The sequence below is a fragment of the Leptospiraceae bacterium genome, assembly GCA_024233835.1.
Taxonomy (GTDB): domain Bacteria; phylum Spirochaetota; class Leptospiria; order Leptospirales; family Leptospiraceae; genus JACKPC01.
Genome location: JACKPC010000001.1, coordinates 1 through 115343, shown reverse-complemented (window position 1 = coordinate 115343; position 115343 = coordinate 1). Strand labels below are relative to the sequence as shown.

At 37.7% G+C, this 115343-nt stretch carries 103 protein-coding genes (1 of these 103 running past the window's edge); 36 read left to right on the top strand and 67 right to left on the bottom strand.

Annotated features, from left to right (window positions below; translation table 11 throughout):
* The 4 genes from H7A25_00515 to H7A25_00500 all read right to left on the bottom strand — a co-directional run.
* A protein-coding gene (locus H7A25_00515) for a hypothetical protein (protein MCP5498359.1) crosses the window boundary here: on the bottom strand, nt 1-357 show its beginning. The gene continues 912 nt to the left of window position 1, outside the view; 357 of the gene's 1269 nt are visible here — the first part of the coding sequence; the start codon lies at nt 355-357; its stop codon lies off the left edge, out of view.
* Between the two features lie 9 nt (nt 358-366).
* Entirely contained in the window at nt 367-1533 is a 1167-nt protein-coding gene (gene argJ / locus H7A25_00510; GenBank protein MCP5498358.1) for a bifunctional glutamate N-acetyltransferase/amino-acid acetyltransferase ArgJ, read from the bottom strand.
* A gap of 79 nt (nt 1534-1612) precedes the next feature.
* Complete coding sequence (locus H7A25_00505; GenBank protein ID MCP5498357.1) at nt 1613-2986, bottom strand: HAMP domain-containing protein; 1374 nt, start codon at nt 2984-2986, stop codon at nt 1613-1615.
* Nucleotides 2976-3647, bottom strand: coding sequence for a response regulator transcription factor (locus tag H7A25_00500; protein MCP5498356.1), 672 nt, complete (start codon nt 3645-3647; stop codon nt 2976-2978). The genes H7A25_00505 and H7A25_00500 overlap by 11 nt, the downstream gene beginning before the upstream one ends.
* A 176-nt stretch (nt 3648-3823) precedes the next feature.
* Between H7A25_00500 and H7A25_00495 the strand changes: the two genes are divergently transcribed.
* From H7A25_00495 to H7A25_00485, 3 genes are all read left to right on the top strand, one after another.
* On the top strand, nt 3824-4372 hold the full coding sequence (locus H7A25_00495; protein ID MCP5498355.1) for a hypothetical protein: 549 nt from the start codon (nt 3824-3826) through the stop codon (nt 4370-4372).
* Nucleotides 4373-4374: 2 nt separating this feature from the next.
* Complete coding sequence (nadA, locus tag H7A25_00490; protein ID MCP5498354.1) at nt 4375-5352, top strand: quinolinate synthase NadA; 978 nt, start codon at nt 4375-4377, stop codon at nt 5350-5352.
* Between the two features lie 88 nt (nt 5353-5440).
* On the top strand, nt 5441-5728 hold the full coding sequence (locus tag H7A25_00485) for a 30S ribosomal protein S20 (protein MCP5498353.1): 288 nt from the start codon (nt 5441-5443) through the stop codon (nt 5726-5728).
* Between the two features lie 10 nt (nt 5729-5738).
* On the opposite strand, the gene H7A25_00480 is transcribed toward H7A25_00485, so the two are convergent.
* The 9 genes from H7A25_00480 to H7A25_00440 all read right to left on the bottom strand — a co-directional run bounded on the left by H7A25_00480 (nt 5739) and on the right by H7A25_00440 (nt 16523).
* Entirely contained in the window at nt 5739-6992 is a 1254-nt protein-coding gene (locus H7A25_00480) for a PAS domain-containing methyl-accepting chemotaxis protein (GenBank protein ID MCP5498352.1), read from the bottom strand.
* A 24-nt stretch (nt 6993-7016) separates the two neighbouring features.
* On the bottom strand, nt 7017-8060 hold the full coding sequence (locus tag H7A25_00475; protein ID MCP5498351.1) for a hypothetical protein: 1044 nt from the start codon (nt 8058-8060) through the stop codon (nt 7017-7019).
* Between the two features lie 7 nt (nt 8061-8067).
* Complete coding sequence (locus tag H7A25_00470) at nt 8068-10173, bottom strand: FecR domain-containing protein (protein MCP5498350.1); 2106 nt, start codon at nt 10171-10173, stop codon at nt 8068-8070.
* A 1-nt stretch (nt 10174) separates the two neighbouring features.
* Nucleotides 10175-12241, bottom strand: coding sequence for a HAMP domain-containing protein (locus H7A25_00465; protein MCP5498349.1), 2067 nt, complete (start codon nt 12239-12241; stop codon nt 10175-10177).
* Between the two features lie 335 nt (nt 12242-12576).
* Nucleotides 12577-12819, bottom strand: coding sequence for a GlsB/YeaQ/YmgE family stress response membrane protein (locus tag H7A25_00460; GenBank protein ID MCP5498348.1), 243 nt, complete (start codon nt 12817-12819; stop codon nt 12577-12579).
* A 27-nt stretch (nt 12820-12846) separates the two neighbouring features.
* On the bottom strand, nt 12847-13578 hold the full coding sequence (locus H7A25_00455) for a hypothetical protein (GenBank protein ID MCP5498347.1): 732 nt from the start codon (nt 13576-13578) through the stop codon (nt 12847-12849).
* Nucleotides 13579-13590: 12 nt separating this feature from the next.
* Nucleotides 13591-13761, bottom strand: a complete 171-nt coding sequence (locus H7A25_00450) for a PD-(D/E)XK nuclease family transposase (GenBank protein ID MCP5498346.1) — start codon at nt 13759-13761, stop codon at nt 13591-13593.
* Nucleotides 13762-13796: 35 nt separating this feature from the next.
* Nucleotides 13797-15722: a serine hydrolase gene (locus tag H7A25_00445; protein ID MCP5498345.1), complete on the bottom strand. Its 1926-nt coding sequence runs from the start codon at nt 15720-15722 to the stop codon at nt 13797-13799.
* Nucleotides 15723-15731: 9 nt separating this feature from the next.
* A complete protein-coding gene (locus tag H7A25_00440; GenBank protein MCP5498344.1) occupies nt 15732-16523 on the bottom strand; it encodes a hypothetical protein in 792 nt (263 codons plus the stop codon).
* Nucleotides 16524-16726: 203 nt separating this feature from the next.
* On the opposite strand from H7A25_00440, the gene H7A25_00435 reads away from it, so the two are divergent.
* Both H7A25_00435 and cadA read left to right on the top strand, forming a co-directional pair.
* Nucleotides 16727-17437 (top strand): hypothetical protein, encoded by a 711-nt coding sequence (locus H7A25_00435; protein MCP5498343.1) that lies wholly within the window; start codon nt 16727-16729, stop codon nt 17435-17437.
* Nucleotides 17438-17508: 71 nt separating this feature from the next.
* On the top strand, nt 17509-19644 hold the full coding sequence (gene cadA, locus H7A25_00430; GenBank protein ID MCP5498342.1) for a cadmium-translocating P-type ATPase: 2136 nt from the start codon (nt 17509-17511) through the stop codon (nt 19642-19644).
* A gap of 273 nt (nt 19645-19917) precedes the next feature.
* On the opposite strand, the gene H7A25_00425 is transcribed toward cadA, so the two are convergent.
* Nucleotides 19918-21651 (bottom strand): AAA family ATPase, encoded by a 1734-nt coding sequence (locus H7A25_00425; GenBank protein ID MCP5498341.1) that lies wholly within the window; start codon nt 21649-21651, stop codon nt 19918-19920.
* A gap of 157 nt (nt 21652-21808) precedes the next feature.
* Between H7A25_00425 and H7A25_00420 the strand changes: the two genes are divergently transcribed.
* Nucleotides 21809-23908, top strand: coding sequence for a (Fe-S)-binding protein (locus H7A25_00420; GenBank protein MCP5498340.1), 2100 nt, complete (start codon nt 21809-21811; stop codon nt 23906-23908).
* 65 nt (nt 23909-23973) lie between these two features.
* Here H7A25_00420 and H7A25_00415 read toward each other — a convergent pair whose 3' ends face one another.
* Genes H7A25_00415 through H7A25_00395 form a run of 5 tightly spaced genes read right to left on the bottom strand, consistent with a single transcriptional unit; the run spans nt 23974 to nt 29976 of the window.
* The gene (locus H7A25_00415) at nt 23974-25998 is read right to left on the bottom strand and encodes an AsmA family protein (protein MCP5498339.1); all 2025 of its coding nucleotides are present in this window, start codon (nt 25996-25998) and stop codon (nt 23974-23976) included.
* Nucleotide 25999: 1 nt separating this feature from the next.
* On the bottom strand, nt 26000-26947 hold the full coding sequence (locus H7A25_00410; protein MCP5498338.1) for an ABC transporter ATP-binding protein: 948 nt from the start codon (nt 26945-26947) through the stop codon (nt 26000-26002).
* A 3-nt stretch (nt 26948-26950) separates the two neighbouring features.
* Complete coding sequence (locus H7A25_00405; GenBank protein ID MCP5498337.1) at nt 26951-27922, bottom strand: ABC transporter ATP-binding protein; 972 nt, start codon at nt 27920-27922, stop codon at nt 26951-26953.
* Nucleotides 27922-28962, bottom strand: coding sequence for an ABC transporter permease subunit (locus H7A25_00400; protein ID MCP5498336.1), 1041 nt, complete (start codon nt 28960-28962; stop codon nt 27922-27924). The genes H7A25_00405 and H7A25_00400 overlap by 1 nt, the downstream gene beginning before the upstream one ends.
* Nucleotides 28963-28965: 3 nt before the next feature.
* Nucleotides 28966-29976 carry an ABC transporter permease subunit gene (locus H7A25_00395; GenBank protein MCP5498335.1) on the bottom strand — a complete coding sequence of 337 codons (1011 nt, stop codon included), beginning with the start codon at nt 29974-29976 and terminating at the stop codon, nt 28966-28968.
* A 330-nt stretch (nt 29977-30306) separates the two neighbouring features.
* On the opposite strand from H7A25_00395, the gene H7A25_00390 reads away from it, so the two are divergent.
* Nucleotides 30307-31227, top strand: a complete 921-nt coding sequence (locus H7A25_00390; GenBank protein MCP5498334.1) for a hypothetical protein — start codon at nt 30307-30309, stop codon at nt 31225-31227.
* A 152-nt stretch (nt 31228-31379) separates the two neighbouring features.
* On the opposite strand, the gene H7A25_00385 is transcribed toward H7A25_00390, so the two are convergent.
* From H7A25_00385 to H7A25_00370, 4 genes are read right to left on the bottom strand one after another with little or no spacing between them, the layout of a single operon-like run.
* The gene (locus H7A25_00385) at nt 31380-31667 is read right to left on the bottom strand and encodes an HNH endonuclease (GenBank protein ID MCP5498333.1); all 288 of its coding nucleotides are present in this window, start codon (nt 31665-31667) and stop codon (nt 31380-31382) included.
* A gap of 1 nt (nt 31668) precedes the next feature.
* On the bottom strand, nt 31669-32112 hold the full coding sequence (locus tag H7A25_00380; GenBank protein ID MCP5498332.1) for a CBS domain-containing protein: 444 nt from the start codon (nt 32110-32112) through the stop codon (nt 31669-31671).
* Between the two features lie 9 nt (nt 32113-32121).
* Nucleotides 32122-32898, bottom strand: a complete 777-nt coding sequence (locus H7A25_00375) for an acyltransferase family protein (protein MCP5498331.1) — start codon at nt 32896-32898, stop codon at nt 32122-32124.
* Between the two features lie 5 nt (nt 32899-32903).
* Complete coding sequence (locus tag H7A25_00370) at nt 32904-34700, bottom strand: hypothetical protein (GenBank protein MCP5498330.1); 1797 nt, start codon at nt 34698-34700, stop codon at nt 32904-32906.
* 223 nt (nt 34701-34923) lie between these two features.
* Between H7A25_00370 and H7A25_00365 the strand changes: the two genes are divergently transcribed.
* Nucleotides 34924-36177 carry an ABC transporter permease gene (locus H7A25_00365; protein MCP5498329.1) on the top strand — a complete coding sequence of 418 codons (1254 nt, stop codon included), beginning with the start codon at nt 34924-34926 and terminating at the stop codon, nt 36175-36177.
* A gap of 68 nt (nt 36178-36245) precedes the next feature.
* On the opposite strand, the gene H7A25_00360 is transcribed toward H7A25_00365, so the two are convergent.
* Complete coding sequence (locus H7A25_00360) at nt 36246-36710, bottom strand: putative lipoprotein (GenBank protein ID MCP5498328.1); 465 nt, start codon at nt 36708-36710, stop codon at nt 36246-36248.
* 129 nt (nt 36711-36839) lie between these two features.
* On the opposite strand from H7A25_00360, the gene H7A25_00355 reads away from it, so the two are divergent.
* Nucleotides 36840-37070: an RND transporter gene (locus H7A25_00355; GenBank protein ID MCP5498327.1), complete on the top strand. Its 231-nt coding sequence runs from the start codon at nt 36840-36842 to the stop codon at nt 37068-37070.
* Here the strand turns inward: H7A25_00355 and H7A25_00350 are convergent.
* From H7A25_00350 to guaB, 6 genes are all read right to left on the bottom strand, one after another.
* Nucleotides 37067-37516, bottom strand: coding sequence for a hypothetical protein (locus tag H7A25_00350; protein MCP5498326.1), 450 nt, complete (start codon nt 37514-37516; stop codon nt 37067-37069). The genes H7A25_00355 and H7A25_00350 overlap by 4 nt on opposite strands.
* 8 nt (nt 37517-37524) lie before the next feature.
* Nucleotides 37525-39543, bottom strand: a complete 2019-nt coding sequence (metG, locus tag H7A25_00345; GenBank protein MCP5498325.1) for a methionine--tRNA ligase — start codon at nt 39541-39543, stop codon at nt 37525-37527.
* Nucleotides 39544-39684: 141 nt separating this feature from the next.
* Nucleotides 39685-40071, bottom strand: a complete 387-nt coding sequence (locus tag H7A25_00340) for a hypothetical protein (protein ID MCP5498324.1) — start codon at nt 40069-40071, stop codon at nt 39685-39687.
* A 43-nt stretch (nt 40072-40114) separates the two neighbouring features.
* Entirely contained in the window at nt 40115-41089 is a 975-nt protein-coding gene (locus H7A25_00335) for an AAA family ATPase (GenBank protein MCP5498323.1), read from the bottom strand.
* A 6-nt stretch (nt 41090-41095) separates the two neighbouring features.
* Entirely contained in the window at nt 41096-42388 is a 1293-nt protein-coding gene (locus tag H7A25_00330) for a hypothetical protein (protein MCP5498322.1), read from the bottom strand.
* Nucleotides 42389-42493: 105 nt separating this feature from the next.
* Nucleotides 42494-44023 (bottom strand): IMP dehydrogenase, encoded by a 1530-nt coding sequence (guaB, locus tag H7A25_00325; protein MCP5498321.1) that lies wholly within the window; start codon nt 44021-44023, stop codon nt 42494-42496.
* An 86-nt stretch (nt 44024-44109) separates the two neighbouring features.
* Here guaB and H7A25_00320 point away from each other — a divergent pair, with 86 nt between their 5' ends.
* Nucleotides 44110-45270: a DUF1577 domain-containing protein gene (locus H7A25_00320; protein ID MCP5498320.1), complete on the top strand. Its 1161-nt coding sequence runs from the start codon at nt 44110-44112 to the stop codon at nt 45268-45270.
* On the opposite strand, the gene H7A25_00315 is transcribed toward H7A25_00320, so the two are convergent.
* Entirely contained in the window at nt 45267-45878 is a 612-nt protein-coding gene (locus tag H7A25_00315) for a hypothetical protein (GenBank protein ID MCP5498319.1), read from the bottom strand. The two genes, H7A25_00320 and H7A25_00315, sit on opposite strands and share 4 nt — an antisense overlap.
* Before the next feature lie 110 nt (nt 45879-45988).
* Nucleotides 45989-47323: a class I SAM-dependent RNA methyltransferase gene (locus H7A25_00310; protein MCP5498318.1), complete on the bottom strand. Its 1335-nt coding sequence runs from the start codon at nt 47321-47323 to the stop codon at nt 45989-45991.
* Between the two features lie 35 nt (nt 47324-47358).
* On the opposite strand from H7A25_00310, the gene H7A25_00305 reads away from it, so the two are divergent.
* Nucleotides 47359-48489, top strand: coding sequence for a SpoIID/LytB domain-containing protein (locus tag H7A25_00305; protein ID MCP5498317.1), 1131 nt, complete (start codon nt 47359-47361; stop codon nt 48487-48489).
* Here the strand turns inward: H7A25_00305 and H7A25_00300 are convergent.
* The 6 genes from H7A25_00300 to H7A25_00275 all read right to left on the bottom strand — a co-directional run bounded on the left by H7A25_00300 (nt 48469) and on the right by H7A25_00275 (nt 55272).
* Nucleotides 48469-48993: a phosphatase PAP2 family protein gene (locus H7A25_00300; protein MCP5498316.1), complete on the bottom strand. Its 525-nt coding sequence runs from the start codon at nt 48991-48993 to the stop codon at nt 48469-48471. The genes H7A25_00305 and H7A25_00300 overlap by 21 nt on opposite strands.
* Nucleotides 48990-50312 (bottom strand): histidine--tRNA ligase, encoded by a 1323-nt coding sequence (locus tag H7A25_00295; protein ID MCP5498315.1) that lies wholly within the window; start codon nt 50310-50312, stop codon nt 48990-48992. Before H7A25_00295 ends, H7A25_00300 begins: the two co-directional genes overlap by 4 nt.
* Nucleotides 50313-50317: 5 nt before the next feature.
* On the bottom strand, nt 50318-51451 hold the full coding sequence (locus H7A25_00290) for a DUF1577 domain-containing protein (GenBank protein MCP5498314.1): 1134 nt from the start codon (nt 51449-51451) through the stop codon (nt 50318-50320).
* Between the two features lie 10 nt (nt 51452-51461).
* On the bottom strand, nt 51462-53420 hold the full coding sequence (locus H7A25_00285) for a PD40 domain-containing protein (protein MCP5498313.1): 1959 nt from the start codon (nt 53418-53420) through the stop codon (nt 51462-51464).
* Between the two features lie 482 nt (nt 53421-53902).
* The gene (locus H7A25_00280) at nt 53903-54847 is read right to left on the bottom strand and encodes an OmpA family protein (protein MCP5498312.1); all 945 of its coding nucleotides are present in this window, start codon (nt 54845-54847) and stop codon (nt 53903-53905) included.
* A 47-nt stretch (nt 54848-54894) separates the two neighbouring features.
* Nucleotides 54895-55272, bottom strand: a complete 378-nt coding sequence (locus tag H7A25_00275) for a hypothetical protein (GenBank protein MCP5498311.1) — start codon at nt 55270-55272, stop codon at nt 54895-54897.
* A gap of 152 nt (nt 55273-55424) precedes the next feature.
* Between H7A25_00275 and H7A25_00270 the strand changes: the two genes are divergently transcribed.
* Both H7A25_00270 and H7A25_00265 read left to right on the top strand, forming a co-directional pair.
* Nucleotides 55425-55757 (top strand): hypothetical protein, encoded by a 333-nt coding sequence (locus H7A25_00270; GenBank protein MCP5498310.1) that lies wholly within the window; start codon nt 55425-55427, stop codon nt 55755-55757.
* The gene (locus tag H7A25_00265) at nt 55754-56230 is read left to right on the top strand and encodes a hypothetical protein (GenBank protein ID MCP5498309.1); all 477 of its coding nucleotides are present in this window, start codon (nt 55754-55756) and stop codon (nt 56228-56230) included. Before H7A25_00270 ends, H7A25_00265 begins: the two co-directional genes overlap by 4 nt.
* 56 nt (nt 56231-56286) lie before the next feature.
* On the opposite strand, the gene H7A25_00260 is transcribed toward H7A25_00265, so the two are convergent.
* From H7A25_00260 to H7A25_00245, 4 genes are all read right to left on the bottom strand, one after another.
* Nucleotides 56287-56826: a hypothetical protein gene (locus tag H7A25_00260; GenBank protein MCP5498308.1), complete on the bottom strand. Its 540-nt coding sequence runs from the start codon at nt 56824-56826 to the stop codon at nt 56287-56289.
* 78 nt (nt 56827-56904) lie between these two features.
* Complete coding sequence (locus tag H7A25_00255) at nt 56905-58626, bottom strand: tetratricopeptide repeat protein (protein ID MCP5498307.1); 1722 nt, start codon at nt 58624-58626, stop codon at nt 56905-56907.
* The gene (locus H7A25_00250; protein ID MCP5498306.1) at nt 58613-59974 is read right to left on the bottom strand and encodes a hypothetical protein; all 1362 of its coding nucleotides are present in this window, start codon (nt 59972-59974) and stop codon (nt 58613-58615) included. The genes H7A25_00255 and H7A25_00250 overlap by 14 nt, the downstream gene beginning before the upstream one ends.
* A 106-nt stretch (nt 59975-60080) precedes the next feature.
* Nucleotides 60081-60410, bottom strand: coding sequence for a helix-turn-helix domain-containing protein (locus tag H7A25_00245; protein ID MCP5498305.1), 330 nt, complete (start codon nt 60408-60410; stop codon nt 60081-60083).
* A 147-nt stretch (nt 60411-60557) separates the two neighbouring features.
* Between H7A25_00245 and H7A25_00240 the strand changes: the two genes are divergently transcribed.
* Genes H7A25_00240 through H7A25_00230 form a run of 3 tightly spaced genes read left to right on the top strand, consistent with a single transcriptional unit; the run spans nt 60558 to nt 61370 of the window.
* Nucleotides 60558-60776 (top strand): hypothetical protein, encoded by a 219-nt coding sequence (locus H7A25_00240; GenBank protein ID MCP5498304.1) that lies wholly within the window; start codon nt 60558-60560, stop codon nt 60774-60776.
* Between the two features lies 1 nt (nt 60777).
* On the top strand, nt 60778-60987 hold the full coding sequence (locus tag H7A25_00235) for a hypothetical protein (protein ID MCP5498303.1): 210 nt from the start codon (nt 60778-60780) through the stop codon (nt 60985-60987).
* Nucleotides 60981-61370, top strand: coding sequence for a hypothetical protein (locus H7A25_00230; protein MCP5498302.1), 390 nt, complete (start codon nt 60981-60983; stop codon nt 61368-61370). The genes H7A25_00235 and H7A25_00230 overlap by 7 nt, the downstream gene beginning before the upstream one ends.
* A gap of 108 nt (nt 61371-61478) precedes the next feature.
* On the opposite strand, the gene H7A25_00225 is transcribed toward H7A25_00230, so the two are convergent.
* The 3 genes from H7A25_00225 to H7A25_00215 form a co-directional block, all read right to left on the bottom strand.
* Nucleotides 61479-64406 carry a TonB-dependent receptor gene (locus H7A25_00225; protein ID MCP5498301.1) on the bottom strand — a complete coding sequence of 976 codons (2928 nt, stop codon included), beginning with the start codon at nt 64404-64406 and terminating at the stop codon, nt 61479-61481.
* A gap of 118 nt (nt 64407-64524) precedes the next feature.
* A complete protein-coding gene (locus H7A25_00220; protein ID MCP5498300.1) occupies nt 64525-64929 on the bottom strand; it encodes a hypothetical protein in 405 nt (134 codons plus the stop codon).
* A gap of 9 nt (nt 64930-64938) precedes the next feature.
* Nucleotides 64939-65193 (bottom strand): hypothetical protein, encoded by a 255-nt coding sequence (locus H7A25_00215; GenBank protein ID MCP5498299.1) that lies wholly within the window; start codon nt 65191-65193, stop codon nt 64939-64941.
* Between the two features lie 227 nt (nt 65194-65420).
* Between H7A25_00215 and H7A25_00210 the strand changes: the two genes are divergently transcribed.
* A complete protein-coding gene (locus tag H7A25_00210; GenBank protein MCP5498298.1) occupies nt 65421-65810 on the top strand; it encodes a hypothetical protein in 390 nt (129 codons plus the stop codon).
* Between the two features lie 57 nt (nt 65811-65867).
* Nucleotides 65868-66500 (top strand): adenylate/guanylate cyclase domain-containing protein, encoded by a 633-nt coding sequence (locus H7A25_00205; GenBank protein ID MCP5498297.1) that lies wholly within the window; start codon nt 65868-65870, stop codon nt 66498-66500.
* A gap of 47 nt (nt 66501-66547) precedes the next feature.
* On the opposite strand, the gene H7A25_00200 is transcribed toward H7A25_00205, so the two are convergent.
* Entirely contained in the window at nt 66548-67246 is a 699-nt protein-coding gene (locus H7A25_00200) for a hypothetical protein (GenBank protein ID MCP5498296.1), read from the bottom strand.
* A gap of 25 nt (nt 67247-67271) precedes the next feature.
* Entirely contained in the window at nt 67272-67889 is a 618-nt protein-coding gene (locus H7A25_00195; GenBank protein ID MCP5498295.1) for a hypothetical protein, read from the bottom strand.
* A 365-nt stretch (nt 67890-68254) separates the two neighbouring features.
* Between H7A25_00195 and H7A25_00190 the strand changes: the two genes are divergently transcribed.
* Complete coding sequence (locus H7A25_00190) at nt 68255-68923, top strand: Uma2 family endonuclease (protein MCP5498294.1); 669 nt, start codon at nt 68255-68257, stop codon at nt 68921-68923.
* Between the two features lie 33 nt (nt 68924-68956).
* Here the strand turns inward: H7A25_00190 and panB are convergent, their stop codons facing one another.
* Genes panB through H7A25_00170 form a run of 4 tightly spaced genes read right to left on the bottom strand, consistent with a single transcriptional unit; the run spans nt 68957 to nt 72034 of the window.
* Entirely contained in the window at nt 68957-69754 is a 798-nt protein-coding gene (panB, locus tag H7A25_00185; GenBank protein MCP5498293.1) for a 3-methyl-2-oxobutanoate hydroxymethyltransferase, read from the bottom strand.
* Nucleotides 69751-70182: a 2-amino-4-hydroxy-6-hydroxymethyldihydropteridine diphosphokinase gene (gene folK / locus H7A25_00180; GenBank protein MCP5498292.1), complete on the bottom strand. Its 432-nt coding sequence runs from the start codon at nt 70180-70182 to the stop codon at nt 69751-69753. The genes panB and folK overlap by 4 nt, the downstream gene beginning before the upstream one ends.
* A complete protein-coding gene (locus tag H7A25_00175) occupies nt 70182-71033 on the bottom strand; it encodes an ATP-binding protein (GenBank protein ID MCP5498291.1) in 852 nt (283 codons plus the stop codon). The genes folK and H7A25_00175 overlap by 1 nt, the downstream gene beginning before the upstream one ends.
* 59 nt (nt 71034-71092) lie before the next feature.
* Nucleotides 71093-72034: an AEC family transporter gene (locus H7A25_00170; protein ID MCP5498290.1), complete on the bottom strand. Its 942-nt coding sequence runs from the start codon at nt 72032-72034 to the stop codon at nt 71093-71095.
* A 130-nt stretch (nt 72035-72164) separates the two neighbouring features.
* Here H7A25_00170 and H7A25_00165 point away from each other — a divergent pair, with 130 nt between their 5' ends.
* The 4 genes from H7A25_00165 (at nt 72165) to H7A25_00150 (ending at nt 78069) form a co-directional block, all read left to right on the top strand.
* Nucleotides 72165-72788, top strand: coding sequence for a hypothetical protein (locus H7A25_00165; protein ID MCP5498289.1), 624 nt, complete (start codon nt 72165-72167; stop codon nt 72786-72788).
* A gap of 10 nt (nt 72789-72798) precedes the next feature.
* Nucleotides 72799-74091 carry a hypothetical protein gene (locus tag H7A25_00160; GenBank protein MCP5498288.1) on the top strand — a complete coding sequence of 431 codons (1293 nt, stop codon included), beginning with the start codon at nt 72799-72801 and terminating at the stop codon, nt 74089-74091.
* A gap of 98 nt (nt 74092-74189) precedes the next feature.
* Complete coding sequence (locus tag H7A25_00155) at nt 74190-76556, top strand: PAS domain S-box protein (protein MCP5498287.1); 2367 nt, start codon at nt 74190-74192, stop codon at nt 76554-76556.
* On the top strand, nt 76534-78069 hold the full coding sequence (locus H7A25_00150; GenBank protein MCP5498286.1) for a SpoIIE family protein phosphatase: 1536 nt from the start codon (nt 76534-76536) through the stop codon (nt 78067-78069). Before H7A25_00155 ends, H7A25_00150 begins: the two co-directional genes overlap by 23 nt.
* A gap of 1 nt (nt 78070) precedes the next feature.
* Here the strand turns inward: H7A25_00150 and H7A25_00145 are convergent, their stop codons facing one another.
* On the bottom strand, nt 78071-79147 hold the full coding sequence (locus H7A25_00145; GenBank protein MCP5498285.1) for a hypothetical protein: 1077 nt from the start codon (nt 79145-79147) through the stop codon (nt 78071-78073).
* Nucleotides 79148-79286: 139 nt separating this feature from the next.
* On the opposite strand from H7A25_00145, the gene H7A25_00140 reads away from it, so the two are divergent.
* Nucleotides 79287-80318 (top strand): septal ring lytic transglycosylase RlpA family protein, encoded by a 1032-nt coding sequence (locus H7A25_00140; protein ID MCP5498284.1) that lies wholly within the window; start codon nt 79287-79289, stop codon nt 80316-80318.
* Between the two features lie 50 nt (nt 80319-80368).
* Here the strand turns inward: H7A25_00140 and H7A25_00135 are convergent, their stop codons facing one another.
* Nucleotides 80369-82939, bottom strand: coding sequence for a hypothetical protein (locus H7A25_00135; protein MCP5498283.1), 2571 nt, complete (start codon nt 82937-82939; stop codon nt 80369-80371).
* Nucleotides 82940-83030: 91 nt separating this feature from the next.
* On the opposite strand from H7A25_00135, the gene H7A25_00130 reads away from it, so the two are divergent.
* Nucleotides 83031-83840 carry a hydroxyacylglutathione hydrolase gene (locus H7A25_00130; GenBank protein ID MCP5498282.1) on the top strand — a complete coding sequence of 270 codons (810 nt, stop codon included), beginning with the start codon at nt 83031-83033 and terminating at the stop codon, nt 83838-83840.
* A gap of 58 nt (nt 83841-83898) precedes the next feature.
* Here H7A25_00130 and H7A25_00125 read toward each other — a convergent pair whose 3' ends face one another.
* From H7A25_00125 to H7A25_00100, 6 genes are all read right to left on the bottom strand, one after another.
* Entirely contained in the window at nt 83899-84102 is a 204-nt protein-coding gene (locus H7A25_00125; protein MCP5498281.1) for a cold-shock protein, read from the bottom strand.
* A 234-nt stretch (nt 84103-84336) separates the two neighbouring features.
* Nucleotides 84337-84867 carry a hypothetical protein gene (locus H7A25_00120; GenBank protein ID MCP5498280.1) on the bottom strand — a complete coding sequence of 177 codons (531 nt, stop codon included), beginning with the start codon at nt 84865-84867 and terminating at the stop codon, nt 84337-84339.
* Between the two features lie 372 nt (nt 84868-85239).
* On the bottom strand, nt 85240-86970 hold the full coding sequence (locus tag H7A25_00115) for an AAA family ATPase (GenBank protein ID MCP5498279.1): 1731 nt from the start codon (nt 86968-86970) through the stop codon (nt 85240-85242).
* Between the two features lie 55 nt (nt 86971-87025).
* A complete protein-coding gene (locus tag H7A25_00110) occupies nt 87026-87235 on the bottom strand; it encodes a hypothetical protein (GenBank protein MCP5498278.1) in 210 nt (69 codons plus the stop codon).
* Nucleotides 87192-87752, bottom strand: a complete 561-nt coding sequence (locus H7A25_00105; GenBank protein ID MCP5498277.1) for an AAA family ATPase — start codon at nt 87750-87752, stop codon at nt 87192-87194. Before H7A25_00105 ends, H7A25_00110 begins: the two co-directional genes overlap by 44 nt.
* Nucleotides 87753-87899: 147 nt before the next feature.
* Nucleotides 87900-89012 (bottom strand): 8-amino-7-oxononanoate synthase, encoded by a 1113-nt coding sequence (locus H7A25_00100; GenBank protein MCP5498276.1) that lies wholly within the window; start codon nt 89010-89012, stop codon nt 87900-87902.
* Nucleotides 89013-89087: 75 nt separating this feature from the next.
* On the opposite strand from H7A25_00100, the gene H7A25_00095 reads away from it, so the two are divergent.
* From H7A25_00095 to H7A25_00085, 3 genes are all read left to right on the top strand, one after another.
* Nucleotides 89088-90149 carry a DsbA family protein gene (locus tag H7A25_00095; GenBank protein ID MCP5498275.1) on the top strand — a complete coding sequence of 354 codons (1062 nt, stop codon included), beginning with the start codon at nt 89088-89090 and terminating at the stop codon, nt 90147-90149.
* A gap of 16 nt (nt 90150-90165) precedes the next feature.
* A complete protein-coding gene (locus tag H7A25_00090; protein ID MCP5498274.1) occupies nt 90166-91149 on the top strand; it encodes a malate dehydrogenase in 984 nt (327 codons plus the stop codon).
* 156 nt (nt 91150-91305) lie between these two features.
* Nucleotides 91306-93027 (top strand): protein kinase, encoded by a 1722-nt coding sequence (locus tag H7A25_00085; GenBank protein ID MCP5498273.1) that lies wholly within the window; start codon nt 91306-91308, stop codon nt 93025-93027.
* 290 nt (nt 93028-93317) lie between these two features.
* Here H7A25_00085 and H7A25_00080 read toward each other — a convergent pair whose 3' ends face one another.
* Both H7A25_00080 and H7A25_00075 read right to left on the bottom strand, forming a co-directional pair.
* Entirely contained in the window at nt 93318-94661 is a 1344-nt protein-coding gene (locus tag H7A25_00080; protein ID MCP5498272.1) for a nucleoside:proton symporter, read from the bottom strand.
* Between the two features lie 403 nt (nt 94662-95064).
* Nucleotides 95065-96009: a CHAD domain-containing protein gene (locus H7A25_00075; protein MCP5498271.1), complete on the bottom strand. Its 945-nt coding sequence runs from the start codon at nt 96007-96009 to the stop codon at nt 95065-95067.
* A 189-nt stretch (nt 96010-96198) separates the two neighbouring features.
* Here H7A25_00075 and H7A25_00070 point away from each other — a divergent pair, with 189 nt between their 5' ends.
* On the top strand, nt 96199-99348 hold the full coding sequence (locus H7A25_00070) for a cache domain-containing protein (GenBank protein MCP5498270.1): 3150 nt from the start codon (nt 96199-96201) through the stop codon (nt 99346-99348).
* Nucleotides 99349-99374: 26 nt separating this feature from the next.
* Here H7A25_00070 and H7A25_00065 read toward each other — a convergent pair whose 3' ends face one another.
* The 6 genes from H7A25_00065 to H7A25_00040 all read right to left on the bottom strand — a co-directional run bounded on the left by H7A25_00065 (nt 99375) and on the right by H7A25_00040 (nt 106853).
* Nucleotides 99375-101165, bottom strand: a complete 1791-nt coding sequence (locus H7A25_00065) for an ATP-dependent DNA helicase RecQ (GenBank protein ID MCP5498269.1) — start codon at nt 101163-101165, stop codon at nt 99375-99377.
* Between the two features lie 54 nt (nt 101166-101219).
* Nucleotides 101220-101645 (bottom strand): hypothetical protein, encoded by a 426-nt coding sequence (locus H7A25_00060; protein ID MCP5498268.1) that lies wholly within the window; start codon nt 101643-101645, stop codon nt 101220-101222.
* 10 nt (nt 101646-101655) lie between these two features.
* On the bottom strand, nt 101656-103200 hold the full coding sequence (locus H7A25_00055) for a phosphate-selective porin O and P domain protein (protein MCP5498267.1): 1545 nt from the start codon (nt 103198-103200) through the stop codon (nt 101656-101658).
* Between the two features lie 49 nt (nt 103201-103249).
* A complete protein-coding gene (locus H7A25_00050; protein MCP5498266.1) occupies nt 103250-104356 on the bottom strand; it encodes a hypothetical protein in 1107 nt (368 codons plus the stop codon).
* A gap of 125 nt (nt 104357-104481) precedes the next feature.
* A complete protein-coding gene (locus H7A25_00045) occupies nt 104482-104955 on the bottom strand; it encodes a hypothetical protein (GenBank protein MCP5498265.1) in 474 nt (157 codons plus the stop codon).
* On the bottom strand, nt 104955-106853 hold the full coding sequence (locus H7A25_00040) for an ABC transporter ATP-binding protein (GenBank protein ID MCP5498264.1): 1899 nt from the start codon (nt 106851-106853) through the stop codon (nt 104955-104957). Before H7A25_00040 ends, H7A25_00045 begins: the two co-directional genes overlap by 1 nt.
* Before the next feature lie 205 nt (nt 106854-107058).
* On the opposite strand from H7A25_00040, the gene H7A25_00035 reads away from it, so the two are divergent.
* The 7 genes from H7A25_00035 (at nt 107059) to H7A25_00005 (ending at nt 115010) form a co-directional block, all read left to right on the top strand.
* The gene (locus H7A25_00035) at nt 107059-107418 is read left to right on the top strand and encodes a MarR family EPS-associated transcriptional regulator (GenBank protein MCP5498263.1); all 360 of its coding nucleotides are present in this window, start codon (nt 107059-107061) and stop codon (nt 107416-107418) included.
* A 13-nt stretch (nt 107419-107431) separates the two neighbouring features.
* Nucleotides 107432-109084 (top strand): hypothetical protein, encoded by a 1653-nt coding sequence (locus H7A25_00030; protein MCP5498262.1) that lies wholly within the window; start codon nt 107432-107434, stop codon nt 109082-109084.
* A gap of 6 nt (nt 109085-109090) precedes the next feature.
* Nucleotides 109091-109912 (top strand): ABC transporter permease, encoded by an 822-nt coding sequence (locus H7A25_00025; protein MCP5498261.1) that lies wholly within the window; start codon nt 109091-109093, stop codon nt 109910-109912.
* Between the two features lie 86 nt (nt 109913-109998).
* Nucleotides 109999-111117 carry a UDP-galactopyranose mutase gene (gene glf / locus H7A25_00020; GenBank protein ID MCP5498260.1) on the top strand — a complete coding sequence of 373 codons (1119 nt, stop codon included), beginning with the start codon at nt 109999-110001 and terminating at the stop codon, nt 111115-111117.
* Between the two features lie 4 nt (nt 111118-111121).
* Entirely contained in the window at nt 111122-112414 is a 1293-nt protein-coding gene (locus tag H7A25_00015) for an ABC transporter ATP-binding protein (protein ID MCP5498259.1), read from the top strand.
* Nucleotides 112415-114199, top strand: a complete 1785-nt coding sequence (locus H7A25_00010) for a class I SAM-dependent methyltransferase (GenBank protein MCP5498258.1) — start codon at nt 112415-112417, stop codon at nt 114197-114199. It abuts the gene before it with no gap.
* Between the two features lie 7 nt (nt 114200-114206).
* Nucleotides 114207-115010 carry a hypothetical protein gene (locus tag H7A25_00005; GenBank protein MCP5498257.1) on the top strand — a complete coding sequence of 268 codons (804 nt, stop codon included), beginning with the start codon at nt 114207-114209 and terminating at the stop codon, nt 115008-115010.
* Nucleotides 115011-115343: the final 333 nt, after the last annotated feature.

Genomic DNA, 115343 nt, shown 5'->3' with positions numbered 1-115343 from the left:
ATTTACCATATCAGGAAAAACGTTGGATATTAAAGTATCATACTCGAATTTACGTCTGGCACTTTTTAGAGTTAAAGGATCATCAAACAAGAATTCGGAGAGAAATAATTTCTTTAACTTTGCATCTAAGAATTCCTGCAAAGGTAAGATTCCAATAACAGCAATTAACATAGCAGAAAGCATACTGATTTCCAGACTATAAACTATACTGCCCGGGATAACCTTACGAAACATTTGGTATATTAGAATAATCAAGAAAATAGAAAGGATACGAACAAGGACATTTATAGATTGAGCCTTGAGTCGGAACTCTGAAGGTAGTATACTGCTAAGACTATCCATGAGCTTACTCAGCATAGGAAAGCCTCAGGTTGTATAAAACGCATTTTCTTGGACATAAGCTTCGCTGAGATCGGAACCCCAAAATCTCTTTTCTGTCGAACCTGATTTTAAATCTATACTTACCAGGATCTCGAAATTTTCCTTTAAATAAGCCGAGAGTTTTTTCTTTGTCTCTGTATCAGCAGCTTTTACGTTCAAATCTCCGATATGGATACTTAAGTTTTCATAGGGAATTTTTTCTGCAAAAACTTTTCCGACTGCCATTACAAACCTTCCCCAGTTTGGGTCTCCTCCGTGAATTGCGGTTTTTACCAGGGGAGAATTCAGAACTGATTTTCCGATTCGATTGGCCTGTATTTCATCCCTTGCGTTTAATATATCCAATTGTATTAACTTTGTTACTCCTTCACCATCAGATACAATCTGGCGTGCGAGATCGATACATATTTCGTCCAGGGCTTCCTGGAATATTTCCTGACTGACTTGACCTGCTTTCCCGGAGCACATCAGGACAACAGTATCACTGGTGGAAGTATCTGAATCGATTGTAATACAGTTAAAACTTTTATCTACAGAGAATTTTAGAATATCATAAAGCTTTCCATTTTTCGGCATAAGGTCAGTAACTATATAGCATAACATTGTAGCCATATTGGGTTCAATCATCCCGGCTCCCTTTGCCATACCGTAAATAACTCCCTTCACCCCATTTTCTTCAATTTCTTTTACGGAAATTTTTCTTTTTGTGTCGGTGGTCATGATAGCCCTTGCGGCTTCTTCAAGGTTTCCGGGTTTTAAGTATTGCTTTGCGCTTCGGCAGGCCGGTAAGATTTTATCTATAGGGAGGGGTACTCCGATTACACCGGTGGAAGAAGGAAGAACATTTTCTGCTTGAATTCCCAGAGACAGGGCAAGCTCCGAACACATAGCTCTTGCATCTTCTATGCCCTTTTCACCTGTAGCCACATTCGAATTTTTGGAGTTTATGACAATAGCCTGTAATTTTCCATCCTTGATATGCTCTCTTCCTACAATAACCGGAGCACCGGGATAGTTGTTCCGAGTAAATACAGCCGCTGATTCACAGATATCTTCACAGTAAAGAACCGCAAAGTCAGGGGTTGTATCTTTAATTCCAATATTTCTACCAAACGAATAAAAGCCTGAAGGGTATTTTTTGAAGTCTTCCATTTTTCAAAGTTAATATATTATAAGCTGTACAGTTTACAACCAGATATTAAACTATAGAATAAGATTTTAATCAAAAAATCTATGTATTCATTGGTAAACGAAGGATAAACTTTGAACCTTTTGGCTCGTTATTCACTACTTCGACTGTTCCTCCATGAATTCTCACAATATGCTTAACTATCGATAGCCCGAGTCCTGTCCCTCCCTCTTTCCGGGAACGGTTCTTATCTACCCGGTAGAAACGTTCAAATACCCTTTCCCGCTCTTCTTCGGCAATCCCGATTCCTTCATCGATAACCTCTAAGCGGGTAAACTTATTCGACTCAGATTCTGCTCTTAAAAAAATACTGGTTTTTTCCGGAGAGTAGGAGGACGCATTTTTAATCAGGTTGAGTAATACATGTTCAATTAAAAGAGGATCCGCATAAACTTTCAAAGCATCCGGAATTAAAATTTTTAGTTGCTGCTTCTTCAGACTTAAAAGTCCTTCTGTAGTAAGATCTAACTCTTCTACAAGGTTTCGTAAAGGGAATAATTCCGGTTGAAAAATAGCTTTTTGATTTTCCAGCTTGGAAATTAAGAGCATGTCATCTACTATTCGTATCATCCTGTCCGTATTTCGCTCTATAGCATCCAGAAATCGCCTTTCTATGCTTCCGCTTCCGGGGTTTAATTTTCCGGAAAGAGTTTCCGTGTAGCCCTTTATTGCCGTTATCGGGGTTTTTAATTCGTGAGAAGCACTCTGTATGAATTCTTCTCTCATCAGTTGCATTTCTCTTTCTTCCGTTTTGTCAATTACCACCCCGATAAACATAACCAGCTTATTTTCATTTTTTAAAGTATAAAGTTTAATACTGTAAAACTTACGACCGATTTCTAACTGGGTTTTTCCATCGAGGTTATCCGAAAGATGAGTTTTTAAAAATTCCAGGAAAGGTTCGTGTTTAATGGCATCCTGAATCCGCCTGAGTTGAGAATTGGGAGGAATCAACCTTTCCGGAATACTATTATTCTGAAACAGGATTCTGTTTTCCAGATCAATAGCAAACACTCCCTCCTTCAAATTTTGCAAAAGAGAATCAAACTTTTCTTTCTCCAGGGATAGACTGGAGATCTGGGTTTTTAATCGATTGGACATAGTATTGATAGATTCAGTTAGTTCACTAAGCTCCCTTATATCTGAAATGGGAAGGGGAATCCCGAAGTCTCCGGCATTAATCGCTCTTGTTTTTCTTTCAATTAACTGAAGTTGATCCGTTATGCTCTTGGCAATTCTATAGGAAACATGAAAGGTTCCAAAAAGAGCGATGAGAACAAAAAGGAAGACAACAATAATTTGTAGAGGGGTACTCAGGTAACTCAGAAAAAAATAATTCAAGGTACCGATACCCAGTATAATACTTAAATAAACCCAGTTTGCCAATAAGAGCCTTGAGAAAAGGCTACGCATCACTAAAGCGATATCCGATACCCCTCACAGTTTCGAGCTTTTCCTTCTCGCATAGAAGTTTATCTCTTAACCTTTTTATATGTACATCAACAGCCCTATCTGTAATATAGGTATCATGCCCCCAGATTTTATCGAGAAGTTTATCTCGAGTAAACGCCACACCCGGATTTGACATAAATAGGTGAAGGATTTTGTATTCGATAAGGGTTAATTCAACTTTTTGTCCATCTATAAAGACCCTGTGAGCCGCAGCATTTAAGTCTATCTTTCCAATAGAAATATTACCTTCTACTGCTTCCTCCTTATCATTATAGCGACGTATAACAGAACGAATTCTGGCCATAAGCTCACGGATACTGAAGGGTTTTCGAACATAGTCATCCGCGCCGAGTTCCAGACCTAAAACGGCATCGGTTTCACCGGTTCTTGCAGTTACCATGACGATAGGCATGGTGTATTTTTCCCGGATCTTCTTACAGAGATCGACTCCCCCGATCCCGGGTAACATCAAATCCAGGATGACCAGACCCGGCATGTTTTTCTGGATTCTGGGAAGAACTTCCAGACCATTATGACAGACGGTAACCTGGAAACCTTCTTCTTCCAGGTGAAAGCGAATTAATTCCGCAATATCTTCCTCATCCTCTACTAAAAGTACATTCATAATAAACTCTTAAGAAAATTTTTCGAGACTTTTACCTCGACTTTTCCCTTATAGGATAAAAATATCTTTATTACAGTATTATTACAACTCAATTACTTAAACCAAAAAGAGTAAAAACTCTCTCTTATTTTTTTAAATGTTTCTCTCTGTATGAAAAGTTTTTTCTGCTATTCTGATTGGATAAACCGTCAGAAGTGGTAAGAGAACCGAGAAATTTTTGCATGTACAACTGGAGAATATATATCTGGATTTTTATCCTTTTTTTTATAGCCTGCGGGGGAGGCTCCTCAAAAGACCCGGCAGAAACAGAAAGAGTTCTGAGCTATATTTTACAGAATACAGACAGCGGAAATCCCCTGAAAAATGCCTGCATTAGCTTTATTAATGTAGAAAATCTTTGCATTCTTCAGCCTCAGACCGTTCTCATTAGCTGTTCTGATTCAGAATTAAGTCGTTTAAAAAACCTTATCAATCCTGCGGAAAAAAGAATCGATTCAGTTCTCATTAGTTTTTTCCAATGCTGGAAAGATTGTAATACTGTTTATAATACCCAGGAAGAGTTTTGTAAAGAAAAGTTTGCTTCCACTGAAGTTTACCGAAAAAGTCAGAAATCCGGAACTTCTAATGCCTCGGTTATATGGCAGGTCTGCGAGAAAGACTGTAATTCCGGAAAAAAAGATACTGTAAAGGAGACAGGAGCTACTTTTTTAGAGACTCCTTTCTAAGCATGAATACAACTGAATTAAAAGAAGCCTTAAAGCTCAGCTATTTGGAAGAGGAAATCGAATATAAGTTAAGCCTGATAGACGAAATCAATCGTTTAAAAAAAGAGAAGAATGCGATTATTCTGGGTCACAACTACATGACTCCGGATGTATTTCACGGGGTTTCTGATATAGTAGGGGACTCTCTTTATCTGAGTAAGGCTGCTTCTGAAGTGAAAGAAGATATTATCCTCTTCAATGGGGTTCATTTTATGGCGGAAACGGCGAAGATATTATCTCCACAGAAAAAAGTTTTAATTGCAGATTTAAAAGCCGGCTGTTCTCTCGCAGAAAGCATTACCGGACAGGAAGTTCGGGAATTGAAAGCTAAACACCCCGGAGTTCCGGTCGTCACTTATGTAAACTGCACCGCAGAAGTAAAAGCCGAAACTGATATCTGTTGTACTTCCGCTAATGCTTTACAGATAGTTGAATCCTTACCCGGAGAGGAAGTGATTTTTCTTCCTGATCGCTATCTTGCATCTAATGTTCAGAAACATACTTCAAAAAAAATCATTACCCATCCGGGTTCCTGTATGGTGCATGAAATCTATTCACGAGCTGATATTGAGTCTGTGCGCAGGTTGTATAAAGGAGACCTGGTCGTGATTTCCCATCCGGAATGCAAACGAGAAGTGGTGGATGCTTCGGATTTTTCCGGTTCAACTTCCCAGATGGAAACTTTTATCCGCAACTCAGATAAAGTAAATATTATGCTGGTTACCGAATGTTCTATGGGAGATAACCTTCGGAGCACTTTCCCGGATAGAAAATTTGTGGCGACTTGCCAGACCTGTCCTCATATGAAAAAGATTACTCTTGAAAAGGTAAAAGAGGCCCTACTGAAAGAGCAGTTTGAGGTTCATCTCTCAGAAGAAATTATTCGGAAAGCCAGAAATTCCGTAGAAAAAATGCTGGAAGTTTCCTATAAAAAGTCCTGATTCCGGGACTTCGTTTTGAAAAAATACTTGTCAGTACAGGCAGGCTTCTGTTTCCTGTACAACACGTTTACTTAATAAGAGGACAAAATTGGCTAATATAAGATCATCAAAAAAAGACATCAGAAGAACGGCAAAAAGAAGACTTGCCAACATGCAAAAACGCTCCACCATCAGGACATTTGCAAAAAACATCCTGAAATCTATAAAAGAAGGGAAGTTAGAAGAATTACCCTCTCTTTTTAATAAATATGCATCTTCTCTGGATAAAGCAGCCAAGAAAAAACTGATTCATAAAAATAATGCAAACCGCAATAAAAGTCGTATGGCTCAAAAAATTAACCAGGCAATAAAGGAAAAACAGACCGCAGCAGCTTAAAAAAACGCGATTAACTGTCCTCCTGTGATTGTAGAAGCGTCTGAAATTCAGCATTCAGGTTGTGGATTACATCCATAACAGCTTCTACCATCCCCATCTGTTCATTACTCAGCTTTTTTATATTATTTGATTCTGTATCTACCTCATTGATTTTTTCCGTCAGAGTTTTAAAGAGTTTTTGCTCTTCTCCCATCTGTACATTTACTTTTTCGGTTTTTAGCTGAACCGTTTGCACTTCTTTAATGATTTCTCGAAATGTTTTACTTCCTTCTTCAATGTTGTGGGCTCCGGTTTTTATTTCTTCTCCGGTAAGCTTCACCAGATTACGTATGTCTTTTGTACTCTGATTGGATTTCTCAGCCAGGTTTGAGATTTCTTTAGCTACTACTGCAAAGCCGAGACCCACTTCTCCGGCACGGGCAGATTCTATAGAAGCATTCAGGGAAAGAAGGTTGGTCCTGTCGGCGATGTTATCTATAATTTCAATAATATTCAACATTTTTCGGGAACTTTCGTCTATTCGGCTCATAGACTCATTCATGATATGAATTGAATTTTCCCCGGTTCTGGCCAGTTCAGTAGTTTTATTTACAGTAGCGAGGGAGGCCTGTATCATTTCCAGAACTCGCAGGTTTGATTCCATAACCCTTGAAGCAATACTTGTTAGAATATGGAGATTCTCTGCCTGAAGACGGCTACTATCCACTACCTTATCAGAGGAAGAAATAATTTGCTGGACGTATTCAGTAACTGTCATAACCGTTTCTGCGAGACGGTCTGTGGCATTCTTGGCCCGTATTTCCATCTGCACTTTTTCTGTAACGTCTATGGAGAATCCAAGAACGTGATTGCAGCGACCATCCGGCTCTACGATAGGAGTTTTATAGGTCTGAAGCCAGGTTTCCTGTCCACTTTTGCTTACATAGCGGGTTTTTGGGATGATTACAGGCTCTTTTGAGTCCATAATCTTTTGATCCTGCAATTGAATATTTTTTACCTGTTCCGGATTGGCAATGAAATCATAATCCGTTTTCCCGATGATTCCGGACATTTCCGTAGCACCAAAATTATTCGCAATTTTTTTATTGGCCAATACGAAAACACCATTTCGATTACGAACAAAGAATATATGCGGAAGGTGCCAGAAAATATATTTAAGGATTTCAATTTCTCTTTCTAAAGGTCTGGTCTTCTTTTCGATTTCCTTATTTATAAAACTATCAAAGAGCATGATTCCTCTATTATAATCGTATAAAAAAGGCAAACTTCTTGTAAATTTAATTTTATTTTAAAAACGAATGCTGTACCCCAATTGAAAACTTTCTTCTTTTTTATCAGAGGAGTAAGAAAAGGAAAATCCTCCCCTGTTTGAAAATACGTCGTAGGTATTATATAGGTAGATTCCGATAAGCGCATTCAAAGCGTATTTCTCTAATTTTAGATTTTTTCTTGTTGTTTGCCTTGTATCCTGCCCGGCTTGAAATAGTAAAAAAGCAGCCGGAAAGGCCCTGTAATCCAGGGGCAATAAACTCAGAGCTATTACATCTCCCTGGTAATCCAGGTTTGTTTTGAGTCGTTGCTCATGAAAGTAAAAATAAGAGAACAAGAAAAATACAGTGCTTCCGGTTAAAATATGCCCCTTCGTTCTTTCTCCCCGGTACCACTGTTCAGTTCCCGGATAGAGTAATGAACGATAAAGAGCATGTTCAGAAGCTGTTTTATTTTCTTTTTCAGTAGGGTCTTCTGATTTTTTAAGTATTAAGAAATCCTTATATTCCGTAACTTTGTCTCCTGTATTTTGTATAACAATACTATAAGAACCTATATCTTCCGGACCGGGTTTTAGATGCACAAGAAGATGCTCGTGGCTGTCATATTGAGTCTGAACAGGTTTCAGTTCTTTTCCGGTGGAGCGGAAGAAGACTTTCGTATCCTGTAAAAAATTTTTTCCGCTTAAACTGAGTAAAACTTTTTCTCGAACCGGAACTGTAATTTCTCGATTTTGTCCCTTATTTAATTCCGGTTTTTTCGCTATAATTACATGTAACTGGTGCCACTCGGTAAAACCCTTTAATCTACCAAGTTTATTCAGATTTCCTATACGGTATTCGTATTCCCCGATTTCGAGTTCCAGAGAAATTTTTTCTTCTTTTACTTCATATGATTTTATTTTTCCATCCGGATATTTTAACTCTACTCTATATATTTCTACATTGGCTACAGGTTTCCATTTAATCTCTATTTGACCGTTCGGTTTCTCTTCTTCCGCTCCAATTACAAGAGAATATATAAGAAGTAAGCTATATAGTAGTATCTTAAAAAAATTTCTCATTTTTTTCTCACTTTATTATCTGTTCATCAGGAGTTATAATTTGCGGAACACTGTCCGGATTATCTAAAGTTATAGAAAAATAACCTTTGGAAAATAAACTTTCTCCTCTATCTTTTCCGAATAGACTTTGAACTTCCCAGTGATAACTTGTTTCATTCAATAATCGTAGATTTCTTATGATATACTTATTTTTCTTTATAAAAGTATCTACAATTGCTTTTCCCTTACCCGCTTCGAATAAACGGAAGCGATATTCTTTTACGGAAGCCTTACCTTCCCAGCGAAACTCAAGAAAGTCTTTTGCTGTCATATTAACGATCTGATCTTTTAGCGGGTATTTTAAGAGCGGAGCCACATTTTTACCTAAAATTAAAAGTTTTCGAACAGAAGTTTCGGCGAGTTCTTCTTTGTTCCTGATGAATCGAACTCTGTAAGAATATTCTCCTTCCGGTAAATCAGAAAGGCTTAGTTGATTATTAATAGTTCTTTCAGATTTGTAAATTGTACTAAATTTATCTTTTGATATTTCTAAAATGTATTCACCTGTAATGCTGGCCTTTGTCCAGATAAATAAGATTGCCTTGTAACTTCCGCTTACAAAACTTGCATTTTTATCGGGTTTTATAATTCGAATCTTTTCCTTACTATTGATTTGTAGCCTTGCATTTGAATAATCAGAGGTCTTACCCGAATTTTGAATGCCTCTAACCCTCCAGTAATACTGTCCTTCCGGCAATTCGGGAGGTATTTTTACAAAATTACCTTCCACCTTTCTATGCAATAGCTTTTGCTTGAAATCGCTTTCTTTCGAGATTTCTACTTCAAATTCTTTATAGCTCACATCGGAAGACCAATTCAGTAAAGTTTTACCCGAATTTAAGCTGGCTTTTGAAAAAGTATAACTTCTCGTTCCTTTCATTACTTTTGGTGCAGTTAATTCTCCACTTTTAATGATATGAAAGGTTCGTATATCCGAGACCTGTGGTTTTATTTCCCGAGCACCCGGTTTTGTTGTCAGCCTGGCGTAGTATGTACCTTCTGATAGAGGTTTCAGTCGGAAGCGGGTAGAAATAAGATCTTCTGAATATACCTGTTTACTTAGATTTGGATCTGAAAAAATTTCCAATTTATAGCTTGAAGGATAAGATACTTTTTCCCAGGAAAGGCTTATGCGCGGAAGTTCTTCCACATAAGAAAAATTTTCACCCTCACGAGGTGAGAAAAAAGCAAGAGTTTGTAAACCTTGAAGGGATAATTTACGAATTTCAGAATACTGCATTTTTCTTTTTTCATCAGAACCTCTTACTCTCCAGTAATATACGCCTCCCGGAAGGACAAGACTGGTATCATCTTTTTCCAGCTCAGCTCTTTTGACAGGTCTTTTAAAATAATAATCTTTAGATATTTCGAATATTACCTTTCCCTTGATTCCTTTTTTTGTCCAACTAAACTGAATTTTTTGCGGCTTTGGTATATAATAAATTCCTTCGGCAGGTTCTGAGAGGCGGATAGAAGTAAGAGTTTTTTCAACTCTATTCCCTTTTGCTAAAATACTTTCCTCCTCTAAAACTTCTTTTACTTTTCCATTTGTTTCAAAATTAGCTTTTCCTTTTTGTACCCTCAGGTTTAACTCTTCTCTGCCTTTCATAAAAAGACTAACTTCGGTATCTTTGGCTACTCCGGTAACATTGTTTTTTGTATTTACTTTTAGTTTGGTTGTAGATGCTTTCTCTCCAAAACGCTTAATTTTTAAGCCTCCGGCTCTAAAGTCGATATTGATATTATTTTCCGAAAAATCGAGATAAATCATGCTGTTTTCTTCCAATCTGAGTACCGTTCCATCGTACAGATGGATCTCGGCATTCGAACCTTCTAAAGAACGAATCGTGTCTTTATTTTTGATTATATCTTTCTTTCTTACCTTACCCCAAATAACATCTGAACTATATTTTCTATATATATAATTCTCTTTTTCCAGAATATATCCGATTACTTTTTCATTCCCTCCTCTTCTTTTTTGCGTTAGATCTCGATAAAGAAGGAATGAAAAAATGAATATTAGGAATAGCAAAACTATTGTTGCCAGTTGAGTTTTATTTCTCAAGAAATTCATACTACTTATGTGTCCTTGTAAACACTCCATCCCAATCCTCAGGAGGAGGATTCTTCGTATATTCTTCACAGCGTTCAAGTAATAGTTTTACGGCTTTATCGGTCTTTCCTTTCACTTTTTCAGACTCAGAGAATTTCTGAATAGCTACCTTCCAGTTTCTCATAAGATAATAGCGAATTCCTTCTTCATATAGTTGAACCGATTCAATAAGAGAAGATTCCAGGTTTGCTTTTTCGCCAATTAACTCATATACTTTCACAGGTTCATTTTTACCTTTTACTCGAACCAGGTCTAAATGACGGCAATGCATCACCTCATCAACTTTTCTTTGCATAGCCTCACTAATCAAAATATTCACTCCATAGTCTTTCGCAGCCGCTTCTAATCTGGCTGCCAGGTTTACCGTGTCTCCCATCATAGTATAAGAAGCAAGAGCGTCCGTACCCATAAACCCTACTTTTGCCGTACCGGTATTTAAGCCTATTCGAATATCCATTAGTTGTGCTTCTCGGCAATAAAGGTTTTTGGAAGACCAGTAAGTCCGAAGTTCTTTGAGTTTTTCCATCATCCGAACAGAAGCCCTTGCCGCTTTCAAAGAATGAGATTCTATCTCTACCGGAGCATTAAAAATTCCAACTATTGCATCCCCTATGTACTTATCCAAAACTCCTTCATGTTCTTTTAGAATAATCGTCATAGCCGAAAGATATTCATTTAGAAGGGAAGCCAATTCGGCGGAAGTTAATTTTTCACTGATAGTAGAAAAGCTGGCAACATCAGAAAAAAAGGCAGTAATGATTTTTTCATTCCCCCTTTTGAGGGTAGCCAGATCTTTCATGGCTTCTTTAACCACAACCGGATCTATCATGCTGCCCAATATGCTTTTCACCTTTTCTCTTTCTTCTAAGCCCAATCCCATTGTTAAAAAGGAGTTGGTAAGAAGGCCGATTTCATCCCGAGTCTGGGGTTTGATATCAAGCTTAAAAACACCTTTTTCTATAGAACGGCTGGCATCAACGAGACTAAGTACCGGCCCTGTGATAGATTTGGCGAAATATAAAACAATCAGAATAGCCGAGCAAAGAGCGATGGCAAGAATATACAAATTTCTCTTCTGTATATTATAGACCTCTTCTAAAGCTATATTCTCCGGAATATAAGTCATTACACCCGCATCAGCAAAGGCGACTTTAGCGTAAGAGCCGAGATAGTATTCTCCGGTTCTCTTATCTTTATATCGCATCTGGCCGTTACCGGCTTTATTGTTTAAGAACCTTTCTACAAGGGGAGTATCGGATAAGTTACTGGAAGAAAGAACCAGGTTTGCGTCGGGGTGTGTAATGGCAATGCCGGAGGAATTCACCATGAAGGCTTTTATATGACTTGAGCTATCAAACACATTTAATATTTTTTCCACCCGTAATAGAGAAATGAGAATGGACTTTTCTCCTTCCATATCAAGATAAGGAACACTGATAGCAATAATCGGAAAGGGAAAACCCTGGCTCACATTATGAAGAACAACTTCACCATTAAATGCTTTTTGGAGAACATTCGCATGTAAATAGACAAGCCTTTCTAAATCACTTTCTTCGAGTCGATTTTCAAGTATGTAATCAAGATTATAAGTATTTCTTATAGATTTTAAATATCGACCCTGTTCTTTAAAAACCCCGAGATAAACAAAGTTTTTATCATTCCGGAAAAAAAGCTTCTGGAGTTCTTCTTTTTTCTCTTCTGTTATTTTTTCAAAAGCCATGGCATTGGCGAGTATCATAGATTTTTCAACAATCGAGTTAAAATCGGATCGAACTTTATGGCCTATAAGTTGTGCAACTTTAAGACTATTTTCCTTTATTCTGACTTCACTATCATTTTTAAAAAAATAGGTTGTAAGAATGATAATACCGCTGATGAAAAAGAGAAGAATTAAAGAGGTAATGCCAATTAGTTTTACCTGAATTGTCCAGCGGGAAAGAGTGAATCCATTTTCTACAGGTCTTTTTCTGAGCATAAGTTCCTTTATAATAGAAAAAATAATAATTCCTAAGAATTTTATGACAATCATAAAACCTTTTTTTTGGTTTTAAAAGTGTAATTTCTTTAATCGTGGGAGGCTATCTAAAAAGTGCTCGCTTTAGTGCTCAGGGCCCGATGGCATTATCGAAGCCCCGATGGAGTTCGAAGCGACTTTTTAAACAGCCCCTTGCTTTCCGGAACCGGATACGGGTTTATCGGGAATGGCTGTAAAGTCTTTCGGGTAAGGTATATCAAAGTAGTTTACCGCGGTATAATAATTTATTCTCAGTACCTCCTTTTTTATGAGGACTTGCCTGTAAAAAATTGGAAACAAAAAGTAAACAGATCAAGCTTCAACTTAAATGTCTTTTGATTAGTACCATATTATTTTTTTAGTATTTTAGCACCATATAATATAATTACTGCGCCTAAAGTTGCAGAAATTAAAGAACCAAAAAATCCTCCGACCCGAATACCCACCAATTTAAATAAGTAACCGCCGATGATAGCTCCTACGATGCCAAGAAGAATATTACCTATTGCTCCGTAACCTTCTCCTTTCATTAGAAGTCCGGCAAGCCATCCTGCGATAGCACCAATAATTAGAAAAAATATAATTGAACCCATTTTTATAACTCCTGAAGCATAGTTTATTTAGATAATTTTTTTTGTATAGTATATTTCTTTTTCTAAAATACGTATTTCCTCTTTCAGCCATCCATCAAGGTTCATTTCTTTTAGTTTATCTAACATTTTCCTTGCATTGTCTGTATCGCAAAGCCTTATATAAATTTCAGTTAGAGCAAATGCATAATACGGATTAGACGAACTCTGCATAAAAGTAGCCTGAACTTTTTTTATAGCTTCTTCTTTTTCATCTATCAGAACAATTGTTCCGCAAATATAAATACAGATTTTTGGCCACATATATATCTGAACCAAATTTTCTTGACTCGATTTCGGACTCTCCCCCGACAGAGCCCGTGTGCAGGTATCTAAAACCCGGGCTTCTTTTTGTATAGTAGGGGATTTGATAGAAGTCTTGAATAAATAGGATAGCACTTCCTTTGCCTTGGGTAGATTTTGCATTCTTACATAAGCTTCGGCCAGTACATATCTCCAGTATTCACTTTTAGGATTTTCTTTGATCTCATTGAAAAGAAAAGATTGGAGTTCTATTTCATCTTCGAATTTATATACCTGGGAAGCGACAAATATATCGAACTTTCCCGGTAATAAAAACATCTGTATTGCGGAACCTATATCGATTTGGGCTACAGACCATTTTTTATGCTTTGCTATCCATAGGACAAGAAAAAAGAAGAATAAAAAAATGAGTAAGAATATTAAGTTTATGTAATCTTCTTTAAAAATATTTAGTATCAAATTATATATCCTTCAATTTGCTTGCTTAAGCTTTTGTTTCAGAAATTTGGGTAGTTCTATTATATGGATTTCCAGATCTTTCGTCAAGGCTATTTCCGGATTCTCTTTTTTCAATAGCTGGAAAGTCGAATGAAAATTGTCTATTTGCAGCAGGTTAAAGTTAAGAAAGGAAACGGAATACACAGGTTGCAACTGAACATATGTAGTTTTAATATAAGTTAAAAATTAAAACCATGCAGGTTCCAGTGGTTTAAGAATAAGGAAGTAAATAAGGAAAGTATGATATAGATGCCATATTTCCATTTCCTGTGAAAGCTGAGTTTGTGTTCAGCAAAAGCCCTGAGAGAACTGTAAAGGATGATACATAGGACTCCGAGACTTAAAACAGGTGTGTAAAAGATAAGTTTTTCATAATCCTGAAAACCGAGGTAAAGCCCCGGAAAGCGGGCATCCGACCATAATCCTCCCCTGAATACCAGGATATAAGCAGAAGCTAAAAAGAAAAAACCCTGTAGCAGGCTATGAGTAGTGATAAGTTTTCGCAAAACCCGTACCAATCGACTTTCTTTATCGAGAGTTTCCCTGGCAACAGGGAATTTAAATAGATATAGTATATAAGAAGAAACTAAAAAACTAAAAATCAAACAGAAATAGAGCAAAAGAAACGCATAGGTATAAAAGAAAACTTTCGGGTTTTCATACCATTTGAGTTTTCTGTATAAGTTATGGTTACTGAAAGCATTATAAACATGGCTGACTTCCCCGTAATTATCGACCCGAAATACGGAATGTATCCCATATTGCTCTTCTTTAAAAAAAAGAGGTTCTGTTTCTTTGAATTTTAATTCCTCCTGTAGGTTGGGATTCAGACCCGGGAAAAGAGGTTTATAATGAAGATAGGCTTCTTCGTCAAGTTTTACTTCAAACGCATATAAGAGTGCAGTAACTCGACTTATGGTTTTACCCGAAAATTTATGGGGTACAAAATAACCACTATAATCTTTCATCCTCTTTTTTTCTTCGAGATTACTTTCCGGTTTTTGAGAAATTTTGTTAGAGGGAAAAAAAGTCTTTAAGAAGGAAGTAATAAACTTTTGTCGTAAAAAGGAACTTTTTGCATTTGAGAAGAAAAATATCGAGATATCTTCATCAGAAAAAATGCAGAGCCTCGCTTCTCCGGAAGGCAGGAGGGCATCTTTATAAAAAATAATTTTCCCATTTTGATAGTTTTCATAAAGCCCGTAACTCATACCTTCAGTATCCGATACAAAACTATATTGCTTGCGAAAAATAAAGTTCCAATCAAATTCTTTTATCTTGTCTTTCGGTCTTTCGCTAAAGTACTGTAAAAGTTTTTCTATTCCTTCAAGCCCGATATAAAAGTTAAGCCTCGGACTTTGAATCAAAAAAAGTTGGGGAAATAGCTTCCAATCTCTATCCTGACTGTAATAAAAGGAAACCGGATCTTTCATTTGAAAGTCCGGTTCTGAAAATACATCTTTTATTTCTAATATATTAAATAAATTTTTTTGTATATACTCTTCTGCTTTCATTCCGCTTATATCTTCCAGAAGTTTTGTTAGGACCGAATAGGAGAGAAAGGAATGACTGGAAAAATTACCCGGTTCTGCATACCTATCGGTAGCCAGATTATTCAAAGGAATAGGAGTCTTTTTTTCCTGTTGAAAAGAATAAAAGCCATGCTCTACATCTACAAGTCCATCTGCATGGTTAAGAAAATGTCGTCCTGTCAGGTATGTATTAAAAGGCAGTTTAATTCGGAAAGATTTTAGATACTTATTAATATCTTCGTTTAAGTCAAATTTACCTTCTGCCTGTAATTTTAAAAGAGAAAGACTCAGTAAAAATTCAGATATACTTCCGAGAGGCAGGGAAGTTTTTTCGGGAAGAAAAGTGGTTTCCGGTGCTAATTTAGAAAATCCGTAGGTGCCCCTGTGTAAAAGTTTCCCCTTTTTACTTATCAGGATCAACATCCCCGGAGTTTTTGCCGAGTTTTCTCTGTAAAATCTATCGGAAAAGTTTTTTACATACTCGGGCTTGAAGTAGTCTTCCGTTGGAGCGGCTTTTAGGGGAACTAAAAGAAAAAACAAAACCATGAGAATAATAGAATATAGATAATTCATTATGTGTTCCTAAAATATGGGTTGAGCTTTCTTTACTCGAACCCTGGAAATTTGTTCTTTCTTTAAATTACTTTTTGTTTGAAAAACTTGAAATTCTGAGGGAAGGGTATAACCGGAATATTGTTTTTCATTTAGAAAGATAACCTCATAAGTAATATCCCTATCTAATAGAGTATACCTTGTTAAACTACCATTTTCTTTTAATTCAAATCGGGCCTTGAATTTCTCGGCTCCTAAAAAAAAGGAAATTTGAAGTATATTAGAATTTTCTTCTTTCCATTGCATTTCCTGTTGTAATAAAAATGCTGAGGGAATGAAAGGTAGTAAAAGGGCAAATTTTATTGCATTATGTCTTGTTACTTCTTCATTTTGCTGGGAGGAAATCGGGATAACTCCGAAAAGCTTGAAATTCGTCTCTCCTTTTCCTTTTTTCCAATGCTCGTAACTGATTCCCCCGGATAATTTGGTCTTAGATATAAAATATTCAAAAGGAGATAAAAGATTTTCAGAAGTAAATTTCAGGTCTTTTTCTTTTAATAATAGTTCTCCATCCAATTCGAGAGCCAGGCTATTTACAAGGGGTGTTCCCTCTTTGATAGAATGTTTCAGGTATTCTTCGAGGGAGGAGGGAAGGCCCATGAACATAAATTCATTGAAGGATTTTCCGGTACTCTCAAATTTTGCTTTTTCCCATTCCGAGGAAAACTGCCGGTATTGAAATATGTTAAGGGCAATAAGGCCTATCCCAAAAATGGATAAAAATAAGCCTATAAACATTATATATTTTAGGGTTTTATTCATGATTTTGCTTTTCCATTCCCATCTGGTTAAGAAACAGGAGCCTTAAAAATTCTTCAAGGGCTATTTCTTTTCCTGTACATAAAAGAAGTAAAATAAAAAAGACTTAAAGAAAAAATCTTGTAAAAATAAACGGAAATAAAAATAAATAGTGGAGAACGCTTAGTAGTAAAATCGATAATAAATTACAAGGAAGTATGAGCCCTATGAAATTACTATACATTCTGATTGGATTGTCGTTGACAACCGGGATTTTTGCTCAGGACAATGCCGCAGGTGCTGCCGGAAGTGGAAGTTCAGGAGACTCGAACACGACTTATACCGTAGAACTCGACGGGGAAGGAAACCCGAAAATGAGAAATCTTCCTTCGGAAGACTCAAGAAAAGAGCTGGAAGAAGATGTTAAGAATCTCGAAAAAGATATTAAGTTTTTTTCCGAAAAAATTCAAAAACTGGTTCCCTACCTCAAAAAATACAGAGCCGACGAAGTAAAAGACAATAAATTCACCAGGCAAACCGAAGCTTACAAAAACTCTATTCAGGGTCAGGTCTATCATTACATGATAAATGAATCTTTTACCCTGGATCTGGGTTCCAATGAGCTGTCTTTCAAACAAAGAAAAGGCCGTCTGGGTGCAAGAACTTATGAACTTACCCAGATTAGAGAACTCAGCGGAAAAGGCGATGCTGCTTCTGTAAAACTTACCATCCAGAAATACACTCAGTACGGAAAGTTAGACCTGGAAGTTGTAGAATACGGAAAAATCATGGATCCCTCTTACAGGGTTCGTATCCTGAGAAATTACCGTAACATGGTAGAAGGTGCTGCCAGAACTCTGGATAAGCTCGTAGAAGGTGCTATCCATAAAGATTATGTAAAAGTAGCCAATAGCATTCGGGACATAGACACTAACTAATTTTTTCTAATTGCAGTTCTAACTGCTATTCGCGATAAGGAAAGAGACGTAAGTTTTACGTCTCTTTTTTTATGAGTGAGAAGAAAATCTATTTCTCTGTTGAGGGCATGACCTGTACAGCCTGTTCTGCAAGAATCGAGAAGAAATTAAACCGTATCGAGGGCATAGAAGCCCGTGTAAATTTTGCCACGGAAAAAGCAGTGGTAAGTATCTCGGACGAAACGAAAATCCAGGCTTCCGAAATCATCCAGCTTATAGAAAATACCGGCTACAAAGCGAGGGAATACCTCGAAGACAGAACCGATGAAAAAACAAAATCCCGCGAAAAGTTAGAAACTTATCTCTTTATTTTTTCGGTAATTCTTACCCTGCCTCTCGTTTTTCCCATGCTTCTCATGGTTTTTAATTTTCATTATCATATTCCCTCTTATGTACAACTCCTTCTGGCCACACCGGTTCAATTTATCGTGGGTTACAGGTTTTACAAAGGAGCTTATTCCGCTCTCAGGGGTTTTAGTGCGAATATGGATGTACTGGTGGCTCTCGGAACCTCCACGGCTTATTTTTTAAGTCTTTATACACTCCTAATTCATCCCGGACAACATCTGTATTTTGAAGCCAGTGCTTCCATTATTACCCTCGTTTACCTTGGAAAAATCCTCGAACATGGGGCAAGAAAAAAGACCTCCAGTGCAATTAAAGAACTCATTGAGCTCCAGCCCGAAACAGCCCTGGTTCGAAGGGATGAGGAATGGAAAGAGACTTCCATTCGAGAGATTCAGTCAGGAGAAGTTTGCCAGGTTCGAGCGGGAGAACTCATTCCGGTTGATGGAGAGGTTCTAAAGGGAGAATCCGCGCTTGAAGAGGCAAGCCTTACAGGAGAGAGCCTTCCCCGTTCTGTCAGGCCGGGGGAGAAGGTATATGCCGGAACAAAAAACCTGAATGCCAGCTTGGAAGTTAAAACTATTTCGATGGGAAAAGATACGGCTCTCGCGAAAATCATTCAAACCGTGGAAACGGCTATAGAATCGAGGGCCCCGATTCAGAAATTGGCTGATAAAGTGTCGGCTTTTTTTGTGCCGACTGTAGTTTTTATATCCTTTTGTACTTTTCTCGTCTGGTGGTTGATTACGGGAAACCTCGAGCTTTCGATTATCAATGCCGTTGCGGTTCTGGTAATTTCCTGCCCCTGTGCCCTCGGACTGGCTACTCCCACAGCGATTGTTGCCGGAAGCGGCCTCGGTGCTAAACTGGGAATTTTAATCAAGGATGCAGCGACCCTCGAAAAAATGAACCGGGTAGATATTCTGGCCTTTGATAAGACCGGAACTCTTACCAGCGGTAAAACTCTTATACAATCTTATGAACTTTCCTCTGTTGAAGAGGAATCCGAGTTTTTTACTGCCCTGTGTTTAGAAAATGAGTCGAACCATCCCCTTGCTTATGCGGTTCGCAGTTTTTTAAAAAATAGACAGATTTCTCCTCCGGAAATTGAAAATTTAACAACCGAAGCCGGAAAAGGAATTCGTGGAAGTATAAAAGGAGTGGATTACTACATCGGAAGCGCCGGTTTCCTGAAAGAAAACGGTATTTCGGTTCCGACATCCATAGAAGCCACAGCCTTTGTTGGAAAGAAGGGGCGGTATCTGGGGTGTTTTCAGGTAAGCGATGAATTACGTCCGGATGCGAAAAAAGCCCTCGAAATCCTGAGAAAACTGGGTATAGAAACTCTGATGCTTACTGGTGATAAAAAAGAAAAAGCTGTTCTACTGGCACAGGAACTGGGTATAGAAACCTTTAAAGCTGAAGTTCTGCCCCATGAAAAAAGAGAAGCCATTCTCCGGCTAAAAAAGGAAGGCAAGGTTCCCGGGATGATAGGGGATGGCATTAACGATGGGCCGGCATTGGCTGAAGCGAGTTTAAGTTTTTCCTTAGCTTCCGGTTCGGGGATTGCGATTGAAACTTCAGATGTCAGCTTATTAAAAAATGAACTTCTCTCGGTTCCCAGAGCCCTGCTTCTTTCCCGTGCGGTGATTCGGAAAATCAAGCAGAATCTGTTTTTTGCCTTTATCTATAATGTAATCGGCATTCCCCTCGCAGCCCTGGGTTTTTTGAACCCTATGTTTGCAGGAGCGGCTATGGCTATGAGTTCTGTTTCCGTAGTAAGTAATTCTCTGCTTTTAAAACGCTGGAAACCCGGTTTTTAGAAAGGAAGGTATCTTTACTTAATTGAAAACTCTGAGAACGGAACTCGTTGTATACCTTATAAAAAATGATTATTTCATCCTTCTTTAAAGGGATGAAATAATAAAGGATTTTTGTTTCGAGTCCTAGAAAAAGAGTTTGTCCTGTGTAGATAAAAAAGAGGGGGGGATGTAAGGTAGAGGAGATTTGGTTATGGAAATCGAGATACCGTGTATTGTAAATTCCAGATATAAGTGAATATAATTTATCGGACAGTAAGATTCTCTCTTAAGGTGTCAAAACCCGGCAACCTCCACAAGTTCTACCTGTTTGTCGTGGGTCACGATGAGAGCCATGGAATGGAGTTCTCGGCCAAATTGCTTGAAGTCACGCTTGTAGGTCTCGTAGTATTCTTTTGCCTGGGAAATAGCCGCTTCCCGCTTTGCTCTGGCTTCCGAAGGAGAATCTTTCTTGTAGATATATTTGAATTCCATGATAAAGTTATGCATCACGTAATGGTAATAGGCCGGGTGAGCTTCGAAGAGAAGGTCGATGCGTTTGCCGCCGGGTAGTTCTCTTTCGGAGATAATGTTGTAGAGCTTACTCAAAGTAAAGTAGGAGATAAACATAAACTTGATATGCTTCTCTGTCATGGCAGAAAAATCGAAGTTTGAGAGTTTATTCTGAAAGAAATCAACAGCTAAATTTTTCAAGCCCTCTACTTTCCCGGACTCGGACATTTCGGCAATGCAGTTGTGCAGAGCACTTACATCGAAGTCCACCCCGTTTTCTTCGAGGAAGTTCTGGAAATACTCCCAGTGTAGGGTTTTAATCACCTGGTTCGGCACAACAAAACGGTTGGGAATATTTGTCATGGTTAAGAGGCCGAAGAAGAACAATAATGATTTTAATTCGTAGTCTTTCAAGCGGTTTTCAAAGGTAAAGCGCTGTACTAATTGAAAGGTTAAATACTCCTGAGTATTAATTTCTTCTAAGATTCGTTTCAGGTTTTCCTTACCGCTACTACCCACGATCAAGCCTTTCAGCTTGCTATAATCTGTCTTTACATTAAAATCAAGGATCTCTTTAGGATAACCCACATCATGAAAATACTGTAGAAAATACAAAACCATATCCGAATTGAACACTTTCTTATGGGCCTCTTCAGAAAACAGATAACCATTATAAAATGTAGTCATATCCAGAAACACTTCTTCTTTGCTCTTTTTAGCAAATCTTTCCAGGGGCACTTTATCTAATATGCCCCGCACTTCTTCTGCTGTAAAGCCCAGCATCTCATTGAACTGCGGATGGCCTGTCATATTGCTCATGATATTAAAACCACTGGCCAGTTCATCGAGCATGATAGGAGAAACACCGGTGATAAAAAACCTTTCAAATACACCTTCTCCACTGGCTATTTTCATTTGCTCGTAGAAGTTGCGGACATAGCCGGTTTCAGAGATAATGTCACGAACAAATGCTTCTTTTCCCTCCGAAGCGAGCTTATTGGCAAAATGATCGTATTCGTCGATAAAAGTATAGACCTTAAGGTTTTTGAGTGCTACCGTATCTTTTACATCCTGAATGATTTCGGCTGCATCCAGAGTCTCGCAGCGTTCGAGGAGCTTTTCTATTTCAACCCGGCTAAATAAATGCTGATAATCCTGCCAGAAGCGTATGACGGTTTGCCGAACGCGATGATGGAAAGAAAACTGCATTTTTTTCTCAGAAGATGTGTCCATACCGGAAAAGTCAAACTTGAGAACTAGGTAGGAATTTTTCAGTTCTGTAGGTTGTTTATGGATGTAGAGCTCATGGAAAAGTTCATCGAACTTTTCCTGTTTTTTCAGGTCGTAATAGGCCTGTAAAACACTAATCCAGAGGCTTTTTCCGAAACGCCGGGGCCGAATAAAGAAAAACTTTTCTACATGTTCGAGCTGCGGAATAAAATGAGTTTTATCAAGAAACAGGCGTTGATTCCTTCTCAGATTATCGAAATTGGCCTCTCCATACGCGATTGTTAGCATAAGAGCAGTTTATCCTGCAAAGATTTTCCTGTAAATCGGAAAAAGGGAGGAGCTTTCCCTTCCCTTTTTAATGAGTTTTCTCAGGGTTTTGGAAATGATGATCCGGGAAAAATGAATCGACAGTTAGAGATTGAGTTGATTTCATGTACCAAATCTTATAGCTAAAGGTTGTGTACTCTTGGAAAACTTAATCTTTCATCTTGTTTTCACCGTATTATTCATCATAGCCAACGTGGTTTTTGTGCGTGCTGTGCTCTACAGGTTGGGGCTGGTTTTTTCCGCCCGTGATGCCCAGTTTAACGAATGCTTCAAGAAAAACTCAAACCTCGGTTTTCGCCTTAAAAGCGTCTGGAATAACGTTATCCTCCAGAAAAAGCTATTTAAAGAACCCATCCGCGGTCTGATGCATGCTTTCATCTTCTATGGTTTTTTAACCTATTCTATCCATACAACGAACCAGATGATAGCCGGTGTGGCGGGATACTGGATGAGTAGTCTCACTGAACTCTATAAATTCTCTATCGTAGAAGCTCTTCTGGGCAAGGGTGCGGCTCACGCCTATGAACTTCTGGTTCAAATCATCTCTTTCTTTGTTCTTCTGGGCCTGGGGTATTTTGCCTGGAGAAGATGGATTTCCAAAGCCAAAGGTCTGGATATTCCCTCTACCGCTTCTGCTATTGTAATCAGCATGATTGGTACCCTGATGATTTCTACTCTTTTAGGAGAAGGGGCCAAAGCAGTATCTCAGTCTTTTGCTGATGGAGCCAGTCCCATTGCTTCCGGTATTGGTGGCATCTGGACAGCTTTAGGAGTAAGTGGCGCTACAGCCGATACAGTTTACCAGGTAATGTGGTGGGTGCATATTCTGACTGTATTTGCCTTTATGTTGTATGTTCCGACTTCCAAGCACTCTCACTTGATTTTTGCTCCCATAAATTTCTTTTTAGTAACAGATACTCCCCGGGGTATGCTTCATAAACTGAATCTTGAGGATGAAAGCGAAGATGCTCTCTGGGGAAGGAATAAAGTTCAGGATTTTCCCTGGCCGAACCTTTTAGACGGTCTGGCCTGTATCGAGTGCGGTAGATGTCAGGTACAGTGTCCGGCTAACAGAACCGGAAAAGCTCTGAATCCGAAAAAAATTATCACAGATATTAAACACGCTCTTTTAGAAAAAATGCCGGAAGTGCAGGAAATTAAGAAAAAAACCGCTGCCGACAAGCTGGTAGAAGCCCTTGCTGAGGTGGATACCGGGGTCATCCGCAACTACACTTCTGAAGAAGAACTCTGGGGTTGTACCAGTTGTTACGCCTGTGTGGAAGCCTGTCCGGTTGGCAATAACCAGGTAACTGCCATTATGGAAATGAGGCGCTACTTAGTGCTCACCGAAACCAGCTTTCCGGGAGAGCTTCAACTTGCCTTCCAGAACATGGAAAATAACTCGAACCCCTGGGGAGTCGGAGCTCATACCCGTGCAGACTGGGCAGAGGGCCTGAATGTAAAAACGATGGCTGAAGACCCAAATGTAGATATTCTTTACTGGGTAGGTTGTGCCGGTGCTTTTGACGATAGGAATAAGGATGTAGCCCGTTCTTTTGTTAAAATTCTCCAAAAAGCTAATGTAAACTTCGGTATTCTCGGAACAGAAGAAAACTGCTCCGGTGACTCAGCCAGAAGGGGTGGAAACGAGTATCTTTACCAGACCTTGGCCCAGACAAACGTAGATACCATGAACGGATACAACGTGAAAAAAATTGTTACTACCTGTCCGCATTGTTTCAACACTATCAAGAATGAATATCCTCAGTTCGGTGGAAATTATGAAGTAGTTCATCATTCGCAATTCATCAACCAGTTAGTTAAAGAGAAAAAAATCGATGTTGGTGTAGCTAAGGATGCAGCCAATGGCAAGTTTACCTATCATGATTCCTGCTACTTAGGAAGATATAATAGTAACTATGAAAACCCAAGAGAGGTAGTGAAAACAGTTTCCGGAGGAAACTTAAGTGAGCCTATTGATCACCATACCAAGGGACTCTGCTGCGGTGCCGGTGGAGCCCAGATGTGGATGGAGGAGCATGGAGAACGTGTGAACGTAAAAAGAACCAACCAGCTTCTGGATACAGGAGCCAGTACAATTGCTGTGGGTTGTCCATTCTGTATGACTATGGTTCTGGATGGAGTTAAAGCAGCAGGAAAAACAGAAGAAGTGAAAGTGAAAGATTTATCCGAGTTGATTGCAGAAAACTTGAAATAAACCTTTCATTTCAAATAGAGTCTCTCTCAAATACTTCAAAAGCCTGTGAGTTTTCACAGGCTTTTTTATTTGTTGCTTTTCTTTTTCTTCCCGAAGAATCCTTTGAAAAAACTCCAACCCGTATCTACATCTTCGGATACAGCCGAGCCTACGAGTCCACCTACTACTGTTCCGGCGGGTCCGGCCAGGATTAGAGTTCCGGCATATACGCTGGTTAGCCAGATGGGGTCTACAATAAACGCAATAGTTTTTTCTGAATTGTAGATTATCGGAACTTTGATAGCTTTTCCTACAAGACCTTCCAGACCTACCGTAATTCTTAAACTTGCATTGGAGGAAAAGTCCACATCCCCTTTACCTTTGGCCTGAAGCCCGAGTCCTTTATATTCAAAATCCCGAATCTGTATGGTTTCATTTTGAATATATAGAGTAGTTTTCATATTTTGAAAGCTACTCAAGGTTTCATTCTCTTTTTTTATGCTAATAATTTTATCCAGAGCATATATGGGTTTCAAAAAGTTGGCTTTATCAAATAACTGTCCATCTTTTACATTTAACTCTCCGGTTCCGAAAAGATTCTTTTTTATATCTTTCTTGGAGAGACCCTCTGTTCGGATACGAAAAACAGCCTGAAGCTTTCCTGAAACCAGGTCTTTGTCATGGAAATTGCGGATAAACTTTTCAAGGTTTATGTTCTCAAGGTTTATATCAAATTGAGATTGCATATTTTTTATGAAATCAACCTTTCCGAGTAGATATACTTCTCCATCTGAAACTCGGAAACTACAGGAGGGTATTGATAAAAATGAGTTTTGAAGGCTTAGTTTGGAGTTAAGGTGATAGATAGCATTATGCTTATATTCCATGTTTCCGGAATATAGTTGTATATCGAAATTGATAGGAATTCGGATGGTTCTATTTTCTTTTTTCGATTCTTTTTTATTTACTCTGGAAAAAGAAGAAGCAAAGTGCAACACCGGTTCGAGATGTATATAATTTGCACGAATATTGGAACTCAGGTAAGGCACATTTGAAAACTTTAAATTTGCATCGAAGCTACCGGAAGAAATATTCCCGATTACATAATTTGAGTTTTCCAGTTGGATACTTGCATTTTTATGATTATAGATGGCTCGGGTATTCAGGTTAATCGGCTGAACGAAAGAGATACGGTTTCCGGCCTTATAGTATAATTTGGGTATGGAAGTTGTACCTTTTACTAGAAGTAAATCTGATTTCGTATTTTTATCTACATATAGATTTGCATTTAGTTTGGATTGTTTGAGTAAAAGATTGGGAAAGCGTACATACTTTTCTGATTGACCGAGGGCAACTTCATCCAGTTTTAATTTCATTTTAAAGCCAATATTATTAAAATCCAGTTTATTCAAATCAAGATCAATACTCCCTTTTGCTTCTACCTGGCTGGAATAATACTTGAGTTTTGTTTCCACGTCAATTTCCGAAAAGGAAGGCATGTTTCCCTTCAAATGATAAACGTAAACATTATCCTGTACGTGTTCGGTTAGCTTATCCAAATTTACTTTAACATTGTCAATTTCTACATTATTAATTACTAACTTTTCGTTAATGTACCGTAATACTTTTTCTGCCGTATTTGATTTTCCTATTTTTTCTTTTACAGGAAGTTTTTCTTGCTTCTCTCTAATTTCTTTTTCTTCCGATTCTTGTATCATCTTCAAGGCCTGGTCTACATACAGGTTTACATCTACTTCTCCTTCTCGTAAGACTACATTTTTAAAAAAGTATTTACCTTTCTGTAAAAAACGAGTCCAGTAGAGTTCTAACCCTAATTCGTGTAATTGTGTATAAATTCGTTCTTGATTTTGGGGGTCACTTACTTTGAGGTCATAGAAGTTTAAGCGTAATTTGGGAAGAAAGTCAATTCCGGAGTCCCGAAAGGTGATTTTAAAACCCACAGTGGAACTGACTTTTTTTACAAGATAATAAAGAATTCCATTAATCAGGATAGGAACATATAGAGTAGAAGAAAAATGCAAAAATAGAAGGAAAAAAAAGGCAACTTTTAAATTTCTTGAAAGCCGAATATTCCCTGCTGTAAGCTTCATATTAAACCAGATGACAGGCTACATACTGTGAATCGCCAATCTTTTTCCGGATGGGCTCTTCGGTTTTGCAACGATTTTCAACCATTGGGCAGCGTGTATGGAAATAACAACCGGAAGGTTTATGGATAACTCCGGGGATTTCTCCTTTCAGTATCTCTCGCTTTTTCTTCCTTCCGGAAATCTCAAAATTAGATGCAAAAAGAGCTTTTGTGTAAGGGTGCAGGGGATTTTCTAATAAGGTTTCTTTTTTCCCCCATTCCATTACCTTTCCTAAATACATTACGGCAATTTCATCGGCAATGTAACTAACAATACTTAAATCGTGTGAGATAAAGAGCAGAGAAAGTTTATGTTCTTTACGATAATCCTGTAAAAGGTTTACTATCTGTGCCTGGGTAGAAACATCAAGGGCAGAAACAATTTCATCACAAACTACGAATTCGGGTTTTAAGATTAAAACTCTTGCAATCGCAATTCTTTGTCTCTGACCTCCCGAAAACTCATGAGGATAACGGTATAATATATCTTCTTTTAAGGCTACCTTTTGCAGGATTTCTCTCGCCAGCTTTTCTTTTTCTTCTTTGCTATATTTTCCGTGTAAAGAGAGGCCTTCCGTGATAATTTCATAGACGGTCATTCTCGGATTTAGAGAAGAGTAGGGGTCCTGAAAGATAATTTGAATTTCTTTTCTGAGTTGCAACATTTCTTTTTTATTGAGTTTTAAAATATCAATACCATTAAAAAGAACAGAACCCGAATCTTCTTTATGTAGGCGAACCAGGGTTTTTCCGAGTGAGGATTTTCCGCAACCGGATTCTCCTACGAGGCCTAAAACCTTTCCATCGCCTATTGTCATGTCAATATTCTCAACGGCCCGTATAATATCTTTTTGAAAAGGCTTTTTAGACGCAACGATATAACTTGCATTTAAGTTTTGAATTTCAAGCATACTCTATTCCTCCAGGAAACAACGGCTTCCATGGCCATCCGAAACTGTAAAAACTTTTGGTTTTTCTAATTTACACTTCTCTAAAACACTTTCGCAACGAGTGGAAAAATGACAACCCGCAGGATATTTGTCGGGACTTGGAACAATACCGGGTATGGTTTTTAATTTCTCTTCCTTTTTTAATTTTAGACCGGAGGGAACCGAAGCAATTAAAGCTTTTGTATATGGATGTCTCGGATTTTCGACAATTTCATCTATCGTTCCGGTTTCTACGATTTGTCCGGCATACATCACGGCAATTCTATCCGAAAGAGCTGAAACTAAACCCATATCATGAGAAATGAATAATATCGACATGTTCCTTTCCTTTTTAAGTCCTAACAGTAAGTCTACAAGTTGTGCCTGTATGGTTACATCCAGAGCGGAAGTCGGCTCATCGGCTATAAGCAGTTGTGGTTCGCACATAAGGGCCATGGCAATACTGATTCTCTGTAGCATTCCTCCGCTCATCTGGTTCGGATAGGCATCCAGTCTTGTATCGAGGTCGGTTAAACCTACTGAAGACAAAAGTTCTTTCGCCTTTTTTATCGCTTGATTTTTATCAGGAGAAATGTGAATCAGGTAAGATTCGGTTAATTGATCTTTGATTTTTTTTAAAGGGTTTAAGCTGGTGAAGGGATCCTGAAAAATGTAGGCGATTTCTTTTCCCCGAATCTTTCTTAATTCTTCGTTGGGAAGAGATATCAGGTTCTTCTCTCCGAAGCGGATTTCTCCTTCTTTGTATCGAATGAGGTTTACGGGTAAAAGTCTTGTTAAAGACATGGAGCAAACTGATTTTCCGCAACCTGATTCTCCTACAAGGGACAGGATTTCTCCTTTTTTTAAGTTAAACGATACATCCTGTATTACAGGTAAAATAGAATGAGGTAGAACAATATCTAAAAAGAGATTCTTTACTTCAAGGAGGTTTCCCATTAATGAATTACCACCTTTTCTTTGGAATCAAAAGCATCCCGCAAACCTTCTCCTACAAAGGAAGTGAGCTGGATGGTTGTAAAAAGAGCCAGTGAAGGAAAGGCAATTAACCACCAGGCACTCAGGCGTTCTTTTCCCTGTGCGATAAGTTCTCCCCAGGATGGATTGGGAGCGGGTATTCCGTAGCCTAAAAAGTCAAGGGCCGATAAAACTGAAATGGAACTGATTAATGAAAAGGGAAGAAAGGTAACGAGGGGAGTTATGGCATTTGGGATGATGTGGCGAAGTATGATTTTATAGTTCGGAACTCCGAAGGCCCTGGCTGCATCTACGAATTGAAAAGAGCGTAATTTATAAAATTCTCCCCGCATATAATAGCTGATTCCTATCCAACTGATTACACCGTATGTAAAAAGCAGGATCCCAAAACTTCTTCCAAAAAAAGATCCCATGATTAGAATAAGATATAGAAAAGGTATGGAAGATATAATTTCAATTAGCCTTTGGAAGCTTAAATCAACGAGACCTGCAAAGTATCCCTGAATTCCACCGATTATAGTGCCTAAAAACAATTCAATAAAGACCAGAACCAGGCCGAAGGTCAAAGAAATTCGGTATCCGTAAAAAAGGCGGGTAAAAACGTCCCGTCCCCTATCATCTGTACCGAACCAGTGTCTGGTATCCGGTGCGGTAGGAGGAATTACACCGGCTTCCAGGCTGGCCAGGTTATCTTCATTTACTCCGTATGGAATCAAAGGAAAGAGGATATAGTTGGAACCATTTTGAAACCGCTCTTCCTTAGCCAGCTTCTTATAATTCGGAATCGTTTTTAAGGTTCCTCCGAAGGTTTCTTCTGAATGAAAGGAAAAAATAGGGAAATAATAAGTTCCCTCGTATTTCACCAGAAGCGGGATATTGTTCGCAATTACGGGTGCAAAAAGCGAAATGCAATACGTGCTGAGTAAAAAGAGTAAAGAATAAAAAGCTCTTTTATTGTTTCTAAACTTAAGGAGTCTGCGTTTTGTATCCGGGTTCAACATAGGCTATTCAAACTTTATCCTTGGATCTATTAAAACATAACAAAAATCGGAAAGAATATTTCCACTTAAACTGAGTAAGCTTTGAACGAGTAAAAGCCCCATCATTAAAACGGTATCTCTTTCTGTTACCGCCTGAAAGCTCAAAAGGCCCATTCCATCGATATTAAATACCAGTTCAATGATTAAAGAACCGGCAAAAATCAGACTTAAATTATTTCCAAAGCCGGTTGCAATCGGAATAAGGGAATTGCGCAGTGCATGTTTATACACCGCTTCTTTAAAACTCAAGCCTTTGGCTACGGCTGTTCTTACATAATCCTTGCTAATTTCTTCGAGGAGAGAGTTTTTCATGAGAAGGGTTAATACGGCGAAGGAGTGGAACACATAGCAAAGAACCGGTAAAAACATATGATGGAGTCTGTCTTTTAAGCGCTCTAAGGTTCCGAGGCTTTCATAGTTATCTGAAACTTCGTGTCCGAGGGGAAAAATATCAAATACTTCTCCCGAAGCGAATACATACAAAAGAAGAACGGCAAGGGCAAAAACCGGCATAGAATAGGTAATAAAGATCACAAGGCTCGTGACAATATCAAACCGTTCTCCGTGTTTGATGGCTTTAGCAATACCGAGGGGAATACAGACAATATAGGCGATGAAGAAACCCGAAAGCCCGAAAGTAAGAGAAATAGGAAGTTTTTCTGTTATCAGGGTAGACACCGGTTTATAATAGAGTAGGGAATCCCCGAGTTCAAAGCGAACTACGTCTTTCAGCCAGTACAGGTAAGCTATAGGAATGGGTTTATCCAGATGAAGTTTTTTCTTGATTCTCTCAATTTCTTCCTGGGTGATGCGCTTGGTGCTTCCGCCCTGCTGACTCGCAGTATTCTTTAGTTTTGCTATTTGAATTTCGAGGGCTCCTCCCGGCGCCAGATTCGAAATTAAAAAAACCACAAAAGTAATCCCCAAAAGCGTAGGAAAAATTAGAAAGATTCTTTTCAGAAAGTAGTATTTCATATTCGCTTTTCCAGACTTTCTCTCTCTTTTGTTCCTGTAAAGAAAGAAAAGGAACTTCCTGTAAGGATAAAATCGCTGTAAAAATCGAGAGTACCAACCGAAAGATAAAATAGGAAGAAGCAATTTAAAAGAGGACAGCTTTTTGGTTCGATAAATCCTCTTTTTTTTAAAATTATGTCACTTAAACTTGAAATTTATTCCGATAATTTAAAATTATTTTTTAATTCGATTGACCGTAACCATGCTTTTTCCGATATTATCTACAAAGAAGCGACGGATAGTCTATTCTAAACTAAAAAATATTGAAAGAGAGACTAAAAGGTATACAAGATGAAGATAACTAAAGGTATATTCATTCTTCTAGTAATGTTCAGCCTGAGTGTGCTATATGCCCAGGATAACACTAGCACTACAACGGACAATACTGGTACAGCTACAGGTGCAGACAACTCTGCTTCTTCTGGAAAAGATGCTGCTAAAGAAGAGAAGATCAGTGGAGAATTAGTTCCTGATGATGATACAGTATCTAAAGACCCCAAAATCCTCAGGGATGAAAGGCTCTGGAAAAACCCGGATTACAAAGGCTATTACAAGGCTTTCGCAGAGCTGCATAAGCTTTCTAAAGCATTCGCAAACAACAAATATAGGCTCGCTCTTTCCGCTTATCAGTCTGGTATGAACACTATTCTTAAAATGAGAGACAGTGTTGATCAATACAGAAAAGAACAAGCTGAGAAGAAAAGACTGGATGAGAAGTGGTACTGGCAAAGAGTCGATCGTAAAGCCAGAGAAGAGAACTACATCTACAGGAAAAAAATGGAAGCAAAACTCGCTGCGGTTACTTACTTCACAAAAGCAATTAACCACTTAGACGAAATTGCTAACCCTGACCTGAGAGAAAAACCCCAATATAAAACTCTTCTTTCTGCAATCTACAGAGCATGGATTATGTCTGAGTATGACACTAAAAATTATCCTCAGTGTATTCCTATTCTTGAACTTTACCTCGAAATCGATGATAACGAAAAAGAATACCCTGCTCATAAGTATCTTGCAAGCTGCTATTCTTTCGAGGAAAATGTTCTGAAAAAGTATCAGCCAAATCAGGAAGAGCTTATTCAAAAATACAAATACAAAAAGAACGTTCACCTTCTTAGAGCTACCGAGCTCAAATACGGAAAAGGGTCCATCGAATACAAATATATCGTTGACCTGGTGAATAGAGACGAAATTATTTCTGTCACTCCTTAATTCTCTCTACTCTTTCAATAAAATAACCCCTGTTGTGGGGGTTATTTTATTTTAGTAGTTAGGAGATTCCCCCCATGAACTGAAGAAAGGAATATCTGGAATCAGTTCAGGGGTTTATTATTTTTTACATCCTTCTTTTCTTCTAAAATTAGCTATTGCATGAATTCAAAAGGTAAGCCATGTTTCTTTCTATGGTTACATTCTTTACAGGCAGGAACCAGGTTCGCTTTTATCGATTTTCCTCCCCTGGCCAGGGGAATTAAGTGATCCATGGTTAAATCAGATACCTCAAATTTTTTATGACAGTAATAACACTCGCCACCTGATTTTTTCTTTTTCCACCAGGCTGAGTTTTTTAATTCTTTGGCTTTTTTTCGTTCGCGGTTTTTTTCTTCCTCGGTTATAAATGGAATGAAGGAATCGTCTATTTCTGAACTCATATTAAACCTCGTGTGTTTTTCTATACCAGATTGCCAGATCCATCAGGGTAATAATTCCTTTCACTTCTTCTCCATCTATAACCGGTATAGAATGAATACTGTAATCAGTAAAAATTTGTAAAGCTTCTATTAGAGTTGTAGCTGTATTAATCTTGATAAGCTTTTGTCCCTGAACCAATTCTTCAACAGTGGTCTGTAGCATATCATAACTGTCTTCATTAAAAGTACCTTCATACGATAGTTTTAGAAGATCGAAAGTTGATATTATATAAACCGGCTTTCCTTGCTTCATTACGAGAATACTGTGAATCCGATTTTCCATCATCATACGAGAAGCTTTTCCTACAAGGTCGTCATGTTCTATGGTGATTACATTAGAAGTCATGAGTTCGGTTACTTTTACTTTTTTTAATAACTCGGTTCTACTTAGATTTGTCATTGTCATTCGTTCCCTTTAAAATTTGAATATTCCTTTTCTGACCAGTTCTTTGTGTATGGTGGCCTGAATTCGGAAGCGTATATTCTGGCTTGCTTCATAGAGAAATTTTTCGTTTTTAATGGCTTTCTTTCCATATTTTTTAAAACTTATGGGTTTTAAAATTTTGATTTTCCACTTGGAGCGAAAGGGCAAAAGGTTTAGGGGTAAGGGAATTTTAAAGCCCAGTGATTTTTCAAATATATCAAGAGTACCGAGGTTTATATAATTTTCTTCCCCTCCGATGATTGCCACCGGGATAACAGGAGCACCACTCATAGCTGCGAGTGCGACAAAGCCCGTTTCAAAATCTACGAGTTGATACATTTTTATAGAGGGCTTAAAGTTTCCCCTTTCCGCTTCCGGAAATATCAGAATCAGGTTATTGTGTTTGAGTAATCTCAAAGCATGACGGAGATCTCTTTTAAACAGTCCAAAACGACTCGCTACATCTTTCATCAGCGGGCTGTGTTCCCAGAAGGGGTGGGTCATCGTCCTCGGGATTCGTCTTCTTTTTTCATAGATCTCATGATTTAAAATTACTGCATCCCAGCCAAAAACCCCACTATGATTTGGAACGATGAGTGCAGGGCCACGACTCGGAATATTCTCTATTCCTTCTACTTCTAACATAGTAAATTCTTTTAGATGGCCTGCAATATAATCCGGTAGGGTTTTCAAAAAAAACTCATCGGATAGCTTTTGGAAATTCTTCTCTATGTCTTTAAAAAATTCATTCAATTTGAAAATATCCATACCCCTTACCTGAGTACCTTAAATTTTTCTATACAACCCGGCTTAGTTTCGGTAGAGGATACTGCTTGTAGCTTGAATTCTTTGGGAATATTCAGGCTTTTCAGTATAGTTTCTTCTTTGCCGGGTAGCTTACATGTTTCACTTATTATATACAGGTATGGGAAATTTCTCCACAGAAATTTTTTTCTTTTTCCGGGGTTATGGTAAATTTTTAACTTTTTATCATAAGCAATCTGGTATAAGAAAAGCTCTGTATCGGCTTTGTTTACGTGTTCGGGGTTTATAAGGTTTAAAATAATTGCATTTTCATTTAATTCCTTTTGCATATTGTTTTTTATATTTCTTGGAAGTATGTAATCATTCGAATTTTTCCCGGTAAAGCAAACTTCCTTCTTAGTAAAACCGGATTGAAATTGTTGTTGTATAGGATAGACTATTCCGATAGTAAGAAGAAGAATCAGGAACCATCGTAGAGATGAAGGTTTATAAGAAAAACTTAATAAGAATAATACAGCCGAAAGGCCTATGGCCGGGTACATGTGATAGATGTGCCTGGCCTGATGATTGGGTGTTAAAAAGGTAATACCGAGTATACTGAGCAGTATTTGAAAAGAAAGAGAATAGTATGGTAGAATTTTCTTTTCTTTTTGAAAGGTTTTGTAAGCAATCAAACAGGACAGAAGAAGGAGAAGAAGTAGGAGTAGTGCCGGAAGGTTATCTCCAAATCCTTCCTGAGTTATAGAACGAAAATAAATAGTATAATACTCCCAGCCTTTGGATACGGTTTTTCCTATTTCGTGACCTTCCATTTGTACATGGGCAAGTGTGCTGCCGGAACTGGAAAAACGATCCGGGTTGATAAGTACCCAGGATATAATAGGTAGTAAAAGCCATTGCAAAAGTCCGATTGTCTTCCTGTAACCGAGATTAAAAAGTTCTTTTTTTTGTTTGAAAAAATAATTATAAAAATCAAATACAAGGATTAGAACAATTAGGTATTTTATATATTGCTTCAGTTTTCCTTTTTCCGGAATAAATAGATAACTTAACAGGAGAAGGAAAAGAAAACCCCAGGTTTTATAATATTTTTTAAAGAAATGAGTGATGTAGGCCAGATACCTGAGTCCAAAAAGCAATGTGGGTAAGGGGTATAGGCTAAAATACAGAAGAATCGCGCTGAATAAAAACATGTAACCGTAGGGATATTTGGTCCAGAATAATCCGAAAGAATAAAGCCCTGTAAAAAAAAGGTAGCTCCTTTCTTTTTTTTCCTCCACTTCGTTTAAGAATTTTGAAAGATAGTAAGAGGACAGACAAAAAAATAATGCTCCCTGTATTTCCAGCATAGCACTGAGGCTGTAAACATTTAAGGGATAAGAGATAAAAAATATTGAGCTAATCAGAAAGAATCCGAGCGGAAATGTAACTTGCAAACCAAATTCTTTGTAGAGGATGTATGCAAGGCTGATAAGTAAAATACCGGCGGTAAAAAAAGTGATCAAGACATCAAGATAAGTAGAATGACCTGCAAGCAAAAAAAGAAAAACCTGAACCAGGTTTCGCAAAACCGGCCAGGTGGGAGAATCGAGGATCTGAAATAGGAAGGTAAACAGATTTCCATTTCGTAAGTTATCCATCATTTGAAGGCTTGTAATATACCGTAAATCAGCGTCCCAGCTTAAGACATCTTTATTCGGGCAATTCAGTTGAAAATTCTCAAAAAGAAGGTAGAATGCGTAGGTCCAGAGCGGTAATTGTAGCACAAAAAGTAATAAAACGAGTATTTTTTTAGTTTTTCTCACAAATCCATTCTCCCGAAAGAAGGCTCTCATCATGAAATAGCCTGCTTAAACTCTTCATGATAAAACTTTTATTGCTAAATTTAAGGAAAGTATAAACCTAGCAAGTAAACTATTTTTCAAAGATAAAAATATGAATATCATTTCCCTTATTACATTTCGCTATATCCGGGGTTCCCGCGTATTCGGTCTGCTTTCGATGAAGTCAAGACTTTCCTTTATCGTGATGACTGTTGGAGTTTCTCTTCTCATTGTGGTTCTCTCTATTTTTAACGGTTTCCAAAGGCAGGTAAAGGAATCTCTCTGGAACGGAGGGCCTCACATTACCATAGAAAACCGAATTAATTCCGGTGAGATAAAGAATTATGAAAGACTCATTGAATTGCTTTTGGGAAACGAAAAGCTAAAAAAACAGATTCAGTCTATCGAAGGTAGTATTACAAGTCACGGTCTTCTACAGCATAATAATAATTTTGTGCCTATTATGCTCAGGGCCATCCCTGTAAAAAGTGATACCGATTTAATTACAAATAAAGATCCAAATTTTCCAAGACTTGAGTATTATAATCGGGAAGATATAAAAGAGTTAAATGACAAAAACTATGTAGTTATAGGAAAGGAAATGTCGGGACTTTATGACTTAAATCTCGGAAGAACCGTAACCCTTACCGTACCGGCGGGGAGTTTTAAAGTGAGTCAGGGAATAGAACTCAATGTAAACAAGTTCTCTGTATCCGGTTTTTTTAAAACAGGTTATTATCACTACGATTCTCGTTATATTTTTATGTCTTTAAAAACAGCTCAGAAATTTTTCAAGATGAAAGACACGGTTAACCAGATTAGCATAAAGGTTCATTCTCTCGATGATCTGGATGAGTGTAAGGACCTACTTTTGCAAACCATACGTTCTCCCCTGGTGGAAAAAGAAAATCCTACAGGAAGTTTTTCGATTCGTACAATTGCAGAAGAGCAGCAAAATTTTCTAGCAGCTCTAAAAATGGAGAAAACTATTATTTCGAATATCGTATTTCTCTTTATCGTTCTTGCAGCTCTGGGTATGGTAGCCACCGTATACTCCCTGGTTCGTTCCAAAAGAAAGTCCATCGGAACTCTAAAAGCTCTGGGTTTACCCGCTTCCCAGATTTTGCTTATTTTTACTCTAAATTCTATGATTATTGGGATTTTCGCTTCGATTATTGGCGGGATTATAGGTATCTATTATGCTACCAACTTAGAAGCCTTTACGAATGGTTTAAGTGAAGTCATAAACGCTGTAGGTTCCCGATTAGACTCTCACTGGAGAAATGTGGAATTAGTTCCTAAAGACATTTATTATTTTGATCATATACCTGTTGATATTGATGTAAGTTTTATCTTCATGGTTACTACAGCTTCTACTATATTGTCGGGTCTGGCCGGATATTTCCCTGCAAGATGGGCTGCCAAATTAGATCCGGTAGAAACCATACGGAATGATTAAGAAAGAACTAATATATCTTATAAAACTTCCGAAAAGATAAACTTTCCGGAAGTTCCCTACCGGGTCCGTTAATTCAAAGAGTTATACCCTCTTTGAAGATAAAAAGCGATCTGAGAATTCTTGTTAAATACTTCTTTTTTTAATTTCTGGAATTCTTTATTATCCATACCTGAAAGTTTTAAGCCCTGACCTATAGCTTCGTAGGTAAAAGATTTCTTTTTCCATTCCAGAACTCCTTCTCTTCTGGCTACTTCTGAAACATCTTTTTCAAAATCTCCCTCAAGCCCTTTTCGTGCATACAGGATGGTTAGATCTCTGACATCCATACTATAGGGTTCGATGCCGTATTTTGAATCAGGTACGGCAGTGCTGATAGAACCGCTGATGGAAGTAAGTGAGTTTGAGATGCTGGATATAGAATTTAGTGATGTAGAAGTTGTAGAGATAGAATTGGAAGCTGAACAATTCCAAAAGAAAAGTAAAACAAGAAAGGTTCCTAAGAACGCTTTATTTTTATGTTTTAATTTTAACATAATTCATAGCCTCAGGACATAGCACTTTTCTTGCCAGATTTTTTTGTTTTCTTCTAAAAAATAATATATAGCATAATACCCCATAGGGTATTAACTTGACAGGAAATCTATTCCTGATAAAAGTTCCTTATGCTTTCATTTTTAAATAGACTTTCCTATTCCCATTTACTCTTACCTGCTTTACTTCTGGGTTTGGCTCCCTTTTTTCCGGAACCTCACCTTTTAGAAAAATTAAGAATGCTAAAGAACGGAGAGCTAATAAAGCCCCTTGATATTTTTGACCTGTTTATGCACTCCGCTCCTTTATTGTTGCTTCTTCTGAAATTCCTTGTAAGTAATGCAGAGAAAGAAAATCGTTAAAACCGGGGTATAAACGGACGAAACCAGGGCATTCCTGCAAGGATAACAAGGCTTATGAGAAGGAAGCTTAAAAGTATAAACCTGTGCTTTCTGGCATCAGCAGATTTTCTTCGAGCCAATATTTTTACGAAATGAGCGAGTACTACTGCGACGATCATAAGTAAAATATGTTCTACTGCAAAATGCCGTAAGGTCGAATCTTTCATGGCTGCTTTCATGTTCTGAAAAGCTTTCTGGGTTACCGGGCTAAAAAAGAAATATAAAATAAGACCGATTAATAACTGTATATCCATGAAGATAACAGTTATTTTAAGCCAGAATTCATCAGACTTTGTCCAGACGGAAGATCGTATCCAACCGGAAAGGGAGCGAATGAGAATAAGGGCAAAACCCATAAGAATTAACCATCTTAAAATATTGTGAGAAGCTAATATTTTTAAATACATTGTATCTCCTATTTCAATAAATCTCCGGGGCTGGCATTTCTGTGAGGTATAAAAAGAGAAAGTCCTGAATCTTTTCCGGAAGCCAATAACATTGCCTCCGAAACACCAAATTTCATTTTCCTCGGTTTTAAATTTGCAACTACCACCACTTTCAAACCCTTTAAGTCTTCCGGTGAATAAGCCGCTTTAATCCCGGCAAATACATTCTTAACTCCTTTTTCGCCGAGATTAACCTTTACATTTACTAACTTATCTGCACCTTCGACTGAACCGGCTTCTACAATTTCTCCCACACGAAGTTCCACTTTCATAAGTTCTTCGATACTAATATAGCCTTCTTCATTCACAACAGGACTTTCCTGCGAAACACTTGTTTTCTTCGGTTCTTCTTTCTCTTTACTTTCTTCTACCATCTTCTCTATATCCTTTTTCTCTACCCGTTTGGCTAAAAATTCGTATTTCTCAACAGGAGTATTTTCAATGAAATCTTGCAGGTTTAGAAAATTTGATGCTTCTGATACATTCAATAATTTAAATATTTTTTTGGATATGTCAGGAAGAATGGGAGAAAAATAAATAGCCAGAATTCGAGCTGCATTCAATGCAAATGTAACTACTTCTCTTGTTTTTTCTTCATCTTCCTTAATCAATAACCAGGGTGCTGTATCATTGATCGTTTTATTTACAATGTCTCCGGCTTTCGTAATATCTTTTAAAGCTTTGTGGAAGTTTTTGGATTCATAAGCCTCCCTGATAGAGGTTTCAAACTCCAGTATTTCGTTTAACTTTACCCTGTATTCTTCTGTGAGCTTTCCTAATTTTCGACTCAGCTTATCGAGAATCGAAGTTCCTACTCTGGATACGATGTTCACAAGATTTCCAACAAGATCCGAATTTACTCTGGCAGCAAAATCATCAAGGTTCAAATCCATATCTTCAATGGTGTCATTTAACTTCCCGGCAAGATAAAAACGGAAATGTTCGGGGTTTAAGTGTTTCAGGTAAGTGGAAGCTTTGATGAAGGTTCCTCTTGACTTGGACATCTTCTCCCCGTTTACCGTCATAAAACCGTGTACATGTACTTTTGTGGGAGTGCAAAAATCAGCTCCATGCAACATTGCCGGCCAGAAAAGGGTATGAAAATATAGAATATCTTTCCCTATAAAATGAATCACTTCTCCTTTTTTTTCTAACCAGAATTGATTAAATTTATCTTCATTGTTTGAGAAGTAATTTTTTGATGAAGCCATGTAACCTATAGGTGCATCAAGCCATACATAAAAGTATTTATTTTCTTCACCCGGTATTTTAAAACCAAAATAAGGACCGTCTCTTGAAATGTCCCACTCCTGAAGCCCTGAACTAAACCATTCCTGTAGTTTCTTTTGTACCGGCTCCTGTAACCTGTCTCCTGACTTTACCCAGCTATCCAGATACTCACTAAAATCCTGGAGTTTAAAAAAGATATGTTTGGAAGATTTCAGACTTGGAGTATTTCCACAGATAGAACAGGCTGCATCTTTTAAATCTTTTGGACTGTAGGTTCCGCTGCATACTTCACAACCATCTCCATATTGTCCCTGCGCTCCGCATTTTGGACAGGTTCCCTTGATGAACCTATCCGGTAAAAACATGGCATCATGTTCGCAGTAAGATTGCTCAATGTCTCTGGAGTTAATATGTCCTTTTTCTTTTAGACTATTGTAAATCCTTTCTGAAAAGTAGCGGTTTTCTTCCGAGTTTGTAGAATAATAGTTATCGTACTCAATTAAAAAACCAGTTAAGTCTCTGTAATGTTCTTCGTAAACTCTGGCTATTAATTCTTCCGGTTTGATTCCCTGGTTTCTGGCAGCCAGCATGATAGGTGTTCCGTGTGTGTCATCCGCACAGAAAAAATAACAGGTATTTCCGATTGCCTTTTGAAATCGCACCCAGATGTCAGCCTGAATGCCTTCTAAAAGGTGACCGAGATGAATCGAACCATTGGCGTATGGCAAAGCAGTTGTTACGAGTATGTTTTTATTCATAAAATCCCCAGAGATTTATGAAAGTATTCAGGCTTTATTTGTCAACCAGAAGTATCTATTCAAAAAAACAGAGAATATTTTTTTCTTGTAGAAGAGCCACCGGTTTACTTACTCAACGACCGGGAAAAATGAGGATTTTTCTTAATTAACATATCGAAAATAGGTAGATAGGGCAAAGAAGCAAGCACCAAACAATCCCTCTACTATACTGTAGTGCAGGGGGACATTAATGGACTCAATTCCATCAACTTCCGGATCCAGATCCTGTAAAAGTTTGGAGCTAAAGTAAAAGCTAATAATGACATAAAGTATATAGACGAGTGGGACCAGCACCTGGGTTGAGGTAAAGTTAAGGAAGATAAGAGCCAGAATGCTGATAGGAAACCAGATGAACTCAAAAATGGAGGTGATGCTCAAACCATCAGTAAATTTACCTTTTTCTTTTATTAGTAAAATTGCACTTACGATGCTTACTAAACCAATAAAGGAGGAGAAAAATAAATAATAATCAACCAGCACCATAACCATTTCTCATTCTTCTTTTTTAGCTTTTACGGTCAAGGAGTTTACTTTAATCTATATGGAAGAAAATTTTAACTGCCTGTTTTGCGTTTTGTAATCTCTCTTTTCCCTGTCCTTTTATGAGAATGTAGGGAATGGAACGAGCTTTAAGCTCCTGTAAGAAAAGTCTGTGCATTTCTTTTCTTTCATTCGGAAAATCTCGCAATGGGTCAGAAACCCAATCTATGTCAATATCCATGAGTAAATACAGGTCATATTTTCTTGATTCGGCCAGATTTTCGATTTCTTTTTCACAATAGCCGATGTACATATTACTATAAATTTTCGTTGTATGGAGGTCGGTATCACAAAATAGAAAGCCTCTTGCTTTTTTAGAGTAATCTTCTTCCAGTTGAATTTGTCCTCTGGCAATAACCGGAAAATCTGAATCTTCTATTATATTATTTTTCTTCTCCAGATAATCTCTGGCAAATTCCGGAACCCAGATGGTATCAAATTCTTTTGCCAGAAAAGAAGCAGTAGTAGTTTTACCGGTAGACTCGGAACCGTATATAACAATTTTCTTTAAAAAGTAAGGCTTTACCGACTCCGGGATAAAGTCCCAGTATAAATGCGGGTTTTGGCGAATTTTTGTTCCTGAAATCGGAAATGTAGTTCTCTGAATATCTACCGGTCTATGTATACATCCAAGAACTTCCGATAGTTTGTAGCCATATTCTTCTGAAGAAAAGAGAACATCGGGACCATCGGGACAAAATTTCCGAATACTCTTCAACCAGATATCCCAGAATTCAGGGTGTTCGTGGGGTTCCTGGGGATTTTCGTCCTGCATGTGGTGGACTATGATGTTGGGAAAAGTTTCTTTTACCCATTTATACCTGAGTTCTCCCGGTATGGGTTCTGAGGCAAGGCTACATACCAGGACTATGAGTTCGTTTACTTCCCGGCCGGCCCTTTCAATCAGGTGCATATGCCCTTTGTGCATGGGCATAAACTTTCCAATAATAAGACCTTTCTTCTTCAAAAGTTTTCAGGCAAATAGAGTTTCTTTTTGAACAAACTTTTTCTTTTTCTCTTCCCTTTTTGTCTTTGCTTTTTCCCTTGCTCTTTGCTTTTCTTTTTCCTGTCTGGCTTTCCAATTTTTCAAGCGTTCTCCTTCTTTTTGAATATCATTGAAGAAGGCTGTGATTTCTTCTTTACGGTCTTTCATCTCATGGATTTGTTTTCGTAAACTAAAATTAATATCACGCTTTAGTGTAACTTTATCTTTTCGGTTTGTAAAATCCCAGGCGGGATCCTTTTTACTTCTACGGATCTGTGAACGGAGGAGCTTCGTATCAGTTTTATACTTTTCTGCTATATTCAAAATATCGCTTATGGAAGTTCCATTGTCCAATTTCTTTTTGTCATATAGATCGCAGAGTGCCAGAACCATATCGAGTTTCTCTATGTCTTTTTTCTCATAGGCATCTATTGTATCATACCAGAGCTGGTCTTTTCTGGAATCCTTATCTTTTCTCAGGTCGGGGTGTAGGATTCGTGCCAGGCTTCTGTATCTATCTTTTAAACGGGTTTCTAATTTCTCAGCCTTGTTTTCTTTGGAGGATTTCTTATTTGGGGAAAATCTTTCTGTATCTTCTTTGTAAGATCTTCTATATTCTTCAAAGGCTTCTTTAAAAGGAGACTGGTTCAGGTTTGGATTTTCAATTCCTAATACGTTCTGTATAAATTTTTTAAATTCATCTTTCAGTTCCTCATCTGTTTTATTCGGATTAAAATGGGCTTCGTATTCCTCCTCGTCCCAATCCCCAAATTCCCTCTCCCAATCATCTTCATCAAATTCTTCCTCATCTTCCCTATCATATTCACTCTCTTCGTCCCAGTCGTCTTCCATTTCCTCGTGATGAAATCGAGCTCTTTCTTTATCCATGAAACCTTCTTCGTTTTTATGTTCCTCGTAGTATAAGAAGGCTTCTACCAGGCCCATTTTTCGAGAAAAACGAATAAAATTAATATCATTAAGAATATATTCCAATTTATGGAGTTCTTCCTGAAGTTCTCGAATACTCGTAAGTTCTTTTCCGAAGTTATAATTAAACCAGCGAGAATAGGCGGGTATATCTTTTGTATTGAATGTTTCTAAGAGGAGGTTCGCTTTTTCCAATTCTTTGATGGCTCGCTTGGCTTTTTGAGCCGCTTTCTGACGAATCGGTTTATTATCCACAATAACCAGAGCTCTACAGGGTTTTCTTTTCTCTTGCGTCTGTTTGAAAGGAGTCTTTTTTTCTGGAGAAGCTTTTTTTCTTCGGGAAGAATGTCTCATAGAAACACTTTTTCATAAAAAAGTTTTTTTGTAAAGAGACATATTTCGATAGAAGGGAATTTTATACACAGGGTTTGGTAACAAACCCTGCTTTCTGAGTAGTGCCTATTCTCCTCTCATAGTGGGAGCAGTATAGGAATAGAGATTATGAACAGAACCCTGTAATTGAGCAGACTGAGAGCGTCTTTCAAACCTTAATTTACCGGAGTACAGGGCTTCGTGTATACTGCTTATAGAACGATATCCCATATCCTGAAAGGATTGCTTCAGCCCCTGTACGAGGTAAGGAACGAGATTGGTAACGGAACCCTTGTCTAAGACGGCACCACTAACCCCCTGGGCTACCTTAATCTTCTGGGCTTCAGTTGCATAACGCTTTTCACCACCGGCACTCATGGCTTCGAGACTCGCCATTCCCCTGTATTTTTTCAGCCTCATTCCATTTTCATAGTAGTATTCACCGGGTGCTTCATTGGTTCCGGCAAACATGGAACCCATCATACAGCAGGAAGCACCTATGGCCAGGGCAATGCCAATATCTCCTATATTCGTAATCCCTCCATCGGCGATAATCGGGACATTATATTGGTTGGCGTATTTACCTGTTTGATAAACTGCTTTTGCCTGGGCCCTGCCAACAGCCATAGTGTCCTGGGTAATGCAGATAGAGCCGGGCCCCATACCTACTCTCAGACCATCTACGCCGGCGTCGATAAGAGCTTTACTCTGTTCTATGGTGACGACATTCCCGCCGATGATTTCAAGGCCTTTAAAGTTCTTCTTAATGTAAGTAATCATCTCCAATTGATAGCTGGAATGTCCCTGGGCAGAATCTATAACAATGACATCAACTCCGGCTTCGTACAGAGCTGCTACTCTATCTCTGGATTCAATCAGGGTGGATACAGCTGCACCGACACGTAGCCTTTTATTTTCATCCTTGGAGGAGTCCGGAAATTCTTTATTTTTTTTTAGATCGGAGCGACTTACCAGGGAAACCAGCTTTCCTTCGTTATTAATGATAGGTAATTTCCCTTTTTTTGAAGTTTTTAATACTTTATTTACTTCCTGTAGAGAAAGGCCCGCTTTACAGGTGACCAGATCGGTAGTCATGACTTCTGCAATTTTTTTAGTCCTGTCTTTTTCAAAGTCAATATCTCTATTTGTCACGATACCTACAAGTTTTGTATCAGAAGTCCCATCTTCAGTAATAGGAACACCGGTAAATCCGAATTTCTCTTTTATGGAGTCAAGATCGGATATTTTGTGGTTTGGAGATAGGATGACCGGATCGGTAATAAAACCATTTTCGAAACGTTTAACTTTCTTTACATGTTCCACCTGTTGTTCTATGGTGTTATTGTAGTGTATAATACCAATACCACCCTGTAGGGCAAGGGATATAGCCATTTTGTATTCGGTAACTGTATCCATCGGTGAGCTGATTAAGGGGCGTTTGATTCGGATATTTCGAGTCAGACTGGTTTCCAGATCCACATCGGAAGGGTTGAAGTCGATAAATCCCGGGAGGACCAGAAAATCTTTATAGGTCAGTCCTATGGGAATGCTAAAAAGTTCTTCTCCACTTAAACCGTCATTGGAGAAATAATTTGTTGATAAATTCGTATTAGTCATTAACTTACCTTTAAATCGCAGGGTAAAAACCTTGTGTTTCTTTTCAAGATAATTTCAGTTTAAAGTAAAAGGGGCTTTGAAATAAGATGGAAACGCTGGATCGAAAAAAGAGAGAGACTCAACTCATTCATGAGCCGGAAAAGAGAATTCTCATCCTTTCTAAGTATTTGAATAAACAGGAGCTCCTGATTAAAGAATTACCCGGTAAAACGGTTCGTTTAAAAGAGTTCAGCCGGGATGGGAAGAGAATTATCATTGAAGCAGATAAATATATCAGTTTGAATCCTGGTGAGGTTTTGTCTCTCTCGAAAATCTTAGCTCGCTATGTTCAATTAGACTGTAAAGTCGTAAAACTTCGCCCCCATCATCATTTTGAACTGGAAATCGAAGAATTGCATATTGCGAAAAGGGAAAGAATAGATAAACGCATCATTCCACCGAGAGAGCATGTCTGGGTTACGAATATCCGGACCAGCAGGGTTTCTTTAGAGACCAGTTTGCATACGATTCCTACTTATGTGAAAATCAATTTCAGTGATTATGAGTCCAAACTCCGACATAAATTTGATTATATCGAAGTGGATGTGTTTCATCCCGGTCAGGACGAGAGATTTTTGATTGTAAGAAAGACCTGTAAGACTCTCTACATAGAAAACACCCAGAAAGAAGAAAGTTATCATGCGGTAGATGATGACTTTGTGGATTATTCGGAAGAGTTATTGGGGGATGTAAATAAGGCTATGTTCGAATATAAGAAAAATAAAATTATTTCGGAAGTCATTATGCCTGTGATTTATTTAAATCCCTCCAATGAAGCAAGTCCTATTGGCTATGTTCATATCCAGAGTAAAACAAAACCCATTCCTTACGACCTGTTGATGGAAGCTAAAGCCCTTACTTTTGAAATGATAGACAGGATTCGAGAATCTAACACCCTGACGAACACCAAGCGCTTTCCTATTTTGGATATGTCTGCCGGAGGAGTGAGAATTCTAATCAGTGATAAGGATCTGATAGAACAATTACCCCATCAACTGGGTTTTTCCTTTGATATTTATTATAAATTACAATCTCCTATGACCATGTATGGATTGATTCGTTACGTATCAAAGGATAAAAAAGGAAACCTGATACTGGGAATCAGTATATCAGGTTCTTCCAATACATCCGCCGATAGGGAAAGATACCTTGCAAATCTGGATAGTCTTATCAACCATCCGGAATTGCATATCTTAGAAAGCGGCTAAAGAATTTCAGGAAAGGAATTCTCGAAAAATTTCATTCTATCCGGAGAAAGCTTTTCCCCGTTTATTTCTTTTAATAAAAAAGAATACCGGCAAAAGTTTTCTTCTGCTTTAACAACAAGAGAAATAATATCCAGTTTATTGTAATATAAGAATTCGGATATCTTCAGAAGATGCCAGGACACCACATCTGTCTTTATATCCAGAACCGTGCAGTCTATAGTGGAAGGATTAAATATTGTAATATTAGCCTGAGCTGAATCGTCTCTGGCTATGAGATTCCGGATCTCGTTTTCCTTCATATAGTCCTCAGGGCTTTTTTGATTGGAAATTAAGGCTCGAATATCTGCTTTTATCCGGTTTAACTCGGCATCATCCATTTCCCTGTCATCTTTATTGTGAATGATGAAAACATCTTTTACAAGTCCGGCAGATACAGTTTCCGCAACAGCTTCCAAAATATGCCACTTATAACGAAACAATACAGCAGACATTTTATACATAATTCCCACTGCATTTTGAGATACACTCAGCTTTAAAAGGTAGTTATTTCCTTTACGTATACAGGATATATCAATGGTATATTTCTTTGTTATTTCTTCCACTATCATTACCGATCCTCCGATGCTGTTTTTTTAAGCAAATCGTACTGATACTTAAGTTCTTTTTGCTAAGTCTTTTCTGTTAATTAATAAGCAATAATTGTGCCAGTTGGAGTTCATTAATTTCTTCGCCTGAGATAAACCGCGGATTCGAGGTGAGGACTGTGAGGAAATGGATCGGTTAGAATTCCTTCAAGGGCCACATAATTATCCAACTTTTCAATATCTTCAATCTGGCTATAAGGGTTGCAGGATATATATATAATTTCCTCCAGGTGGCTTTCATTCAAAAGCTCTATCATTCTATCACCGATTCCTCTTCTGGGTGGGTCTAAAAGGGCCAGACTATTTTTTTCGGCCTGTTCTTTTAGAAAAGAGCTCTCTTTTAATTGTAAAAGATCGGATTGAAAAAAAGACATGTTCTTACCGGGAAAATACTTTTTAAGGTTTAGATTGGCCCTTTCTATGGCTGCTTCTGAAATATCAAAACCGTATAATTCCTCAAATGTTTCTCCGAATAATAAGGAAAAAAATCCATTTCCGCAAAATATATCGAGAAGAATTTTTTGTTTTGAATGTTGAATTAATTTGTTCGTATATTCGAGTACCGGCATGAATCCTTCGATATTCGGTTGAAAAAAAGAATCGAAAGGAATCTCAATCTTTTTATCCATTAGATGTTCCGTATAGAAGGAAGTTCCTCGAATGACTTTAAATTTTCCTTCTGCAGAGACTTCTGATTTCGTACGGTTATAGCAAAAGACAATGTTTCTTGCAGTAGAAGAAGCTAAGACAGTTTCTCTAAATTTCTCTTCAACATCCGTATCATAAAAAGGCTCTATAAAAGTAAATATACTTATATTATCTTCTGTAAATCTTGATTTCCTGAGAGTAATATATTTTAAATAACCTTCTAAGGTTTTTCGGTTCAATTCAATACCTTTATGTTCTTCTAAAACTTTGCGAAGAGCCTTCAGTTCATCGTTTGCCCACTTAGACTGGATTTCACAGGATTCTATATTGATGATTCTTCGAAAGTTTCCGGCTTCTCTGAGTCCTATAATTCCACCTGGATAAACAGCGAAATCCATCCGTCCTCTATGTCCGTACTGAAGCTGTGCCGGAATAGGTTTTATTGAGATATTGAGTTTTTCCTGATATACCTGTAAGAGTCTGTTGGTCTTTATTCTGAATTGTTCTTCATAAGGAAAATGCTGAGCTGCGCAACCTCCGCAATCCGCAAAATGTCTGCAACGAACAGAAGAATGATCGGAGTTCTTTTGGATACCTGTAAGCCGGGGATACTTCTTTCTTTTACCGGTAAAATAGACTGAAACTTCATCGTTTTCTTTTGCATACCGAAAGGAGTATTTCTTATCTCCCAGGTAACCACTTCCTTCAAAGGTTTCGGAGACTTTTTCTATGCGAATTTGAAACTCCTCTCTATTTTCCATCTTGTCCTGTTCTTTGTTTTTATTATTCTGGTTTTATGAATCAAAAGACCAGCTTTTTTCTTTTATTCCTTATCTCTATTCTTTTTTTTAGTTCTTGCAGAACGAATGCAGAACTGCTAGAAACCTATAGACCCAAGAAAAAATATGATAAGTTAATCGCCCGTGTACTCTTGGCGAAAAGTCAGTATCTCCATCTCTCCAGTTCGGGCAAGATTACTGCCAGAGACGAAGCCGGTAAGGTTCTCTGGAAAACAAAAGATTACTTAAATCTAAATTTCCCGCTCGAAAAAACTACTATTCTTGAATTTGCAAGTGAGCGTTTTCAGTATTCAGGTAAAGAATACCGGGGAAAGCTTTTACTCAAACCCGATGAAGCCAAATTTCTTATCATTAATCTGGTAGATTTTGAGAACTACTTACTTTCCGTTGTTCCTGCGGAAATGCCTGCTTCCTGGCCCATAGAAGCCTTAAAAGCCCAGGCAATTTGTGCAAGGACTTATGCCTTACGTGCTATATTAACATCTTCTCATTTATCTTATGATCTCGAAGGAAACACATATAGCCAGGCCTATGGAGGAATTCAAGCCGAACACGAATCCAGCACGAAGGCTGTTTTAGATACAAAAGGAATTATCTTATTATATAAGAACGAACCCTTAGATGCACTTTACCATAGCAATGCCGGAGGAATTACGGAAGATGCAGAGTCGGTCTGGTCAAATAAATTAGAATATGTAAAAACAGGTTTTTCTAAATTTGATTATCCTTCCAAAGCTTTTTATTGGAAGTATTCTTTTAGTTTGAATGAGTTACAAAAAAAATTTGATAAAGAGTCAGAAGAAAGCTGGCAGAGTTTGCAGATCACAAAAGCAAGTGCTTCCGGTAGAGTTTTAGAACTCGAAGCAAAAAGTGAAGGAAAGAGCTTTCTCTTTTCAGGAAAAGAATTACGCCTGAGTCTTGGAACCCGACATTTTCGTTCTTTAAAATTTTATCTCGTAAATAATGGTAGAGAATATACAGCTCATGGTTTTGGCTTTGGTCACGGGGTAGGTTTAAGTCAATGGGGGAGTTATAATATGGCGAAGGTAGGATTTGACTACAAAGAAATTCTTCGTTATTACTATCAAAATTTTCGTTTTGCTTCCTTAGAGGAGAAAAAGAATTAGCGTCTTCGCATATATTCCAACAAAGCACATAAGAAAACCCAGAAACCAGCCCATCAGTACATCCGATAAAAAATGATGTAAGGTACAGAGCCTTCCGATTCCGGCAAAGAATGAAAAAAAGATAAACCAGAAAGGAAAGTGGTAGCCCATAATAAGAGTTAATAAGGCTACCATGGAATTCGCCGCGTGAGCGGAAGGAAAAGAATGTTTTAAATCCGGGTTCTTATCTTCCGATTCTAGGATCTTTAATAGAGGTCTTTTTCTTGCCGTAAATTTTTTGAGGAATAAAACCAGCCTGTCCGTCAAAAAGGTAATGAGACCCACATGCAAAAGTATCCACCAGCCTTCTTTATTCGGATGGAGATAAAACACGGTGGGAAGAAGGAAGATCCCCAGAGTCTCCCCCTTGTTTATCTTGCCGAGAACCCAACTCAGTTTTGGATTCTTTATCTTCCGGTTGATGAAATGGGAACAGGCAAGATCAATTTGCTCAATAGGTTTCAAAGTTTTAACTTGTCCTGCAAGACAGAGACAATTTCACTCATGCTATATTCGTTTTGTTCTCCCTTCTCCAGATCTTTACACTGAACCTTGCCCTGCCGAATTTCATCTTCACCTAATATTAGGATGTACTTATATCCCTTTTTCTCAGCTATACCGAATTGCTTTCCTAACTTAATACCCGGATTCAGCATAGTTTCCGTCTGGATCCCGGCTTTTCGTAGGCTGGAAGCCAGCTTTATTGTATCGAGAAAAGTCTTTTCATCCAGAAGAGGAATAAATACGGTTTTAAAACGATTCAAATCCGGAACCAGTTTATGGCTGCGTAAAAAGTTTTCGAGGGTTACATCCCCCAGTCCGAAACCGATACCTGATAACTCTTCTTTAGAAAAAAGACCTATAAGGTTGTCGTATCTTCCTCCACCGTACAGAGAACGGCGATTTTTGGGGTCGGTATCAAAAATCTCAAAGATGAAACCGGTATAATAGTCAAAACCCCGGATAATCGAGGGGTCAAAATCCACAATTTCAGAAAGACCGAGTGCATCGAGTGTTGAAAATAGTTCCTGAAGTTCTTTCAGGGTTTCCGCTGAAATTCCTTTAAATTCGTTGATGGTTTTCGTATCTGCCAGCAGGTATCTTTCTATCTTAGCCTTTTGCTCTTCCGGTTTATCGAGAATCTTTAAGAGTTCTGCGTCAAACTCCTCTGCTTTCAGCTTATTCTTTTTATCTAAGAGCTTGGCCAGGGGTTGAGATTTTTCTTCCTGTAAGCCCAGTTCTTTCTCAAAGAAGTCGGAAAGGATTCTACGGTGGGATATTTTTACCCGGAAGCTTCCCTTGGGAGCTCCAAATGCAAAGAGAATATCACAGGCAAGCTGTATAATTTCTAACTCGGCCCGAAAGCTATTTTCTCCAAAAACATCCACATTTAACTGCCAGTGCTCTCTCAGCCTTCCGTGACCCGGAGCTTCATATCTCCAGAGGTTTGGCAGAGAAAACCAGCGAATAGGCCTCGGAAGCTCTTTACATCTGGCTGCTACCATCCTCGCAAGGCTTGGAGTCATTTCAGGGCGGATGGCTACGTGCCTGTCCCCTTTATCGATGAAATCATAAAGCTGTCTTTCAACGATTTCTTCCCCGGTTTTGGCTGCATACAATTCAAAAGATTCCAGCAGGGGGGCGTCGTACTGGCGGTATCCATAGGATTCTACGACCTGTCTCATTACGGAGAACATCCAGTTACGGAAGTCCATGTCTTCCGGGTAGAAGTCCCGGGTGCCTTTATAATTTGCTGTGGAGAGTTTTTGCTTTTTTGGTTCCAAGAGTTTTACTTTTTAAATGCCTTCACAAATTTTCTATACCTATCCAAATATTTTTCATCGGTGCTCGTGCCAACTACTTCTGCTCCAACCAGCACAGTATTTTCCTCTTCGAAGACATGACAGGCTCTCATCGTAAGTCGTATTTTGGGCTGATTTTTAAAAATAATATCGGTTGTAAAGATGGGCTTGGAGTTCAAAGAAGAAATTACACTGAGCTGGGTAAATTCAAATAGAGCTCCTCCCTCACAGAAGTTCAAAATGGCCTGTTTTTTCTTAATTCTTTCGACCTGGTAGTCATGAACTTTTTTTAAGATGGTTTCTTTGATAGTATCAAATTCCGGGATAAGTTTCTGGATATTGATCTCATTTCCTTCTCTCGAATCGGCATAGCAATAGGCAATAACCAGGGAACCCTCTTCCATTTCGATGGTAATCGGGTAATAAATGAAAGAGTGAATTTTTTCCTTGTGATAAAAAGCCTTTCTTTTCTCAAGTTGGAAGTCCTCTTCGAGGTGTTGCTTTAAATCACTGCAATCCAATTCTTTAGAAGACTCCATCTTTAAGGTATCGAGGATTATGATAGGTTTTTTATCCATTTTCAGGATTTCTTCTTCATAACCGGGAAGGGGGCCCAGAAGACTCGCTACCTTGACTTCTTCGCTGTACTTATGCTTTAAGTCCGAGTTAGCTTCCTCTATTAAGACCGCCATCACTACGCCCAGAGCTTTTTTCATGTCTTCTAAAGAACGAGAAAACACGATATTATTGGCATAAGCTATATCTCTCGAATTCTCATAGCGGGGGAAACGTCTCGGCTTATCTACTTCCTTAAACAAAAGAGGTTTGCAGGCAATGAGATTGTCCCGGATACCTAAAATTTCCGACTTAAGCTCCATGTACATAGGTTCTAACTTATAGACTAATAACTCTTTCTTTAAAAAAAGAGAAATGTCCTTCGGAGCTTCAAAGACAAGGTAGCCATCATCATTATATTTTTTTAAACGAACCGAAATGTCTTCGTCGTTTACAATACAAAATGCATCCGTTTTAAAATCGTGTTCGAGGACTCGGACATGGATCTCATCCCTGTCGCTGGTTGAGATCCATTCCCGTTGCTTTCGTTCTAAGGAACTTTCCATTTTGTCCTTCTTAATTTAATTTTTTAAAACTTACCCGCCTGTTCTTCGCCCTTCCTTCGTTTGTTTTATTGTCTGCAATCGGTTGAGAATACCAGTAAGCCTTAACTATAAGCCTATCTTCCGGAATTCCTTTCCCAACCAGGTAGGCCTTTACTATTTCGGCTCGTTTTAAGCTCAGGCTTACATTAAACTCTTTATTGGCAATATTGTCCGTATGTCCCCCGATTTCCAGTTTATCTTTGGGGTTGAGAAGAAGATGCTTTACCATCCTATCCAGTAGCTTATGGTGCTTCTCTGTAAGCTGATAGGAGTTAAAATCAAAGAAAATAGGCGTTTTATAGACTTTTTCTAAATCCTGAAGCTTGCGTAAATACAGGGTAATGAGCTTATTTTTTTCCGGTTTGTATTTCTTTATGTCTACCGTCAGGGTTTCATCTTTATAGCCACTGGCTCTGGCCAGGATTTCAAAGTCCAGTTTGGGAAGTTCTCCCAGGAGAAAACGGTTACGCTTACGGCTGAGAGGTTTTCCATCTTTTTGCTTCTCTGTAAAAATCGTGATGTTACCGTGCGAGATCCTGTCTTTGGTTTTATAATCCCTGAGCTCAACATAAAAGTCTTCGATTTTCTTTTCTGTTTTATCCGGTATTTTTTTGTTATCTGTTTTGGGATCCTGGATTGGCAGAACCGGCATCAGGACAATTTTTAGATACCGGGACTTATCCTTTCCTATATTCCCCCTTAAATCAAGAGAGACTTCGGTCGGATGAAAACCGGGAGAAGCTACTTTCAACTTATAGAAAGAACCCGTGCTGAGGCGGGTTTGAAAGTTTACCGAATCTTCTCGCATTAAATCCCCTCCGATTCGTTTGGAGGTAATAGTTTTAATCAGACCTTTTTCGTTATAAACCTGGATACTGGAATCAAGACCTATCATGATGTCTTCCGAACCATCCAGAACCAGACCTTTCAGGGTAAAAGGATACTGCCTGCGAAGCTCTTCCGGCATTTCCGAGCGATATATATCAAACTGCCCCTGTCCTCCTGAGCGATTCGAAGAATAATAGACCCAGAGTCCATCATAAGAAAGGGTGATGCCTTCGTCGTCGCTATCCGAGTTGAAGGGGAGGCCGAGTTTAAAAACATCCTCAAAAACCAGGGCTTTTTTTACTTTGAATTCAATTTCCGGTTTTCCACCCATATGAACTTTGTAATCCACATTCTTACGAATAGCTGTATAGAAATCGAATTTATAATTCGGGTCGTTTCTATCCGAGCTGAAAAAGAGAGAAAGTCCGTCGTGGTGGAACGAGGGCATAATCTCGTTGGAAGCTGTATTTAGATCCTGTCCGAGATTTTTAGGAGTCGACCAGGTACGGGTTTTTTCATCCCGGTAACTTACCCAGAGGTCATTTCGCCCGAAGCCTCCCGGCCTGTTGGAAACGAAGACCAGGGTATTTCCATCGGGAGAAATGGCCGGCATCTTATCATCAAAATTCGTGTTAATATTCGGAACCTGCTCCGGTTTCTTCCAGCGATTGGTTCTGGGGTTGCGGGAGGTATAATAAATATTTAAACCATCCAGTCCGTTCCTTCCGGTTTCTTCATCTTTTAAAGAGGTGAAGTAGATTTCTTCCGGTTCTCCCCCGGCATTAAACCAGACCGAAAAAGCACCTTCATAGGCAGGAGTGTTCAGTTCTCGAAAATTTACCGGTTCAGCCCATTGTGCAGAACCCGACCTGTCTCTGTAATTGGTGTTCTCTGAGAGCCAGAGATCCATTCCTCCCTGTCCTCCCGGACGATTGGACTGAAAGATAATATATCTTGCATTGGGGCTAATTACCGGGTTATACTCTGCATTTTGAGTATTAAGAGGGTAGCCGAATTTTGTATCGGATGGGTTGGGAAGGGGTTGTGAATGTAAAACAAAAGTAAAAATGAATAAAAAAAATAGTGAAATAAATTGTTTCATACTGGCGCCTTTTCAGTTGAGAATACTATTCCTAAACACCTTTTCGTCAAGAAAGAAGAAGGTGTTAAAGACTAATTTTACCTTTTTTTGGTCAGCCGCTTTTTTTACCGCATTACCAGGGGCTATCTAAAAAGAAGGATATGAAATTACTTCCCGCTTGACTTTTGGGGTTATTTATCATAACTCGATTTTTTTATTTATCCAAGCGAAAAAAGCTATTATAATAGCATTTATACAGGAAATAGATGTCATGAAATCCACTTCTTACTGTATTTTTAGCCTCATTCCCTTTTTAAAACGGAATGAGCTTTTGAATATTTTCCCGGGATACAACTTTTCAACAGTTTGAAATATGGCTTTGCTTATTGCGCATTGCCGTTTCATTGACATCTGTAGTGGAATAAACAATTTTTTTTAGATTAAGGGTCTTTTTTTACTGAGTAGTTACGTATTTTCTAATATATCTGTTATCCCAAACAAGTTTACCAGTAGGTAACAATAATATCGACTCTTCTATTTCTTTTTCTTCCTGCATCGGTAGTATTGGTATCAAGAGGATGGAATTCACCATAGCCTGAAGCAGAAAACCTTTTGGGTTCTAAGCCCGGATTTTTCTTCAGAACATAGCCAAGAACACTCAAGGCTCTCTTGGTAGACAGTTCCCAGTTATCCTTAATCTGTTCTGTATGAATAGGAACATTATCGGTATGGCCTTCTATGTAAATATGATAACCGGGATATTTAGTTATTATTTTAAAAATAGAATCTAAAAGTGGCTTCCCCTGTTTTTTAATAATAACAGAGCCGGAATTAAAAGAAGCAGCTTCACTCAGGTTGATTACGAGCCTGGTTAAGTCTCCATTTTTAGTAATATTAACTTCCCCTTCCTCGGGTTTTATAGTGGAAGTAATAGCCTTTCTTAAATCTTCATATTGTTTATTGATTTTATCTTCTTTTGTTTTTATCTCTTTTATATAAGAAGATAATCCCTGTGAAAAATCCTTAAGTTTTTTTTGTTCGGTTTTTAAATCCTCCAACTCGGATTCTAATGTATTATTTTTTTCTTTTAACAAGTTATAATCTTTCTTTATCTGAGAGTTTTGATCTTCGGAAATTTGCAGCCTCTCTTTTAAATTAGCTAAGCTTTTCTCTAGTTCATTTTTTGCCTGCTTGCATTCATTTAACTTTTTTTGTAGATCTAATTTTTCTTTCTCAGATTGATTTAGATTTCCCTGATTCTTTAGTTCAAGTTCTTTGATTTTATTTCTGAGTTTGTCTACTTCCAATTTTCTTAATTTGACCAATGAATCTATTTCAGATTTTGCGTTATCACTTTTTTTTTGAAAGTCAGCATCATAATCGATTACCTCTTCTGAATATACGTGGATTTGCAGAATTAAAAATAAAACGAGAAAAAACTTTTTCATAATACGGTCTCCTTACCCGAAACTCCAACTATTTTAATTATTTAAAATTATTCAATTGAAATTTTATTACAAAACTGCGATGTAAAAATGGAACCATGTAGGGAATAGTCACGACCATGCAGGGAACAGTCGCGACTGTTCCCTACGTCGTCATTGTTTATATCGTCATCGGACCTTATCCATATAATTCCTTGAAAATGATTTGGCATGATACAATATTCATCGATTTTTAAATAATCGTATTGTTCAAATAACCATTTCCATTGTTGTTCTACAATTTGTCCGCAGGAATTTAATTCCATACGGGTATTTACAATATTGCCAAATACAGATAAACGATTGTGGACACAGATGCTTATAAAATATGCACCCGGTGTTGAATAATCATAATTTTTCAATCGAATCAATTTTCTTTCTGGATGCATTCAGCAATTCCTTCCCTCCGGCCTGTGCTATGATATAAATCCCTTGCTGACATTATGCCTCCCAGCACAAATGTCAATTCTGATTCCCAAAAAAATGAATTAAAGCTTGCAGTAGAAGCTAAACATTTGTATCTTGGTTTATGAGGTAAAAAATGAAAGATGAACAACCCTTTTTGTTCAATACACCCGAAACGAGGAAAATAAAAGCGAGAGAGAATTTCTCTGATACGTATCGAGAGATGTCAAAAGCAATTAGTAGAGTTTCAGAACCTTCTTTTACTCTCTATGATAGGGTTTGTATTTGGTTATATGAGAAAATACATGGTCGCTTTATCAGCATAGAAGACCAGAGGTTGGAAGAAATAATTCTTTCTATTAAAGGAATAAAAAGAATTATTTTTATTCTTAAACCTCTTCCGGCAAAGTCTAAAAATCAAAAAGAGCTGGTAAGTTTTATACAAAGCAATTATGACAAAAGAAAATGAAGTTTGAGAATGTTCCCGGTAAAATAATTATAGCCTATAAGAAACTAAGGAAAGTAGAAAATATTGAAATTCTGAATTACCTTTCAGAGAATCGTTTTGATGCAGATATCAATTGCTACATTTCTCTTTTAGGTGGATTATCTGATGAAGAGGATTTAAACTTTCATAGAGCAAATCGAATACGTAAAATAAGTCAACATATTATACGCTACCATATTTTATATTGTATTCATAGAAACCCGGAGAGTGTAATCGAAGAATTTATACAAAGTCAGCAGGACAATAAGAGAGCCTTCGATTATATTCTTCTAAACGAAACAGAAAATGTGGTTTTAGATTATCACCTGTTTTTAAGAGAACTTACCAGGTTAGAACATAAGAAAATTAATATGTCCGGGTTTTGTCGCTTAAAAGACTTTAAAGAATTTATTGAAGATTATGAGGAATATGGTGAGATTCTTATAAATGCATAATTCCACCCGGCCTCAACAACCAGGTTCTGGTAAGGAATAACCAGATTTCCCTCGGTTCAAGAATAATAATCATCTTCATTCCAATGAATCGGATTCTCAATGATATATTTTTGAATCCGGTATAATTCCGTTTCGTTTCTGATGATTCTATCATGAAATGATTTCTGCCATTTGAATGATTCATTCCCCGATAAATGAATTAATTTTGATGACGTTGTTTTAAATGCACCGACCAATTCCGGTATTGGTTTTATTTTTGTTTGTCGACCATGTAGGGAACAGTCGCGACTGTTCCCTACATCGTTCCCTACGTCGTTCCCTACATCATCCATGACGTTTTCGGATCTTATCCAAATAATTCCGTGAAAATGATTTGGCATGATACAATATTCATCGATTTTTAAATAATCGTATTGATCAAATAACCATTTCCATTGTTGTTCTACAATTTGTCCGCAGGAATTTAATTCCATACGGGTATTTATAATATTACCAAATACAGATAAACGATTGTGGACACAGATGCTTATAAAATATGCACCCGGTGTTGAATAATCATAATTTTTCAATCGAATCAATTTTCGTTCACGCTGCATTTATGATTCCCCTTCCTCCGGCTTCAATATGCCGTCGGTTACTGAGCGAGCCAACGGCGAGTCGAAGTACCGATGCTTCTACCCCGTCATCCTCCGAAACTCTTCGTCTTCCCAAAAGAGCTTGAAGTCCTCGTCCTCTTTCGCCATTTGCTTATACTTTGTATTTAGCTCGATAGCCTGTTTTAGATAATCGTAAGACTCTTCTTTTTTATTTTGCAGGGCAAAAAGACAGGCCAGGTTGTAATAGGCACTTTCAAAATCCGGTTTTATTTCAAGAGCTTTCTTGTAATCCTCGTAAGCCTTACCATATCCCTCCTGCTTCGCATAAGCATTCCCGCGGTTGTTATAGGCCTCGTGCTTATCCGGCTTTATTTCTATGGCTTTCGTCCAGTCGGCAATCGCTTCCTCAAGTTTGCCCAAATCATCATAAGCATTCCCGCGGTTGTAATAGGCCTGGTGGTAATCCGGCTTTAACTCTATCGCTTTCGAGTAGTCCCCTATCGCTTCCTCATATTTGCCCTGATTAAAATAAGCAAGCCCGCGGGTATAATAGGCACTGGCATAATCCGGCTTTATCTCTATGGCTTTCGAGTAGTCAGCTATAGCTTCCTCATACTTGCCCTGATTTACATAAGCATTCCCGCGGTTGTAATAGGCATCGTGGTCATCCGGCTTAATCTCTATGGCTTTCGAGTAGTCCCCTATCGCTTCCTCAAGTTTTCCCTGATTCTTATAAGCAATCCCGCGGTTGTTATAGGCCTCGTGTTCATCCGGCTTTATTTCTATTGCCTTCGAGTAGGCTCCTATCGCTTCCTCAAGTTTGCCCTGATTATAATAAGCAATCCCGCTTATAAAATAATTCTGAGGAGAATCCGGATTGAGTTTGATAGCCTGTTTTATATCCTCTTCTGCTTCCTTTGAATTTCCTAATATTATAAAGCAGATAGCCCTGTAATAATACAGGGAAAAATTATTTTCATCCTTTTCAATCAACCTGCCAAGTATTTCTCTGGCAGTTTCAGCTTCTTCTTGATTATAAATAAGTTTTAATGCTTTATAGAATTCTTTCTTATTCTCCCAATCTCTATTTTTCTTGCCGGTTTTTTCATAAATGCTACAGAATTTTTCCGTGTGTTCTAAAGCCCTTTCATAATCGGAAAGTTTTTCATAATAGGAAATTAGCTCCGGTAGAAGTATGGTTCTCTGGAAATCATCCTGTATATTCTCTTTTAAAATAGCAAGCTTTGCTTCGAGATTCTTAACTTTTGCTTCGTAGTGTTTCTTTTCTTCTTTTGAAGGTTTCTCTATTTCCAGTAAATCAATGAGATCATAGTTTAATTTAGATAAGCTAAAATCCCTGGCTTCTGAAATATATTGCAGATCCATAATATACGAACGGTAAGACCACAAATCGGGCAATTTTTTTACACAGAGAGGCACATCACCCCTGCGAAGGAACAAAAACAGGGCTATCGGAAACTCGGCGAATTTATCCCGCCTCTGGTTAAAGCCTACAAGCAGTTCTTCATTGTTCAGGATTTCATAAAAGTCTGTGATAAAAACAAAACCTTCCGAAGCTTCATAGAAGGCATCTACGATTTCTCGGTAACTTTTCCCCTTCGTTTTCAGGTAGCTCAGTTTTCTTTCAGGATAGTCTTTTTTTAGTTCCAGTTCCAAAGCTTTGGAGATAATCTTACCCGAATTGGTTTCCAAAAAGATAAGACGAAAGCCTTCGACTTCTAAAATACGCCTTAAAAAGCTATATTGCTCTTCAAACTTTTCAATCTTATCCCGCGACATAGAATTTATAAATATCCGATTCTTCGATGACCGGGTTCACACGTTTGTAGGTGCCGGTATTATATTCAAAAACAATTAACTTCTCCAATAGGTCCTGAAGCCCATCCATAAAAAGTATAGGAATCCCTTTTTCATTTGCCAGTTTAATTTTTTTTAAAATTTCAATATCCTTATCGGTAAGATAACGGGAGGCATCTGCGGCAAGGTGTTTTACTGCTTTGTTCAGGGCATCTCTTGTTAGAATCCCTTTCTGTTTATCACTATAAAAAGCAGTATATTCTAATATTCTTAATAATTCCCGTGGAGAACCACCACTGGTAAGAACAACTTTCTCTACCGTTTCATCGGAATCAAAAAGTTCTTTCGAAACCCGCTTATAAATAAATTGCCTGTATCGTTCTATTGCTTTTTCAACCCTTGCACCATCTCTCTCTATAAGTTTTACAAAAGGAAAGGGAATGATAGTGCTAAAATTCTCCAGTCGCCTTTGTTCACTCATTAACTCAACCGGCAGGGTAAATAGGGTGTTTACCTTGATTTCCTGGATACGGTTGGACTCTTCCATAATGATTTTACGTCTCGATTCCGTACTCATGGTTTTTTCCAGACCGTCTACCACAAAGAAAACTTCGCGGGCAACTTTCTGGGTCTTAATAAGTTCATTTATCCTGTAAATAAACATATTAAATTTCGAAGCAAACTCACTAAAATTGTTCTTAATAGTACTGCGAATAACAGTCGCTCTTTCCGTGCTTCCCAGGATCCCGGCTTTTAAATTCATGAAAAGTTTGGATAAAAAAGGAATACTGGCTTTGGTTTCCAGTCCCGCTTCGATTTCCATTTTACTCGTAAGCTTCTTATTTACTTCACGAATCGTTTCTGCATACCAGGCCTGCATTTCCTCCAGAATATCACTTTCCACCAGTATATTTTTTTCTTCGAGTCTTTTAAAAAGTTGCTCCAGTTGAAATATTAGAATATCAGTATATTCCACATCGTTCTTATCCAGACCCTTATCAATGTTGCAGGTGATACATAAAAAGCAGTCCGGGTTATCGAGTTTTTGCACCCATTTCTGGATTTCGGAAGTCTTGCCCGAACCCCTGTGTCCTGCTAAAAAAACCAGGGACTTGTTAAAAGGATTTGTTTCGTTATAGGTATAAATACTGGTTTCCGGCGCCTCTGAAACGTTTAAAGCACTGTAGATGAGGTTCTCATTAAATTCACCACGGACATCCTCAAAGTTCGTAAAAAATTCGTGATCGGGAGACACCGGGATGTCAAATTTCACAGCAGAATCAATCTCTACAAATTTAGAGGCTTTTTTGGGAATCGCGCTTAGTTCCATGATTGCAATATCGGTTTAGAGATAAAAAAGTGCAAGTGAAAAACCCCCTTTCCCAAGCCGGAGGGTTAAGCCTCCTACTTCGGAAAGTCGGTTTGGGAAGCACCGTCTAAAATATCTTTTTCAGACTTTCTAATATTCCATTAATTGCAGAAAGCATCCTCGGATCTCTGCGGATTTCCCGGAAGAGTTTCTGTTCCTCTTCGGTCAGGGCTTCGCTGTTCTGGGCTTCGAGCATGTCCCCTTCCCCGGAGACGAGCCATTTCAGGCTGATGCCGAAATCCTTATGCACCCGGTAGATAACCTCAACCGGCAGGGCTTTCATTTTACCATTTACAATATTACTTAGAGTAGGTTGCGGGAGATCGTATTTTTTTGCAAAGGCCCTCTGGCTGAGACCGAGGTAAGAGAATAATTCATTAAATTGATCTTTTTTCATAAAATGATTGATATTATTATATTTTTAATTGACTATAATTGATATATGAATATATATTGTATAATATAATCAGTTTTTCCATCGCTCGGAGTCTGTAGTCAAGCATATTCAGCGTCGGAGAAGCAGGAAAAGGAGACAAAGTTACACATGGGTTTAAATCTTGAAACTGATGAAGATGGTTTAATTTATAAACTTAGAGTTCATCGTGACCTGGTAACAAAAGTATTAAAGCTTCTAAAGTCAGAGGGAATTTCATCAGAGAGAACTCGGAATAATGATCCAAACGGTGATATCATTATTTTTAGAGTGAGCGATAGAAATAAAGTTCACAGGCTTATGCAAAAACTAAAGGAAGTTTATAATTAAGATGCTACACATAGAAATTAAAACCAAGCAGAGGATTGATTCAGGGGAAGCTAAAAAAATCATTTCTAAAGGGTCGATAATAGCTGTCCTTACTACAGGTGTGATATCCGAAAATGCAAAAAAACTTTTTAAGGAAAATAATATATCCTGGATTGAAAGAATACCCGAAGATAAGATATTAGATAAAAACTTGGAGTCCTTATTATGTTAGACATTACACTCTATTCAAAAAACGATACATCCTGTACTATAGATGTATCTGAATCTTTTTACGAATGGCTCAGTCACTCAAAATTCTCGAAAATCGGAAAATCTAAAGAGATTGAAATCACGAATGATTCAGAAAAAATTCGACTACAGTTAATCGAGCTGGATAATGTGAAGCGCAAAGAATATCTTTATTTTCTTTTGGAATCAATATCCGAGTTTTCAGAAAAACTGATTCTTGAATTAGAAAGAGGAAATCCCGCTCTTCTAAAAGCTGATTCCTACTTAAAAGATAGTATCATCGGGGATCATATCTATTTTATAAAATACCTTCAGGCCTTAAAGAAAGGTATAGAACAGGAAGAATTTGTATATATGGAAATATGAATACGGCTGCTCCCTGAGCCTGGCTTCGGCTCGTTTTACTTTCTCAGCCGGCTGAGATCTCCGAAAGGCCCCTGAGTGTATCCGAAGAGTAAGCCGTCTGGAACCATTTTAAAACGTTAAAGTCAAATTCATCATGAAGGAGCGTCCGGGTTGGGGTAACAATGAAGAGTCATACCCACTGGATCGAGCATAATAATAAGTACCGGCATTGGCATTGCTGGTTCCCGGATGCACATAATAGGTATTGAAAATATTCATTACCCTGAAAGTGAAATACCCGTAGTGTTTAAAGTTCATGGTAATACCGGAATCGAATATTAGATTGGCCGGTAGTCTTTTAGTTTCCTGTTGAACTATTCTTTTCAGTACGGCATCTACATCAGTAGGGTCTTTCAAAGGCCCGTTATCACTCAGGGCGTTTCTCGAATAAAATTCTCTCGCACTTACATAATTAGTTCTGAGATTTAAAATAAATAAATCCTGAATGGGAAGGTTCGCACCCAAATTTATCTTATGAGGAGCAATATCTCCGAGGTTTTTATACTCACGTTTACGCGGAATAAAAGAAGCAGGTCCGTCGTAATAAGAACCAAAAGGGCCGGCAACTTTTTGACCTCGAAATAAATACTCATATTGTCGGAGAGGTGTAACTCCTTCTTTCCATTCACCCATATTATGATCGTAATAAGTATCGGCCAGAGCTTCTGTATAAGTATAATACGTATATAAGCTGATAGGTGCTGATTTATCTATAAAATTAGAAAAGTTCCATCTGAACTTATATTCAAGACCATATATTCTTCGTCTTCCGGCATTCTTAGCTGATTCTTTAATTACGTCTTCGTATCTGGCGTAATAACCGGAAACCTCATTGGAAATACGTTTTCCCTGACGCATAAAGATTAATTCCGTTGTTTTCTCTTTTTCCGGTTTTAAATTCAAGTCGGCGGTTCGTCCGGAGAAACCACCGTATAACAGCATAGGTGGAGGTTCGTTAAAGGCTTCCCCGTATAATAATTTCACCGCGGTGCGATCATTCATTTTATAGATACCCGTAATCCGGGGATTTAAAGCTCTACCATATACCGAGTTTTCATCATAACGAACACCGGGACTAAAGCGAAACTTTCCCCAATCAATGATAGTAAGTAAAAATCCACCCCTATCATAAGTAGCAATTGTATTTTCATCGGGCATTCTTTTCTTGGGGGAAGGCCCTTTCAGTATAAAGGGATCCGAACTCAGGTATATCGAATAACCTCCATTCTGATGCAAGGGGTCATCCTTGATACCCGGATTTACAGCAGGGTTTAAAGCATCTACCGAACTAAAGTAAGTTGAACTCCACCAGTATCCAGGGATATCATAGTATTTTGATAGTTTCTTAAATTCTAATTTTATACCTCCCATTACTTTCAGGTATTCGTTTACCTTATACTCCAGGTTCTGGTTGATTCTCGCACTTTTACTGGCATTGGTCCAACGGGTAATACTAATATAAGAAGGTTCTGTTAAACTATATCCATCTGCTTCCGACCAACTTCCATAGGTGTATGTATCCCGATATAGGGCCAGGGAGTAAGAAGTTAACCTGGGTGTAATTTCTGCAACATTTTCTACATATAAGTTAACAAGATGCTTGGACCAGGGGTCATTCGTTTGTGCCTTATCACCGGGATAGGCTCCTGCATAAGCTTCATCTTTATTACTAATATGTGCTCCAATTTTTAAAGTCTTATAGGTAACACTGAGTATGGTGCCCCAGTCATTTACAGCATCTTTATAAGTTCCGTAAGCATTCCCCATATTTCCGTAGAAGAGAACCGGACCCCAGACCTTTGGGTTATTCATATAGAAAGGTGATTGGTACCCTTTACCCTTGATGTTATTATTTTCATCCAGTCCCTGAGTAGTTCTCGCAGACATAGAGATTCCTACTTCACCGACCTGTGCATTGACTGCACCATCTACCGTCCAATTCGGCCCGGTTCCGTACATAAAACTTGTTTTACCTGCTACTGTTTGCTTACCATTATCTTTTGCGGTTTTCGTAATAATGTTTATAATACCCTGAAAGGCATTGGGTCCGTATACCGCAGAAGCGGGGCCGTAAATGATTTCTACCCGTTTAACATTGGATATCGGATAGGTTCTATCTACAGTAGCAACTTGAGTCCATAAGTCATTCTGGATGATACCATCTATCATGAGCAAGGTTCTGGATGTAAAAGGCGTACGATAACCTCTCTGGTAAAGAACATTTGGATCTGCACCTCCAAGACCGATAAAATCAAAACCGGGAAGGTCTCGAAAGATATCTTCCATGCTACTATAGCCCCTGTCTTTGAAATCCTGCTCGGATACAACCATAATACTCGCCGGAACATCAATAATGCTTTCTTTGGTTCTGGAAGCTGTGACAACTTCTGTTTCCCCTAAAAGCTTGAAAACTTCTTCCGTCTTCTGGGTAAGATTTGCTTCTGAAAGAGGGAAACGATAAGTGCTACTGATGGGATGGTTTTTAATTTCATTATCTATATGTTCATCAATAATTTTCTTATCCGGATTCCCCTTGATTCGTATCAGGGTTTTTTTAGCCGCATCAGAAATTACTTCAGAATCAGATTCTTTGAGTTCCGTTTCATCGAGGTTTAAATCTTCCAGTTCGGGAAGATCCCGACTGATGTTTACGGCATCAATAACTTTACCGGTGGAAGCATCATAAATTTGAATGTAAAGATTCAGGTTATGAAATTTATCTTTTCTATAATAACCATCGATCAGGAAAGAATGGGAATTCTTTTCAAGAGATTTTTCTTCGATTGGTGTGCCTGATAAATCAGCTTCTCCTTCCCGAACTGTATAACCGGAATCTGTAAGTTCTTTTTTCAGGTTTAAAAAAATTAAATCTTCAACCTGTGGATCTTTTGCTGAATTATAGGCTGCGAATTTCCCCAGATAAACTGTTTTGTTTGTACCATCCGCAAAAATAGAAAAAAAACTGAAAACTATAAAAAAGTATAAAAACCTTATCAATGTATATCTCTCCTGCGAGAGTTAATAATAAGGAGATGAAAAAAACTGTAAAGAAAAAATATAAATAAATTTGCAAATACTTAAACTAATATCAATACATTAGAAAAATCAAATATGCCTAAATGCCACTACCTCCTTCATTCTCCGTAGTTTTTTTAGATTCTTCTAACTTTTGCTTCTCTTCAATCTTTTTTCTCTCTCCGGCTTCTTTGATTCTTTTTGCCCTGTTTGAAGCTTTTTGTGAATCCGCCAGATTGTTTAATATGCCAAAAGTCAGGTTAGATACTTTTTCAATAGTTTCTGTACTTTTTGAAACAAGGTTTTCTACCATTTCTTTTTTCTGACGAAAGGACAATCTACGTAAGAATTCATGACTGACTATAGAAGAAACGTGGCCGGCTTCTTTCTTTAATTTAAGAGCACGAAGATGCAAGTTCCCTAAAGAGCGATAACTGAAAAATAAAACCACAGCCAATGAAATGAGCAGAGTAAAAGAGATAAGTAAAGATATTGTAAGTTCCATCATCTATCCTCAAATCTGAATAATGTTTACTTTGGCATCTACATTTTTCCGCTTCAATTCTTCTATAGTTTCTTTGCGCACCTGTTCATAGACTTTTTGTTTTACCAGATCCGGCAACCAATCACTGGCAATTTTTCCTATGTAAGACTCCCTTCGCGCAAGACCTATAGGATCTTTCACTTCGATAGTTACAAGCATTCTCGGAGAAACATCCCCCGTATTACGACTTGTAGTAGTACCGTCTGGTCTGAGCTGTTTTTCCATTTTAATGAATTTTTCTTGTAACTCGACAAGGATTTCATCTACCTGCCGGATTTTCCGGAAATGAAAATAAACAAAAAGCAAGAGCAGGAGTAAGCAGACTGAAAAACAAATTGAAAGTAACAAAAGTCCCATTTTCTAACCCGGATCAAGTTTGCTCAAAGTCCTGAATGAATAGCAAATCTTTTTTATTGCTTGTCAGGAAAAACTTTTCCTGATAATTTTAGGATATGAGGCTTATAGAAAAAAATGAGTATTTTGTAATATCAGTAGATACAAGTATTCACCGGGTTTATTTAACTTATACCGATATTCCTGCACCCAACAAAGAAGCTATAAAGGATCTGACACCCGGAATACGAAAAGCCGCCGAACTGGCCGGAGAAGGTTTTACGGGAATTGTAGACAGAAGACTCTGCGGTCCGCAACCACCGGATGTTTCTGAAGAAATCTTAAAAGCCCATGCAGTAGCCATAGAGCTGGGAATCTCTAAAATGGCTGTTCTTATGCCCTATACATTTATCAGTCAGGCTACCGCTCAGGAAATGTATGGTAAATCTAAAATTCAAAAGAAAGAGTTTTCTGAATTATTAGCTGCAGAAGCCTGGCTAAACGAATAAGAAAAAAGTCTTGCTATATTTACTCCGAGTGCAGTAATTTGTGTAAGAGGGGGTTATATGACGATAAAAAGAAGAATCTACACAAGCGCCTCAGAAGACAGGTTAGAACAACTCATTCAACTACGTTTAGAGAATGGAGCAGATAAGGCAAAGATAGACGAAAGAATCTGGAATCTTTTCGGAGAAGAATGGAGTGTGATGTTCACCGATCTCTCCGGTTTCTCACGCAGAGCTTCCCAATTTGGAATTATTCATTTCTTACAAACCATTTATGAATCTGAAAGAATTCTTACTCCTATCATAGAAGAACAGGATGGAATCTTACTGAAAGCAGAAGGAGATAGTTTCTTAGTAATATTCAGAAGTCCTCTTGATGCACTCGAAGCTTCTCTAAAAATGCAAAAATCTTTACATGAATACAACCAGACAAAAATAGAAGAAGAAAAAGTCTTACTCTGTATAGGCCTCGGTCATGGAAAAATCTTACGCATTGGAGATAAAGATGTTTTTGGTTCACAGGTGAACTTTGCCAGCAAACTGGGGGAAGATACAGCAAAAGCCTACGAAATTCTCGTTACCGGTTCCTACAAATCCAAGGTAGAAAATTTTCAGGGAGTGAGCTTTGAATCCATAGACGAAACCTTTTATGGAGATGAAAAGGCCTTTAAGGTGAATTACTCCCTGTCCTAAAGCCTTTAGGACTTTTCCGTATGCGAACCAGTAAATGGTTCGCTTTCTTACTTAAGCCAAATTTTCTTATATAACTCATCCAGCTTTTTTTGCATTTCTTTGGAAACCACTTCTTCTGCTGTCTTACCCGTTTCATCCTCATAAATAAGAGGAATAAGTTTATCTTCTCCGGTAAAAACTTTGTCTCCATTCGTATCTTTAAAGGCTTCTATCAGAACTTTTCTGGTTTTATGGATTACCTGCCAGTTATGAATGCTATAACCGGAAGGACTTATCTGTCGAAGGTTATTGCCTTTGAGATCAGAAACAAAGAGGTATCTGGGATCTTTATTATCCAATTTTCCGTCTTGATTATAATCTTCTGAAGTGATTATATAGAAAATATAGGGAGAAAGAACTCCCTGGGCCTGATCTCCTATGTGAGTATGTATGGAATAGATTAGGAGACTCTTCTGACTTAAAAGATGAGCCTCTTTCGTTTCCGTGTTAAAAAAAAGAACATTCCAGTATGTTGAAGCCTGGTAGGAGTATTCGGAACGAAGGCTACTCGAGCGCTGGTTTGTAGAACCAATCGGATATAATACAACATCAGAGCCGGGAATAATAATAGCTGAGTTGTATTCGGAAGCCGGGGAAGTTTCTGTCGAAGAAACCGTACCGGAACTATCAGGACTTATGTCACGTTGATTCTTTTCTCCGCAGGAAATAAGCAAAAGGAAATATAAGAAAACTAATAAATATTTCATAAAACTCTTCGGATACAAAACCCTGTTACCCGACAACGGGAACTGCTGAGGATTTATCCAGGAGTTCTAATTCTATTTTATTTTTAATCTTACTGAGCCTTTCGTAACGGGCATCGAGTTTGATGTCCATAAGGGTTATATATTCTCGATTTGAATATTGCACTTCTTTTTCCAGAACGCGGATTTCGGTATCTATTTTCTTGAGTTTGTCTGCCAGTTGGGCCTGAAAAGCCTTTTCTAAGATACGTTTTTCGAGTTTGCCTTTTGTGCTGAGGCTTGCATCTCCTTCTCCCGGTAATTGAATGACTTCTTCCGGATCTTCTCCTGCTTTTTCATAATAGTCTACCGGATTTTTTACCCTCGGATTCTTATCCATAGTTACGGAGGTTTCTCCGCTTACGGCTACGAGCATTCCATCTCGGATTTCGTAATCGACCTTAATATCCAGGGAATGAATTACAGCGTTTTCTCTTGCTGCCTTAGCACGGTATTCTGCAACATGGTCCAGTTCGTGAGAGAGCACATGCAGTATGGAGGAAGTAGAGGGTGAGCTTTCTAATTTGCCATGCCCGAAATAGTACAGAGTACTGGAATTGTCCGCGGACTGAATCGGCCTGCTGCTAATAGTTGATATGGAACCCATAATTATTCCTCCTATCCTTATTTAACACTCGACGAATTTTTTTTTCCCATTTTTAGGATATTTTTTCTTAATTTTTCGAAGCAAGATATTTTTTGTCTTCGGGAGAAATATTTACTGATTTAGATGCTTCCCTTTAACGCCCTTCACTTGCTCGGCACAACCGTACTTCGGCTACGATCGATGAACGACTTGCCATCTATTACTCCCACAGAGCTCCTTTTATAAACTTTACTATTTCTTCGATTGCCATTAAGAGGGTGGTTTTTAGGCCGCACCTGTAGCGAATAAGAATATCTCATGTACAAATTTTTTAATTAATTCTTTACAAATTTTATAGAACCTTTCAAACTAAACACCTGCTTATTATGGAGACACAATACTATCACGAACTACTCAAAGCCACAGAAGAACAGGATCTGGGAGGCATGCACTTTAAAATTATTGACGAGCAGATTCTCTTTCAGGATGAAAATGGCCAATTTGTAATCACCACGATTTCTGCTGAGAAAGACTATAATGAACACCATTTCGAACTGTTGCCCGAAATGGCACCCTACCAGCTTATCGAAGGAAAAATTATATTTATGTATTCACCATCTTTTAGACATCAACAGGTTTTGGGGAAATTATATATTGAAATAGGAGTTTTTGTAAACAGGGAGGGAATAGGCGAAGCAGTTATGGCCCCTCTTGATGTTCGTCTGGATGAGAAAAACGTAGTGCAGCCTGATATTCTTTTCGTTTCCATCCGCCGTGCCAGTATTATAGAGAAGAAAGTTCACGGAGCACCAGATTTCATCATAGAAATCCTTTCAACCCCTCGTAGAGATTCATTGCAATGCATCTCTACGAGGGGCTTGTATGGTCGTTTTTTAGTTAAGGAATACTGGATTGTTCATCCCGAAGAAGAGTGGATAGAAGTCTATCATAATAAAGCAGGTATAATGTGGAAGCAGCAGACCGCCCGGGCCGGAGATACAATTTACAGTAAAGCTATCGAAGGCTTTCAATTAGATGTGGGTAAGGTGTTTTAATTCATTATTGTTTTCAGCAAGCGTATCATAGCTCTAAAATACATTTTTCTCCCCCGGAAACTCAGAGGACTTCACTTCTCTGTCGTATTCTTCTACAGCTCCCCGGATGATACTGTAAAGGTCCCTGTATTTTTTTAAAAACCTGGGATTAAAATCAGGATTCATTCCAAGGAGGTCATTTATCACCAGAACCTGTCCGTCGGTAAACCTTCCTGCACCAATACCTATGGTGGGAACCTGAATGGTTTCTGTGATTTCTTTTCCGAGACTCTCCGGTATCATTTCGAGGACTATAGAAAATACACCTGCTTTCTCCAGGTTTTTAGCTCCTTCTAAAATTTTCAGGGCCTCTTCGGGCTTTTTCCCCTGTAGTCGGTGTCCTCCGAGTACCCTGGCGGACTGGGGAGTTAAGCCCAGATGTCCCACAACCGGTATACCGATTTCTACAAGATGAGAAACTAAATCCAATATATACGGACTTGCTCCCTCTATTTTCACAGCCGCTGAACCTGTTTCCTGCATGACTCTTCCGCAGGCACGAATCCCTTCTTCTTTACTTACATGATAGGACAAAAAGGGCAAATCGCAGATAATCGGGATAGCCGAAGCACCCCGCTTAACAGCTTTCGCATGATAAATCATCTCTTCAAGACTTACCGGCATGGTAGATTCCTGTCCCTGAAATACCATCCCCAGAGAATCTCCTACAAGAATACAATCCAGTTCCGTATCAGAAAAAATCCTGGCTGTAGAATAATCATAGCAGGTAAGAACCGAAATTTTCTTTGATTCGCTTTTCTTCTTTTTAAAAAAAGTAATAATGTCTTTCATCGTGATTCCACCTTATAGGGTTCATCTTCTCCCATTTCTTCCAGAAGTTCCCGGATAAAGGGTCTTGTATATAAAGAATGATGTGGTATCTTTAATATAGCTTCTTCTATTTTGCATCTGCCATACGAAAGGATATCCAGGTCAATTTCCCTGGGGCCTTTGTCGTACCGTCTGATTCTTCCAATTTCCACTTCCATTTTTTGTAGTTCTTTTAAAAGCTCAAGAGGTTCGAGGGAGGTCTGGATTTTGGCAATGCAGTTTAAAAAATCCGGCTGCTCGACAACCTCCAGGGCTTTTGTTTCCATAATCCGGGAAACTTTAAGAAGATGGGTTTGTGGCAGAACTTTTATATTGCATAAGGAAAGTCGAATATATTGATTCCTATCCCCCATATTTGAACCGATGCTGATAAAGGCAAGTTTTGGCATTAGAACCTCAAGCGGTAATCCGGACATTCAATATGTAGATCTTGAGTCATTTCACAGAGCCTCGAATAAACCCTGCCTTCTCCTCTCTCCTTCCATTCCTCCGGAGAATCATTGGAAGTTAAGAGAGTTGTCTTTTCTCTTTCGTAACGAGAATCTATCAGATCATAGAGCTTGGAATTGGCCCATTCTGTATCTTTCTGAACCCCGAAATCATCGATGACCAGCACATCCACACTCATAAATTCTTCACCAATAGACCTTTCCTGACCGTGAAATTCCGAAGTTTTTTGATAGGTTTCCCGGAGACTGTTTAGAAAATCATTAATTTTAACATACCGGCATTTGATCCCGTAGCGAAAAATGAGTTCATTCAATATTGCACAGGCAAGAAGTGTCTTCCCGGAACCGGTTCCACCCCAGAGATGCATTCCCTTTTTTCGATTTTTCCAGTAAGCCGTATCAGGGAAGTGATTTACCAGTTCATCGGCCCAATCACAGGCAGCCAGAAGAGATATCATGGAATCTCCTTCAAAGTCGATGGACGATAAAAAACGAAAGCGATATTTCGAGGGAATCTTTGCCCTGCCCATAAGCGTATTCAAACGGCTGATATGCACCCTCGCTTCATGACACTCACAGGGAACCATTCTGTCCCGTTCCGAGTCATAGGAAAGATAAGGAGCCTTACCTTTCGAAAAACAGGTTTTACAGGAATCAGTCATACAGTGACAGGCAGCCAATTCTCCTGATCGACTTCCCGGTAAAAGCTCATCGAGAATAATCCCGACTCCCTTACAATCCTGGCAATTCTGTAACCCGGCTCTTACTGTGAGTAAATGATCCAGCTTCATACATCCACTGCATTTATAGGCTTGTGATAGCCAAGAACATTATTTTCAAAAGAAGCGTTTCAAAATGTCAGGACATTTAGTAAAAACACTACAATAGGAAAAATAATAAATAGAAAAAATAGGGTGCTGGTAACAAATAAACGGCTGGCAAGAGCTTTATCGAGGTCAAACAGAGTTGATATCATAATCGAGTAAGCAGCCGCCGGAGTAAAAGATTCTATGAAGATTATTTTTGCCACCAGGCCCTTCATACCTGTATATAAAATAATTAAATAAGCTAATAGAGGAGTCAGAATGAATTTGATTAACCAGATAATATATGCTTCTCTCCGGAAAAAATAGCTGAATTCCAGACGAAGTTGTAGGCCTATGGAAAACATAAAATAAAATGTGGTAAAGGGAATCACAAAATCTAAAATTCCGGTAAGCTGCTCAGAAAAAGGAACATTCAATAGATTTAATAAAACCCCGAAGATAAGTGCGAGCATGGGAAGAGAGCGAATATCAAATAAAGTATTACGAATCATTTTCAAAAGGGAAATCGTTTCCGAACTGGAAAAATATCGAGCCACCGGAAAACAAATAAAAAAGATCGTAAAGTGAAAATAGAGGATGTAGACTACACTTAAGGCATACCCTTCCTGACCGAAAAACAAGAAACAGATGAAACCTCCCAGTAAAAAACCCTGATTCGATAAGGCTGAAGCCAGAACCATAGCTCCCTGCTCTTTTTTTTCTCGAAAAAGTTTCTTTGCAAATCCAAAACCGGTAAGCCCTGCGAATAGTACCAGAGAAAATCCTAATAAAGGAAGATATAAATAATCCCTATTTAATGTAAGTTTCCAGAGAATCAGGACTACTATAGGGCTTTCAAAAAAAATCATACCTATTAAAAAGAGAAACTTTCCCCTCTCTTCTTTTAAAAATCCCTGTCGCCTTGCTAAAAAACCCAGACTTAAAGGAAGGAAAGTCACGAAAAAGAAAAGTCCGACTTTATTCATTTCTCCCAAGGCTTTGCTTTATGATGTAGCTGTAAAGAAAAAGAAGGCTTCAGGAAGAGAATTTCGGCTTTCAGATAAACATTGCCGAAAATTACCAAGCTATTTTTGTGGTATAAGAGTTTTCTATAGAATGAAGTATTTACAGTTTCCTATAATCTTCTGCCTTTTTTTTTATTCCTCGATACATGCCCAGATAGAGAATCCAAAAACCGAAATTGGCTTCTGGTTGGGTGCTTCTAATCCGTTTCCCGGAACCGATACAGGTCGAGCCCTGAATACAACCCTCGGAGCCGGTCTTTTTGGTAGATTCCAATGGGGATCCTACCCGAACTTCTACACAGAAGTAGGAGGAAGCCTTTCTAATTACCTTTCGAGAACCGAAAGAGCCCTTACGACGATCCCTCTCTTTGGAGCCATAGATTACAAAGTTCCGGCAGAACTCCCGGTTTCTCTATTCCTCAAGGCAGGTGGAGGAGCCGCTTATGTTCTGGCAAGACCCGCTAACACAGCCCGCTGGGATCCTATGGGCTTTTTAGGTACCGAGATTAGTTTTGTTGCCGGTAAAAAAATTCGGATTGGTTTGAGAATTGACTACCATCATATTTTCGAAAAAATCAATCTTTCTCCTCCCTCTGCCACGCAGTATCCCTATACATCTCCCTATGAGGACCTTCGTTTAACAAATCCCAATCACTATCGCCTGAAGGATGGTCAGTTTTTTCATTTTGGTTTGATGGTAAGTTTTATTCTTTGAGGAGAGTTTTATGAGAAAAAGTTTTTTATTTCTTTTTTTATTATTTCAGCTTCACTGTGAGGTTTTAACAGGAGGGAATGCCAGTAATACACCCTATCCTGTCATTAGCACCCTTTTTAACCAGAGAATGTTACTCCTTTTAAAGGGTACCTATGCCAGTGACAACCCCCTCGGTTTTGATGAATACAATAATGGAACAGGCCAGCTATATCTCGATGATGCCGGTGATGGTCTGGATCCGGCCTTTGATCTCGGAGAACTTCCCTACGCCAAAGACCTGCCTATCTTTATAGACATTGGTGAAGTACGTATTTCTTCCAAATATCGGGAAGGTTTTGCCGGGATTGATGGAATTACCAGTATTAGTGAATCCAAGAAATTCTGGGATTTCATAGCTCCTTACAGGCAGGTCTACTGCAATGTTCCCTACGGTCTGGGAAAAACCGGCTGTGAAGAGACCGGGTATTTTCAAATTGTGGATTTCTTTAATGGCAGCGGTGCGAAATACCCTTCCGTCGATCCCACCGCAGAAACGATAAACCAGGTTAATGGAACCCAGTACTATTATGCCGGTGTTTACTTTCGCTCTTTTGTTACAGGCTGGGCAAAAGAACAGGGGGCCCAGTTAACCAACGAACGATTCGACAATTATGAAGTAAGTGGTTCTAATATTATTTACAGGACGAACTATGACCCCGGCACCATCGATGCAGAAAAAGAAAGCCGAACTCCGGCCATGTTTCCTCTTTTTTATGCCCTCCAGCCGGGACAAAAGGATATGGAAATTCGAGCCGGCTATGACCCTTTCATTTTAGAAATACGGATGAATATCAAAGAAAATTTAATGGTACATTCTTATAATACTCCTCTCGGAGTAGACAGAACGATGGTAGCTTTCAGTGACTGGAGAAAAGAACATAAAGGTGAGCTCGATATGGGGGGAAACCTTCTCATCCGTTCCAGGGTTATTTATCCGGAGTTTGCTGCCAGGTTATACATCAGCGGAGGAACCAAGTCCCGCACCCATTATTATGCAATTTACAGAAAAGAAGAAGTTGAAGTGGACCCGGAAATATACTTAAAGCAACTCCCTTTAGCTGCAAGTCCCGTTCAAAATGGAAGTAGTGAAATTAAGTATATTCACGAGGGAGATTATAAATTGTTTTGCCTCGGAGATCTCACAAGACTCAATGGAACTTCTCTGGCGGACGGCTACCCGGAAACAAAAATCAGGGAAACCGAATTTAATGTGCCGTCATTCCCGGTTCGTCAGCAGATCAATGTGGAACTAAGTTGCCCCTGATTAAATTCTTTTTATTTTGATTGGGGAAAAGTTATCCAATGATATAAATAAAATTTATTCAGCTTGAATTTAGAGTTTCGGTTTGTAGATATGGAGATATGGAACCCGATGAGTTCAGACAATTACTTGAGCAAAAGGAAGGAGAGATTCATCGCCTAAAAAAGCTAAACGAAACTCTCCTTGCTTTTTCCACTTTTAGTATATCACTTCATACCAACTTTACTTATAAGTTAGTAAATACATCATTTTTGCAATGTTTCTTTTCTGTTTCTAAAACATATCGGGATCTGAATGTTTTTTCCAATGTTTACCCCGATGACCTGCCTTCTTTTAAATACCTTTTAAATAAACTCATGAATGAGAACGTATCTATAGAACAATTATCCATCCGCATGGTAACGGAGGAAGGTTCTATTAAATGGGTTAACTGGGAATTTCGTCCCGTACAAAATGAAAAAGGGGAATTAAATGAGATCTTCGGACTGGGTTTTGAATTTTCAGAAAGTGCTGAATTACAAAAGGAGCTTGTCAGAAACAATTTAAGAATGGATGCTCTTATCCGTTCAATAGATAATATAGTTTTCGAGATAGATAATCAATACCAATTTTTAAATGTCTGGAAGAGTAAAAATTCGGGATTATTTTCCAACATCGGAGAATTTTCAGGAAAGAAAATTCAGGAAATCTGGCCTGAGGATTTTTATGAATTATTAAAGCCTTCTGTGGAGCAGGCTTTATTGGGAGAAAGTCCAAATATTGTTCGATACAAGGACGACAAAGAAGAAGCCTGGTATGATATAAGAATTATACCTATTGTGAGCTATTTTACAAATCCGAATACGGCTCTGATTACTATTCGGGATGTAACCGAAAAAGTAAGAATTGAAAAGAAATTTGAAGAAGAAAAAATTTTAAAAGAAGCCATTCTGGCAAACTCAGAAAATGCGTATTACGTAATAGATGAATTATTGAATATAATAAAAGTTAATTCACAGGCAAATAATTTAAAAGAAGCATTGCAGATTATAAAAAGTAAAATCCCCTCCATAACAACAAAACAGAAGTGGGAAGAAGAGCTTCTTATAAAAACTATAGACTACCCGGAAGGAAAATTTTTTCAATTAATCAGCGTTCCTTTGCAAAGAAAGAGTAAGAAGAAAATCGCCTGGTTATGCACATTAGTCGATATTCATAAACGGAAACTCTATGAAAAAACCATAGTAGATTTAAACGAGGAGTTAGAAAAAAAAATTTTAGAAAGATCCCTGGAGCTACAAACAAAGAATGAACAATTAGAAAATGAAATTATTGAAAGAAAAAAAGCTGTCCTCGAACTTGAAAGTGCCTATCGAAATGTAAGCTCCTACCATACGGCTATAGAAAAATCTTCCATCGTTTTTTACACCAATGATAGGGGAGAGATTTCCTATGTAAATGATAAACTCTGTCATACCTTCGGTTTCAACAGGGAAGATTTAATTGGTAAAACTCCGAGCCTGTTTAAATCCGGAGTACATTCAAAAGAGTTTTTTACCAACTTATGGGATACAATAAAAAAAGGAAAGGTATGGAAAGGAGAAATTTGTAATAAAGCAAAGAGTGGGACCCTTTCCTGGTTAGATGCAACGATTATTCCATTTTTAGATGACAATTACCGGGCCTTTCAATACTTAAGTATCTGTTTCGATATTACCGAGCAGAAAGAAGCCGAGAAAAAATTAAAGGATGCCTTAAGGAAGGAAAAAGAATTAAATGAATTAAAAACTTCTTTTGTAAATACAGCCTCCCATCAATTCAAAACCCCTCTAACTACCATACAATCGAGTATCGAAATACTTACAGATAAGATACCCTTCATTCATGACGAAGAGATTGAAGAAAAATTTAATAAGCACTTTGCAAGAATTAATAGTTCGATAGAAAGAATTGTAAGCTTACTCAATGATGTTTTGATACTGGGTCGAATTGAAGCAGGTAGAATGCCATTTAAGCCGGAAAAAGTATATTTGACCGTTTTATTGGAAAAAATTTTAGAAGAAAATTTTTTAGATATGGAAGATAAAAGAAAAGCAAAGCTTATAATAAAAAATAAAGAGAGAGAAGTATTTATTGATATATCTAACATGCGAAATGCTTTAATTAATCTCATTGCAAATGCTTTTAAATATTCCAAAGATTGTCCTCCTCCTGAAATATTATTGAAATTTAAGAGTTCAGGAATACTGATAAAAATCAGAGATTATGGTATAGGAATACCGGATACTGAAAAAGATAAAATATTTACAACATTTTACCGTGCCAGTAATACTGGAGGAATTAATGGTACAGGTTTAGGACTTGTGATTGCAAAGCAACTTATCGAAAATCACAGGGGCACTTTAAGTTTTAGGTCCAATAGACAGAAAGGAACCACATTTATTATTAAACTCGGAGAAAATGTATATGGAAGTAATTTTGGTAGTTGAAGATGAAGAGGAAATTCGAGAAAACATAGCAGAAATGTTGGAAGATGAGGGTTACAAAATTCTACAAGCAGAGAACGGTCAGCTTGCCTGGGAGATGATGCAAAAAGAAACGGTAGATTTTGTGATCTGTGATATCATGATGCCTGTAATGGATGGCTATGAACTTTTAAATAAAATTCGTGCCGAAAAAAGTACGGTAACACTACCTTTTTTATTTCTTTCTGCAAAATCAACTCGTGAAGATGTTAGAAAGGGAATGAATCTAAATGCAGATGACTATATTACAAAACCCTTTAAGAAAAAGGAATTGTTAGAATCAATTAAAGCCAAATTATTATTTGGAAAAGATAAAGAACGTTACCTTTCTGAAAGAATGGAAATCATAAAAAATAAATTAGAGACGAAAGACTTTCAAAAACGATTTCTTCAAACAATTCTTTCTTTATCTCCGGAAGCAATTTTTATTTTTGATGATACGCTAAAAGATGTAATATACTATAACCAGATGTTTATTGAGTTATTTCAGGATGAGCTAAATCATTCATTCCATGATCGTATTTTAATATCCCAGGATATATATTTAAAGCTCAGATTAAACGAAGTAGCGACTTTTTTCAAAAATAATGAGTCAGCAATGCTTCATGAATATGAAATACAATATGCAGGAAAAGATTTCACTTTAAAACTAATCCCTTTACCGATTATAGAAGTTCCGGATACAGAACAATTCTTATGTGTCATGTATGATATAAGCCTGAGAAAAAAGCAGGAAGCTACCATTGAACAATTCTGCGAAAGAGTTGATTATGAAATGGAACTCGCAAGAAAAACACAGGAAAAATTGATTGAAGATAAATTCCCTCAAAGTCCGCATTTGAAAATTTATGCAAATTGTCGTTCTATGGAAAAGATAGGAGGAGATTTTTTAAGTTATAAAAAAATCAATGAACATTATATAAATATCTTTATGGGAGATGTATCCGGCCACGGAATCTCATCTGCCATGGTATCGGCTATGGCAATTGCTATTTTTAAAAACTTAGACTTAGACCCCAAAGAGCCTGCAAAATGCTTACAAACCATTCATTCTTCGGTTAGACCATTTGTTAGTGAGCATTTTATCAGTTCTATTTTCTTGCATTTGGATTTAGAAAAAAAGAGGCTGAGCTATGTAAGTGCCGGGCATCCTCCCTTTGTTAAAATTCGGAACGGAAATTTGGAAGTAATCCGAACTGAAGGGGATCTGTTAATTCTTCATGAAAAACCAAGATTTATAGAAAAGAGTATAGAACTGCAAAAGGGGGATAAGCTAATCTTTTTTTCAGATGGATATTTCGAGAGTATGAATTACCAGCAGGAAATTTTAGGTTATGAGGGTTTTATACAAATCTTATCTCGTTACAAAAATTTATCCATTGAGCAATTAACAGAATCCGTCTTCAAAGAATTGGAAGTATTCTCTTCCGGAATCTTAACTGACGACAGAACCCTTCTGATTATAGAAGCTTTGTGATCTAATGACCCCGGAATATATCTTCCCGCATTTCTTTTCCGTAGGGGCTCAAAAGAAACTCAAGTTCTGAAATTTCTTTTCTTGTTTGGGATTGCCCTATTTTATCCAAATAGGGCTTCATTTTTTGCAAATCTTCTGTTAAGCCGGAAGATAAAATTACATTTTTCCAGAGAATAAGAAAGTTCAGCTCAGATTTTTCTTTTTCAGGAGCTTTATTCAAATGAATCAGGGCTTCCTTATATTTTCCCAGCTCATATTCACACATTGCAATATAATATAAAGTAGACTCAGGATAGTTACCAATTTCTAATAGAGGTTTTCCGTATAATAGAGCATTCTCATATTCTTCCTTTACAAAAGAAATGTAAAGCATTCCAAAAAGTGCCTTTTTATGAAATGAGTTAAGATCCAGGACTTTCTCATAATAATAGGCGGCCTTATTATACTCTCCTTTTTTTTGCAGGTATTCTCCTATCTCCGATAGGGCATCTAACTCAAAGCCTTCTGCTTTGGAAAGACCATCCAGGAATAAAATTCTTTCTTCTATGCGATGACTGGCTTCAAATTCATTCAGAACTGAAAAAATTCCGCTTCTATTTTTCCGGAATTGCAGGATAAATTCTGTACTCAAGTTCCTGGCTTCTTTATAGGCATCCCCCATATAATACAGGCGAAGAAGATTTAGAAAGATTACCCTTTCGTCTTTCTTAAGTTGAAAGGCAGAGCGAAGATTTCTTTCCGCGGCAAAAATAGTTCCTGTTTTTAACTGGTAAACTGCAAGATTATTTAGCTCCTTATACGAAAAAGCCCCACTTTCTCTGCTACAAAGCCTCTCATGCCTTCCCAGGGGCTCCAGAGAGGGATAGTTTGTATAATGGGAATATTTTTTTAAAAGTTCAAAAACTTCTCCGGAATCAAGACCCTGGAAATTTTGCCTACTTTGTTCCGTATACAGAATATAAAAAGGGTCATATAACAGTTCTGATTGGAATTTTGTCCCTATAGAACGTTCTAAAATAGAAGTACAGGAGACAGTCAGGATGAGAAAAAAGAGTAGGTACCATCGCTTGCAAAACATAGGATACACATAAAAATAGAGTTATTTTTGGTGCAGGTTTATTTTTCTTTTCCTTGCGGGAGGCAATAAAAAAATTAAAATTGTATCAGTAGATTTCAGCCGAATATTGGTAATATAACCCAGAAGAAGGTAGGTTAAAATGAGACATTTTTTAGGACTATTCGGAATCATCGCAATAATTTCCTGTAGTACCACAAGGGCCAATCAAACCCAGAGCTTGCCCGAAAAAGAAACCGAGCAGGTTACAAATAGAGAAACAGCACCGGCAGAACCTGTTAAAGACGAAACCAAATCCACTACTACAAGTACTCCGGAAGAAAAAAAGACTGAGGAAGCATCTGTACCGACAAATAATAGCGGAAAAGAAGCAGCTAAAGTAGAAGAAATCAATACAACTGAAAAAAATTACGATGAAATAGGACTTTCTTCCTGGTACGGAAAGCAATTCCAGGGGAAATTAACCGCCAGTGGTGAAACCTATGATAACCAGAAGCTGACAGCAGCACACAGAACCCTTCCTTTTGGTTCCTTGGTAAAAGTAACCAATCTTGAAAATAAAAAAGAAACTACTGTTAAAATTATAGATCGCGGACCTTTTGCTGAAGGAAGAGTAATTGATGTTTCTGAAAAAGCCGCAGAAGAATTGGCATTCAAAGAAAATGGAGTTACCCGCGTTGGAATCAAAATGGTGAAAGGTGGAGATAGCGAAATTGGTTCTGAAGATGAATTAGATGACTTCCTGAAAGACGATCTGGATGATGAAGATGATGATATTCTGGAAGATGCCGGTGGAGAAGAGAAATCCACAAAAAAAGCAACTTCCGAAACGAAAGAACAGCCATCTACAAAAGAAGAACCAGCTACCAAAGAAGAACCTAAAAAAGAATCGGTAAAAAAAGAAGAGCCTAAAAAAGAAGAACCCAAAGCTATATCGAATGAAAAACCTTCAGGCTATACAGTTCAATTAGGAATTTTTAAAGAAGAACAGAATGCTCTCCGTTTCAAATCTTTAGAAAAACGATTGGGCAAAAAACTTTTTATCTACAAAAGAAAAGAAGGTCTCTGTGTTCAAATAGGGGATTTTGCAAATCGTAAAGATGCACTTAACTTTCAAAAAGAAGTAAGAAAGACCGGTGCAAAAAGTTTTGTTCCCAAACAAAAAGTTCAGTAAACCATCATAAAGACAGTGGATTACTCCACTGTCTTTAATCCGCAGTACAATTAAACTACCGATATCGTATCTAACTCCCAGAGATAAAAACCATCCTCTGATTTATCGTTTTCTACTAATATAAAAATCGCTCCCTCTCCCTTTTCTTTACAACGAAAAGAAATAGTCGGTCGACTGAAAAGGGCAGGTTTGATATAAATCCCGGAACCTTTACGGATGTATTCACTATCTTCAAAAAGTTCTATAAAAGAAGGAAATAGAATACGGTAAGAACCTCTGAGGTTTTTTTCCCACTGAATTTGTCCTCTCTCTCCCTTATTGAAAAGTTTTTTCGATATAAAAAAAGAGTTTTCCGGATATTTCCCCTGAACGGGTAGTGAAGGTTCCAGATTTTCTTCAATGATTTGGCCCTGTAATTTTTTGTTTCCAAAGTTTTTCAAAAAAGATAAAAACGCTGTGAGTCTTTCTATAGCCGGATAGAAATCGGGTAACAAATAGAAATGACTGAATTCAGAAAGAGTCTGAACCGGTTTCTCCAACTTTTCTAAAATAGGCTCATAAACGGTTTCAAATTTTTCTTCTACAACCCCCAGTTTCTTAAAAATCGAACGAGAAGCTGCCTCGGTTATGGGTTTCTGATATTTCTTGGTTTTACGATAAAGGGATAATTCATCTTTATCTGAAATTTTGGTAAGAAGGTGAAAACAAAGAGTAGGAAGCTGATAAGGACAACCTTCCCGGATCAGCATATTCCCTTCTTTATAGGCAAGAATCTTGTATACGTCTCTCAGATTATATTTGGGTTCAAAAAGGAAGCTGAGTTTCTTCTTTAGATTTACTTCCAGTTGTTTATAGAGTTCTAATAGTTTCTGATCGGGTTTAACAATAGGAAAACTAAAATATAGATTTAAGGCATCATATAGATCCAGACTGATTTTCCAACTGGCACCTTCCCCGCCAAATAAACCATATTTTCCATCTTCGTTTTTACAACTAAGAATCATATCGCTCAGGTTATTTACTTTTCCTTCAGGTTCCAGTTTAAAAAGAATACTTCCTAATTGTTGCAGAACAAGCCAGGCAGGGTGGTAATAGGGAAAAGGTAATACATAATGAATAAAAATTTCACCCACCAGGGTTTTCACATTTACAGGTTTACCGGAAGTTTGAGAACCTTCCGGTACAAAAGAAATTCGTTTATATGTAGTAGGAACTTTATGAAATATGCTTGCAGAAGGAACCTCTGAACGACGGAAACCCCCGTGGTGAGGTTCATATAAAGAATATATCACTTTCTCTTCCCCTTCCTTTTTCTCAGGCAGGGCTTTTTTTCTTTTTACTTTATACTCAGAAATATTCGGAAGATAAGAAAATGCGAATATTTCTTTTTTACGGATAGAAATTGCCAGAGGAGATTCCGGCCAATTTGTAACAGGAGCCTTTCGTTCAAAGAAACTGGTTCCGGAAAAAAGTAATTTATTCACCCTTTTGGCTTCAAACAAATCATCGGTTCTATGAAGAAGATAAGAACCACTGTAGGGAACTTCTTTTTCTCCTTGAATTGGATTAGGTGGCACATAACGGTTATGCAGGGCGGGGAGAGTAACACCGGAGTGGTGTTCGCCATAAAAAATATGCAAATAATAATCCCCCTTATGTTCGGGTTCGGTTTCCGGCAAAGGAAATTTGATTTCGATTCCTTCAGGAGTATTATCTGCATTGGAAATAAAAAGCGGAAAACCACAGTATAAACAATATATAATATATCGTATTTTACTTTCCCGTTTCAGATTTCCTCCATCGCGAAAGTGTAAATTAAGTTTTATATGATATATTTTATTTTTATAGGTATAAGATTCAAGTATGGGAGTAAATAAAGCCTGGGTATCGGAAACAGCAAGAAGAGGTAGTAAAGCATCTCCACGGGACGGAACCGATAAACCGATAAAACCGATCGGATCAATTCCTGAGTGGATTTGCTTAAAATAAAAACCTGACTTATCAAAGCGAAACATTATGCGTTTATCTTCTTTCCCTGAGTCGGATTTTAGAGTGAAAATCTGGGCTTTCTGTCCCGCCAGATCCGGAGAATAAATCAGAACATCGAGCATGTCTCCCGGCTTATACATCTGGTTCAGAACCCGCATCTGTAAATGAATCGGTTCTCGGTTTAAAAAAACTTTTTTAGTACAGGGACCTACTTTCAGGAGCAAAAGTATAGAATGGTAAGAAAGTCGTTTTTCTGATAAAGCAGTATGTATGGCAGAGATAATATTATTTTTAGCGATTTCTTCATCATCCGCTTCGGTTTTTTCGATTCGGAAATACCTGTCTTTTCCCAGGACACGTTTTACGTCCGTTTGATAGCGGGCTTCTGTCTTGATGATATAGGCAAGGCTCGAATCAGGAACTGAAGGTAGAATTTCCTGCATGGTAGACTCTGTGAAATCCTTAAAGAAAGTTCTCAGTTCAAATAAACCATTTGCAATTGAAGAAAGAACATGCCTATCAAATTGAAGATCCTTATCCATATCTGCAAGAATCCAACGGGCTTCGAGATAGGGCATTTTACGTAATATCTTAACGAGTTGTGAGGGTTTATCGTCTTTTTCTTCTTCCATACCGGCATTTAGTATAAATATTCTATAAAAAAAAGAAAACTGTTTTTTCTTCTTGCCGGAAAGTTTTCGAATAGATTCAATACAGAGGAAAATGCAAATATTACAGATTTATACCCATAGCAATTTGAGAAATTTCTCTTATATCCTTTTTGAAGAACAAAGTCGAGAAGCAATTTGTATAGATCCCTTTTATGCAGATCAAATCCGGAAAAACTTAGAGGCAAGAAACTTACACTTAAAGTTTATTATAAACACCCATGAACACCAGGATCATGTCTGCGGAAACGAAGATTTATTATTCTTATATAAGGGCGTGGAAGTTCTGGCCCATCCCAATGCAAAGGATAAGGTTCCGGGTTTTACCACCGGCCTCAAGGCGGGTGATAGCCTGAACTTAGGAGATAAGGATAAGGCTCTGGAAGTTCTGGATACACCCGGTCACACATTTTCTCATCTCTGTCTGTTGTATAAAGAAAAGGGTGTAGCTAAGGGACTCTTCTCGGGAGATACTTTATTTAATGCAGGTGTGGGAAACTGTAGGAATGGAGGAAAACCGGAGGTACTTTTTGAAACGGTATATAAGCATTTCTACAAATTGCAAAATGAAGTTGTACTGTATCCGGGACACGATTACCTGGAGAATAATCTTGCTTTTTCTTTATTTATAGAACCGGATAATGAAACAGTTCTACAGCTTCAGAATGAAATAAAAGCTCTAAAGAAAGATTTTGAGTTCTTACAGTTGAATATGGAAATGGAAAGGAAAATTAATACCTTCCTGCGTTGTGACAGACCTTCTGATTTCATGAAGTTCAACCTTGAAAAAGCTTTTCGTGGAATTAAAACAGATGAAGCGAAGGGTCTTTTCTTAGCTCTTCGAAAACTTAGAGATGTATGGTGAAAAATGAGAAAAAGCTCCCTCTCTGGTATTAAAAGGGAGCTTAAGGCTTATTAGACGATTAGCCTATAGTTCTAACAGAAACGGCACGAGGCCCTTTTTGAGTGTCTTCAATATTGAATTCTACTTGAGCACCTTCTCTTAGAGTACGGAAACCATCGCTGAGGATACCGGAATGATGTACGAAAATATCGCCACCATTTTCTTTTTGGATAAAACCATAACCTTTACTCTCATTAAACCATTTAACTATGCCCTGTTGCATATTATACTCCTAAAAAAAATTGATTCAACCTGTTTATGACCTGGGGATATAGCAGAGTTACCAATAAGCCGTTTTTTGCCTGATTTAAAAAAAAGGAAAGAAAAGCGGAAGTAAGGATTTTTAAGACTATACCAGTGATGCATAAACCATCGCATCTAATATAAAACACGATATTTTATTTAAGAACATTTGTCAACAGAAGAAAGGATTTTTTAAGTTTTTATATAAAAAAAATTATCCAATACTGGTGGCTGCTTGTTTCCGGCGATTCCACTCCACCCAAAAAGTGTCATAGCCTTCTTTTTCTTCTTCCAGGATTCTTTTTGATTTTGAAATACGATATATTTCTTCAATTTCCTCGGCCAATCTTAGAATAGAATCTCTCCACTTACGGAATGATACTTCCTCGCTGATTTGATTCTCTGTTATTAGCAGAAAAGAGTTCTTTTTTTTTTCGACCGTCCAGTTGATTCCATTCGGACACTCTATGACAAGGCAGTCTTCAGATTCCTCCTGTTTGTACATAGAAAAGCCGCAGCAAGGAATTAAATTTTCAGAAACCGGTTTTTCCGGAGTATGGCCATTTTCCAGGGTTCGAAACAGGAATAAAACGGAAGCACTGATAGTCCAGGTAGGATCGGTTCCGTCGCTTACGACTTCCTCTCCAATTTTCACATAAAAAGAGCCGTGCAGGCAAAGATCCTCCTCTTCGCTTGCCGGGTCTAACCAGTGGAGATCTCCTATTTGTAGTTCTACTCGGTCCATAGTTGAAAGCTATATTCAAAACCCTGAGAACTTATTGAAGCTCCTGAGTGGGAATAAGAGCAATTTATCAGGTAAAGATTTTCCTGTAAATCGGAAAAAGATTTGATAAAAAAAGAACTGCTTTAGAAACTTGTCTGTAGATTATTTATTTTCTTTTTTTCAAAGACTCCGGATTTCCCATTTTCGAATTCAGGTTTTCTTTGAGAACGTAATAGAGGGAGAAAGGTGAATGTTTTAACATTGTTTCTCCCTTCTTTTTTCAACTACGTTACATTATCTAAAATCTCATCCTCGGTAAAATCGAAGCAAGCGAGTGAATCTCTTAAAATCCTCTTTGAATAATTTAGTGATGAGGGAGAGTTTCATGTTAGATTACACCATCTTCACAAAGACTTCTTTGCCTGCAAACACAGCAGAAACTTTGATGATTCCTGCTGTCCTGTGCTCTATTAGCTCACTATAATATTTCTTCTCTTCTATCTGTTGTAAAGCCTCATTGATTTCCTTGTCTACTCTTTCCGAAAAATTCTTCTTGGTTTCACGACTCTTCTTTTTGGGAATGCTTTTGAGTTCCATAACCACTCCGTTTTTCTTCTTATCCTGCGGTATTAGAAGAATATCATACCGTCCGCTTCCGCTTTCCCGGTTCGAACGAATAATATAATCATCACTTAATATAGCAAGAAGTCCGAGTGTATAGGCTTGATACACCTTCTCAGGTTGCTGAGTAGCCCGTTTGGTGTATCGAACCACGGGTGTGCTATCCGTGTCGTAATAACTGAAAGTATCTCCTATGATTCTCTGAAATCCTTCTGCAAATTGCTCCGGTTTTTTCCCGACAAGGGCACGCATGGTGTCTTCTAAAAGATTACGATAGATTTTTACTTCCGATTGAAACCAATAGAGAATGATATTTTTGAAAACATAACTAATTTCATAATTAGGAATTTTAAGTTCATATAATCCTAAGTTAAGTTTTTTGTGAATCGTAAGATAACCACTAAAGGTTAGAAGAGTCCAGAGCAGGTCTCTATTCGTGTTCAAATCGGGAAATACAAAATTCTCTTCTATCGGTTTCTCTATTGTTTCACCGCTGATGAGTTTTAAAATCAACTCTCTTGCTTCATCTGAATTTTTGGACTTGATATGTTCTTTCAAAAGTGTGTCGGAACTCGTGTTTATCCAATAAGGTTTGAAACCAATTTCGTTTTCAACAACATAATTCAAAATTGACCAGGGGTTATATATATCGGATGTGTCTCCAAAGATATATCCATCATACCATTCTTTAACCTGTTGATAGGAAGTCGAAACCTTGAAATCTGAAAGAATCTTTTTCACTTCATCTTCAGTGAATCCAAAATGTTCTGCCATTCGCTTATCTAAAATTGAGAAAACACTTAGATTATTGAGTCCGCTAAAAATACTTTCTCTCGAAACACGAAGGATTCCCGTAATTACTCCTTTGAAAAGAGAAAGGTTGTCCTTGAACGCTCCGCTGAGCAAATTTCGCATAAAGGGAACCACATCATCATAAAACTTATTATATCCCGACTGGATGGGTGTGTCGTATTCATCGACCAGAATCACTACCTGCTCCTGGTGGTAACGATATAGATATTCACTCAGTTGTTTCAGGCTGGTTTCATAAATTGTTTCATTTGCAGTTAATTTTAATATAGAAATGTAATGTTCTTTTTGAATATCCGTAATGATATTAGAATCCAACAAATATTGATGTCTCTCATAAGCTTTAGCAATTTCAGATTTTACATGCTCCAGAACTTTGTGCCAATTATCAGCTTTCGCATCTTTAAAACTCAGGTAAATTACCGGATATTTTCCCTGGTGTTTTAGAATGTTTTCTCCAGAGTTCCAGATTTTTAAATGGGTAAAAAGCTTCTGGTTATCCGGTTCTTTTTCAAAAAAATATTTGAGCATGAGAAGATTGAGAGTTTTTCCAAAACGACGGGGGCGGGGAATTAAAAGAACCTGTTTTTGAGCTTCGAGAATCTCCTGAATCAGTAAGGATTTATCTATATAATAATAATCTTTCTCGATAATGTCTTTAAAATTGGAATTCCCTATATCCAGCATTTTCATAAGGCTATTTTTGTGTTTAAAGATCGTTCCGTCAAGCGGAAAAGAAAGGGGGATTTTACAGCATCCAATAGGGAATAGTGAAAACATCTTCCGTAAGCCACCTTGGATTTTCTGTAGAAGAAATTACCAGGCCTTTTTGGATATTTTCATTGGGAAAAATATTTCGGAACAAAGGAAAGTTTTTCGCATCCTCTTTGGATGGATTTGCTTTTACTTTGATTTCAATCGGAAAGAGTTTCCCATCTATTTCTAAAAGTAGATCCATCCCAAATTTTTTGTTGCAGAGTCTCCCCTATATTAGAAGGAACTAAATTTATTTGCCAATCTTTGGAAAATAGATAATCGTTTAAAAATGATTTTCGTTTTGCCTGTCCTTCCAGTTCTCTTTGACCCATGGAATAGAGATCCAGAATAATCACTCTTCCCGCAAGAGATTCAGAAATATTTTTTAGCACACTAAAGTTTTGAGAACCACTGAGAATGTACATTCCTGCCTTTTTTTCCCTATCTACTTTTTTCTTAATCGCAGGTAGCAACTCCGGTGCATATTGGATTTCATCCAAAAAAAGAGGTGAAGGATGATTTTGCAGGAAAAAATCCGGATCTTTTCTAGCATCAAAGACATCCGATGTAGGTTCAAATACAATGGTCGGAATTTTTTTGGGAAACAGGTTTTCAATAAGTGTTGATTTTCCTACCTGTCTTGCACCCTGAATGCAAATTACAGGAAAAAGCGAGAATAAATGCCTTAATTTTTCTTCTGCAAACCGATGTAAATACATTCTAACTTGATTTTCGGGAATGTCATGCCCGTTTTTCAAGTCTTTTTTGAATTTTTAGAGAAAATAGTTATTTTTAATTCCAATCAAAGTTTATTAAAATACGGTGATAAATACAAATACGGAGAGAGGAGAAACTCTTAGGTATATTTATAAGATACCTAAGAGTCTTTTAATATCCTCAATTCGTATACCTGCATTTATGCTGAGTCGGAGACGGGATTGTTTTACTGTGGGAGGTCGAATGGCTCGAACATCAAAACCTTCTTCCTGGCAGATTCCAGCTTTATATAAGGCTTCTTCTTCGTCTTTTAAAATAACAGGGATGATTTGACTTTTGGAGTTCAGGGTATTATACCCTTTCTCTTTCAACTTCTGTCGAAAAAATTCAGCATTTTCTAAAATTTTAGTTCTCTGCTCTTTACTTCTTTTTATCAGGTTTATAGATTTATTGACCGCATAGGCTATGGCGGGCATAGGAGCTGTTGAAAAAATAAAGGGCCTCATTCGGTTTATTAAAAACTTCTTATGTTCCTTCCGGGAACAGGAAATGAAGGCTCCCTGAAGCCCCATTGATTTTCCGCAGGTATAAACCCTAAAATCAACTTTTTCTAATAAATCAGGAGAAAGAAATGCTTTGTCATTGGCAAGCCCCTGGCCCCGATTACCAAAAACACCAAGAGCATGAGCTTCATCTAAAATTAGAATTGCCTCATGTTTTTGTTTTAATCTAAGCAGTTCCTGTAAATCCGCCAGGTCCCCGTCCATACTAAAAACAGTTTCCGATACAATGATTTTTGTTTTAGCTTCAGACTTCTGTAGAAGCTCTTCAAGATGAGACATGTCAAGATGCCGATAGTAGCGTACCTTTGTGCCGGAAAGACGGATTCCATCCAGTATAGAAGCGTGGTTTAATCTGTCACAGAATATTTCCGAATCTTTATGACTGATGCAATCGAGAAGACCCAGATTCGCAAGATAACCATTCATAACGTAGAGGCTACTTGTAGCTGAGACCCAACCGGAGAAATTTTCTTCTGTTTTCTCATAAATAGCCCTGTGACCCCGAATCAGTCTTGAAGCTGTAGAACCGGCTCCGAAAAGTTTAATCCCCCGGTGCAGAGATTCCATGATTTCCGGGTGCTGGGATAAGCAGAGGTAATCATTCGAGGAGAAATCCATTCCTGTCGGCGCTTTCAGTCGCCTGTAGCGATTTTTTGATTGGATGTTTTCCAGTTCTTGTTGAAAATAATCTTCTACCATTAATACATATATTTGGACTTGTCATTCTGGAAACAAATCATATTTTGGTTACAGATTAGTGGAGTGAACATTTTTATGGAAAGTAATTCTGAAAAAATTGATGCAATTAACTCCGGAACAGATAAAAAGTTTCTGATTCTGGCTGTTATTTTTGCAGCTTACATTGTTATAACCATCCCGGCTATTTTAAATTATTTTAAAACCTTAAATCCGGAAAACTTTGTAAGTGTAAATGGTAAAAAATATACCATCGATGATGTCGAAAAAGAAGCCCCGGGTCTGGCCTATAAAGTAAAATCGGAGTATGTCAAAGGTCTCGGTCAGACCTTCGGTCAATTTGCTTCCGATAAAATGCTGGAATTAGAAGGAAAAGAGAAAAATATGGAGCCATCTAAAGTTCTATCAGAAGGCTTAGTCGCTTATGAACCCAGCCAGCAAGAAATTGAAAGGACTTATAACCAGTACAAAGCTCAATTAGGAAATAAAAGCCTTCCTGAAGTTAGTGGTGATATTTCTGACTTTCTAAAAAACCGGAAAGAAGAACAGCATAAAGCCGGTGTTGCCCGAAAACTTAGAGAGAAATACAAGGTTAAAATTGAACTTGCCGAACTTACCGCTCCACGCATGAAAGTCGAAGAAAAAGGCAACCCATCAATAGGGCCCGATAAAGCTAAAGTTACTGTGATTGAATTTTCAGATTTTGAATGCCCGTATTGCCAGAGAAGTCAGATGGTAAATCGCCAGCTCAGGGAAAAATACAAAGATAAGATTCGCTGGGTATTCAGGGACTTTCCTCTCCCTTTTCATAAAAATGCAAGATTTGCTCATGAAGTTGCCGGTTGTGGCCATAAGCAGGGGAAGTTCTGGGAAGTGTTTGACAAACTTTTTGAAAATACCGGGGACTTAGAAAGAAACAACGTCCTATTTCTGGCAGAAAAAGCCGGTTTGGATAAAACCAGGCTCAATGCCTGTCTACAGGATTCTTCTTCCTCAAAAGAAGTCGATGTAGATCTGGAGGATGGTCGAAAACTGGGAGTCAATGGTACCCCTGCCTTTTTTATCAATGGTATCATGTTAGAAGGGGCACAACCTATTGAAAGATTTGTTGAAATCATAGATAAAGAATTAAAAAACTAAGGAGATATAGATCTACATGAATAAAACTGTAAAAGTTGCTGTAACCGGTGCTGCCGGCCAAATAGGATATGCATTACTTTTTAGGATTGCATCAGGAGAAATGTTCGGAAAAGATACCCCGGTTGAATTACAACTGCTCGAATTGGAAGCAGCTCTGCCTGCACTGAAAGGAGTCGTAATGGAACTGGATGACTGTGCTTTTCCTCTATTACAAAAAGTTTCCACTACTTCTGATTTAGATGTAGCTTTTAAAGATGTAAACTGGGCTTTACTGGTAGGTTCAGTTCCCCGTAAAGCCGGTATGGAAAGAGGAGACCTCTTAAAAATCAATGGAGGCATTTTCACCAAGCAAGGAAAATCTATTGCTGCCAATGCAGCCGGAGATGCAAGAGCTCTTGTGGTAGGAAACCCCTGTAATACCAATGCCCTTATTGGAATGAATAATGCTAAAGGTATGCCGAATGACCGCTGGTTTGCTCTTACCAAGTTAGATGAAAACCGTGCAAAATCACAGCTGGCTGCCAAAGCAGGAGTTGCAGTGTCTAAAGTTACCAATGTAACCATCTGGGGAAACCACTCAGCTACACAATACCCGGATTTTTATAATGCTAAAATAGATGGAAAACCGGCTCCGGACGTGATTTCCGACCATGAATGGTTAAAAGGAGACTTCATTTCTACTGTACAGAAAAGAGGGGCTGCAATTATCCAGGCAAGGGGAGCTTCCAGCGCTGCGAGTGCTGCCAATGCGGTAGTGGATACCGTCAGGAACATTGTTAATCCTACTCCGGCAGGAGACTGGTTCAGTGTAGCTCTTTGCTCGGATGGAAGTTACGGAGTAGAGAAAGGACTGATTTTTGGGTATCCGGTTCGTTCCAATGGAAGTAAACTGGAAATCGTCCAAAACATTCCTTTAAATGAATTCAGTAAAGAAAAATTTGATGTGACTCATAAAGAGTTAATTTCAGAAAGAGAAGACGTAAAGGAAATGCTGGGTTAATCCCAAAAATCAGGAAGCGAACCTCAGATGGTTCGCTTCTTCTCTCCTGTATATATTTTTTTGATAAAAATAAAAAAACTCTTTTAAAAAACTTCTAAATCTGTTAATAGGTTGTGCTATTCACTTTAGAAAGATAGAGGCGAATCCGGAGTAAGAATGCTTAATTGTCCTTCCTGTGGGCTGGAAAATCCAGAAGACGCAACAGTTTGCGAGTTTTGTGGTTATAATTTAAAAGCCAAATCATTTACTGCTCAAGCAGAAATTGAGCTATTAAACCGTGCTCTTTCCCCCAAATTCAAAATTGAAAAAAAGATTGGAAGGGGAGGGATGGCTACCGTATACCTCGGAGAACAATTAGCTCTGGACAGAAAGATTGTGGTGAAGCTTCTAAGTGAAGAATATTCGGAAGATAATGAAATCCGGGAACGTTTTCTACAGGAAGCCAGAACCCCGGCTCGAATTAAGCACCCCAATTTAGTTGAAGTCATCGATGTGGGTATCCATGAAGGTCGTCCTTTTTACATTATGGAATATCTTCCCGGTGGTTCTTTATCCGATAAGCTGAGCGAATACAAGGTTCAGAATAAAGCCTTTCCCCATCGGGATGCTTTATATATCATATCCAAAGTTCTGATAGCACTCGATTACTGCCATAATAACCGTCTGAGTTCTCACAGGGATATAAAACCCGACAATATTATGTTTCGAGCCACGGGGGAGCCGGTAATCGTCGATTTTGGGATTGCCAAAGTTGCCGGAGAATTTCGCACCCAGACTCGCATGACCCTCGGAACAGCAAACTACATGAGTCCTGAACAGTGCCGGGGAACCAAAGACATTGATGGCCGAAGCGATGTATATGCAGTTGGAATTATGTTATTTGAGCTTTTAACGGGTGATGTTCCTTTTAAGGGAGAGAGTGGTCTTTCGGTTATGGGTAAACATGTAAATGCAAAAATGCCGGATCTGGCTTTGCAGGTAAAAGATTCAGAATACGAATCTGATATTCCTAACGAAAGAACTCTACGTAAAATTGAATATATTATAAAGAAAGCCTGTTCTAAAAAAAGAGAAAGGCGATACCAGACAGCCCAGCTTTTTTCTGAAGATCTGGAGAAATTATTAAACGAAAAACAAACCCGCTCTACCACTACTACCGGGAATGGTTCCGGCAGTAACTTTGGTCTTATAGCGGCTATTTTACTTTTAAGCCTCGGTCTCGGAAGTATTTTTACCTACAAATTCCTGTTTAAGAAATTGGATAATATTCAAATTGAAACAGAACCGGCAGGTGCGGGTGTAGTCGATTCCAATGGAAAAAATTTAGGGAAAACTCCTTTTTCCTACCGACTAAATTCCACCGGTATTTACAGGTATACTCTGCATTTGGATGGTTATGTAGATAAAAGCCTGGAATTTAGTCTCGAAGACCTTGACATTCCTATCAAACATATAATCAAACTGGAACCTGCCAGTGATCTAATTACTCCGGAACATACGGATCCTCCCGTTGATCCGAAGGATCCAAAAGAGAATGGAAACAATCCTCCGGAGAATAAAGAAGATAAAAACCAGTCTGCTGAATTGTTTAAGCTGGCCGGTCTGGAATGGCAGGCTCTGGGAATAAAAAAGATGAACTGGTCTACTGCTGTCAGTTATTGCAAGAAAAAGGGAATGAGGCTTCCTTCTCTTGCGGAATGGAAAGCAGCTCTTGAAAACCGGGATGCAAGGCTCCAGAAACCCTGCTGTGAATACTGGACTTCTACTCTTAATGAGGAAGACCCGGAAGAAGCTTTAAACATACAGGTAGACAATTATCGAGAACCATTTTTCTCCTATAAAGCTAATCTCTTTTATACTCGTTGTGTAAAAAAATAGCCCGGGATTTCTTATCACCGGGCCTTAGAGAATACAATGGGGTGCTAATAGAACAAAAAATAATGCAACCTTCTCCTGAAAGAATCAGGTTGCTCAGTGTTTTTTTGGGGGTGCTAGTATGATAATAATTTCATTCCTTCACTTTTTCTATTCATTTCATAAGACGAAGAAAAGAGAAGTATAGTACATTTCGTTAAATTTTTTTACGCTAAATTCAATTTTTATTCTAGGAGATTTGGGAGGATTGTAAGCGAGCCATTGGTGACTCGCTTGTTATAAGAGAGGAGTTTTTATTTTCCTAAGAGGCCCGGGTTTCCGAATTCATAAAGTCCGGCGATACAACCTGTCATAAAGGTAGCCAGGGTAGCCGCAAAAAGAGCCTTCCAGGTTACACTACTGATGTCTTTCACTCTATCTGGGATCAGGTTGGTTAAACCACCCACAAAAATTCCGACAGATGAGAGACTGGCAAAACCGCAGAGCACATAACTGGTAATCAGCATGGTTCTATCAGATATAATATTGGCATTGTTCATTGCCGGTAAGGCGTTATAGGAAGGAATAGCATTCAGGAAAAAACGCTGTCCGATAAGAACAGATGCTTCCCAGACCTCAGACAAATTAAAAGAGATCCCGGTGAGGAAAGTGAAAGGAAAAAAGATGGCACCAAAAATATAATGTAGAACGGAATATTTTAATGCACCGGAATAGAATATTCCTACAATCCCATTCATTACTACTTTTAACACTTCCACAACGGCCAGCATTCCTATAAGAACGGCTGAAATTCCAACCGCCATTCCTACTCCATCAATCGCACCTTTTATAAAGGAATCCATATAACCCGGTTTAGGAGTTCCATCATCTTTTTCTTCAGGAATGCCACCCATAGTCAGGGGTTTCCCGTCTTCCGGGATGATGATTTTAGCCAGTACAAAACAGGCAGGGATGGTTAAAACAGAGGCTGCCATCAGGTGTCCTGTTATTGAAGGGAAGTTTCTTCGGAGGGCAGCTACATAAACCCCAAGGACAGTAGAGGCAATAGAACCAAAACAACTGGCGAGGATGGCACAGAGCTCCGAGCGGGTCATCCCGGCTAAATAGGGCTTAATGGCGATGGCAGATTCAATTCCTACGAAAATATTCGCTGCACCGGAAAGGGATTCAGCTCCACTGATACGCATGGTCTTTTGAAAGAGAACTGCAAAAACTTTCACAACCGGCTGAATAAGGTTTAATCGATACAGAAGGGAAATCAGGGCCGAAAAGAAAATTACCATGGGAAGAGCCCTGAAGGCGAAAATATAGCCCAGAGGGTAAGAACTTCCATAAAAAACGGCATTGAAGGTTACCGGACTGACAGTTTTAGACTTAATCGTTACAGGCTGATTTAAAGTAATATTCCCTTTTCCGGGATCAACAGAAACCACTACGGTCTTCTCCGGTATCAGGGGACCTTCTACATACATAGCATTATTGCCTTTCACGAAAGCAACCGGATCGTTTCCGAAGCAGTTTGTAAGCTCGGTAGAATTTGGATTTAATTCGCATTTTAAAGTAACTTTTCTGGGAACCAATTTGTCTCCAAATACAAAACGTGCTCCTTCTTCGGAAGCATCGAGTAGTATATTCATTGCGTCATTTACCTTCGAAACAATGTCGCGTGTTACGGGAGCAATAAAAAGTAAAAAGCCAAGTAGTAACTGTAGAGCAATCCCCCATTTGACGATATGCCAGGGCACCGCTCGTTTATTTTCAGAAAAGATCCAGGCCACAAAACAAAGGAAAAATACTCCTATTAAAGAAATGATGTTTAGCCGAATGTCCATATTTTGAATCTTACCCCTCCGTATTCCATGTTTTAAAGTTTTCCTTGGATAGCAAGGAAAACAGAAATTTACCTGACTTTTAAATAAGTTTGCGTTTTGATTATCGGAAGAGAAATGAAAATGGGGGTATAAAAAAGATAGAAATAATTATTTAATCGTAGTAGGCGAGCCACTGATGGCTCGCTGGGTTCCCGGAAAAAATGAGGGTTTATTTTAAATAAAGGATCTCTTGAAATTGCGTGGAAAGATGGTTGTCTTTGCTTTTTTTCCAGAGATTCATGAACTCCATATACAATCTTTCTCTTTCTTTTTCTCTATCTTCGGAAAGAAAAACAAGGCCGGTTTTTAACCTTTCGTAATGGGCCCTCTGTTCATCGTTTTTATTATCCTTCTGCATTTTACGGATAAACTCAGGAAGAGAATCAATCCAGACATCACAATCATGAATACATCCCAATAAGGCTTGAAATTCTTTGGTTGTATCAATATAGCTCTTTATTTTTTCGGGATAAATATCCTGAAATATTTCCAGTTCATAGCGTAAAAATTTAAATAAAATTCTGGTTTCGTGCAGTTCTTTCTTGGCAGAAGGATCATAAAGATAATCTTCTTTTGAGAGAATCTGGTTTAGCAGGGAAAGAATTCTTGCATTTACATTACTCTGTATAAAAATTCTCGCCTGTTCATCGAGGTTGGCTTTTTTATTTTTTAGTTTATTTATATTTCTTAAATTTTTTTTCAGCTTTTTATCTTTTAGCAAATTATCTAAAAAGCGGACAATTTTTTTCTGCTCCTTCTTACGTTTATCTTGTAGATTTAATTGAAGATTTGTAATCCCCGGAATATAGTCTTCTGAAGGAAGTTTAGATTTGAAACGCTCCAAAAATTCGATTTGCACATCATAATCCCTTGCATTTCCGAGGGTTTGGGTTAGCTTCTTGATTTTTTTTCGTGCGATTGTCGCGTCTTTCCCGATTATATCTTCGAATACAATCAAGTTTCTACGCAAACGTCTTGAGGCCACACGCATTCTGTGTACGTATTCGATGTCTTTTGCTTTTTTTACACCCTTGATTTCTTTCAAAATAGCTGTGAACTGAAGAATGATTGCTTTAGCACCAAATACTTGAAAGGTCTGTAGTTCCTTTTCCATCGGTATCCCCCTCATATAAATTATATGAAAAAAGAGAATAGAGAGCAAGCTTCTTTTAGAAAAGAAAGGGAAATGTTGGATATAATGCATGAGCACAGATAGGAGCAAAAGATTTTTTAAGTTTTGAAAATATATTTTGAAAAAAAATAGATTTTTTTTCAAATAAGCAAATAGAATTTGTTAAAATCAATGAGTGTGATTAAAAAAATAAAAGGTGTGTTTCCGAATTATTTTTTCAAAAGTCATTTCCATTCTTTTCGAAAATTTTCTCTTATTAAAAAGATTACACTTGGGAGTTTACTATCTATTATCCTGTTTTCTTTCAGCTTCTTTGCCTTATATCTTCCTATGCTAAAAGATGAAAAACTGGAAGAAAGGAAAAATAAATTAAAAACAACAACGGAAATAATATCCTCTATCCTTTCCATATACGAAAAACAATTACGAAGTCAGGCTTATTTAAAGGATCCTAAATTTCCCCAAAATATAAAAGAAGCTAAAAATGCAGTACTCCGGATATTACGCGACCTGCGTTATAATAAAAATGAATTTTTCTTCATTATAGATGGTAGCGGAAAAATTATTCTACATCCGAGTAAACCTGAAAAGGAAAATATAAGCTATAGGAGTTTATTGGATTCAAAAAGTGGAAAGGAATTTTACGACCTCCTCATTGCAGCTCAAAGGGATACCTATGCTCACCTGGAGTATATGGGACAAACAAAATATTCTTCTATTCATTATGAAAAACAACTATTATTTGCACAATATTACTGGCCCTGGGATTGGATTATTTTAACCCAAATAGAGATAAAAGATATTTATCAATCCATAGAAGAAGCCAGAAATAGTTTTATTATACTGGTTCTTTCTATCAGTTTGTTAAGTTTATTAACTATGTTTGTCTTGAATTATATTATCCTCAAAATTCCCCTATACAATTTATTAAAAGGAATTGAACGTATTAGTCATGGTGATTTGACTTATCAGGTTACCGCAATTTTTAATGATGAATTAGGGAGTATTTCATCTGCTTTTAATATGATGACTCAAAAGAATAAAAGAATACAGGATGAACTGAGTTTTAAAGAACAGGAATATAGAACTTTATTAGATAATTTGAATGTAGGAATTTACAGGAATACAGGTGGAAGGAAAGGTGAATTTTTACAAGCTAATCCGATGATGGCAAAAATGTTTGCCTATGATAGACTTGAAGATTTTATGAAACTCAATGTCTCAGACCTATATGCAAATCCTGAAGAAAGGGCAAGGTTTGTCTCTATGCTTAAAAGAAATGGAGAGTGTAAGGGTTTTGAACTACAGCTAAAACGTAAAGATGGTTCTCTTTTTTGGGCAGCCTTGAATGCCAGGGTTCAATATGATAGCAATGGAGATCTTAAATGGATAGATGGAGCTATTGAAGATATTAGTGAGCTTAAAGAAGCTACAGAAGAGCTTATAAAAATGAGTGAAGAACTGGAAATGAAAGTTTTTGAAAGAACCGAAGAGTTGGCGGAAGCCAAGTCTGAAGTAGAAGCATTAAACCATTTTACCAGGCTTATTAATTCCATCTCTAATCTGGATGCTATTTTTACAGAAATATCCAAGCATGTATATGAAAAGTATCATATACTGGCAAGCTGGCTTTTTTTACCGGATAAGAATGAAAAGAATTTAAATGCTTATAAAGTCTATAGCTACGATAAAGTTCCAGAAGATAAATATAGGAATATGATGAACTTAGAAGTTCCTCTTTCTGAAGAGGGAGGTATTCTGTATTTAACATTCAAACGACAAAAACCTCTATACTTACCTCGAATCCCCAAACCTACATTTAAGGCAGATAAAGGAATCCTTGAAAATCTTACTATGAGGACACTTCTTCTTATCCCCCTTTTAAGCAAGAATAAAACGATAGGAATCTATGGTTTTTCTAATCTTAGAGCTGAGATGAAGCTTTCTAAAAAAGAAATTCGTAGTCTGGACAATTTGTGTAACCAGATTTCCGGTGTTATGGAAACGGCACGTCTTCTGCTGGAAGTAAAGGAGGAGAAAGAGAAAGCATTACTTGCCCAGAAAGAAGCTTTAAGGGCAAAAGAAGAGGTAGAGTTTTTTAATGACTTTTCGCGGATAATTAATTCCTCGAATCATCTGGATGAAATTTTTAAAGAAGCAGCAATGCAGCTATATAGTAGATTGGGAGCTGATGTATTTTTGTTACAATTATTAGATGAGGAGAAACATGAATTGTTTACAAGATGCTTTTCCGGAGAATTAGCAAATGAAACATTGAAGATAGTTTACAATTTTAGAGTATCTTTAAATGACAAATCAGGTTCTTCTTATTTAGTGTATTCTAAAAAGCGAACCTTATATTTAAGAACTTCGACAGCCCCGATGGAAAACCTCTCCAGTTATGATAGAGTTTATGTAGAAAACTTGAATACAACAACAACCTTTCAAATTCCTTTAATTGTAAAGGATAATGTTGTAGGAATTTTTCATGTAAATAAATTAGGCGGACTGAGGAAGCTGAGCAAGGAAGAAATAAAATTTACAGAAAGACTCTGCGAACAGTTAGCCATTGCTGTAAATAATTCCCACCTTTACGAGCTGACAGAGAGAGAACGTCAAAAATCAGAAAAGCTTTTATTGAATATTTTACCAAAAGATGTGGCCAGGGAGTTGAAAGAAAAAGGTGTTTCTGAACCGATATTATTTGATGGTGTAAGTGTAATGTTCACCGATTTTAAAGGTTTTACTAAAATTGCCGAGACCCTTTCACCTAAGGAACTCATAAAAGATTTGGATGCATGTTTTGTACAGTTCGATAAAATATGTGAAAGATTCAATTTAGAAAAATTGAAAACTATAGGTGATAGCTACATGTGTGCCGGAGGAATTCCGAGGAGAAATAAGACTCATGCCCTTGATTGTGTATTAGCTGCCCTTGAAATACAGGATTTTATGAATATGATGAAAAGTTTAAAAGAAGAAATGGGCTTTCCCTACTGGGAACTTCGACTCGGAATTCATTCAGGGCCATTGGTTGCCGGGGTGATTGGAGAAAAGAAGTTTGCTTATGATGTCTGGGGTGATACGGTTAATACGGCCAGCCGCATGGAGTCGAGTGGTACTACGGGGCGTATCAATATTAGCGGAGCTACTTATGACTTAGTAAATGAATTTTTTGATTGTGAATACCGGGGAAAAGTTCCGGCTAAGAATAAAGGTATGGTAAGAATGTTTTATGTAAATGGGCTAAAAGAAGAATACTCACAAGAAGGAGATCATAAAAGACCAAATAGAAAATTTTGGGAAGCTTATGGAATATGAGGATATTTAAATATATTAGGATGTCCTTATGTAAAATTTTTAATAATCTCTAATATATCTTTTCCGTAAGACTCGACTTTTGCATCTCCCATTCCCTGTATGTTTCTTAGTGCTTCCAGGCTATCGGGTTTACTTTTAGAGATACTTTGTAATACTTTATTTTGCAGAACCATGAATTTTTTCCAGCCGAGTTGCTTTGCTTTTTTATCACGGTAGGCACGAAGGCTTGCGAAAAGGGTTTTTTCTCGAACCTGTTTTTGTATCACTGTAGATTCCTCTTTGGTTTTACGCGTCGCAGGAATGATTAATCTCGGATATTTTTTCCCCCTTACCTGTAGCTTATTTTCTTCTAAAAGTTCATCAAATTTCTTTGTAAGATCAATAAGGCTAATATTCTGTAAAGAACCAAAACCCTGTATATTTTGAATATGATATTTTTTAACCCTGATACTTTCTTTCCCTTTTAGAAAATCTGCTATTAGAGTTTTTCCAAATTTTCCGTTAAACGTTTTTACCGTTTCTATCATGAGGTTTTCTTCCTGTTCGGTAAAATTATGCTTATAACTTTCTTTTTTTTGCTCCATTTCTTTTTGGAGAAGAATTCGGCTTTGTTTATTAACCTTATCCCGACAGGTATCGCAGGTTCCGCAGTCTGCAATTTCTTCTTGATCAAAATAATTTGAAATATATTTTTGTCTGCATTCATCTGTAAAAATGTAGTTTTGCAGGTTTTCTAATAAACTTTCTTCTTCTTTTAGATTGATCTTAGAAGATATGAGTTTTTTTTGTACTGAGGTATCTGTATTTCGGAAAAATAAAATACACTGGGACTTTTTCCCATCTCTTCCGGCTCTTCCGCTTTCCTGTAAATAGGCTTCTATAGAAGAAGGTGCCTGAAAGTGGATAACGTATCGAATATCGGGGATATCAATCCCCATGCCGAAAGCAATGCTGGCAACAAGGATGTGGAACTTTCCTTTTGTGAAATTTTCCTGTATCTTCTCCCTCTTCTCCGTATTTTTTCCCGCATGATAAAACTCAGACTTAAAACCCTGTGCCTTTAAAAACTTGTTCACTTCCTCGGTCTTCTTTCTTGTAGCACAGTATATAAGAACTTTTCCCGATTTTGATTCTTGAATTTTATGATGAAGCTTTTCGAAGCGATCTTCTTCCTTTTCGAAAAACTCTACTGAATATACCAAATTACTTCGAAAGGTGCTTTGCCGTATAACTTCTGTATTTTTCATACCGCTAAAATTTATAATTTCTTTTTCTACTTTTTCGGTAGCACTGGCAGTTAGAGAGAGGATTTGGGGCTTCTTTTTTAGGCCTTGAACAAACTCCCTGATTCTTCTGTATTCAGGACGGAAATCATGTCCCCAGCGGGATATACAATGCGCTTCATCTACTACCAGAAGTTGAATATCCATTTCCCTGGACATCCTAATAAAATATGGATTTAACAGTCGTTCGGGGGATAGAAATAAAGCTTTGAGTTTTCCGGTCACAGCACGGCTTAAAGCTTTCATTTGTTCAAGTTCATCTATACTGGAATTATAAACCGCATTTTCTATGCCAAGCTTACTAAGATGTTCTGACTGATCTTTCATCAGGGCGATCAGGGGAGATATAATAAGAGTGATTCCTAATTTTCGAATTAGACTGGGATACTGGTAGAGTAGAGATTTTCCGGCACCTGTTGGAAAAATGGCCAGAACATCTCTCCCGGAAAAAAGTGCATCCAGTGCTTCTTTTTGACCGGGAAGAAATGATTTGTAAGAAAACTTTTCCTGTAAAGTATGAAGCTCGGCCTGCATAAATGCAAGTTCGTTTTCCTGCCTTTTTTTGAAAAGCTTTCTTTATTCTTTATTTTATTTAAAACCGAGTTCAGTCGATGCTTTAGAGGAACAGGTTTTTGTATTGAAACCACAGCGGTAGGTGCTCATTTGGAACCCTTCTTTAGATTTACTGATGATTCCACCGGAAAATCCTAAGTCCGCACAGCTTTTTTTGGAACGACCTGTTTTATAAGTATCTATATTACCCTTGCTGTTAAAATGTAAGGAATAGTAATCATAAGCAGATATTCCGTAAAATGTATCCTGGCATTCTCCGGTGAAATTATTCCAGCCCTGCACTTCCATCGTTAAAATGGATTTGTATAAAGCCTTATCTTCGGTTGTAGTTGTGTCTTTATTTTCTAATAGAGCCAGAAGTAAACCTGTTGCCTCAGGTTCTTTTTTACCGGCACAGAAAGAAAGGTTGAATAAGAGTATTAGAATTAATAAATATTTCATGTGTTTCTCCTTATTTATCCAGTTTTACATTTAGATCAATATTCATATTCATTTGAAAGTAGATCATGTTATTGTTTGCATCGATTGGCTGTCGGCTTACATAATCCGTTTTTAATTTATCTTTCAAGATCTGGTAAAATAGTTGGACTTTGAAATTATTTTCTTTTAAGTAAAGGTTTATACCGGCCCAGTAGGATTTAAACCTTTCAAAACTTTCTGTTTTTAAATTGCGATCAAAATCTCCCCTGAGGTAATCGTATCTTACAACCGGCATAACATGATAGTCTCCTACAGGTAGATTATATCCAAGTGTAGTCTGGTAAGTTTTGGTGTCCTTTGCTGCCGAACCGCTGAAGTAGGTGTAAGCTCCGGAAAGATAAAGTCCTTTCCAGACAGCAGTCATATCATAAGTATGTGCATTTAAACCATATTGAGGAGTAAAGGGGTTGGTTGCACCGGTGCTGAAATCATAACCTGCATTGGCATTCATAACATCATAATTGCCACCTGTTGCACTTGTCTGGGGGCTTAGAAGAGATATGCTATTTACTCCTTTCGTATGAGGATTATAGCCGTTTACATATCGTAGTTCTCGGTTTGTAACTCCGGCCATTCCGAGGGAAACTTTTAGATTTCTTTGAAATACATCATTTCCTTCGTCCCAATCGGCTTCTTTGCCATTTACAATCATGCCACCGAAAGGATTGACTTCTACTCTCCAGCTTAGCATGGGAGAAATGAACATGGGGTCTTTCCCTGAATGAGTTTCCGTGAGGGCTCTCTGTCTACCTATGCCCTCGTGGCCGGCACCTTTACCGTTGGTATAAGAAAAGGAGAAAAGCATGTAGTGGGTGAGTTTCTCTGATATTAAAGAAAGAGGATGCGTATGAACAAAACCTCCAATATCAAACTGTTGGATGAAGTTACTTACAAAAGCTCGTTCTACTACAACGAGGTTCACAGAACTCCCCCATTCCCGTAAGAAAGGATGTTTGGCCATACCAAATTTCACTTTCGTTTTCATTAAGGGAACATTGAACCAGAAGTTAGCTTCCTGGAGACCTCCCCGGCTGTCTTTTACTTTTTCTGAGGTTACCGCCCCTGAGGAATTTTTCGATTCTACGAGATAAGGTGGATTGATTAAGTTTTCAATACGAATGTGTACCTGGGCTCCCCACCATTTGTCTCCGTTATATTTAAAACCGAACCGAACCCGGCGAAAGTTCATATCAAAGGAATTATAATCTCTGTGTCCGTTAGAAAAATCGGAGTCTTTCTGGGCTGAAATTCCTCTCACCTGTAATCTTCCCGAAATAGTGAGTTTTTCATTACTGGGTTTCTTTACTTCTTTGGCCTTATCTTTTACTTCTTCTGCACCTATTTTCTTCCTTCCGGGACCGGGTTTGGTGTAGACAAGCCCCGTTATGGGGTCTTCATATAACTCGATTTCTTCTGCAAAGAGAGAAGGAGCTGAACCAATGCAGAGAATTATTAACAATTTTGTAACCAAAACATTAAACTTTCTTAATGTTTTATCTATAGCTTGATAATCCATACGAAACAATCCTTTATGCTAAGCCTTGCCGGGCTTAGCTTTTTTAATTTTAGGCTGATTTTTCTACCTGCATTTCTAAGTGGAGAAGGGCAGGTTTTTGAGGTTTGGGAAATAGTTTTTCCGATAGCACATAAATGGAAATACTGATAATAATTCCCAATGCAGCTAAAAACACATCTTTACTTACTTTTTTAAATGTATCGAGATAAGGAGTATCTCTTTTGGTAATCAGGTGAAGGATAATTTCTCTACCTGCAAGCAAGCCTAAGAAAACCCAGGTAGTAGACATTGGCATTTTACTCCAGACCTGAAAAAGAAGAAGAATGACCCCATAGATAAGATCTACGATTGTAGCAGCCTTGGCTGTATTTATATCAGATTTTTCACTTACGATTTCCTGGATTCTTCCACCATTGGATTTCATGATAATTCCGAGGGCGAAAACCAGAATTCCGAGGGCCAAAAAAAGTTCTATTGGATTCATTTTCCTGGGAAGAAAAACGGCAATATTTGCGGTATCCTGTAAAAGCCAGGTTATCCAGAGAAAGCAGGTAGAGATCCATTGCATTACAGACCAGCGTTTTTCAGATTCCGGATCCGGGGTAAAACCTTCTTCGTATTCATGTTTTTGGAACATGCAAAATATTCCGAAAAGCACAAGTGCAGAGGTAAAGGCAAGTGCATATCCAACAAAAGACTTAATTAGCATTTTCTCAATATTCTTTCCTCCGAATAAACCGAGGATAAGAAATGTGGTGGATACGGGTGCTTTCATCCTTGTGATGATAACGAGGATAACCGGGGCTAAAAGCTGGATAATGTTGAAATCTTGCGTTTCTTCAAAGGAATCTAAACGATGAAAATGGATCTGGCCATTATCCCGTGACCATCCGTACATGTGTACAAGAACAAGGATTAGACCGAAAATCAATGTTTTTAATAACCAACTGATTTCTTTCTTACTTTCGAGAAAGGTTCCAATGGTTTGAATGGCGTCGTTACCGGCCACTGAAAAGGCAGATATAGCAAAGGCTATCCAGCCGAGATAATACAGGGGAAGCTGCATTATGTACCCGATAATAATAACCAGGGTAGCTACCACTACGGGTGTGTAAAACCTTACTTGTTCACGGAATTCCGTGTTTTTACTCTCCATAAACTTCTCTCTTTCAAAACGTATGAAAAAGTAATAAAATAGGAATGTTACGTTTGTGTTACGGTATAATTACCTTTCAGGGAATTTTTACGGAAATGTAACCAAAAATTCGGTTTATTACGATTTCATTTCGAAAGATAAGGGAAGCTTTTTAGTAGAATTTCGAGCTTTTTCTCATCTTTCACCTGAATTTCCATGAGCCAGTCTGACTTTGTCCAGGCATAAAAAAAGCTACCATCCTTAGTTCGGGCTGAGACCTGTCTTTCTCCCCCCTCTTTTTTAAGTCCTGTTTTGCCTTTAGTCTTATAGAGCGGAAAGATTATTTGTTCGAGATAAGATTTCGGGCTGAAAGACTCTTGTTTCACAAATAGGATGATGCGGATGATATAATCTGTTTCTCCATAAATACCTTCGAAGCCGGAAAGACCGAAAGGCAGGGATAGTTTTTTTAGAAGCGGTTTGTGCTTTTCTATACTTTTGGGGAATACATCTATAACTTTTGCCTTTTTCTCAGGAGTGGGGAAGTTTGTATTGAATTCTTTTTCACAGGCGACGAGAAAGAAGAGAAATATAAAAAAAGGGGTTAGAAAATTTTTCACTAAACCTGTACCTCCGCTCCGGCAAATTGATTTTCATAAAGACGGGCATAGATACCATTCTGTGCTAAAAGCATATCGTGGTCTCCAATTTCTGCAATCTGACCTTTATCGAGCACGACGATTTTTTTGATTTTACGAATCGTGGAAAGCCTGTGAGCAATCACAAAAGTAGTACGGTTTTCGAATAAACGATCTAAGGCCCTTGTAACTAACTTTTCTGATTGGGAGTCCAAAGCACTGGTCGCTTCATCGAGAATGAGAATTTCCGGGTTGCGAAGCAGGGTTCTGGCTATTACGAGCCTTTGTCTCTGACCGCCGGATAGGTTCAGACCTCTTATTCCTAACATACTATCATAGTCGTTTTCCATTTCCATGATAAAATCATGAGCATTGGCAAGTCTTGCTGCTCTCATTATTTCCTTGCGGGTGGAATGGGGTCTTCCATAAGCTATATTTTCTTCCACCGTTCCGTGAAATAAGAAGATGTCCTGGGTTACAACACCGATATGTTTTCTGAGTTGGGAGATGTCCAGCTCTTCGATATTGACTCCGTCTATTTCGATAGCACCGGAATTGGGTGTATAAAAACGTGGTATTAAGTCCATCAGGGTAGATTTTCCACTACCGCTCAAACCTACAAGAGCTATTGTTTCCCCAACTTTTACTTCGAGGTTTATGCCTTTGAGCACTTCCTGGTTGGAACCCGGATAAGTAAAATGCAAATCTCGAAATACGATGGAATCTTTTAGGCCATTCAGAGAGATGTGGTGCTTTCCTTCTTTTACTTCTGATTCCATGTCCAAAATCTCAAATACTCTTTCCCCTGCAATACTGGCCTGGGCAACTTTTCCTACCATCTGGGAAAGCTGGGTTAAGGGTCGTAATAAAAACATCAGGGTAAGTAAGAAGGCCATGAATTCTCCCTGGGTGAAACGACCATTAAAGATCAATTTGGCTCCAAAGGCAAAAAAGAAAAGTACGATTACCGAAGAAGTCAGTTCCACGAGGTTTGGAGCCATTTGTAAGTAAAATTGCCCTTTGAAGCTTCTGTAGGAGACTTTATCATTGATTTCCTGGAATTTTCCCAGTTCTTCTTTTTCGGTAACAAAGGAGCGTATGATCTTTATCCCGGAAATCATTTCCTGTATGTTTCCGTTCAGGTCGGCCATTCGTTCCTGGTATTTTTTGGTAGACTTGGTAATTTTATGGGTAAAAAGAGTTACGGGGTAAATAATGATCGGTACAGTGATAAGGGCTAACAATAGTAATTCAGCATTCAAATAGAGTAAAACAAAGAGGTGGGTAATAACATAAAAAAAGTTAACGGTAGCATCCCTTAAATTACTGGAAATGACAGCAGCCACTACTTCTATATCATTTATCATCCGACTCATGACCATCCCGCTTTTTTCTTTGTAGAAGTAGTTCAGGGGAAGACTTTGAACTTTGTCAAATAACTCCTGTCGTATATCACTCACCGCCGTATAGCCTGTGCTGGCAATAAAGTAAACCGAGAGGAGGTAGGTAAAGAGTTTTAAGAGATAAAGTGGAATGATAAGCTTGCAGATGGCCCAGATGACTTCTAAAGGTTCCATATTCTTTGTTTGTCGGTTTACCCAGAACTTGGCTCTGATAATCTGTTTCTGTATCCTTTGAAGACCATCCAGAGAATCTTTTCCGAAAATCTGCTCTTTGTAGAGGATGATTTTCTCCGGTCCGGTAAGTTCAAATTGAAAACGATATTTTTTCTCAGCACCGAGGGAATCAAAAAGGGGAATGAGAGCAGTGATAGAAGAAGCATTCAAAAGCGCGGTAAGGAGTGCAAAGAGAACACCGGCTAAGATTTTCGCTCGATATCGTAAAGAATAAGCTAAAAGACGTCTGAAGGTTTTAAGCATGAATTATGATTCCTTTCGGTCAGGATTCAAGACTCTGAAATTGAGAGATTCTGTCAAGAAAAGAGCAGGTACTTTTCAAACAGAGCGCCGGTCTTTTAAATTCACCCTGAAAAAGATAAGTTCTTGACATGTTTAGTGTTCAAAAAAAACTGAACTTTGAACGGTCACTGGGACTTACCCGGCGAAGCTGTGTCTTTCAATTAATATGGATGATACAATCCGCAGAAAAATTTTAAATCTTTTGCACCAGAACCCTGAAATAAGTCAGAGAGAATTAGCTGAAAAACTGGGAATCAGTCTCGGTAAGGTGAACTATTGCCTGAAATCAGTGATACAAAAGGGCTGGGTGAAAGTAAATAACTTTCGCAATAGCCAGAATAAAACTGCTTATTCCTATATCCTGACTCCGGGGGGGATTGAGCTTAAAGCCAGACTTACCATTGATTATATTCGTATAAAAATGCAGGAATACGAAGATATCAAAAAAGAACTTGAGGAACTGGTAGAAGACGCTAAAAATCAGCAGATCGAAATCGATGAGTTAATAGAATTTGAAAGTGTTTAACACTACACGGTATATGTTGCTTTTTAGAAATTTAAGAAGAAAGAGTATTTACTTATCTTTCTTTTTAGGTTTTGCTTTATTAGGTATTTATATATCGTTTGAACCCACGTTTTCCTCTAATTTTCAAAATCTACAGACCGATCCGGGGGATACGAGAATTGTTCACTATTTTATGGAACATTCGTATCGTTTTATTTTTAGTGAGTCCTATCAATTTGAGTTATGGTCTCCGGGGTTTTATTATCCATTTCGAAATGCTTTAGCTCTTTCTGAGAACTTATTGGGGGCAGCACCTTTTTATTGGGCACTTCGATTTTTTTTGGAACCGAGCCTATCTTATCAGTTCTGGCTATGCTTCATATTTTTATTGAATTATCTTTCGATGTTTAGTTTATTGAGATATTTTAATATACGAAATATATTTGTTTTGATAATGTTTTCTTATTTATTTGCTTTTAATCTTCCGAGATTAATTCAGATAGGGCATCAGCATTTAATGCCGCAGTTTTATACTCCCCTGTCTTTTCTCTTCTTATTCAGGTTTTTTGATTATGATAAGATAAGGTATTTTTATGCTTTTCTGATATTTGCTTACCTTCAGTTTTTGGCGAGTATATACCTCGGCTGGTTTTTACTGCTTGCCCTTTTTATAATGATACCTCTGCTATTTATTTCTCGGAAATATAGATTGGTTTTTATGCGTAATCTTTTTTCAAAGAAATTGGCTTATATCTTATTGAGTATTGGATGTTTTGGCATTATGATGTTCTTAACATTTAAGCCTTACCTCGAAATAAATAAGTTAGTAGGAGGAAGAAATTTTTTTGAAGTAGAATTCATGCTTCCCCGCTTAAGCTCCTATTTTTTCTTTCCAAAGGAGCATCTGTTTTATTCCGGATTTTTTAATACTATTTTGAACAGTTTTGATAAAAATCATTTATTAGCAGAACACTATATGTTCCCGGGCCTGTTTTTATATGTAAGTGCTTTACTTTCAGTAGGAATGTTGTGCAAAAAGAATTTTTATTTAAAGAAAGAGAAAACACTAATAAAGATTTTTCTCCTACTTTATTTTATGATTTTTCTATTTAGCTTAAAAGTGGGAAAATTTAGTCTATGGAAATTAATTCATTCTAATTTTCCCGGAGGGAAAGGGATTCGAGCCGTAACCAGAATTCATTTGATAATGAACTTTTTTCTTGTTATAAGTTCTGCCTTATTATTGAATCGGATTTTCAAAAATATTACTATTTCTTATGCTCTTCCCCTCTTTCTTCTTTTATTCAGTTTTATTATTTTAGAGAGTTATTATAAATCTCCTTCTTTTCCCATAAAGCCTGTAGAACTTAGAATTTCAAGACTTGTTGAGAGGATAGAAAAATATTCCTGCCAGATAAGTTATTTGAAAGTAGAAAATAGTTATATAGATGAGATTGATGCTATGTGGGCCGGACTTCGGACAAATACAAGGGTAGTGAATGGATATTCGGGTGGAGTTCCTCCGTATTATATTAATGCTTTACAGGTTTCGAGCATAAACAAAGTACTTAGTTGGATTTTTTTTAAGGCTCACAAAAACGAAGTAAATGGAAAAAATTTCTGCTATCTTGCTAAAGAAAATGATTCTTATCAATTAGTTTATTCTCAAAAAATTTATTTAAAATAACAATTCATGAGTAAGCTTATATATTTATTTAAACAATTTCTATTCTTTTTTGTCGACCTATATCGAAGTAGAATTCTCATTTTATCTCTTGCCAGGCAGGACTTCAAGCAGAGATTTTTGGGAAACTATTTTGGAATTCTCTGGGCTTTTGCCGGGCCTTTAATCAATGTCTTGATTATGTGGTTTGTATTCCAGGTAGGTTTTCGGGCCAGTAAGGTAGAAGAGTATCCCTTTGTATTATGGCTTATGTCCGGAATGTTTCCCTGGTTTTTTATTTCGGAAGCCATTATGACCGGGAGTAATTCAATATTAGATAAACCGTATCTTGTGAAAAAAGTAGTGTTTCGGGTAAGCACCTTACCTATTATTAAACTTCTGGTGGCTCAATTTTTACACCTGTTTTTTCTTTGTATTCTCTTCGGAATGTTTATCGGTTATGGATATTATCCGGGACTGCACGCCATTCAAATTCTATACTATGTATTAGCCATATCTTTTTTGAGTCTGGGGCTTAGCTGGGCTACTTCGGCAGTAGTTGTTTTTTTTCGAGATCTCGGACAGGTAATCGCTATTGCCCTACAATTTGGTTTCTGGTTGACTCCAATTTTTTGGCCTATAAAAATGGTTCCCGAAAAATATCTTTTCTTTATCAAGCTAAATCCGGCTTTTTATATTGTGGAAGGTTACAGAGATGCTCTTTTGTATCAACACTGGTTCTGGGAAAAGCCTTTTTTAACACTTTATTTCTGGGGCTTTGTTTCTGTTTGTTTTTTTGGTGGAGCTTTCCTCTTTCGAAGACTCAGACCCCATTTTGCAGATGTATTATGAAGCTTTCCAATAATAGAATTGCATCTAAAGATATGAAAAAAAATAGAAGAAGTATTGTTATAGTCCAGAAAGAGATGAGGTGATAAATGAAAAAATATTTGGTAGTAGGTGCGGGGTTTTCCGGTGCGGTGCTTGCAAACACACTGGCCAGGGAATTAGATTGTAAAGTTATTGTATTGGATGAAAGAAATCATATTGCAGGAAATTGCCATACAGAAAGAGAAGTTGAAACTGGCGTTATGGTGCATAAATACGGTCCGCATATTTTCCATACCAGTAATAAAGAAGTCTGGGATTATGTGAATTCTTTTGTGAAGTTTATACCTTTTATAAACCGAGTAAAAGCAGTGTATCAAAAACAAGTTTATTCTCTTCCTATAAATCTTCATACTATCAACCAGTTTTTTGGCCTTTCTTTGGATCCTAAGGAAGCAAGAGAGTTTATTGAAAAAAAAGGGGATGTGAGTATCGAAGAAGCGAAAACCTTTGAAGAACAGGCCAAGAAGTTTGTGGGAGAAGAGTTATACCGGGCTTTCTTTTATGGTTATACAAGAAAACAATGGGGTTGCGAACCCAAAGAACTTCCGGCTTCTATTCTAAAACGCTTACCTGTCCGTTTTAATTACGATGACAATTATTATAATGATGTTTACCAGGGAATTCCGGAAGAAGGATATACAGCGATAGTTGAAAAAATGTTAAATCATTCAAATATAGAGGTACACTTAAATACGAAATTCAGCCCTGATAATGAAAAGTATAAAGACTATGATCATGTGTTTTACACCGGTCCTGTTGATGCTTTTTTTAAATATAAACATGGGAAGTTGCGTTATAGAACGGTTTATTTCAAGCGCTATGAAGCTTTAGGCGATTACCAGGGAAACGCGGTGATTAATTATGCTGATGAAACAATTCCCTATACAAGGGTACATGAGCATAAGCATTTTACGCCCTGGGAAACACATGAAAAGACAGTATACTTTGAAGAATATAGCAAAGCTACCGAAGAAAACGATACTCCTTATTACCCTATCCGCTTGAAAGAAGATATGGATAAGTATGAGCTCTATGAAAAGGAAGTATACGCATTAAAAGATTTTACCTTTTTAGGAAGGCTTGCTACATATCGTTATATGGACATGCACCATGTTATTGATGAAGCTTTGCAGATAGCAAAAGAGTTTGTGAGAAAATGTTTATAATTTTATGATTGCCATTTCAGCAAAAAATATTAGAAAAATTTATCCTCTTTATAAGAAACCCATTGACCGGCTAAAAGAGACTCTACATCCGCTCCGAAAAACGTATCATACAAAATTTAACGCTCTTCAGGATATAAACTTTGAGATAAAAAAAGGAGATACGGTTGGAATTCTCGGACAAAATGGAAGCGGAAAGTCCACCTTACTTAAAATTATTACGGGTGTTTTGACTCAGACTTCCGGAACTCTTAGTGTAAATGGAACCATATCTTCACTCTTAGAATTAGGTACCGGATTTAATCCGGAACTAAATGGAATGGAGAATATTTATTTTTATGGAGCTATTCAGGGCTTATATAAAGAGCAAATTGAAGAAAGGGTTGAGAGTATCTGTTCTTTTGCTGATATTGGAGATTTTATCTATCAACCTGTCAAATCTTATTCGAGTGGTATGTTTGTGCGTCTTGCTTTTGCCTGTGCTATACATGTAGAACCGGATATACTGATCATTGATGAAGCCTTATCAGTAGGCGATGCCAAATTTCAGGCCAAGTGCTTTTCGAAATTGTCCAAACTTATGAAGGCCGGTGTTACCATTTTATTTGTAAGTCATTCTACCGAACAAATTATTACTCATTGCAATCATGCCATTCTTTTAGAGAAAGGAAGAATATATACGTCCGGAGAGCCGAAAACAGTAGTCAATACCTATCTTGACTTACTCTTTGGAAAGAAAAAGGATACGAAAACTAAAAAACTCAAAAATATAAAGGAAGATGATAAGTCAGAAAAGAGTACCTTTACAGAAGACTTAAATTCTCAGTTCGAAAAACGTCCTTATTATAATCCGTCTGAATATCGATGGGGAGATAGAGAAGCGGAGATTATTGATTTTGTAGCGTATCAGGATGATAGATTATTTCCCTCGGCTATGCAGGCTGGCATACCTTTTTTTCTGAAATTTCGATTTGTAGCAAAGAGAGATCTTAAAAATGTTATATTCGGATTTGCTGTTAAAACCAAAGAAGGTATTACGGTATATAATACAAATTCAGACATGCAAGGTTTGAAAAGTCTGGAGCTTCTTTCAATTGGAGAAGAACGAATATTAGAAATTAGTATGCCTATTAAATTATTTACAGGAGATTATTTCCTTTCTCTCGGCTTGGTTTCTAAGAATGAAGAACAAGAAATAATTCCTCATGATAGGCGATATGACTCTATTCATATAGTTGTTGAGCCTGTTACGCATTTTTTCGGATTAGTTGATCTGGATATGGAGATGAAAGTATATTAAATGTTAGAACTATTACAAACGAGTGAATTTCTTCAGGACCCGGAAACCGGGATCTGGACACTAAAAGAACTTAAGAGATTTGATTATAGTGATGGAGATGAAAACGAAAATTACCTTTTAGAAGTTTTGCAAAATGCGAAAGATAAAAGTATTTATTCTGAAGAACTGAGAAAATCCATTAAAGATTGGCCGAGTCTTTATCACTTGAGTCGAAGAAGATCCAATTTGCTTCGTCCCTTTGAAGAAATACTAAAGAATAAAAAAATATTAGAAATCGGCTGTGGATGCGGAGCCATTACTCGGTATATTGGAGAACTTGGTGCGGAGGTTTATTCTATAGAAGGTAGTTTCCGAAGAGCTAAAAGTGCCAGAGAGAGATGCAAAGAGCTATCTAATGTAACGATTATATGCGGAAGTAGTGATAAACTTCCTGAATATGGAGAATTTGATGTAGTTCTATTAATTGGTGTATTAGAATATTCTCCGAAATTTTTAGGCCCTGAAGGTCCCGAACTTCTATTAAAATCCATATACCGGCAGTTGAAACCTGAAGGACTATTGATTTTAGCTATAGAAAACCAACTTGGACTTAAATACTTTGCCGGTTATCCTGAGGATCATGCAGGAATTCCTATGTATGGAATTAATAATTCTTATACTGAAGGAGAATTTGTTACTTTCGGAAGAAAAGTATTGGAAGATTTACTTCTTGATGCAGGTTTTGATACTTTAGAGCAGTATATTCCCTTACCGGATTACAAATTACCCGTATCTATAGTAACACCTCTCGGCTGGCAAAAATATCCGGACGAAATGTGTAGCCTCGCGTTAGAGTCTGTAAAAGAAGATGCACAGAGAAGTCCTTACTCTTTTCTTTCATTAGAGAATGCCTATATACCGGTGTGGAAGAATGGCCTGGCTCAGGACTTAGCCAATTCTTTTCTGTTTTCCTGTTACAAAGGAGAAAAATCGGAGTTTTCAAATATTCTGGCTTATTATTTTTCCGATGCGAGAAAAATAGATTATCTGAAGCGATTAGAGTTTCTTGAAGATGAAGGAGTTGTCATCAAAGCCTATCATGGAAATTCAAGCAGTATAGAAGAGTTTATACAGGGAGAATCGTATTTTAAAAAACTCTTAAATATCCTGAATCGACCGGGTTGGTCTATCGAAGAAATTGTATCCTGGACAAAAGTCTGGTATGATGCTCTGCTAAAAGAACTGGGATTGTCGGAAAACATTACACTTACAGCAGCTGTTGAAAGTAAATACTGGGATGCTACACCATTTAATGCGATCCTTGATGAGAAGGGAGATTTGTGTTTCTTTGATCTGGAATGGACCGGTTTGAAACAAATTGATTTAGGTTTAGTGCTCTGGCATGGGTTATTTATTAGCTTTATACGGGTTACTGATGTTTCTTCTCCTGTGCAGGGGCAGAGTCTGAATGTGTTAGAAATTATATATCGGATAATGTTATACCTTGGTTTTGATTTAAGTAAAGAAAGTTTGTTAGAGTATGAAAAAAGAGATAGGCAGATCATTTCTGACTTAAGTGGAATAGATGAGCCTGAAGAGCATATATTGTATGTAAAGAATCGTTGTTTAAGAGAGCGAATTTTACCTGAACAGGCAGAGCAAAAGCTATTGCAAAAAGAACAGGAACTTAGACAAAAAGAAGAAGAACTTAGACAAAAAGAGGAAGAACTTAAAGCTGTTTATTCTTCAAATAGCTGGAAAGTAACGGAACCTGTAAGACATATTATAAAAATTATAAAAAAGTAGGATGAAAATGCAACAATTACCTCCACAATCTACAGCACCTTATTGGGTAGAAGATGAAATATCACTGGTCGATCTGGCCAAGATCTTCGTAAAAAGACGAAAATGGTTTTATATTGGTAATTTATCTGTCTTTTTACTGGGGATGGCTTTTTCCTTAACAAGACCAAAAATCATAGAGTACCGTTCCTTTTACCAACTACCCACGGAAAGTAGAGAGGGGAAGGTAGCTACCATGGAACCTGTGTCAATCGTATCGGATAAGTTTGAGTCTCTTTATATAAAGCAGTATATAAATGGATATAAGAAGAAACATAATACTACGAAGTTTCCTTTTATTATAAAACCTGAATTCGAAAAAGATAGTAACTATATTAGTATTTTAAGTAAAGCTGCGGAAGCGAAAAGAGAGGAAGTCAAAGTGATTCATAAGGAACTGCTGAGTTTTCTTTCCAGTAATCAAGAAAAACTATATACAAGCAGGAAGGATTATTACACGAAACAAATCGAAAAATTGAACCAGGAACTTAAAGAGGTTGAAAAGGCCAGTAAGAATGCAACATCAAAAGAGTTAATGAGTAGTTACCAGAACCGAATTTCTTCTCTTGGAGAAAGGGTTCTAAAATTGGAAGAGGAATCCTCTTTCTTGAAATCCGGACAGCTTCTGGGCCTGGCGGAAGAAACAGAAGAAAAAGATAAGAGGGTTCTATATGTGGCTGTTTCTTTGATTGCAAGTCTTATCATTGGCTTTGTTCTGGTCTTTATAGCTGAGTTTATATCCCAGGTAAAAAAAGCCCTGGATGAGGAAATGTAGATATAAAAGAATTGACACTAAAGGTTTGTTCAAAATATAGTAAGAATTGAACGTAAGGTTTTTAAGCTTTATGGGACTCACCCGGCGAAGCTATGTCCTGAAATGAAAGAGTTTAATATAACTGGTAATTTCATGTGTAACATTCCATTTAAAGAATATTCAATAGTCTGAATTTTCTAATAAATTGACTCTGATAATTTAGTAAAACAACTCGCTATTTTTATTAAAAAATATTCTATAAGAAAAATAATCTTTTGAGTAGCTATTGATTATTTGGAAAAAGAAAAAATATATTTATTAGTTTTTATTTTTTACCGGGATAAAAGGTATTCT

Coding starts and splice junctions, on each gene's coding strand:
- H7A25_00075 (MCP5498271.1), bottom strand. CDS start 96,009: ATGGAAAAGGAACTACAGACCTTTCAAGTATTTGGTGCTAAAGCAATC.
- H7A25_00310 (MCP5498318.1), bottom strand. CDS start 47,323: ATGGAAAATAGAGAGGAGTTTCAAATTCGCATAGAAAAAGTCTCCGAA.
- H7A25_00050 (MCP5498266.1), bottom strand. CDS start 104,356: ATGGAGAGTAAAAACACGGAATTCCGTGAACAAGTAAGGTTTTACACA.
- H7A25_00125 (MCP5498281.1), bottom strand. CDS start 84,102: ATGCAACAGGGCATAGTTAAATGGTTTAATGAGAGTAAAGGTTATGGT.
- H7A25_00175 (MCP5498291.1), bottom strand. CDS start 71,033: ATGAAGCTGGATCATTTACTCACAGTAAGAGCCGGGTTACAGAATTGC.
- H7A25_00135 (MCP5498283.1), bottom strand. CDS start 82,939: ATGGAAGAAGAAAAAGACGATAAACCCTCACAACTCGTTAAGATATTA.
- H7A25_00435 (MCP5498343.1), top strand. CDS start 16,727: ATGAAATTACTATACATTCTGATTGGATTGTCGTTGACAACCGGGATT.
- H7A25_00465 (MCP5498349.1), bottom strand. CDS start 12,241: ATGATTGTCATAAAATTCTTAGGAATTATTATTTTTTCTATTATAAAG.
- H7A25_00165 (MCP5498289.1), top strand. CDS start 72,165: ATGAAGTATTTACAGTTTCCTATAATCTTCTGCCTTTTTTTTTATTCC.
- H7A25_00380 (MCP5498332.1), bottom strand. CDS start 32,112: ATGACAATGACAAATCTAAGTAGAACCGAGTTATTAAAAAAAGTAAAA.
- H7A25_00440 (MCP5498344.1), bottom strand. CDS start 16,523: ATGAATAAAACCCTAAAATATATAATGTTTATAGGCTTATTTTTATCC.
- H7A25_00110 (MCP5498278.1), bottom strand. CDS start 87,235: ATGGATCTACTTTTAGAAATAGATGGGAAACTCTTTCCGATTGAAATC.
- H7A25_00190 (MCP5498294.1), top strand. CDS start 68,255: ATGGAGACACAATACTATCACGAACTACTCAAAGCCACAGAAGAACAG.
- H7A25_00205 (MCP5498297.1), top strand. CDS start 65,868: ATGACGATAAAAAGAAGAATCTACACAAGCGCCTCAGAAGACAGGTTA.
- H7A25_00085 (MCP5498273.1), top strand. CDS start 91,306: ATGCTTAATTGTCCTTCCTGTGGGCTGGAAAATCCAGAAGACGCAACA.
- folK (MCP5498292.1), bottom strand. CDS start 70,182: ATGCCAAAACTTGCCTTTATCAGCATCGGTTCAAATATGGGGGATAGG.
- H7A25_00040 (MCP5498264.1), bottom strand. CDS start 106,853: ATGCTTAAAACCTTCAGACGTCTTTTAGCTTATTCTTTACGATATCGA.
- H7A25_00220 (MCP5498300.1), bottom strand. CDS start 64,929: ATGGAACTTACAATATCTTTACTTATCTCTTTTACTCTGCTCATTTCA.
- H7A25_00355 (MCP5498327.1), top strand. CDS start 36,840: ATGCTTTCATTTTTAAATAGACTTTCCTATTCCCATTTACTCTTACCT.
- H7A25_00265 (MCP5498309.1), top strand. CDS start 55,754: ATGAAGTTTGAGAATGTTCCCGGTAAAATAATTATAGCCTATAAGAAA.
- H7A25_00360 (MCP5498328.1), bottom strand. CDS start 36,710: ATGTTAAAATTAAAACATAAAAATAAAGCGTTCTTAGGAACCTTTCTT.
- H7A25_00395 (MCP5498335.1), bottom strand. CDS start 29,976: ATGAAATACTACTTTCTGAAAAGAATCTTTCTAATTTTTCCTACGCTT.
- H7A25_00280 (MCP5498312.1), bottom strand. CDS start 54,847: ATGAAAAAGTTTTTTCTCGTTTTATTTTTAATTCTGCAAATCCACGTA.
- H7A25_00230 (MCP5498302.1), top strand. CDS start 60,981: ATGTTAGACATTACACTCTATTCAAAAAACGATACATCCTGTACTATA.
- H7A25_00095 (MCP5498275.1), top strand. CDS start 89,088: ATGGAAAGTAATTCTGAAAAAATTGATGCAATTAACTCCGGAACAGAT.
- H7A25_00460 (MCP5498348.1), bottom strand. CDS start 12,819: ATGGGTTCAATTATATTTTTTCTAATTATTGGTGCTATCGCAGGATGG.
- H7A25_00070 (MCP5498270.1), top strand. CDS start 96,199: ATGAGTGTGATTAAAAAAATAAAAGGTGTGTTTCCGAATTATTTTTTC.
- H7A25_00240 (MCP5498304.1), top strand. CDS start 60,558: ATGGGTTTAAATCTTGAAACTGATGAAGATGGTTTAATTTATAAACTT.
- H7A25_00120 (MCP5498280.1), bottom strand. CDS start 84,867: ATGGACCGAGTAGAACTACAAATAGGAGATCTCCACTGGTTAGACCCG.
- H7A25_00315 (MCP5498319.1), bottom strand. CDS start 45,878: ATGATAGTGGAAGAAATAACAAAGAAATATACCATTGATATATCCTGT.
- H7A25_00055 (MCP5498267.1), bottom strand. CDS start 103,200: ATGGATTATCAAGCTATAGATAAAACATTAAGAAAGTTTAATGTTTTG.
- H7A25_00375 (MCP5498331.1), bottom strand. CDS start 32,898: ATGGATATTTTCAAATTGAATGAATTTTTTAAAGACATAGAGAAGAAT.
- H7A25_00030 (MCP5498262.1), top strand. CDS start 107,432: ATGTTGCTTTTTAGAAATTTAAGAAGAAAGAGTATTTACTTATCTTTC.
- H7A25_00330 (MCP5498322.1), bottom strand. CDS start 42,388: ATGAGACATTCTTCCCGAAGAAAAAAAGCTTCTCCAGAAAAAAAGACT.
- H7A25_00260 (MCP5498308.1), bottom strand. CDS start 56,826: ATGCAGCGTGAACGAAAATTGATTCGATTGAAAAATTATGATTATTCA.
- H7A25_00410 (MCP5498338.1), bottom strand. CDS start 26,947: ATGCTTGAAATTCAAAACTTAAATGCAAGTTATATCGTTGCGTCTAAA.
- H7A25_00195 (MCP5498295.1), bottom strand. CDS start 67,889: ATGGGTTCCATATCAACTATTAGCAGCAGGCCGATTCAGTCCGCGGAC.
- H7A25_00250 (MCP5498306.1), bottom strand. CDS start 59,974: ATGGAACTAAGCGCGATTCCCAAAAAAGCCTCTAAATTTGTAGAGATT.
- H7A25_00005 (MCP5498257.1), top strand. CDS start 114,207: ATGCAACAATTACCTCCACAATCTACAGCACCTTATTGGGTAGAAGAT.
- H7A25_00245 (MCP5498305.1), bottom strand. CDS start 60,410: ATGAAAAAAGATCAATTTAATGAATTATTCTCTTACCTCGGTCTCAGC.
- panB (MCP5498293.1), bottom strand. CDS start 69,754: ATGAAAGACATTATTACTTTTTTTAAAAAGAAGAAAAGCGAATCAAAG.
- H7A25_00290 (MCP5498314.1), bottom strand. CDS start 51,451: ATGGAAAGTTCCTTAGAACGAAAGCAACGGGAATGGATCTCAACCAGC.
- H7A25_00060 (MCP5498268.1), bottom strand. CDS start 101,645: ATGAAATATTTATTAATTCTAATACTCTTATTCAACCTTTCTTTCTGT.
- H7A25_00425 (MCP5498341.1), bottom strand. CDS start 21,651: ATGCTAACAATCGCGTATGGAGAGGCCAATTTCGATAATCTGAGAAGG.
- metG (MCP5498325.1), bottom strand. CDS start 39,543: ATGAATAAAAACATACTCGTAACAACTGCTTTGCCATACGCCAATGGT.
- H7A25_00415 (MCP5498339.1), bottom strand. CDS start 25,998: ATGAAGCTTACAGCAGGGAATATTCGGCTTTCAAGAAATTTAAAAGTT.
- cadA (MCP5498342.1), top strand. CDS start 17,509: ATGAGTGAGAAGAAAATCTATTTCTCTGTTGAGGGCATGACCTGTACA.
- H7A25_00385 (MCP5498333.1), bottom strand. CDS start 31,667: ATGAGTTCAGAAATAGACGATTCCTTCATTCCATTTATAACCGAGGAA.
- H7A25_00500 (MCP5498356.1), bottom strand. CDS start 3,647: ATGAATGTACTTTTAGTAGAGGATGAGGAAGATATTGCGGAATTAATT.
- H7A25_00090 (MCP5498274.1), top strand. CDS start 90,166: ATGAATAAAACTGTAAAAGTTGCTGTAACCGGTGCTGCCGGCCAAATA.
- H7A25_00215 (MCP5498299.1), bottom strand. CDS start 65,193: ATGGAAAAACAGCTCAGACCAGACGGTACTACTACAAGTCGTAATACG.
- H7A25_00145 (MCP5498285.1), bottom strand. CDS start 79,147: ATGTTTTGCAAGCGATGGTACCTACTCTTTTTTCTCATCCTGACTGTC.
- H7A25_00155 (MCP5498287.1), top strand. CDS start 74,190: ATGGAACCCGATGAGTTCAGACAATTACTTGAGCAAAAGGAAGGAGAG.
- nadA (MCP5498354.1), top strand. CDS start 4,375: ATGAATACAACTGAATTAAAAGAAGCCTTAAAGCTCAGCTATTTGGAA.
- H7A25_00130 (MCP5498282.1), top strand. CDS start 83,031: ATGCAAATATTACAGATTTATACCCATAGCAATTTGAGAAATTTCTCT.
- H7A25_00035 (MCP5498263.1), top strand. CDS start 107,059: ATGGATGATACAATCCGCAGAAAAATTTTAAATCTTTTGCACCAGAAC.
- glf (MCP5498260.1), top strand. CDS start 109,999: ATGAAAAAATATTTGGTAGTAGGTGCGGGGTTTTCCGGTGCGGTGCTT.
- H7A25_00105 (MCP5498277.1), bottom strand. CDS start 87,752: ATGTATTTACATCGGTTTGCAGAAGAAAAATTAAGGCATTTATTCTCG.
- H7A25_00390 (MCP5498334.1), top strand. CDS start 30,307: ATGAAGATAACTAAAGGTATATTCATTCTTCTAGTAATGTTCAGCCTG.
- H7A25_00270 (MCP5498310.1), top strand. CDS start 55,425: ATGAAAGATGAACAACCCTTTTTGTTCAATACACCCGAAACGAGGAAA.
- H7A25_00350 (MCP5498326.1), bottom strand. CDS start 37,516: ATGTATTTAAAAATATTAGCTTCTCACAATATTTTAAGATGGTTAATT.
- H7A25_00275 (MCP5498311.1), bottom strand. CDS start 55,272: ATGCATCCAGAAAGAAAATTGATTCGATTGAAAAATTATGATTATTCA.
- H7A25_00235 (MCP5498303.1), top strand. CDS start 60,778: ATGCTACACATAGAAATTAAAACCAAGCAGAGGATTGATTCAGGGGAA.
- H7A25_00025 (MCP5498261.1), top strand. CDS start 109,091: ATGAGTAAGCTTATATATTTATTTAAACAATTTCTATTCTTTTTTGTC.
- H7A25_00405 (MCP5498337.1), bottom strand. CDS start 27,922: ATGGGAAACCTCCTTGAAGTAAAGAATCTCTTTTTAGATATTGTTCTA.
- argJ (MCP5498358.1), bottom strand. CDS start 1,533: ATGGAAGACTTCAAAAAATACCCTTCAGGCTTTTATTCGTTTGGTAGA.
- H7A25_00115 (MCP5498279.1), bottom strand. CDS start 86,970: ATGAAAATGCTGGATATAGGGAATTCCAATTTTAAAGACATTATCGAG.
- H7A25_00255 (MCP5498307.1), bottom strand. CDS start 58,626: ATGTCGCGGGATAAGATTGAAAAGTTTGAAGAGCAATATAGCTTTTTA.
- H7A25_00065 (MCP5498269.1), bottom strand. CDS start 101,165: ATGCAGGCCGAGCTTCATACTTTACAGGAAAAGTTTTCTTACAAATCA.
- H7A25_00080 (MCP5498272.1), bottom strand. CDS start 94,661: ATGAATATACTACTCGATGCTTCCGAAGAAGGAGCACGTTTTGTATTT.
- guaB (MCP5498321.1), bottom strand. CDS start 44,023: ATGACTAATACGAATTTATCAACAAATTATTTCTCCAATGACGGTTTA.
- H7A25_00470 (MCP5498350.1), bottom strand. CDS start 10,173: ATGAATTTCTTGAGAAATAAAACTCAACTGGCAACAATAGTTTTGCTA.
- H7A25_00150 (MCP5498286.1), top strand. CDS start 76,534: ATGGAAGTAATTTTGGTAGTTGAAGATGAAGAGGAAATTCGAGAAAAC.
- H7A25_00365 (MCP5498329.1), top strand. CDS start 34,924: ATGACTGTTGGAGTTTCTCTTCTCATTGTGGTTCTCTCTATTTTTAAC.
- H7A25_00320 (MCP5498320.1), top strand. CDS start 44,110: ATGGAAACGCTGGATCGAAAAAAGAGAGAGACTCAACTCATTCATGAG.
- H7A25_00400 (MCP5498336.1), bottom strand. CDS start 28,962: ATGTTGAACCCGGATACAAAACGCAGACTCCTTAAGTTTAGAAACAAT.
- H7A25_00010 (MCP5498258.1), top strand. CDS start 112,415: ATGTTAGAACTATTACAAACGAGTGAATTTCTTCAGGACCCGGAAACC.
- H7A25_00305 (MCP5498317.1), top strand. CDS start 47,359: ATGAATCAAAAGACCAGCTTTTTTCTTTTATTCCTTATCTCTATTCTT.
- H7A25_00445 (MCP5498345.1), bottom strand. CDS start 15,722: ATGAATTATCTATATTCTATTATTCTCATGGTTTTGTTTTTTCTTTTA.
- H7A25_00285 (MCP5498313.1), bottom strand. CDS start 53,420: ATGAAACAATTTATTTCACTATTTTTTTTATTCATTTTTACTTTTGTT.
- H7A25_00170 (MCP5498290.1), bottom strand. CDS start 72,034: ATGAATAAAGTCGGACTTTTCTTTTTCGTGACTTTCCTTCCTTTAAGT.
- H7A25_00210 (MCP5498298.1), top strand. CDS start 65,421: ATGAGGCTTATAGAAAAAAATGAGTATTTTGTAATATCAGTAGATACA.
- H7A25_00200 (MCP5498296.1), bottom strand. CDS start 67,246: ATGAAATATTTATTAGTTTTCTTATATTTCCTTTTGCTTATTTCCTGC.
- H7A25_00015 (MCP5498259.1), top strand. CDS start 111,122: ATGATTGCCATTTCAGCAAAAAATATTAGAAAAATTTATCCTCTTTAT.
- H7A25_00100 (MCP5498276.1), bottom strand. CDS start 89,012: ATGGTAGAAGATTATTTTCAACAAGAACTGGAAAACATCCAATCAAAA.
- H7A25_00475 (MCP5498351.1), bottom strand. CDS start 8,060: ATGAGAAATTTTTTTAAGATACTACTATATAGCTTACTTCTTATATAT.
- H7A25_00340 (MCP5498324.1), bottom strand. CDS start 40,071: ATGGTTATGGTGCTGGTTGATTATTATTTATTTTTCTCCTCCTTTATT.
- H7A25_00160 (MCP5498288.1), top strand. CDS start 72,799: ATGAGAAAAAGTTTTTTATTTCTTTTTTTATTATTTCAGCTTCACTGT.
- H7A25_00140 (MCP5498284.1), top strand. CDS start 79,287: ATGAGACATTTTTTAGGACTATTCGGAATCATCGCAATAATTTCCTGT.